Annotated in this window: 111 protein-coding genes, 1 tRNA gene and 2 pseudogenes (2 of these 114 only partly in view); 46 read left to right on the top strand and 68 right to left on the bottom strand. The window is 64.4% G+C overall.

The genetic code is table 11. The features are described from left to right. Together TZ53_RS04605 and pdeM are read right to left on the bottom strand one after the other, a co-directional pair. Positions 1-232, bottom strand: the start of a protein-coding gene (locus tag TZ53_RS04605; protein WP_044660589.1) for a TonB-dependent receptor. 2534 nt of this gene lie to the left of the window's left edge; only the first 232 of its 2766 coding nucleotides appear in the window; it begins with the start codon at positions 230-232; its stop codon lies beyond the left edge, outside the window. A gap of 188 nt (positions 233-420) precedes the next feature. Next, on the bottom strand, positions 421-1080 hold the full coding sequence (gene pdeM, locus TZ53_RS04600) for a ligase-associated DNA damage response endonuclease PdeM (protein ID WP_025549630.1): 660 nt from the start codon (positions 1078-1080) through the stop codon (positions 421-423). Between the two features lie 65 nt (positions 1081-1145). On the opposite strand from pdeM, the gene trhO reads away from it, so the two are divergent. Continuing rightward, positions 1146-1982 (top strand): oxygen-dependent tRNA uridine(34) hydroxylase TrhO, encoded by an 837-nt coding sequence (gene trhO, locus TZ53_RS04595; protein ID WP_443096434.1) that lies wholly within the window; start codon positions 1146-1148, stop codon positions 1980-1982. Between the two features lie 48 nt (positions 1983-2030). Here the strand turns inward: trhO and TZ53_RS04590 are convergent, their stop codons facing one another. The 4 genes from TZ53_RS04590 to TZ53_RS04575 are packed head-to-tail and all read right to left on the bottom strand — an operon-like array spanning position 2031 to position 4078. Continuing rightward, a complete protein-coding gene (locus TZ53_RS04590) occupies positions 2031-2294 on the bottom strand; it encodes a hypothetical protein (RefSeq protein WP_025549628.1) in 264 nt (87 codons plus the stop codon). 7 nt (positions 2295-2301) lie between these two features. Further along, positions 2302-3012, bottom strand: coding sequence for a M48 family metallopeptidase (locus tag TZ53_RS04585; protein WP_044660588.1), 711 nt, complete (start codon positions 3010-3012; stop codon positions 2302-2304). Next, positions 2993-3418: a YcgN family cysteine cluster protein gene (locus tag TZ53_RS04580; protein WP_025549626.1), complete on the bottom strand. Its 426-nt coding sequence runs from the start codon at positions 3416-3418 to the stop codon at positions 2993-2995. Before TZ53_RS04580 ends, TZ53_RS04585 begins: the two co-directional genes overlap by 20 nt. Before the next feature lie 3 nt (positions 3419-3421). After that, the gene (locus TZ53_RS04575) at positions 3422-4078 is read right to left on the bottom strand and encodes an SCO family protein (RefSeq protein ID WP_170825579.1); all 657 of its coding nucleotides are present in this window, start codon (positions 4076-4078) and stop codon (positions 3422-3424) included. A gap of 47 nt (positions 4079-4125) precedes the next feature. Here TZ53_RS04575 and TZ53_RS04570 point away from each other — a divergent pair, with 47 nt between their 5' ends. Beyond that, on the top strand, positions 4126-4749 hold the full coding sequence (locus TZ53_RS04570) for an ankyrin repeat domain-containing protein (RefSeq protein ID WP_238320117.1): 624 nt from the start codon (positions 4126-4128) through the stop codon (positions 4747-4749). 115 nt (positions 4750-4864) lie between these two features. Here TZ53_RS04570 and TZ53_RS04565 read toward each other — a convergent pair whose 3' ends face one another. The 11 genes from TZ53_RS04565 to TZ53_RS04515 all read right to left on the bottom strand — a co-directional run bounded on the left by TZ53_RS04565 (position 4865) and on the right by TZ53_RS04515 (position 11959). Beyond that, a complete protein-coding gene (locus tag TZ53_RS04565) occupies positions 4865-5359 on the bottom strand; it encodes an MmcB family DNA repair protein (protein ID WP_025549623.1) in 495 nt (164 codons plus the stop codon). Between the two features lie 99 nt (positions 5360-5458). Beyond that, the gene (locus TZ53_RS04560; RefSeq protein WP_025549622.1) at positions 5459-6106 is read right to left on the bottom strand and encodes a cell wall hydrolase; all 648 of its coding nucleotides are present in this window, start codon (positions 6104-6106) and stop codon (positions 5459-5461) included. Positions 6107-6282: 176 nt separating this feature from the next. After that, positions 6283-6633, bottom strand: coding sequence for a DUF1491 family protein (locus TZ53_RS04555; protein WP_025549621.1), 351 nt, complete (start codon positions 6631-6633; stop codon positions 6283-6285). Continuing rightward, on the bottom strand, positions 6623-7132 hold the full coding sequence (locus tag TZ53_RS04550) for a PaaI family thioesterase (RefSeq protein WP_044660586.1): 510 nt from the start codon (positions 7130-7132) through the stop codon (positions 6623-6625). Before TZ53_RS04550 ends, TZ53_RS04555 begins: the two co-directional genes overlap by 11 nt. Then, on the bottom strand, positions 7092-7559 hold the full coding sequence (locus TZ53_RS04545; protein WP_025549619.1) for a PTS sugar transporter subunit IIA: 468 nt from the start codon (positions 7557-7559) through the stop codon (positions 7092-7094). The genes TZ53_RS04550 and TZ53_RS04545 overlap by 41 nt, the downstream gene beginning before the upstream one ends. Before the next feature lie 119 nt (positions 7560-7678). Next, positions 7679-8275, bottom strand: a complete 597-nt coding sequence (gene hpf / locus TZ53_RS04540) for a ribosome hibernation-promoting factor, HPF/YfiA family (protein ID WP_025549618.1) — start codon at positions 8273-8275, stop codon at positions 7679-7681. A 95-nt stretch (positions 8276-8370) separates the two neighbouring features. Continuing rightward, positions 8371-9063: a DNA polymerase III subunit epsilon gene (dnaQ, locus tag TZ53_RS04535; protein ID WP_044660585.1), complete on the bottom strand. Its 693-nt coding sequence runs from the start codon at positions 9061-9063 to the stop codon at positions 8371-8373. 45 nt (positions 9064-9108) lie between these two features. Beyond that, on the bottom strand, positions 9109-9702 hold the full coding sequence (gene coaE, locus TZ53_RS04530) for a dephospho-CoA kinase (RefSeq protein ID WP_044660584.1): 594 nt from the start codon (positions 9700-9702) through the stop codon (positions 9109-9111). A gap of 19 nt (positions 9703-9721) precedes the next feature. Beyond that, positions 9722-10543 (bottom strand): shikimate dehydrogenase, encoded by an 822-nt coding sequence (aroE, locus tag TZ53_RS04525; protein WP_044660583.1) that lies wholly within the window; start codon positions 10541-10543, stop codon positions 9722-9724. Further along, positions 10540-11133 (bottom strand): Maf family protein, encoded by a 594-nt coding sequence (locus TZ53_RS04520; RefSeq protein ID WP_044660582.1) that lies wholly within the window; start codon positions 11131-11133, stop codon positions 10540-10542. Before TZ53_RS04520 ends, aroE begins: the two co-directional genes overlap by 4 nt. A gap of 4 nt (positions 11134-11137) precedes the next feature. Next, positions 11138-11959: a pyruvate, water dikinase regulatory protein gene (locus TZ53_RS04515; protein ID WP_025549613.1), complete on the bottom strand. Its 822-nt coding sequence runs from the start codon at positions 11957-11959 to the stop codon at positions 11138-11140. Positions 11960-12246: 287 nt separating this feature from the next. Here TZ53_RS04515 and hemE point away from each other — a divergent pair, with 287 nt between their 5' ends. Further along, positions 12247-13308: a uroporphyrinogen decarboxylase gene (gene hemE / locus TZ53_RS04510; RefSeq protein ID WP_044660581.1), complete on the top strand. Its 1062-nt coding sequence runs from the start codon at positions 12247-12249 to the stop codon at positions 13306-13308. Positions 13309-13322: 14 nt separating this feature from the next. Next, entirely contained in the window at positions 13323-13763 is a 441-nt protein-coding gene (locus TZ53_RS04505) for a CopD family protein (protein ID WP_025549611.1), read from the top strand. A 38-nt stretch (positions 13764-13801) separates the two neighbouring features. Here the strand turns inward: TZ53_RS04505 and panC are convergent, their stop codons facing one another. Next, the gene (gene panC, locus TZ53_RS04500; protein ID WP_044660580.1) at positions 13802-14647 is read right to left on the bottom strand and encodes a pantoate--beta-alanine ligase; all 846 of its coding nucleotides are present in this window, start codon (positions 14645-14647) and stop codon (positions 13802-13804) included. 109 nt (positions 14648-14756) lie between these two features. Between panC and TZ53_RS04495 the strand changes: the two genes are divergently transcribed. The 9 genes from TZ53_RS04495 (at position 14757) to TZ53_RS04455 (ending at position 24784) form a co-directional block, all read left to right on the top strand. Then, positions 14757-15563, top strand: a complete 807-nt coding sequence (locus tag TZ53_RS04495) for a division plane positioning ATPase MipZ (RefSeq protein WP_044660579.1) — start codon at positions 14757-14759, stop codon at positions 15561-15563. After that, positions 15563-16000, top strand: coding sequence for a J domain-containing protein (locus TZ53_RS04490; RefSeq protein ID WP_025549609.1), 438 nt, complete (start codon positions 15563-15565; stop codon positions 15998-16000). The genes TZ53_RS04495 and TZ53_RS04490 overlap by 1 nt, the downstream gene beginning before the upstream one ends. A 20-nt stretch (positions 16001-16020) precedes the next feature. After that, positions 16021-17442, top strand: coding sequence for a phosphoglucomutase/phosphomannomutase PgmG (gene pgmG, locus TZ53_RS04485; protein ID WP_044660578.1), 1422 nt, complete (start codon positions 16021-16023; stop codon positions 17440-17442). A 396-nt stretch (positions 17443-17838) separates the two neighbouring features. Continuing rightward, a complete protein-coding gene (locus tag TZ53_RS04480) occupies positions 17839-19143 on the top strand; it encodes an OmpP1/FadL family transporter (protein ID WP_025549607.1) in 1305 nt (434 codons plus the stop codon). A 180-nt stretch (positions 19144-19323) separates the two neighbouring features. Then, positions 19324-20484 (top strand): flavodoxin-dependent (E)-4-hydroxy-3-methylbut-2-enyl-diphosphate synthase, encoded by a 1161-nt coding sequence (gene ispG / locus TZ53_RS04475; RefSeq protein WP_044660577.1) that lies wholly within the window; start codon positions 19324-19326, stop codon positions 20482-20484. A 50-nt stretch (positions 20485-20534) separates the two neighbouring features. After that, positions 20535-20759 carry a hypothetical protein gene (locus TZ53_RS04470; protein ID WP_044662853.1) on the top strand — a complete coding sequence of 75 codons (225 nt, stop codon included), beginning with the start codon at positions 20535-20537 and terminating at the stop codon, positions 20757-20759. Positions 20760-20799: 40 nt separating this feature from the next. Then, entirely contained in the window at positions 20800-21729 is a 930-nt protein-coding gene (locus tag TZ53_RS04465) for a DMT family transporter (RefSeq protein WP_044660576.1), read from the top strand. A gap of 10 nt (positions 21730-21739) precedes the next feature. Beyond that, positions 21740-22231 (top strand): GNAT family N-acetyltransferase, encoded by a 492-nt coding sequence (locus tag TZ53_RS04460; RefSeq protein WP_044660575.1) that lies wholly within the window; start codon positions 21740-21742, stop codon positions 22229-22231. Between the two features lie 231 nt (positions 22232-22462). After that, positions 22463-24784 (top strand): FtsK/SpoIIIE family DNA translocase, encoded by a 2322-nt coding sequence (locus TZ53_RS04455; protein ID WP_044660574.1) that lies wholly within the window; start codon positions 22463-22465, stop codon positions 24782-24784. A 19-nt stretch (positions 24785-24803) separates the two neighbouring features. Here the strand turns inward: TZ53_RS04455 and TZ53_RS26635 are convergent, their stop codons facing one another. Next, positions 24804-25220, bottom strand: coding sequence for a hypothetical protein (locus tag TZ53_RS26635; RefSeq protein WP_157009774.1), 417 nt, complete (start codon positions 25218-25220; stop codon positions 24804-24806). Between the two features lie 361 nt (positions 25221-25581). On the opposite strand from TZ53_RS26635, the gene TZ53_RS04450 reads away from it, so the two are divergent. The 4 genes from TZ53_RS04450 to TZ53_RS04435 all read left to right on the top strand — a co-directional run bounded on the left by TZ53_RS04450 (position 25582) and on the right by TZ53_RS04435 (position 29101). Further along, positions 25582-26235, top strand: a complete 654-nt coding sequence (locus tag TZ53_RS04450; RefSeq protein ID WP_044660573.1) for a LolA family protein — start codon at positions 25582-25584, stop codon at positions 26233-26235. 513 nt (positions 26236-26748) lie between these two features. Further along, a complete protein-coding gene (xth, locus tag TZ53_RS04445) occupies positions 26749-27546 on the top strand; it encodes an exodeoxyribonuclease III (RefSeq protein WP_044660572.1) in 798 nt (265 codons plus the stop codon). Further along, a complete protein-coding gene (gene ribA / locus TZ53_RS04440; protein ID WP_044660571.1) occupies positions 27546-28604 on the top strand; it encodes a GTP cyclohydrolase II in 1059 nt (352 codons plus the stop codon). The genes xth and ribA overlap by 1 nt, the downstream gene beginning before the upstream one ends. After that, the gene (locus tag TZ53_RS04435) at positions 28601-29101 is read left to right on the top strand and encodes a L,D-transpeptidase family protein (RefSeq protein ID WP_044660570.1); all 501 of its coding nucleotides are present in this window, start codon (positions 28601-28603) and stop codon (positions 29099-29101) included. Before ribA ends, TZ53_RS04435 begins: the two co-directional genes overlap by 4 nt. Before the next feature lie 57 nt (positions 29102-29158). On the opposite strand, the gene TZ53_RS04430 is transcribed toward TZ53_RS04435, so the two are convergent. After that, entirely contained in the window at positions 29159-31918 is a 2760-nt protein-coding gene (locus tag TZ53_RS04430; RefSeq protein ID WP_044660569.1) for a [protein-PII] uridylyltransferase, read from the bottom strand. Positions 31919-31927: 9 nt separating this feature from the next. After that, entirely contained in the window at positions 31928-34579 is a 2652-nt protein-coding gene (gene mutS / locus TZ53_RS04425; RefSeq protein WP_044660568.1) for a DNA mismatch repair protein MutS, read from the bottom strand. A gap of 284 nt (positions 34580-34863) precedes the next feature. Here mutS and TZ53_RS04420 point away from each other — a divergent pair, with 284 nt between their 5' ends. Further along, the gene (locus TZ53_RS04420) at positions 34864-37125 is read left to right on the top strand and encodes an NADP-dependent malic enzyme (RefSeq protein ID WP_044660567.1); all 2262 of its coding nucleotides are present in this window, start codon (positions 34864-34866) and stop codon (positions 37123-37125) included. Positions 37126-37315: 190 nt separating this feature from the next. On the opposite strand, the gene cofC is transcribed toward TZ53_RS04420, so the two are convergent. Genes cofC through cofE form a run of 3 tightly spaced genes read right to left on the bottom strand, consistent with a single transcriptional unit; the run spans position 37316 to position 39590 of the window. Next, positions 37316-37894, bottom strand: a complete 579-nt coding sequence (gene cofC, locus TZ53_RS04415; RefSeq protein ID WP_044662852.1) for a 2-phospho-L-lactate guanylyltransferase — start codon at positions 37892-37894, stop codon at positions 37316-37318. Positions 37895-37899: 5 nt separating this feature from the next. Then, positions 37900-38835, bottom strand: coding sequence for a 2-phospho-L-lactate transferase (cofD, locus tag TZ53_RS04410; protein WP_044660566.1), 936 nt, complete (start codon positions 38833-38835; stop codon positions 37900-37902). Continuing rightward, positions 38832-39590, bottom strand: coding sequence for a coenzyme F420-0:L-glutamate ligase (cofE, locus tag TZ53_RS04405; RefSeq protein WP_025547977.1), 759 nt, complete (start codon positions 39588-39590; stop codon positions 38832-38834). The genes cofD and cofE overlap by 4 nt, the downstream gene beginning before the upstream one ends. A 167-nt stretch (positions 39591-39757) precedes the next feature. Between cofE and TZ53_RS04400 the strand changes: the two genes are divergently transcribed. Together TZ53_RS04400 and TZ53_RS04395 are read left to right on the top strand one after the other, a co-directional pair. After that, complete coding sequence (locus tag TZ53_RS04400) at positions 39758-40258, top strand: flavin reductase family protein (protein ID WP_025547976.1); 501 nt, start codon at positions 39758-39760, stop codon at positions 40256-40258. A 264-nt stretch (positions 40259-40522) separates the two neighbouring features. Continuing rightward, positions 40523-42301, top strand: a complete 1779-nt coding sequence (locus tag TZ53_RS04395; RefSeq protein ID WP_170825578.1) for an AMP-dependent synthetase/ligase — start codon at positions 40523-40525, stop codon at positions 42299-42301. 57 nt (positions 42302-42358) lie between these two features. Here the strand turns inward: TZ53_RS04395 and TZ53_RS04390 are convergent, their stop codons facing one another. From TZ53_RS04390 to TZ53_RS04380, 3 genes are read right to left on the bottom strand one after another with little or no spacing between them, the layout of a single operon-like run. Then, entirely contained in the window at positions 42359-42775 is a 417-nt protein-coding gene (locus tag TZ53_RS04390) for a hypothetical protein (RefSeq protein WP_044660565.1), read from the bottom strand. 54 nt (positions 42776-42829) lie between these two features. Further along, on the bottom strand, positions 42830-43552 hold the full coding sequence (gene gloB, locus TZ53_RS04385; protein WP_044660564.1) for a hydroxyacylglutathione hydrolase: 723 nt from the start codon (positions 43550-43552) through the stop codon (positions 42830-42832). Between the two features lie 3 nt (positions 43553-43555). Continuing rightward, positions 43556-43990, bottom strand: a complete 435-nt coding sequence (locus tag TZ53_RS04380; protein ID WP_025547971.1) for a VOC family protein — start codon at positions 43988-43990, stop codon at positions 43556-43558. A 103-nt stretch (positions 43991-44093) separates the two neighbouring features. Between TZ53_RS04380 and TZ53_RS04375 the strand changes: the two genes are divergently transcribed. Further along, entirely contained in the window at positions 44094-44798 is a 705-nt protein-coding gene (locus TZ53_RS04375; RefSeq protein WP_044660563.1) for an SIMPL domain-containing protein, read from the top strand. Positions 44799-44845: 47 nt separating this feature from the next. Here TZ53_RS04375 and TZ53_RS04370 read toward each other — a convergent pair whose 3' ends face one another. The 3 genes from TZ53_RS04370 to TZ53_RS04360 all read right to left on the bottom strand — a co-directional run bounded on the left by TZ53_RS04370 (position 44846) and on the right by TZ53_RS04360 (position 46715). Next, positions 44846-45010 carry a hypothetical protein gene (locus TZ53_RS04370; RefSeq protein WP_229742753.1) on the bottom strand — a complete coding sequence of 55 codons (165 nt, stop codon included), beginning with the start codon at positions 45008-45010 and terminating at the stop codon, positions 44846-44848. Between the two features lie 77 nt (positions 45011-45087). Next, positions 45088-45960 (bottom strand): tetratricopeptide repeat protein, encoded by an 873-nt coding sequence (locus TZ53_RS04365; RefSeq protein ID WP_044660562.1) that lies wholly within the window; start codon positions 45958-45960, stop codon positions 45088-45090. Continuing rightward, positions 45960-46715 carry an alpha/beta hydrolase gene (locus TZ53_RS04360; protein ID WP_044660561.1) on the bottom strand — a complete coding sequence of 252 codons (756 nt, stop codon included), beginning with the start codon at positions 46713-46715 and terminating at the stop codon, positions 45960-45962. The genes TZ53_RS04365 and TZ53_RS04360 overlap by 1 nt, the downstream gene beginning before the upstream one ends. 142 nt (positions 46716-46857) lie before the next feature. Here TZ53_RS04360 and TZ53_RS04355 point away from each other — a divergent pair. The 3 genes from TZ53_RS04355 to TZ53_RS04345 all read left to right on the top strand — a co-directional run bounded on the left by TZ53_RS04355 (position 46858) and on the right by TZ53_RS04345 (position 50983). After that, positions 46858-46944 (top strand) — tRNA-Leu (locus TZ53_RS04355). Between the two features lie 161 nt (positions 46945-47105). Beyond that, entirely contained in the window at positions 47106-48302 is a 1197-nt protein-coding gene (locus tag TZ53_RS04350) for a tyrosine-type recombinase/integrase (RefSeq protein ID WP_044660560.1), read from the top strand. 419 nt (positions 48303-48721) lie between these two features. Continuing rightward, positions 48722-50983 (top strand): hypothetical protein, encoded by a 2262-nt coding sequence (locus tag TZ53_RS04345; RefSeq protein WP_044660559.1) that lies wholly within the window; start codon positions 48722-48724, stop codon positions 50981-50983. Between the two features lie 7 nt (positions 50984-50990). Here TZ53_RS04345 and TZ53_RS04340 read toward each other — a convergent pair whose 3' ends face one another. The 5 genes and pseudogenes from TZ53_RS04340 to rlxS all read right to left on the bottom strand — a co-directional run bounded on the left by TZ53_RS04340 (position 50991) and on the right by rlxS (position 55104). Next, the gene (locus TZ53_RS04340; protein ID WP_052628089.1) at positions 50991-51857 is read right to left on the bottom strand and encodes a hypothetical protein; all 867 of its coding nucleotides are present in this window, start codon (positions 51855-51857) and stop codon (positions 50991-50993) included. A gap of 114 nt (positions 51858-51971) precedes the next feature. After that, a pseudogene (locus tag TZ53_RS27905) lies at positions 51972-52118 on the bottom strand (DUF4236 domain-containing protein); the annotation flags it as partial. Positions 52119-52266: 148 nt separating this feature from the next. Then, the gene (locus TZ53_RS04335; protein WP_044660558.1) at positions 52267-52494 is read right to left on the bottom strand and encodes a helix-turn-helix domain-containing protein; all 228 of its coding nucleotides are present in this window, start codon (positions 52492-52494) and stop codon (positions 52267-52269) included. Next, the gene (locus TZ53_RS04330) at positions 52491-52910 is read right to left on the bottom strand and encodes a hypothetical protein (RefSeq protein ID WP_044660557.1); all 420 of its coding nucleotides are present in this window, start codon (positions 52908-52910) and stop codon (positions 52491-52493) included. Before TZ53_RS04330 ends, TZ53_RS04335 begins: the two co-directional genes overlap by 4 nt. Before the next feature lie 139 nt (positions 52911-53049). After that, positions 53050-55104 (bottom strand): relaxase/mobilization nuclease RlxS, encoded by a 2055-nt coding sequence (rlxS, locus tag TZ53_RS04325; protein WP_044660556.1) that lies wholly within the window; start codon positions 55102-55104, stop codon positions 53050-53052. A gap of 276 nt (positions 55105-55380) precedes the next feature. Between rlxS and TZ53_RS04320 the strand changes: the two genes are divergently transcribed. Further along, positions 55381-55743 (top strand): hypothetical protein, encoded by a 363-nt coding sequence (locus TZ53_RS04320; protein WP_044660555.1) that lies wholly within the window; start codon positions 55381-55383, stop codon positions 55741-55743. A 60-nt stretch (positions 55744-55803) separates the two neighbouring features. Here TZ53_RS04320 and TZ53_RS25535 read toward each other — a convergent pair whose 3' ends face one another. Next, positions 55804-56841, bottom strand: a complete 1038-nt coding sequence (locus tag TZ53_RS25535; RefSeq protein WP_052628088.1) for an immunity protein Imm33 domain-containing protein — start codon at positions 56839-56841, stop codon at positions 55804-55806. A gap of 49 nt (positions 56842-56890) precedes the next feature. Beyond that, positions 56891-57130, bottom strand: coding sequence for a hypothetical protein (locus TZ53_RS04310; protein ID WP_044660554.1), 240 nt, complete (start codon positions 57128-57130; stop codon positions 56891-56893). A 148-nt stretch (positions 57131-57278) separates the two neighbouring features. Between TZ53_RS04310 and TZ53_RS04305 the strand changes: the two genes are divergently transcribed. From TZ53_RS04305 to TZ53_RS04290, 4 genes are all read left to right on the top strand, one after another. Beyond that, a complete protein-coding gene (locus tag TZ53_RS04305) occupies positions 57279-58520 on the top strand; it encodes a site-specific integrase (protein ID WP_044660553.1) in 1242 nt (413 codons plus the stop codon). Then, positions 58517-59440 (top strand): tyrosine-type recombinase/integrase, encoded by a 924-nt coding sequence (locus tag TZ53_RS04300; protein ID WP_044660552.1) that lies wholly within the window; start codon positions 58517-58519, stop codon positions 59438-59440. Before TZ53_RS04305 ends, TZ53_RS04300 begins: the two co-directional genes overlap by 4 nt. Further along, positions 59437-60438: a tyrosine-type recombinase/integrase gene (locus TZ53_RS04295; protein WP_044660551.1), complete on the top strand. Its 1002-nt coding sequence runs from the start codon at positions 59437-59439 to the stop codon at positions 60436-60438. The genes TZ53_RS04300 and TZ53_RS04295 overlap by 4 nt, the downstream gene beginning before the upstream one ends. Before the next feature lie 267 nt (positions 60439-60705). Then, a complete protein-coding gene (locus TZ53_RS04290) occupies positions 60706-61290 on the top strand; it encodes a hypothetical protein (RefSeq protein ID WP_044660550.1) in 585 nt (194 codons plus the stop codon). Here TZ53_RS04290 and TZ53_RS04285 read toward each other — a convergent pair. The 12 genes from TZ53_RS04285 to rtcR all read right to left on the bottom strand — a co-directional run bounded on the left by TZ53_RS04285 (position 61285) and on the right by rtcR (position 73147). Continuing rightward, the gene (locus TZ53_RS04285; RefSeq protein ID WP_157009773.1) at positions 61285-62088 is read right to left on the bottom strand and encodes a nucleotidyltransferase domain-containing protein; all 804 of its coding nucleotides are present in this window, start codon (positions 62086-62088) and stop codon (positions 61285-61287) included. The genes TZ53_RS04290 and TZ53_RS04285 overlap by 6 nt on opposite strands. A gap of 74 nt (positions 62089-62162) precedes the next feature. Next, complete coding sequence (locus TZ53_RS04280) at positions 62163-62408, bottom strand: sigma factor-like helix-turn-helix DNA-binding protein (protein ID WP_044660549.1); 246 nt, start codon at positions 62406-62408, stop codon at positions 62163-62165. A 62-nt stretch (positions 62409-62470) separates the two neighbouring features. Continuing rightward, positions 62471-64243: a ParB N-terminal domain-containing protein gene (locus tag TZ53_RS04275; RefSeq protein WP_044660548.1), complete on the bottom strand. Its 1773-nt coding sequence runs from the start codon at positions 64241-64243 to the stop codon at positions 62471-62473. Positions 64244-64609: 366 nt separating this feature from the next. After that, positions 64610-64975 carry an adenosylmethionine decarboxylase gene (gene speD / locus TZ53_RS04270; protein WP_044660547.1) on the bottom strand — a complete coding sequence of 122 codons (366 nt, stop codon included), beginning with the start codon at positions 64973-64975 and terminating at the stop codon, positions 64610-64612. Then, complete coding sequence (locus tag TZ53_RS04265) at positions 64972-66582, bottom strand: FAD-dependent oxidoreductase (RefSeq protein WP_044660546.1); 1611 nt, start codon at positions 66580-66582, stop codon at positions 64972-64974. The genes speD and TZ53_RS04265 overlap by 4 nt, the downstream gene beginning before the upstream one ends. Continuing rightward, on the bottom strand, positions 66572-68110 hold the full coding sequence (locus TZ53_RS04260) for a polyamine aminopropyltransferase (protein WP_044660545.1): 1539 nt from the start codon (positions 68108-68110) through the stop codon (positions 66572-66574). Before TZ53_RS04260 ends, TZ53_RS04265 begins: the two co-directional genes overlap by 11 nt. Next, positions 68103-68315 carry a DUF350 domain-containing protein gene (locus TZ53_RS04255; RefSeq protein ID WP_044660544.1) on the bottom strand — a complete coding sequence of 71 codons (213 nt, stop codon included), beginning with the start codon at positions 68313-68315 and terminating at the stop codon, positions 68103-68105. The genes TZ53_RS04260 and TZ53_RS04255 overlap by 8 nt, the downstream gene beginning before the upstream one ends. Before the next feature lie 9 nt (positions 68316-68324). Then, the gene (locus TZ53_RS27095; RefSeq protein ID WP_172668299.1) at positions 68325-68471 is read right to left on the bottom strand and encodes a hypothetical protein; all 147 of its coding nucleotides are present in this window, start codon (positions 68469-68471) and stop codon (positions 68325-68327) included. 10 nt (positions 68472-68481) lie between these two features. Then, positions 68482-69825 carry a DUF4178 domain-containing protein gene (locus TZ53_RS04250; protein ID WP_044660543.1) on the bottom strand — a complete coding sequence of 448 codons (1344 nt, stop codon included), beginning with the start codon at positions 69823-69825 and terminating at the stop codon, positions 68482-68484. Beyond that, positions 69818-70447: a DUF4178 domain-containing protein gene (locus TZ53_RS04245; RefSeq protein WP_238320116.1), complete on the bottom strand. Its 630-nt coding sequence runs from the start codon at positions 70445-70447 to the stop codon at positions 69818-69820. Before TZ53_RS04245 ends, TZ53_RS04250 begins: the two co-directional genes overlap by 8 nt. 46 nt (positions 70448-70493) lie before the next feature. Further along, entirely contained in the window at positions 70494-71486 is a 993-nt protein-coding gene (locus TZ53_RS04240) for an SPFH domain-containing protein (RefSeq protein ID WP_044660541.1), read from the bottom strand. 68 nt (positions 71487-71554) lie between these two features. Next, entirely contained in the window at positions 71555-73147 is a 1593-nt protein-coding gene (rtcR, locus tag TZ53_RS04235; protein ID WP_044660540.1) for an RNA repair transcriptional activator RtcR, read from the bottom strand. Between the two features lie 278 nt (positions 73148-73425). Here rtcR and TZ53_RS04230 point away from each other — a divergent pair, with 278 nt between their 5' ends. From TZ53_RS04230 to TZ53_RS04215, 4 genes are all read left to right on the top strand, one after another. Further along, positions 73426-74985, top strand: a complete 1560-nt coding sequence (locus TZ53_RS04230) for a vWA domain-containing protein (protein ID WP_044660539.1) — start codon at positions 73426-73428, stop codon at positions 74983-74985. A 628-nt stretch (positions 74986-75613) separates the two neighbouring features. Then, positions 75614-76843 (top strand): RtcB family protein, encoded by a 1230-nt coding sequence (locus TZ53_RS04225; RefSeq protein ID WP_044660538.1) that lies wholly within the window; start codon positions 75614-75616, stop codon positions 76841-76843. Positions 76844-77314: 471 nt separating this feature from the next. Next, complete coding sequence (gene rtcA, locus TZ53_RS04220) at positions 77315-78328, top strand: RNA 3'-terminal phosphate cyclase (protein WP_044660537.1); 1014 nt, start codon at positions 77315-77317, stop codon at positions 78326-78328. A 732-nt stretch (positions 78329-79060) separates the two neighbouring features. After that, positions 79061-79924 carry an OmpA family protein gene (locus TZ53_RS04215; RefSeq protein WP_044660536.1) on the top strand — a complete coding sequence of 288 codons (864 nt, stop codon included), beginning with the start codon at positions 79061-79063 and terminating at the stop codon, positions 79922-79924. Positions 79925-79994: 70 nt separating this feature from the next. Here TZ53_RS04215 and TZ53_RS04210 read toward each other — a convergent pair whose 3' ends face one another. Genes TZ53_RS04210 through TZ53_RS04180 form a run of 7 tightly spaced genes read right to left on the bottom strand, consistent with a single transcriptional unit; the run spans position 79995 to position 87274 of the window. After that, entirely contained in the window at positions 79995-81011 is a 1017-nt protein-coding gene (locus TZ53_RS04210; protein WP_044660535.1) for an NADP-dependent oxidoreductase, read from the bottom strand. After that, entirely contained in the window at positions 81008-83077 is a 2070-nt protein-coding gene (locus tag TZ53_RS04205; protein ID WP_044660534.1) for a 3-hydroxyacyl-CoA dehydrogenase NAD-binding domain-containing protein, read from the bottom strand. Before TZ53_RS04205 ends, TZ53_RS04210 begins: the two co-directional genes overlap by 4 nt. A 1-nt stretch (position 83078) precedes the next feature. Then, entirely contained in the window at positions 83079-84620 is a 1542-nt protein-coding gene (locus tag TZ53_RS04200; RefSeq protein ID WP_044660533.1) for a class I adenylate-forming enzyme family protein, read from the bottom strand. After that, entirely contained in the window at positions 84598-85392 is a 795-nt protein-coding gene (locus TZ53_RS04195) for an SDR family NAD(P)-dependent oxidoreductase (protein ID WP_044660532.1), read from the bottom strand. Before TZ53_RS04195 ends, TZ53_RS04200 begins: the two co-directional genes overlap by 23 nt. After that, the gene (locus tag TZ53_RS04190) at positions 85385-85723 is read right to left on the bottom strand and encodes an EthD family reductase (protein ID WP_044660531.1); all 339 of its coding nucleotides are present in this window, start codon (positions 85721-85723) and stop codon (positions 85385-85387) included. The genes TZ53_RS04195 and TZ53_RS04190 overlap by 8 nt, the downstream gene beginning before the upstream one ends. Positions 85724-85726: 3 nt before the next feature. Next, on the bottom strand, positions 85727-86524 hold the full coding sequence (locus TZ53_RS04185) for an enoyl-CoA hydratase/isomerase family protein (RefSeq protein ID WP_007682879.1): 798 nt from the start codon (positions 86522-86524) through the stop codon (positions 85727-85729). 42 nt (positions 86525-86566) lie between these two features. Then, a complete protein-coding gene (locus TZ53_RS04180) occupies positions 86567-87274 on the bottom strand; it encodes a carboxymuconolactone decarboxylase family protein (RefSeq protein ID WP_044660530.1) in 708 nt (235 codons plus the stop codon). A 238-nt stretch (positions 87275-87512) separates the two neighbouring features. Here TZ53_RS04180 and TZ53_RS04175 point away from each other — a divergent pair, with 238 nt between their 5' ends. The 4 genes from TZ53_RS04175 (at position 87513) to TZ53_RS04160 (ending at position 94130) form a co-directional block, all read left to right on the top strand. Continuing rightward, complete coding sequence (locus TZ53_RS04175) at positions 87513-88694, top strand: acyl-CoA dehydrogenase family protein (RefSeq protein WP_044660529.1); 1182 nt, start codon at positions 87513-87515, stop codon at positions 88692-88694. Then, on the top strand, positions 88691-89773 hold the full coding sequence (locus TZ53_RS04170; protein ID WP_044660528.1) for a phosphotransferase family protein: 1083 nt from the start codon (positions 88691-88693) through the stop codon (positions 89771-89773). Before TZ53_RS04175 ends, TZ53_RS04170 begins: the two co-directional genes overlap by 4 nt. A 66-nt stretch (positions 89774-89839) precedes the next feature. Further along, entirely contained in the window at positions 89840-92728 is a 2889-nt protein-coding gene (locus TZ53_RS04165; protein ID WP_044660527.1) for a TonB-dependent receptor plug domain-containing protein, read from the top strand. Between the two features lie 103 nt (positions 92729-92831). Then, a complete protein-coding gene (locus TZ53_RS04160) occupies positions 92832-94130 on the top strand; it encodes a spinster family MFS transporter (protein WP_044660526.1) in 1299 nt (432 codons plus the stop codon). Positions 94131-94133: 3 nt separating this feature from the next. Here TZ53_RS04160 and TZ53_RS04155 read toward each other — a convergent pair whose 3' ends face one another. The 8 genes from TZ53_RS04155 to TZ53_RS04120 all read right to left on the bottom strand — a co-directional run bounded on the left by TZ53_RS04155 (position 94134) and on the right by TZ53_RS04120 (position 101322). Further along, positions 94134-94880, bottom strand: a complete 747-nt coding sequence (locus TZ53_RS04155; RefSeq protein WP_044660525.1) for an SDR family oxidoreductase — start codon at positions 94878-94880, stop codon at positions 94134-94136. Positions 94881-94891: 11 nt separating this feature from the next. Then, positions 94892-95890, bottom strand: coding sequence for an acyl-CoA dehydrogenase family protein (locus TZ53_RS04150; RefSeq protein ID WP_044660524.1), 999 nt, complete (start codon positions 95888-95890; stop codon positions 94892-94894). Positions 95891-95893: 3 nt separating this feature from the next. After that, positions 95894-97069, bottom strand: a complete 1176-nt coding sequence (locus TZ53_RS04145) for an acetyl-CoA C-acetyltransferase (protein WP_044660523.1) — start codon at positions 97067-97069, stop codon at positions 95894-95896. An 18-nt stretch (positions 97070-97087) separates the two neighbouring features. Further along, entirely contained in the window at positions 97088-98266 is a 1179-nt protein-coding gene (locus TZ53_RS04140; protein ID WP_044660522.1) for an acyl-CoA dehydrogenase family protein, read from the bottom strand. 4 nt (positions 98267-98270) lie between these two features. Beyond that, the gene (locus TZ53_RS04135; RefSeq protein WP_044660521.1) at positions 98271-99419 is read right to left on the bottom strand and encodes a thiolase family protein; all 1149 of its coding nucleotides are present in this window, start codon (positions 99417-99419) and stop codon (positions 98271-98273) included. After that, complete coding sequence (locus tag TZ53_RS04130) at positions 99416-99838, bottom strand: Zn-ribbon domain-containing OB-fold protein (protein WP_044660520.1); 423 nt, start codon at positions 99836-99838, stop codon at positions 99416-99418. The genes TZ53_RS04135 and TZ53_RS04130 overlap by 4 nt, the downstream gene beginning before the upstream one ends. 66 nt (positions 99839-99904) lie before the next feature. Continuing rightward, positions 99905-100702, bottom strand: coding sequence for a helix-turn-helix transcriptional regulator (locus TZ53_RS04125; RefSeq protein WP_044660519.1), 798 nt, complete (start codon positions 100700-100702; stop codon positions 99905-99907). Between the two features lie 2 nt (positions 100703-100704). Then, the gene (locus TZ53_RS04120) at positions 100705-101322 is read right to left on the bottom strand and encodes a TetR/AcrR family transcriptional regulator (protein ID WP_025547929.1); all 618 of its coding nucleotides are present in this window, start codon (positions 101320-101322) and stop codon (positions 100705-100707) included. A gap of 118 nt (positions 101323-101440) precedes the next feature. Here TZ53_RS04120 and TZ53_RS04115 point away from each other — a divergent pair, with 118 nt between their 5' ends. After that, on the top strand, positions 101441-102193 hold the full coding sequence (locus TZ53_RS04115; RefSeq protein ID WP_044660518.1) for an SDR family NAD(P)-dependent oxidoreductase: 753 nt from the start codon (positions 101441-101443) through the stop codon (positions 102191-102193). 13 nt (positions 102194-102206) lie between these two features. Here the strand turns inward: TZ53_RS04115 and TZ53_RS04110 are convergent, their stop codons facing one another. Then, the gene (locus tag TZ53_RS04110; RefSeq protein WP_044660517.1) at positions 102207-102896 is read right to left on the bottom strand and encodes a carboxymuconolactone decarboxylase family protein; all 690 of its coding nucleotides are present in this window, start codon (positions 102894-102896) and stop codon (positions 102207-102209) included. A 169-nt stretch (positions 102897-103065) separates the two neighbouring features. Between TZ53_RS04110 and TZ53_RS04105 the strand changes: the two genes are divergently transcribed. From TZ53_RS04105 to TZ53_RS04075, 7 genes are all read left to right on the top strand, one after another. Next, positions 103066-103953: an SDR family NAD(P)-dependent oxidoreductase gene (locus TZ53_RS04105; RefSeq protein WP_044660516.1), complete on the top strand. Its 888-nt coding sequence runs from the start codon at positions 103066-103068 to the stop codon at positions 103951-103953. After that, positions 103950-104702, top strand: coding sequence for an SDR family NAD(P)-dependent oxidoreductase (locus TZ53_RS04100; RefSeq protein WP_025547936.1), 753 nt, complete (start codon positions 103950-103952; stop codon positions 104700-104702). The genes TZ53_RS04105 and TZ53_RS04100 overlap by 4 nt, the downstream gene beginning before the upstream one ends. After that, positions 104699-105859 carry an acyl-CoA dehydrogenase family protein gene (locus TZ53_RS04095; protein ID WP_044660515.1) on the top strand — a complete coding sequence of 387 codons (1161 nt, stop codon included), beginning with the start codon at positions 104699-104701 and terminating at the stop codon, positions 105857-105859. The genes TZ53_RS04100 and TZ53_RS04095 overlap by 4 nt, the downstream gene beginning before the upstream one ends. Beyond that, positions 105856-107295, top strand: a complete 1440-nt coding sequence (locus tag TZ53_RS04090; RefSeq protein WP_044660514.1) for a DUF1254 domain-containing protein — start codon at positions 105856-105858, stop codon at positions 107293-107295. The genes TZ53_RS04095 and TZ53_RS04090 overlap by 4 nt, the downstream gene beginning before the upstream one ends. Beyond that, positions 107292-108362: a phosphotransferase family protein gene (locus tag TZ53_RS04085; RefSeq protein ID WP_044660513.1), complete on the top strand. Its 1071-nt coding sequence runs from the start codon at positions 107292-107294 to the stop codon at positions 108360-108362. Before TZ53_RS04090 ends, TZ53_RS04085 begins: the two co-directional genes overlap by 4 nt. After that, positions 108359-109141 carry an enoyl-CoA hydratase/isomerase family protein gene (locus TZ53_RS04080; RefSeq protein WP_044660512.1) on the top strand — a complete coding sequence of 261 codons (783 nt, stop codon included), beginning with the start codon at positions 108359-108361 and terminating at the stop codon, positions 109139-109141. Before TZ53_RS04085 ends, TZ53_RS04080 begins: the two co-directional genes overlap by 4 nt. 74 nt (positions 109142-109215) lie before the next feature. Beyond that, on the top strand, positions 109216-109971 hold the full coding sequence (locus tag TZ53_RS04075; RefSeq protein WP_044660511.1) for a DUF2889 domain-containing protein: 756 nt from the start codon (positions 109216-109218) through the stop codon (positions 109969-109971). Between the two features lie 13 nt (positions 109972-109984). On the opposite strand, the gene TZ53_RS26630 is transcribed toward TZ53_RS04075, so the two are convergent. Further along, positions 109985-110191, bottom strand: a complete 207-nt coding sequence (locus tag TZ53_RS26630) for a phage integrase central domain-containing protein (RefSeq protein ID WP_044660510.1) — start codon at positions 110189-110191, stop codon at positions 109985-109987. Between the two features lie 50 nt (positions 110192-110241). Further along, positions 110242-110409 (bottom strand): annotated as a pseudogene (locus TZ53_RS27830) (hypothetical protein); the annotation flags it as partial. Between the two features lie 393 nt (positions 110410-110802). Between TZ53_RS27830 and TZ53_RS04065 the strand changes: the two are divergent. Then, complete coding sequence (locus tag TZ53_RS04065) at positions 110803-111909, top strand: Fic family protein (RefSeq protein WP_044660509.1); 1107 nt, start codon at positions 110803-110805, stop codon at positions 111907-111909. A gap of 103 nt (positions 111910-112012) precedes the next feature. Here TZ53_RS04065 and TZ53_RS04060 read toward each other — a convergent pair whose 3' ends face one another. Further along, positions 112013-112295 carry the end of a LysR family transcriptional regulator gene (locus TZ53_RS04060; RefSeq protein WP_044660508.1) on the bottom strand. The gene runs 632 nt beyond the window's last position, so 283 of the gene's 915 nt are visible here — the last part of the coding sequence; the start codon falls outside the window, past its right edge — the gene reads right to left on this strand; it ends in the stop codon at positions 112013-112015.

Below are 112295 nucleotides of genomic sequence, written 5' to 3'. Positions count from 1 at the left end.
GCTGGTTGAGCGCGCGAATATCCGTCGCGCCGCTATTTTGCATCGCCTGCGCCGTCACGGCGGACACGGCGATCGGCACGTCCGACAGCGGGCTGGCGCGCCGGGTGGCGGTGACGATGATGTTGACGCTTTCCGGATCGACCGCGGTTCCGCCGTCCTGCGCCCATGCGACCGGAACGCTGCTGCCCAATGCAACGGCACCGACAGAAATCAGCCAAAGGCTCTTCTTCATGATGATGCTCCCTCTCCTTATCCGCGCGGCTTTGCGTCGCGTCGAATTATTGTCGAACTATGCTGCCACAGCAGGATGAAGGCAAGATATGCCTGCTTTTCAGAGGCTTTGATCCCCCATGGTGACCGGATTCTCATGCACTGTCACCTAAAGGAGACAGCTTAAATTCCGGTTTCCGTTACGTCCGCCTAAGCAATGGGAAAACGCAGCAGCCGGCCGGCGACCGGCACCAGGGCGGCCGCACCCGATCCCATCACCCGGCGAATCTCGCCATGACCGGCATCGAGGCCGCCCGTCAGGGCGCCAAGGGCAGGCAGAATCAATTTGGTCCGCGATCCGACGAAGCAGCGCCGCGACACATGGCGTCCGCGCACGGACAGGCGGAACTTGGGGTGGAAATGCCCTGATATTTCCGGCCGGGGGTCGGCAGGGTCCGCCTCATGCCGCAGCCAGATGCCGTCCACCTGCATGTCCGTGCGACGCGTGCCGCCGGGCGTCCGCGCCATGCCGGCATCGTGATTGCCGGTGATCCAGACCCAGTCGAGCCTGTCCGTCAACACGGCCAGTCTTGCCCGCGCCGCCGGATCGAGCCGGGCCGCGCCATCGGCATCGTGAAAACTGTCGCCCAGCGACCAGACGGCCCGCGCGCCCGTCCGTTCCACCAGCATCTCGATCATGTCCAGCGTCGCCAGGCTGTCATGGGGCGGCAGGAACTGCCCGGATCGGGCGAACCAGCTTGCCTTTTCGAAATGCAGGTCGGCCACCAGCAGGGCGGAGCGCGCCGGCCAGAACAGCGCAGCCTCCGCCAACGCCAGAAAATCATGACCCGCGAACGAAAGGGGAACCATGGCCTGCCTATGCCCCCTTGCCCCGCCGCTTTCAAGAGGGCAGCGAAGCGGCTATGGGCGCTGCCATGGAATCCGCTTTCACCATTGCCGCGCTTTACCGTTTCGCGAGCTTCGCCGATCCGGAGGCGATTGCCCGCGATTTGCGCCTGCTCTGCGCCGACCTTGGCACCTGCGGCACGCTGATCGTCGCCGGGGAGGGGATCAACGGCACGGTCGCGGGGAGCGAGAGGGCGATTGCGGCGCTGGTCTCGCATATCCGGGCATATCCGGGCTGCGCCGATCTCGACGTCAAATATGCCCATGGCGACAGCCCGCCCTTCGCCCGGATGAAGGTGAAGGTGAAGGCGGAGATCGTGACGCTGGGCGCGGGCGATCTCGACCCGGCGCATCAGGCGGGCACGCATCTCGATCCGGTGGAATGGAACGCCCTGATAGCCGATCCGGACACGGTCGTGATCGATACGCGCAACGCCTATGAAGTGTCGGTGGGCAGCTTCGAAGGGGCGATCGATCCCGGCACCCGCTCCTTCCGCGATTTCCCGGCCTGGTTCGACGATTTTGCCGAAAAGCTGCGCGAGGAGGGCCGCACGCCGCGCATCGCCATGTTCTGCACCGGCGGCATAAGATGCGAGAAATCGACCGCGCTGGTCAGGGCCCGCGGTTTTGAGGAGGTCTATCATCTGCGCGGCGGCATCCTGCGCTATCTGGAGGAAATGCCCGAAGAGGACAGCCTTTGGCAGGGCAACTGCTATGTGTTCGACGAGCGCGTGGCGGTGGGCCATGGGCTGAAGGCGGGCGATTATGTCACCTGCCGGGCCTGCGGCTTGCCGCATGTGCGGGACGCTGCGCATGATTGCGCGGCGGACGGGTCGGGCGTCTGGCCGCACAGGAACCAGGGCTGAAGGATCAGGGCATAGCGTGATCCCGCCTTCGCAGGAGCAGCTTGCACTTCACCGGGCTGGCGTTTCGACCAGTTCCGCTATCTCGAACGCATAGCGTTTCCAGCCGCGCATCCGCGCGCCTTCTTCCGCCGCCGTCCGCTTCCTCTTCGCCTCGGCCAGCGAGCGGCTGTGGCCCCAGAAAACCTCCGTCCTGCCATTCTCCAGTATCGCGACGATGCGCCAATAATGGGTGAAGGCGTCCGCCGTGGGCCCGATGGTCTTCACATAGCCATCCGGCATCGTCGCTGTCAGATAGCGCTTCTTCCTGCCCATGGGCCTGTCACCCGACGAAGCGGTGCAGCGCGGTCCCATGGGTGCGCAGCCAGGCCCGCGCAGGCCGGGGGTCTTCGCCCAATATCCGCTTGTGGGCCGCGTGAAAGGCAGGGCTGTGATCCATGTGCAGCAGATGCGCCAGCTCATGCGCCACGGTCGCCCGGCGCACCTCCGGCGGGCAGAGGATCAGCCGCCAGCTATAGCGGATCGCCCCGCTGGAGGCGCAGCTCGCCCAGCGGCTGCGCGGATCGCCAATGCCGACCGACGCCACGATCAGCCCATTGTCCCGCGCCATTTCATGGCTTTCGGTCTCCAGCACGGCCTTGGCCCGCATCTTGAGCCAGCGCAGCACCCGCGACCCGATTGATTCCGCCGCGCCGCCCAGCAGCAGCCGGTCGCCCTCCAGCCGGATCGTGCGGGACGCGCCCTCGACCCAGCAGATGCGCACCTCCCGCCCCTCCAGCGGGAAGACGGCGCCGTCGCACAGCATCACCTGCGCTGGCTGCCGCGCCATTTGCGACCGGACCCAGCCCTCATGCTCCTGCGCCCAGCCGAGCGCCCGCTTCAGATTGGCGCGGGTCGGCAGCGAGAGCCGCAACTCCCCCCGCGCTTGATCCAGCGACAATCGATAGGCCTTGGCCCGCGCCGACCGGCGGACCCGCACCGGAACGGCGATGCCGTCGATCAGGATTTCGGCGTCAGAGTTCTCTGTCGACAAGATGGTTTTCCCAATCGCCGGCGTCGGCTTCCGCAATGGTCCAGCCGCGCACGGACTCCTGGGCCCGGTGCACCGCCTCGCGGTCGCCGCAGATCAGATAGTGCCATTCGGGCAATGGCTTGCCCTCGCCCCGCAGCCGATAGGCGCAGGTGCGCGGCAGCCAGCTTATCGTCTTCACCTTGGCGGGGGTCAGCCGCACGCAATCGGGCACGAAGCGGCGGCGTTCCTTATAGTTGGTGCACTGCCCGCTATGCCGGTCCAGCAGGCGGCAGGCGACATTGGTGGGGTAGATGCGCCCCGTATCCTCATCCTCCGCCTTGTGCAGGCAGCATTTGCCGCAGCCGTCGCACAGCGCTTCCCACTCCGCGCGGTCCAGTCTGTCGAGGGGCTTTTCCCAGAAGTCCAACCGTCACTTCACCCATTTTTCGAGGAAGGCCGTCACCCTGGCGGGATCGCCCTCATCCACATCCGGCGTTCCCGGATCGTCCACCGGCACCAGCGCGACCGGCGCGCCATCGCCCCCAAAAAGATAGGGCGTGCGGCTGTGGCTGACCAAATAGCCGCTTGCGCCCTTCGCCTCTTCCTTATTGTAGAGCACGACGAAATCCTTCGCCACCTTGGCGATTTCGTCCGGCGTGCCGGTCAGGCCGATCAGGCGCGGATGGAAGGCCGCGACATAGGTTTTGAGGACGGCGGGCGTGTCCCGATCCGGATCGACGCTGATGAAGATCGGCTGGACCTTTGCGGCCAGCGCCGGTTTATCCTTCTCGAACTTCGAAAAGCCCTGCATGATCCGTTGCAGGTCGATCGGGCAGACATCGGGGCAATAGGTGTAGCCGAAATAGACCAGCCGATACTTGCCCTTGAAATCGTCCCAGCGAACCTTCTTCCCATCCTGATCGGTCAGGGTGAAGGGCGCGCCGATGCTGGCCCCGTGCAGATCCCCCTGGGCGCTTTCATCGCCGCTTGATGCATTGCCCCCGGCCCCCATATTACAGGCTGCCAGCAGGGCGGTCAGCGGCAGGGCGAGCGAAATCAGCGCTTTGTTCATGGCGCCGCCAGCCATGCCCTGCTATGGCCCGATTTGCAAATCCCAACGGGGCTATGGACATAATGACAGGACGTTTTCCGGCTTGGATGGGCCTTGGCCGTGCCGCCGCTCTGGCCCTGGCGCTGCTGTCGCCGGTCGCGGCGCAGGCGCAGTTTTCCGACAATTACAATTTTCTGAAGGCGGTCAAGGACGCCGACGGGCAGAAGGTGACCGACCTGATCCAGAAGCCGGGATCGACCGTCATCAACAGCCGCGACGTGACGACGGGCGATACCGCGCTGCATCTGGTCGTCGCCCGGCGGGACAATACATGGCTGACCTTCCTGCTCGCCAAGGGCGCAAACCCGAACCTGACCGACAATAACGGCAACACGCCGCTGATGGACGCGGTGCAGGCCCGGTTCGAGGAAGGCGTGCGCAGCCTGCTGACCTATAATGCGCAGGTGGACAAGGCGAATGGCAGCGGCGAGACGCCGCTGATCCGCGCGGTGCAGCTTCGCGACGTGGCGCTGGTCCGGCTGCTGGTCGCGCAAGGCGCCAATCCCGACAAGCGCGACACGATCGCCGGCATGTCGGCGCGGGACTATGCGGAGCGCGACGCCAGGACGCCGGGGCTGGTGGAAGCGCTGAGCGCTGCGAAGACGAAGACCGCGCCCAAGGGACCGGTGCAGGGGCCGGTGTTCTGATTTTTTCCTGAAGCGAACATCAGACGATGTGTGTTCCTGCGCAGGAGCACGTATCGCTTAAGGGGAATGTCGCGGGAGACTATCCGTCCCCTCATCGATCTCCACGCAGATCAGACTACCACCCCAGTTCCGCGGCATGATCCGGGTCCGCCAGCGCCGTCAGCCGCCTGGCCGCCCGCCTAGCGAAGCGCAGCGTTTCCGCCTTGCGCCGCGCCGCCGCCAGCGGCTCCATAGGTGCGGGGCGCACCAGTTCGGCGTCATATTGGTCCGCGACGATCAATCCCGTCCGTCCCGGCCATAGCGCCTCGCTCTCGAACAGCGACAGGTCGAAGCCCGACGGCACGGCCCAGAAATAGCGGTCGCAATAATCGAAATAGTCGGGCCATTTCATGTCGCCCAACAGGTCGGCGCGGCTGCACTTGATCTCCACGATGGTGATCCGACCCGCCCCGTCCAGCGCCATGATGTCGGCGCGCCGGCCATTGGGCAGCGGCACTTCCAATATCCCGCTCATGTCATGGCGGAAGAACAGGCGCAGCGTGCCCCGCGCCACGGCCAGAGCCGTGCCGTCCGTGAGGGGCGAACAACTGTCGGAAAGATCGGATTCCATGTCCGGTTCTTAGAACAGGAAGGGAACAAAAGGAAAGGGCCGATTCAGGATCGCCCGAACCGGCCCTTCTTCACCCCCTGCGCGCCGGGCGCGAAACGGTCAGCGATAGAAGACGTGATTGTCTATCGCGGCGAGTTGGCGCTTGCCCCAGCCGGGCGAAACCCGACGGGCGTGGAAATAGAGCGCACCCTCTGCCTTGCTGTCCCAGCTATCGTCCATCGCGATCTGGGCGATGGCGACGGCCTCGCGCCAGCTTTCGCTGCCCAGGCGGATCGACGGCATGCCATTGCCGCGCACGAAGCTGAACTGGCCGGGCTGATAGACGACGCCGCACAGGCTATCGGCAAAGCGGCCGGACCGGGCGCGATTGATGATGACGCGGGCAACGGCCAACTGGCCTTCCAGGCTTTCGCCCTTGGATTCGAAATAGACGGCGCCGGCCAGGCACTTCATGTCGCCGGAAACATCCTCGGCCGCGCCCTGCGCGTCCACGAGGGCGGCGAGATTGTCGGCCTTCACATCGGCGCTGTCGGAAAGGGGAGCCAGCGGCTGCACGACTTCGCGCGGCGCGGCGAAAGTGACGGCGGGCGTGGCGCCGGCCGGAGCTGCATTCAGCTCATTGCTTCCCGGAAGGGAAAGGACCGACGGAGCCGCCTCGGAAGCGCTCGACATGTCGGCCGCGGTAACCGCCGCTGTGGCGGAAAGGGAAAATGCCGCGAAGATCGCAGCCTTCAGACGAAAACTCATTACAGCTCAAAATCGTGCGGTTCTTGGCCGGGAACGTCAAAAAACCCCTAAAACACGACGTTCGGCCGCCCCCCGTCTGCGTGTTTACCGCATCCGCCCCCCATGGACGAAAACCGGCAACCTGCGCGTTGAAAGCGTCGGAGGCCTGTGCCCGCGCGAGGAAAATGAGTCAACGATCAACAGATCGTTTCAGCGGCGAACCGTTCCGCATCCGCGATGTCGAGTTCGATGACCCACAGATCGGGGTCCGATCCGCGCCGGCGCGCAAGATATTGAGCCATGGCCTCGGCCCCCTTTTCCGGGTCCGGGCCGCAGCGGGTGAGGCGATAGCCGCCCGCATAATCAGGAACGCGTTCGAACAGTCCCTGTTCCCGGCCATTTTCCAGCGCCTGGAGCAGGATCACGCCGCTGACGGCATCGCCCTTCACCAGCACCGTGGCAAAGCCGCCCGCCGCGGCGCAGCGGCGCATCAGGACACCGACCAGCATGGCGCTGGTCAGCCGCGCGTCGGATGGGTCAGCCGGCATAGCCCGGCAGGGAGGAGAGGGGGAATTGCGACCGCATGAAGGTGCCGGTGCCGCGCCCGACCTCCTCGCCGTCGGCGTCGATCAGGCTGGCCTCCGCCACATAGACGCGCCGCTTTCCGCTGATCCAGCGCCCTTCGGCCCGAATCCGGCCCGGCCCGATCGGGCGGGTGAACAGCAGGTTGAAGCTGGTGGTCAGCAGGAAGCGATCGCTGACCAGGCTGTTGGCGGCGTAGAAGGCCGCATCGTCCAGCATCTTGAAATAGACCGTGCCGTGCACCGCGCCGGCCGCATGGAACTGCGTCTCATCCACGTCGAAATGGATGATCGACCGGCCTTCTTCCGGAATCGTCAGTTCCGACCGGAACAGCCGGTTGATCGGTGCGGAACGGTAGAGGAACTCCAGCGCCCGGAAATGCGCCTGCTCCCCGCTGGGCAAGGCGCTGGCGGCGGAACCCGGATCAGGCAGCGTCACGCGCCTCGCCACCGGCGAGCAGGGCATGGAGCGCCGCCGTCGACTTGGCGCCGCGCAGCCGGGCGATCTGCCCCTCGTCACGCAGGTAGCGCGAAACGCGGGCCAGGGTCTTCAGATGTTCGGCGCCGGAATCCACCGGAGAGAGCAGCGCGAAGACGATGTCCACCGGCGCTTCGTCCACAGCGTCGAAAGGAACCGCCGGATCGAGCAGCACCACCACCCCGCACATTTTCTGAAGGCCGGGAATCTTCGCATGGGGAATCGCGACTCCGCCCCCAAAGCCGGTCGAGCCCAGTTTCTCACGCTCCAGCAGCGCCTCCGCCACCGGATCGGCAGCCAGGCCGTAGGCCTGCGCAGCCAAGGCCGCAACCTTCTGAAACAACTGCTTCTTGCCGTTCACCGAAAGGGCGGTGCCCAATGCATCCGGTGCGACGATATCGTTGAAATGAACCATGCCGAATCCCAGCCGAGCCGCGCCCAGCTTCGGAAAAATGACGCAATGCCCGGATCTTTAAAGTCCGGCCCCATAGGCCGCCAGCGGATCGAGGTCAACCGGCGGCCGGGGGAAGGCGATCAGCCCAGGCGGGGCTCTACCCAGCCGATGGTCCCGTCCTGCCGCCGATAGACCATGTTGTACGCCGCCGTCCCGGCATTGACGAACAGCAGCGCATTGGTGTTGCGCAGGTCGAGCATCATCACCGCGTCCGACACGCTGGCTTCGGGAATGTCGACCCGGGTTTCCGCCACGATCAGCGGCGCTTCGGCCGGGTCCTCTTCATCGGCCGGGGACGCGAAAATCGTGTAGCCGGCGCCGTCCAGTTCATCGGCGCCATATCCATTGGCCCGGCTGGCCTCCGCCGCCGCGGCCTGCGCGCTGCGGTCCTTCAGGCGGCGCAGATAGCGGCGCAACTGCTTCTCGATCCGTTCGGCCGCCTGATCGAAGGCAGGATGCGCCTCCTGCGCCTCTCCGGCGCCCTTCAGGATCAGTCCGGTCATGACATGGCAGACGATGTCGCAATGGAAGGCGCCGTGCGGGGCCGGCCGGAATGTGACCTGGGCGGAAAGCGCGCGGGAGAAATATTTCTCGGCCATGGCCTCCAGACGGGTCCAGACATGCTGCTTGAGCGCGTCACCCGTATCGACCTGATGCCCGGAAACACGAATATCCATATGCCTTCTCCTTATTCTTGCCGGACCGCCCGGGATTGGCGACCCGGTTGGCGTGGAGGCCGTGAAGGCAGCCCATCCCGAAGGGACAGCCGTAATCAGGCCTCCTCAAGCCAGAGCGGCTTGTCCAGCGTCGCGACGAACGCTGCATGCCGCTCCAGCTCCTCCGCGCCTGCCGCAAAGACACGCGCGGGACGAACAGGGCGAACCGCGACTTCCGCCGCAAGTTCCATATTTACAACGAGTTTCTCTTCCTCCTGTGCAAGACCGAGGCCGATCTGACGGCCGCCGGTCAGTTCGATGTAAAGCTGGGCCAGCAATTCGGCGTCGAGCAGCGCGCCATGCTTGATGCGATGGCTGCGGTCGATGCCGTAGCGGGTGCAGAGCGCGTCGAGGCTGTGCTTGGCGCCGGGGTGAAGCTGCCGGGCGATGGCGACGGTGTCGATCATCCGCTCCATCGACACTTCAGGCAGCTTGCACAGCTTCAGTTCGTGATTGAGGAAGCCGAAGTCGAAGCGCGCATTATGGGCGACCAGATGGCTGTCCTCCAGAAAGGCGAGCAGTTCCTCCACCCCATGGGAAAATAGCGGCTTGTCCTTCAGAAAAGCGTCGGACAGGCCGTGCACCGCCTCGGCCGCGGCCGGCATCGACCGCTGCGGATTGTAATAAGCGTGGAAGGTGCGGCCCGTGGGAACCCGGTTGAGGAGTTCGATGCATCCGATCTCGACCAGGCGATCGCCGGAGGCTGGGTCGAATCCCGTCGTTTCGGTGTCGAAAATGATCTCGCGCATCGCCCTCTACAACGACTCTTGCCGGCCAACCTCGCCGGCCCCCTCTTATCGGCCTGTCTTCGCACCAAGGCAAGCGACCAAGCGGCGAACCTGGAAGCGGGTCTCAGCGAAGGTCGTGCCCGTATGGATGATATAGTCGGCCCGCCGCCGCTTTTCAGCATCGGGTGTTTGCAGATGGACAATCCGGCGAAATTTTGCAGCGGTCATGCCGGGCCGGGCCAGAACCCGCTTGCGCTGCTTCCAGGCAGGGGCGGTGACCACGATGACGCCGGCCAGCCGACGATGGCCATGGGTTTCGAACAGCAGCGGAATGTCCAGCACGACGAACCGGCGCGATCGGTTCCGTTGCAGAAAGGCCTTGCGGCTCTGCTGCACGGCGGGATGGACGATGGCTTCCAGCGCCTTCAATTCCTGGGGATGACCGAAGACCGCCGCGCCCAGCTTCGCCCGGTCGACGCCCTTGGGACCGGTCGTGCCGGGAAAGCGCGCCTCTATCGCCGGCAGCAGCGCGCCGCCCGGCCCCTGCAGGCGATGCACCTCCGCATCGGCGTCGAACAGGGGAACGCCTTCCCGCCGCAACATCCCCGCGACGGCGGACTTCCCCATGCCGATGGAGCCGGTGAGACCGTAGATCTTCATCCCATCATCTTCATGAATCTCAGGCGGCGAGCAGCAGGGCGCGCAATTCCTCGTCCCGTTCGCGCGGCGCCTCCGCATCGAAGAAGATGTCGAAGGCCAGCGCCGCCTGCCCGATCAGCATCTCCAGCCCGTCTAGGGTCTTCAGGCCCCGGATGCGCGCCGCCTTGAGCAACTCCGTCTCCAGCGGCGCATAGACGATGTCATAGACCGTCGCTTCCGGGCCCAGCGGCGAAAGGTCCAGGTCCAGCACCGGCTGGCCCACCATGCCGAGCGAGCTGGTGTTGACGAGCAGGTCCGCCCGGGGGAGCGCATCGGTCATGCCGATCACGCGGCCCCTGACCCCTGCACGGTCGAGCAGCGCCTGACCCTTGGCCGCATCGCGCACCATGACGGTGATGTCCGGCACGCCCAGGCTGGTGAGGGCGAACAGGATCGCCCGCGCCGCGCCGCCCGCCCCCACCAGAACGGCGCTCTGCCCCTTCCACCTGTCGCGCAGCAATGGCTGGAGGAATCCGCCCGCATCCGTATTCGTGCCGATCAGCGGTCCGCCCGTCTCGCTGGCGATGGTGTTCATCGCCCCGATCCGTTCCCGGACGCCGCCCGGATCGTCGGTATAGTCCATCACCGCGATCTTGTGCGGAATGGTGACGTTGCAGCCAAGCCAGTCCGGATCGGCGCGCCGCGCCAGGAAATAGGCGGACAGGCCATCGCCGGTGACATGGGTCTTCCTGTATTCCGCCTCGATCCCCAGCGCATCGAGCCAGAAATTGTGGATCAGCGGCGACTTGCTGTGTTCGATCGGATCACCGATCACTTCGGCATAGGGGAGCTTGTCGGTCATGTCGCCAGAACGCCCCGGACGCGCAGAAAGTCAAGCAAAGGCAGCAGCGGCAGGCCCTGAATCGCGAACTGGCTGCCTTCGACCCGGCTGAAAAGCTGCGCGCCCGGCCCCTCGATCCGGTAGCAGCCGACGCACCAGCGGCAATTTTCCCAATCGCCGTCCAGATAGGATGTGATGAAAGCGTCCGACAGAGGCCGCACCGTCATCCGCACGCGCTCGACATGCCGCCAGATCGGTTCGCCGTTGAGCGCGATCACCGCCGCGCTGTGGAGATGATGCACCCGCCCGGAAAGCAGCTTCACTATGCGCTCCGCATCGGCGCGGTCGACCGCCTTGTCGATCATCGCGCCGTCATCCAGACTGAGGGTCTGGTCGCAGCCCAGCACCAGCCCGCCCGGCACCCGGCGCGAGACGCGAAGCGCCTTCAGTTCCGCCAGCGCATCGGCCAGTTGCCGCGCATCCAGGCCGTCGGCGCGCAGCGCTTCCTTCGCCGCTTCCTCGTCCACGCCGGGGGACAGCGCCTCGAACGGCACCTGCGCCGCTTCCAGCAGGGCGCGGCGGCTCGCGCTTTGCGATGCCAGCACGATCATGGTCTCATGCTCCTTCCGCCAGCACGCGGTCGTTGAACAGGTTGATGATGGCGGCGGCGGCTTCTTCGATCGACCGGCGGGTCATGTCGATCACCGGCCAGCCATTGTCCGCGAACATGCGCCGGGCGAAAGACAGCTCCTCCTGCACCCGGTCGATGTCGACATAGCTGGTCTCCGGCGCCTGGTTGAGCGACAGCAGGCGATTGCGGCGGATCTGCACCAGCCGTTCCGGGCTGACGGTCAGGCCGACCACCATCGGATGCTTCAGCGAGAACAGGCTGCGCGGCGGCGGCGACTGGATCACCAGCGGGATATTGGCGGTCTTGTACCCGCGATTGGCGAGATAGATGGACGTCGGCGTCTTGGAAGCGCGGGAAACGCCAGCCAGCACGATGTCCGCCTCCTCCCAATTTTCATGGCCCACGCCATCGTCATGGGCGATGGTGAACTGGATCGCCTCGATCCGCGCGAAATAGGCCTCGTCCAATATATGCTTGCGCCCCGGACGGTTGCGCGTTTCCTGCCCCAATATGTTGGAGAGGGCGTCGGTCACGCTGTCGAGCGCCGCCACATGGGGCAGGCCGAGCGCCCGGCAGCGCGTCTCCAGCCGACGCCGGAGCTGATGGTTGGAGAGGGTGAACAGCACCAGCCCCGGATTGGCGGCGATCTCCTCCATGATCCGGTCGAGATGGACGTCGGACCGAACCATCGGCCAGAAATGGCGCACCGCCTCGACATTCTCGAACGCGCCGATGGCAGCCTTCGCTATGTTTTCCAGCGTCTCGCCGGTCGAGTCCGAAAGCAGGTGGAGATGGATGCGCGACATGAAGAACATCTCTGTGGGGAGGCTGTGGATAAATCAAGGCATAGCTTGCGGGTGAAATCAGGCGCTTTTCGTCCTCCCCGATTCCGGGAATCTTCTCCACAGCCCGCCAACAGAAGGAAATTTCCACCCACAGCCTGTGGATAACGGGAATAAGCCGACTGACTCGGACCGGAATCGGCGGCCTTGAGGAGTCAAGTTGTTGGCAAATCGGGGCACAGCGCATAAACCCCGCTGCCAACCGCCCCACTATCTCCATCATCCTTTTGAATCTAAATATAAGAGAGTTTATGACGGGACCCGATGCCGCCCTTTCGAATGACCTGACGGCCAAGCCCTTGCTTTCGGTCCTGAAGGGTGCGCGCCCTGCCGTGCCGCCCATGTGGCTCATGCGTCAGGCAGGCCGTTACCTGCCGGAATATCGCGCCTTGCGGGCAGAAAAGGGCGGATTCCTCGAACTGGTCTATGACAGCGCGGCGGCGGCGGAAGTGACCCTCCAGCCCCTGCGCCGCTTCGGTTTCGACGGCGCGATCCTGTTTTCCGACATATTGATCGTGCCCTATGCCATGGGGCAGGATCTCTGGTTCGAGGCGGGGGAAGGCCCGCGCCTCGCACCGGTCCTGGCGGAGACGGAGCTGTCGGTCCTGAAACCGGATTTCAGCCGCTTCGAGGCGGTCTATGAGACGGTGCGGCAGGTCAAGGCGGCGCTGGACAGCCATGTGACCTTCCTGGGCTTTGCGGGCAGTCCCTGGACCATCGCGACCTATATGGTCGCCGGGCAGGGCAGCAAGGACCAGGGCGCCGCCCGTCGCCTTGCCTACAGCCAGCCGGAAAAATTCGGCGCGATCATCGATGCCATTGCCGATGCCACCGTGGTCTATCTCTCCGGCCAGATCGAGGCGGGCGTGGAGGCCGTGCAGCTGTTCGACAGTTGGGCGGGCAGTCTGGCCCCGCTGGAATTCGACCGCTGGGTGATCCAGCCCAACCGGCGGATCGTGGAGAAGCTGAAGGCGATCCATCCGGAGATTCCGGTGATCGGCTTTCCCAAGGGCGCGGGCGCGAAACTGGCGGATTATGCGGCGGGGACCGGCGTCGATGCGGTGGGCGTGGATGAAACGGTCGACCCGCATTGGGCCGACCGCGCGCTGCCGCAGGGCCTGCCGGTGCAGGGGAATCTCGATCCGCTGGCGCTGATCGCCGGCGGCAGGGCGGTGGAAGAGGCCGTGGACAATATCCGCGCCGCCTTTGCCGGTCGGCCGCATATCTTCAACCTGGGCCACGGGATTCTCCCCGACACCCCCATTGATCATGTCGAAGCGCTGATTAGCCATGTGCGCCGGATGCGGTCGTAGCGGGAGACTGAACCATGCCTTATCTGGGAGCAGCCTATTTGTGGGTCAAAGCCGCGCATGTCATCTTCGTCATCTTCCTGATGGCGGGCCTGTTCATGATGCCCCGCTTCTTCGTCTATCACCATCAATGTCCGGTGGGGTCGGACGAGGACAGGAAGTGGATCGACCGGGAAAGGCGGCTGCTCAGGATCATCCTCAATCCGTCCCTCATCCTGGTCTGGGTTTTCGGGCTTATGCTGATGGTCGAGATCGGCGCCTGGCATTTCGGCTGGTTCCACCTGAAGCTGCTCTTCGTGCTGGGCCTGTCGGGCTATCATGGCTGGATCGCGGGCTATGCCAAGAAGCTGGCCAAGGGGCTGCGGCCGCTCAGCGAGAAGCAATTGCGGCTGGTGAACGAGATTCCGGGAATCGCCGCCGCGGTGATCGTGATCGCGGTGATCGTAAAGCCCTTTTGACATGGCCGTCATCCCAGCCAAAGCCGGGATGACGGAAATCAAAGCGGATCGACCGGAATATTGTCGATCAGCCGTGTCTTGCCGAGCTTCGCCGCACCGAGCAGCCTTGCCGGGCGGTCCAGCACCGTCATCGGTTCCAGCGTCACGGCATCGCACAGCGACACATAGTCGATCGGATCGAAACCATGCGCCGCGAGCAGGGCAACGGCCCTGGCAAGGGCGGCCTCGACGGTCGCGCCCTTTTCCATCTGCCGCGCCGCTTCGCCCAGGGCGCGGGGCAGAGCCAGCGCTTCCCTGCGTTCCTCCTCGCTGAGATAGGCGTTGCGGGACGACAGCGCCAAGCCGTCCTCGGCCCGCTGGGTCGGCACCCCGACAAGCTCGATGGGAACGTCCAGATCGCGGACCATCTGCCGGATCACGGCGAGCTGCTGATAATCCTTCTCCCCGAACAGCGCGACATCGGGGCGGACCTGGTTGAACAGCTTCGCCACAACCGTCGCCACGCCGTCGAAATGGCCGGGCCGGGCCGCGCCGTCCAGACCTTCGGTCACGCCTGAGACGGAGATGTTGGTGGTATAGCCCGCCGGGTACATGACGTCCACGCTCGGCGCCCAGAGGATGTCGACTCCGGCCGCCTGCAGCATCTGCGCGTCCTTCGCCTCGCGCCGGGGATAGGCGTCCAGATCCTCGTTCACCCCGAACTGGCGGGGATTGACGAAGATCGACACCGCGACATGCCCGGCATGGCGGCGCGCTTCCTCGACCAGCGCCATATGCCCGTCATGCAGCGCGCCCATGGTGGGCACCAGAGCCATCGGTTTTCCGTCGCTTTTCAGCGCATCGACGGCGGCACGCAGGGAAGGCAGGTCACGGAGGATTTGCACGACAGGAACGGCTCCGATAAGGGCATCGACAGGGGTATATCCTGCTAAGGCACGACCGGCTGAAACGGTCAAGAATCATTGCGACAATCAACGGGGTTATAAAGGTCCGATGGCGAACGCCCAAACGCACCATATCGTCTTCGCCAATGAGAAGGGCGGAACCGGCAAGTCGACCACCGCCGTGCACACGGCCATCGCGCTGACGGTATTGGGTCACCGGGTCGGCATGATCGACCTGGACCCGCGCCAGCGCACGATCACCCGCTATATGGAGAATCGCGCCGACACCGCGCGCCGCCGCGGCATCGACCTGCCTACCCCGGACTTCGCGGTGTTCCAGGGCGACAGCGTCGAGGCGCTGAACGAACAGGCCGCCGCCATGGCCGAGGGCAAGGATTTCCTGGTCATCGACACGCCCGGCCGCGACGATGACTATGCCCGCCACATGGCCGCCCGCGCCCATACGCTGGTGACGCCGATGAATGACAGCTTCGTCGATTTCGACCTGATCGGGCAGGTGGATGCGGAAACCTTCAAGGTGAAGCGCCTTTCCTTCTATTCAGAACTGATCTTCGAGGCGCGCAAGACCCGGGCCAAGGCCGACGGCGTGACCATCGACTGGGTGGTGCTGCGCAACCGCGTCCAGCATCATGACGCGCGCAACAAGAAGCGCGTCGGAGATGCCCTGATGGAGCTTTCCCGCCGCGTCGGATTCCGCGTGATTCCCGGCCTTTCGGAGCGCGTGATTTTCCGCGAACTCTTCCCTTCGGGGCTTACGCTGCTGGACAAGGGGCATCTGGGCGAACTGGGCGTCAGCCATATCGCCGCGCGGCAGGAACTGCGCGAGATGGTGTCGGGCCTCGCCCTTCCCTCGCGCGATGAGGTCGCGCCGGTGGATCTGCTCGGCGCGGCCTGATGGGTCTGCTTGCCTTGGCTTTGATCGGGCTTGCCGCCTGGCTTATCTGGACGGGACGACTGCAACGCATGAGCGCGAAGGATGGCATGGCGCTGGGCGCCGCTCTGGTCGGCGCGGTCATGGCGGCCAAGGGCAAGCCGCTGGTCGGCGCGCCGCTGCTGCTGGGCGCCACCCTGTTTTTCTTCGCCAAGAGCCGTCCCGGCAAGGCGAAGGCCCGGTCGGACCAGCCCGCCACCCGGGCCGTTTCCCCTCAGGCGGTGATCGACGCCCGCAAGCTGCTGGGCGTGGGCCCCGACGCCGATGCCAGCGCCATCCGTGCCGCGCATCGCCGCCTCATCGCCTCCGTTCATCCGGACAAGGGTGGCACCGAAGCGCTGGCGGCCCAGATCAACGCTGCCCGCGACCTGCTGATCAGGGAAGCCGCGCAGCGCCACTGAAGCCAAGGGAAGAAGATGCCATGGCCCATCGCTTTCATCCCACGCTGCTGCGCGAATATGACATTCGGGGCGTGGTGGGCCGGACGCTGGGCGAGGGAGATGCCTATGCCGTGGGCCGCAGCTTCGGCACGATCGTCAGGCAGGCGGGCGTCAGGCAGGCCGGGGGATCAAGGGTCGCGGTCGGCTATGACGGGCGGCTGAGTTCCCCGGCGCTGGAACAGGCGGTCGTCCAGGGCCTTCAGGATTCCGGCGCCGATGTCGTGCGCATAGGCCTGGGCCCGACGCCCATGCTCTATTATGCCGAAGCGGTCCTGGATGTGGACGGCGGCATTCAGATAACCGGCAGCCACAATCCCCCCGATCATAATGGCTTCAAGCTTGTGCTTCAGCATGAAGCCTTTTTCGGCGCGGCCATCGCGAAGCTGGGAGCGATGGCGGCGGCGGGCGACTGGAGCACTGCCGGAAGCGGAGGCGGGAGCGAAGGCGGGGGCCGGGTCGAGAACGTCGACATCATGGACCGCTATGCCGCCCGGCTGGTGGAGCGGTTCGACGGCGCCGCCTGGCGCATTGGCTGGGATGCCGGCAATGGCGCCGCCGGGCCGGTGGTGGACAAGCTCGTCAAGCTCCTGCCAGGTGAGCATCATGTGCTTTTCACCCAGATAGACGGACATTTTCCCCATCATCACCCCGATCCCACTGTCGAGGCGAATCTGGCGGACCTGAAGGCGCTTGTCCGCTCGAAGAAGCTCGATTTCGGAGTGGCTTTCGACGGCGACGGCGACAGGATCGGCGTGGTCGACGGCCGGGGCCGGGCAATCTGGGGCGACCAGTTGCTGGGTATCTTCGCGGAACTGGTGCTGAAGGACCGGCCGAACGCCACGATCGTCGCGGATGTGAAGGCCAGCCAGGCCCTGTTCGATCGGATTGCCGCGCTCGGCGGGCGACCGCTGATGTGGAAGACCGGCCACAGCCTCATCAAGTCCAAAATGAAGGAGATTGCCGCTCCGCTGGGCGGGGAGATGACCGGGCATCTCTTCTTCGCGGACGATTATTATGGTTTCGACGACGGGCTCTATGCCGCGGTGCGGCTTATCCGGGGGCTGACCCGGCTTGGCCGCAGCGTGACGGCGCTGCGCGATGAGATGCCGGCCATGGTCAATACGCCGGAAATCCGCTTTCCGGTGGAGGAGAGCCGCAAGTTCGCCGTGGTGGAGGAAGTCCGCGCCCGATTGCAGGCCTTGGGCGCAAGCGTCGACGAAACCGACGGCCTGCGAGTCGGCACGCGCGATGGATGGTGGCTGCTGAGGGCCTCCAACACCCAGGATTCGCTCGTGATCCGGGCCGAGGCGAAGGATGAGGAAGGATTGGCGCGCCTGATCGCGGAGATCGATGCGCAACTGGCCGATTCGGGCGTGATTCGGATTTCCGAGGACGATTCCTGATGAACGGGCAGAAAAAGCGGTCCGTTCGGACCTGCCTTTCCGTTACGGAAATCAGGCTGGAGCATGACAGTTGCATGAAATGCAATCGAACATCAGCTTTTCGCATTTGCGAAAATCATCGCTGCACCGCAAAAGGAAAAGGCCTTTCAGGCATCCTCTCCTAAAACTTTCAAGCCGTCCTCCGGGGCGGCTTTTTTTTCATCCGCTCAGCGCCCTTCTTTTGCTTCCTGCCGTAGCGTCGTTTCGCATTCCGGCGGCGCAGGATACGGAAACCCCCGCAAATTAGGGCTTTTCGAACGATAATTTAACCATATTGCTAATAAGGCCGTGGCTTCGAGGGGATCATTTTCCGGCTAAAGCCATTTGCCACAGACGAGTTTGAAGAGAGGATTCATCATGCCCTTGCGCCGCCCCATCATTGCCAGTGTCCTGTTGTCGGGCGTATTCGCGGCACCCGTCCCGGCCCTGGCGGGTGGTTTCTACCTGCAGGAACAGGCGCCCAAGGAAACCGGGCGCGCGCTGGCCGGCGCCGGCGCGGCGGCGGACGATCCGTCCACCGTCTATTTCAATCCTGCGGCCATGACGGAACTGTCGGGCATCCAGACCTCGATCGGCGGCATCGCGCTGATGGCCTCCGCGCATCAGGCCAATCGCGGCACCTATCGCACCGTTCCAACCCTGCCGGGCGCGCGGGTGCCGGTTGCGGGCAATGACGGCGGCAATCCGTTCGACAAGGTCATTCCGATCCCCAGCTTCTACGTCACAGCGCAGGCGACCGACCGTCTGTGGCTGGGCCTGGGCGTCAACGCGCCGTTCGGGTTGAAGCTGGATTATGACGACGGCTTCTTCGGCCGCTATGACTCGCTCTACACCAACCTCAAAACCTATAATATCCAGCCCAGCGCCGCCTATAAGCTCAATGACAATTTCTCGATCGGCGGCGGCGTCGACGTGCAATATGTGAAGGCGACGCTGACCAACGCCCTGCCGCAGCTTTCGCCCCTGGCCCCGGCCGACGGCTTCGCGCGGCTGAAGGGCGACGATTGGACGGTCGGCTGGAATGCGGGCCTGTTCTACACCAATGGCGACACCAATGTCGGCGTTTCCTACCGTTCCGGCGTCAAGCACAAGCTGATCGGCACGCAGACCATTTCAGGCCTGCTGGGGCCCATCGCCACGGCCAATGGCGAATTGGATGCGTCCGCCCCGCTGGACCTGCCCGACATCGTCACCGTGGGCTTCATGCACCGCCTGACGCCGAAGCTGCGTGCGATGATCAGCGCCCGCTGGTATAACTGGTCGAAGTTCAAGGGCATTGCCATCACCTCCGCCGCCGGCACCAGCAACAAGGAACTGGATTACAAGGACAGCTACAGCGTCAGTCTGGGCGGCGAATATGATGTCAGCCCGGCATTGACCCTGCGCGCGGGGACGATGTTCGACCGCACGCCGACCAATCCGCAGCACCTGACGACCCGCGTGCCCGATGGCGACCGTTCCTGGCTGACGGCTGGCGCGACCTTCAACATCTCGCCCGCCTTCGCACTGAACGTCAGCTATGCCCATACTTTCGTGGAAAAGGCGAACATCATCCGTCCGGACAGCTATTATCCCGCGCCCGCGACGGTGACGGCGACCACCCTGTCGCGGACCAGCGGCAATGCGGACCAGATCGGCGCTTCGTTGACGGCGCGTTTTTGATGGGAGCGGCACCGGCCCTCACCCCCACCCGACCGCCCAGACATCGTATCCTGATGGGCGGTCGGGTGGGGTGAGGGCCGGTGCGCACGTTTCAGCTTTGCTGAAACGCAAGACAGCTCGCGCTTCTAACCGACGCAATAAATCCCTATAGGGGCTCCATCACCACGGAGCCCCTTTTTCATGTCCGACCATAATCCCGGCCTGCGCCCCTGGCGCGACATCGCCCGCAGGCAATGCCGCCAGATCATGGTCGGCAATGTCCCCGTCGGCGGCGGCGCGCCGGTCACTGTGCAGACCATGACCAACACGCCGACGCATGACGTCCGGGCGACCGTCGACCAGATCCGCCGCTGCGAGGAAGTGGGCGTGGACATCATCCGCGTCTCCTGCCCTGACGAGGCGTCGACCGCCGCGCTGAAGCAGATCGTCCGCGCTGCCCGCGTGCCGATCGTCGCGGACATCCATTTCCATTACAAGCGCGCGCTGGAAGCCGCCGATGCGGGCGCGGCCTGCCTGCGCATCAATCCGGGCAATATCGGATCGGAAGCGCGGGTGAAGGAGGTGGTCGACGCAGCCAAGGCCAATGGCTGCTCGATCCGGATCGGCGTCAATGCAGGCAGCCTCGAAAAGGACCTGCTCGAAAAATATGGCGAGCCCTGCCCGGAGGCGCTGGTCGAAAGCGCGCTCGACCATATCAAGCTGCTGCAGGACCAGGATTTCCATGAATATAAGGTGGCGGTGAAGGCGAGCGACGTCTTCCTGGCCGTGGCAGCCTATATGCAACTGGCCGAAGCGGTGGACTGCCCGCTGCATCTGGGCATCACCGAGGCGGGCGGACTGATCGGCGGCACGGTGAAGAGCGCCATCGGCATCGGCAATCTCCTGTGGGCCGGGATCGGCGACACGATCCGCGTTTCCCTTTCCGCCGAGCCGGAAGAGGAAGTGCGCGTGGGTTATGAAATCCTGAAATCGCTTGGCATCCGCACGCGCGGGGTCAAGGTCATCTCCTGCCCGAGCTGTGCGCGGCAGGGCTTCGACGTGATCCGCACGGTGCAGGCGCTGGAGGAACGGCTCCAGCATATCCACACGCCGCTCTCGCTCTCCGTGCTCGGCTGCGTGGTGAACGGCCCCGGCGAGGCGCGGGAAACCGACATCGGCCTGACCGGCGGCGGCGCGGGCAAGCATATGGTCTATCTCTCCGGCCTCACCGATCATACGGTGCAGGACGAAGGCATGATCGACCATATCGTCGGCCTTGTCGAAGCCAAGGCGGCGGAGATCGAAGCGGCCAGGCTGGAAGACGAAACCACCGACGCCGGCAAGGCGGAAGCGGCGGAATGACCGGCGGCGTTCCCAGCCCGGATGATGCGGCGACTGAGCGGAGGGATGCCATGGCCGCTTCCCGTCCTGCGACAGCCACGGGTGCATCCGCCGTGGGTGCGTCCGCCCTGGGCGCCGGGGCGATCGGCAGCCTGGCGCTGGGGGCGCTGGCGCTGGGCGCTCTCGCCATCGGTGCGATCGCCATCGGCCGCCTCCGTATCGGCGGGGCGCGCATCGTGCGCCTTCAGATCGACGAACTGGTTGTCGGCCGCGTGATCCGGAAGACACGCGATTGACCGGGCCGATCCACGGCGTTCCGCATCCATAGGCCACCGGATGGGAAGCGACACCGACCGCGCCCCACCGGCGACCGCATTTCCTCTCGCCTTCGCCGTCTGCTGCGTGGGGGTTGCGCTCTTTTCCGTGATGGACGCCGCCATGAAGGGGCTGAGCCTTTCCATCGGCCTGTTCAATGCGCTGTTCTGGCGCGCCGTGGCGGGCAGCCTGCTGGGGCTGGTGCTGATGCTGCTGACCCGGCAGCGCTGGCCCGGTCGCGCCGTGTTGCGGCTGCATATGCTGCGCGGGACGGTGGTGGCGGTGATGGCCAGCCTGTTCTTCTGGGCGATCATGCGGATGCCGCTGGCCGAGGCCATCGCCCTGTCCTTCATCGCGCCGCTGGTCGCACTGTATCTTGCCGCGCTGCTGCTCAAGGAACGGATCGGGCGGCAGGCCATCGGTGCGTCGCTGCTGGGGCTGGTCGGGGTTGCCGTCATCCTGTCGGGGCGCGTGCGGGGCGATTATGACGCGGATGCGCTGCTGGGCGCGGGTGCGGTACTTGTTTCGGCGGTGCTGTTCGCCTGGAACCTGATCCTCCAGCGGCAACAGGCGCAGCTCGCCTCCCCTATCGAGGTCGCTTTCTTCCAGCATGTCGTGATGCTGGGGGTGTTCGTCCTGTTCGCGGCGCTTGTCCAGGGGATGCCGGTCGTGCCGGCGGCGCCTTCATGGGCGCTGGTGGTGCTGGCCGCGACGCTGGCCTTCACCTCGCTTGCGGCGCTTGCCTGGGCCTATGCGCGGGCGGAGGCGCAGGTGCTGATCCCGGTCGAATATAGCGCTTTCCTCTGGGCCGCGATCATCGGCTGGCTCGCCTTTGGCGAACGGCTGACCCTGACCACGGTGGTCGGCGCGCTGCTGATCGTGCTGGGGTGCCTGATCGCGTCGCGCGCGGGATCGGCCGAACCGCCCCATGTCGAACCGTCCGTGGCCTGAAAGGAAAAGCATGTCCGTCACCATTCGCGAGGCCGTGCCATCGGACATCGGCACGATCCACGCCTTCATCCTCGCCCTGGCGGACTATGAGAAACTGTCCCATGAGGTGAAGGCCGACCGCGCCTCGCTCAACAAATATCTGTTCGGGCCGCGCCCAATGGCGGAGGTGCTGATCGCGGAAAATGAGGGGAGGGCGATCGGCTTCGCCCTTTTCTTCCACAATTTCTCGACTTTCGAGGGACGGCCCGGCCTCTATCTGGAGGATCTGTTCGTCGTCCCGGAAGCGCGGGGGCTGGGCGCGGGCAAGGCGCTGCTTTCCCGCCTCGCCCAACTAGCGCTGGAGCGGGATTGCGCGCGGCTGGAATGGTGGGTGCTGGACTGGAACGAACCGTCCATCGCCTTCTACCGCTCGCTGGGGGCGCGGCCGATGGACGAATGGACGGTGCAGCGCGTCGACGGCGATGCGCTCAGCGCCCTCGCCTCAGCGCGTCCTGCACGCTGACGCCCAGCAGCACGGCGGTGAAGGCCCCCAGGGCGACGATCACGAGGGTCGGATAAAGCGTGGCGATCATGACAAAGTCTCCTTTGGCGGTACTTTTTGCGCCGGTCCGCCGCCCGTCGACATAAGGATTGTTACGGAGTCGGAGAGACGAGCCGATGGGCCGGACTCTTGACGGGGACTCCCCGCTCGGCGCATTGTCCCCGAACGGAACATTTGGGGGACATTGACGCCATGGCTGTCAGCCGCGGAGCCAAACGCACGCCGGAATGGCGCGAAATGCTGAAACGCAGCCTGATCCGCAGCGGTGCGCTGATCGGCGCGATCGCGCTGTTGCTGGCGACCCTGTTCCTGGCGCTGGCGCTGCTCAGCTATCAGCCGAGTGATCCGTCGATGAACACGGTGGCGGGCGACCATGTGCAGAATATCATGCAGGCGCCCGGCGCCTGGGTCGCGGATTTCCTGCTCTGGCTGCTGGGCGTGCCGGTGGCGCTGGTGCTGCCGCTGATGGCGATCACCGCCCGGCGGCTGTGGGGCGATCAGGACATGAGCGGGTGGAAGGCGCAGTTCGGAAAGTGCCTTGCCGGCATCGTCCTGCTTGGCGTCGCGCTGGCGCTGTTCCAGACCAATCCGCTGGTCGGCCTGCCCGCCGGATGGGGCGGCATCATCGCGCTGGTGACGGCGCGGGGCGTCATGAGCCTTGCGGCGCAGGCGCCCGCCGCGCAGGGCTGGATCACCGGAATCCTGATCGTCCTGACGCTGATCGCGGGCCTTGTCCTCTGGTATCGCAGCCTGGCGCTGGAAAAGCCGATCATCGCGTTGCGCCGGCCCTCTCTGCCGCGCCTGGCGCTGCCCCGGCCGGCTTTCGCTCTGGCCGGTCCCGCGCCGGTTGTCGGCGCGGATGAAGATGACGAGCCGTTCGAGCGCGTCGCAACCCCGCGCAAGACCGTCACCAACGAGCCCAAGCCGCCGATCAACATCCAGACGCCCAAGCCTGCGCCCGTGCAGCGCTCTATGGCGCCGGTCAGCCAGGACGACCTGTTCGGCAACAGCTCCCTGCCTTCGCCGGACCTGCTCAATCCAACCCCCGCGAGCCAGGGGCAGAAGATCGACAAGGCCGCGCTGGAACGCAATGCGCGCCTGCTGGAATCGGTGCTCGACGACTTCCATGTGAAGGGCAATATCGTGGAGGTCCGTCCCGGCCCGGTCGTCACCATGTATGAACTGGAACCCGCGCCCGGCATCAAGGCGAGCCGCGTGATCGCGCTGGCGGACGACATTGCGCGCAACATGTCGGCGCTTTCGGCCCGCGTGGCGACGATTCCGGGCCGCACCGTGATCGGCATCGAACTGCCCAATGCGAACCGGGAGGGCGTGTCCTTCCGCGAACTCATCACCAGCGAGCAGTTCGGACAGGAAGCGACGCTGCCGATCATCCTGGGCAAGAATATCTCGGGCGAGCCGATCATCGCCGATCTTGCGCCCATGCCGCATCTGCTGATCGCGGGTACGACGGGCTCGGGCAAGTCGGTGGGGCTGAACGCGATGATCCTGTCGCTGCTCTACCGCATGACGCCGGATCAGTTGCGGCTGATCATGATCGATCCCAAGATGCTGGAACTGTCGACCTATGACGACATTCCGCATTTGCTCTCACCGGTCGTGACCGAGCCCGCCAAGGCGATCCGCGCGCTCAAATGGGCGGTGGAGCAGATGGAGGACCGTTATCGCATGATGGCGTCGATCTCCGTCCGCAACCTCGCCAATTATAATGAGAAGGTCCGCGCGGCGAAGGCCAAGGGCAAGCCGCTCGGCCGCCGCGTGCAGACCGGCTACGATCCCGAGACCGGCAAGCCGATCTATGAGGAGGAGCAGCTCGATTTCCAGCCGTTGCCGCAGATCGTGGTGGTGGTCGACGAGCTGGCCGACCTGATGATGACGGCGGGCAAGGAAGTCGAATTCCTGATCCAGCGTCTTGCCCAGAAGGCCCGCGCCGCGGGCATCCACCTGATCCTCGCGACGCAGCGGCCCTCGGTCGACGTCATCACCGGGGTCATCAAGGCCAACCTGCCGACCCGCATCAGCTTCTTCGTCACGTCGAAGATCGACAGCCGCACCATATTGGGCGAACAGGGCGCCGAGCAGCTATTGGGCAAGGGCGACATGCTCTACATGCACGGCGGCAAGGGCCTGATGCGCGTCCACGGTCCCTTCGTGTCGGACGACGAGGTGCGCGTGGTGGCGGATCACTGGCGCGCTCAGGGACAGCCGGATTATATCGCCGCCGTCACCGAGGAGCCGGAGGAGGGCAGCTTCGCGCTCGATGGTGTCGACCTGGGCGACGACAGCCCGGACGCGCAGCTTTTCCGCAAGGCGTGCCAACTCGTCTTCGAAAATCAGAAGGCGTCGACAAGCTGGCTCCAGAGGCAATTGCGCATCGGCTATAACAGCGCCGCCCGGCTGATCGAGCAGATGGAGGAGCAGGGGCTGGTGGGTCCGCCCAACCATGTCGGCCGCCGCGAAGTGCTGCGCGACGAGAATGGCAATCCGCTCTGATCCGGTCGGCGTGAAATTTTCATTTGGGCTGATGCCAAAAAACCACTGCCCATTTCGCTCTGAAACGGGTTTTTGCGTGGATTGCTGGATCATCGCCGTGCGGCAAAACCCCGGTGGCGCCGGGAAAAACCCCTGATTTCCAAGGCTGATTGCGTTTCATGCAATCGTCCTTCGGTTCTTCGCATTTGCCGGGAAACGCGATCTGGGCGAAGAAGGCCCTGCCTTTCAGGCATCCTCTCCTAAAAACTTTCAGGCTGGTCTTCGGATCGGCCTTTTTTTTGTCTTCGCGCCCGGCTAAGCAGAGGCCGCTCACCGCAGCGCCTAAAAAATAAATCGGGAGAGGGGCCGCCGGAAAGACCGGCACTGGCGAAGCGGGAGCAGAGGGGGATTGAGCGACCATGTTGCTCTCCCCCTTCCCGTTTTCATTTCGTGACATGATGGCGAAGGCCGGGAATGGCCCATTCAAGACCTTCCTTCGCCCTTGAGGAGAAGAATAGGAAGCCTTGGCTGCGAAGGAGCCTGGGCTGATTGGGATGAGGAGGAGTGCCGCGCGATCCGTTGGATCGCAACCCCCTCACCCAGCTACGACTAAGGCAGCAAGCTGCCAAGTCTGCGTGGCCCTCTCCCTTGAGGGAGAGGGATAAAAGGGGTGTCCGATTCCCAACCAGCCCGCATATTCTTCGGGCTGAGCGTTGAAGCGGACAATCCATTCGTTGCATGACAGGAACGAATGGGTTCACAGCGGGTTCAAGCCCTGCCACCTACATTTCTCATCCTGAACAACCGGAGATGATTGCATGAAGCGCATCCTTGCGCCCCACAGCCTGACGCTGGCCGCCCTGGCGATCGCTGCCGCGCCCTTTGCGGTGCCGGCGATGCCGGCCGCCGCGCAGGCCGACCAGTCGGACCTGTCGAAGGTCAATGCCTATATCCGCGCCGTCACCACCATGACCGCCGATTTCGCCCAGACGGACCGCAACGGCCAGACGCTGACCGGCCAGCTTACCCTCAAGCAGCCGGGCAAGATCCGTTTCCAGTATCAGAAGGGCGTGCCTTTGCTGATCGTGGGCGACGGCAAGGCGTTGACCATGATCGATTATGAGGTGCGGCAGGTGCAGCGCTGGCCGATCGGCAATTCGCCGCTGGGGGCGTTGATCGATCCGTCCAAGGACCTGTCGAAGTTCGGCAAGGTGATCCAGACGGGCGATCCCAGCGTGCTGTCCGTCCAGGCCCGCGACCCCAAACGGCCCGAATATGGCACGATCACCATGATCTTCAAACGCGATGCGGGCAGCCCGGCGGGCTTGCAGCTCTATGGTTGGGTGGCGCTGGATTCGCAGAACAACCGGACGGCGGTGAAGCTCAGCAACCAGCGCTATGGCGTGCCCGTGGCGGATTCCGCCTTCCGCTGGACCGACCCGCGGCCCAAGGGGCGCGCGTCGGGCGGTTAAGCGGGCCCCAGGTGCGACGGGCCGAAAACTTTTCAGAACCGTTCATCTGAGGCTCATATCCCGAGCCCTAAAAGGAACTCCACGGCGCGAGACGGAACCGGGATTTCCCCCCTGTTACCCGGAACCCCGCTCCCGCCGCAAAGCGCTTCAAGGGCGCGATCGAGGCCCCCGTTCCATGCCCCCGGAGCGGGGGCCTTTTCGGTGCGATCCGACATTTGGAGCATCGCGCAGAAAAGTGGGAAGCGGTTTTGCGCTTCAAACGATGCGACAACGAAAACTGAGAGCGCGCGACCTGCGTCCGATTTAACGCAGCGCTATAGCTTGTGCGGGCCTGCAAAGCGCGATTTTCCGCGCTTCGGTGCTCACGGACATGAAGTGCGCTGCGCTCCGATGCTCGAACATCCCATTTTCGGCTCCACCTGAACTGGACGTCGAACGGCGCCAACGCTGTTCCGTCTGCCGGGACATTCGCCGCCCTTGCGCGGGGCGGCGGAGGGTCTTAGTGGATCAGCCATGCCTCAGACACTCAGCATCGCTTCCTGGAATATCAATAGCGTTCGTGCCCGGCTCGATATTGTCGAGCGCTTTCTGACGGAGGAATCGCCCGACATATTGTGTCTGCAGGAAACCAAGGTGGTGAACGATACCTTCCCGGCCGGGCTGTTCCGGCAACGGGGCTATAATCATCAGGTGCTGAACGGACAGCCGATGCACCATGGCGTGGCCATCCTGTCGAAGATTCCGATCCGGGAGGACGACCGGCTCGACTGGCAGGCCAATGGGGAGGCGCGCCATGTCGGCGTGCGACTGGACAATGGCGTCCGGATCGAGAATGTCTATGTGCCCGCCGGCGGGGATGTGCCCGATCGGGAGGTCAATCCGAAATTCGGACAGAAGCTCGATTTCCTGGAGCGCATGATCCAATGGTCCTCCACGCTGGAGGATAAGCCGACCATCCTGACCGGCGATTTCAACATTGCGCCGATGGAATGCGATGTATGGAGCCATAAGCAACTCCTCAATGTCGTCAGCCATACGGCGATCGAGTGCGAGATTCTGGCGCGCCTGCAGGAATCGAACGACTGGGTCGACATCGGCCGCAAATTCTATCCCGCGCCGCAGCGGCTCTATACCTGGTGGAGCTATCGCGCCCGCGACTGGGCGGAATCGGATCGCGGACGGCGGCTCGACCATATGTGGATGACGCAGGACGTCGCGGAAAAGGCCGTCAGCCACCGCGTGGTTGAACCGATCCGCGGCTGGTCGCGCCCGTCCGACCATGTGCCGATCATCACGGAATTCGCCTTCTGATGAGCGCCCGCGCCGCCGCCCGCGCCATTGACGCGCTACGCCGGGGCTGGCCGGTGCGCGTGCAGGCCGCCGACGGCGCCGTGCGGCTGATGGCCGTGGAGGGGGCTGATGCCGTGACGCTTGCCGGATTCGATCCGGGCGCAGAGGCTGACATATTGATCTCCGCGGCGCGGGCGCAGACGCTGAAGCTCGCCAACCAGCTGGCGGCGGCCGATCCCGACATGCCGGTGCTGGTGGCGCGGGCGCCGTGGATCGACGTCGATGTGGCGACCGCGATCTCCGACCCGGTGCTGGACCTTGCCTCGCCGCTCAAAGGGCCGTTCATGGCGAAGCCGCTGTCGGCGCCCTCAGCGGCCAAGGCGGCGCTGCGGCTGGCGCGGCTGGCGGGCATATTGCCGGCCTATTTCGTGATGGCGGAAGGCGACAGCGAGGCGGAGGTCAGCGCCGCCGACATCGACGCTTATGACGATGCCGTGCATCTGGCCATCGCCACGCGCGCCCGCCTACCCGTGTCGGCCAGCGAGACGGCGGAGATCGTCGCCTTCCGCAGTCCCGACGAACCGCGCGAGCATGTCGCGCTGATCGTGGGCCAGCGCGATTCCTCGCCCCCCGTGATCCGGCTGCACAGCGAATGCCTGACCGGCGATGTGCTGGGGTCGCTGAAATGCGATTGCGGGCCGCAACTGCATCAGGCGCTGCACCAGATCGCGGATTCGAACTGGGGCATATTGCTCTATCTGCGGCAGGAAGGGCGCGGCATCGGCCTTGTCAACAAGCTGCGCGCTTATGCCTTGCAGGATCAGGGGTTCGACACGGTCGACGCCAATGTCCGGCTGGGCTTCGCCATCGATGCGCGCGACTTTTCCGTGGCGGCGCGGATGCTGGACCTGCTGGGCGTGGACGAGGTGCGGTTGCTCACCAATAATCCGAACAAGGTGACGGGGCTTGAAGCCGCCGGGATCAGGGTGGCGGAACGGCTGCCGATCATCCTGCCTTCCAATCCGCATAATGAGCGCTATCTCGCGACCAAGCGGGACCGGACAGGGCATCAGTTGTGAGCGCCATCCGCGTCGATGCGGGCGCGGGGCGTCTTTTCTTCGGTGACTTGGACATGCCCTGCACCATCGGGCGCGGCGGCGTCTGTGCAGCGGCGGACAAGCGGGAGGGGGATGGCTGCACGCCGTTGGGCATTTGGCCGGTCCGGGGCGTGTTGCTGCGGCCGGGCAAGGCGGCGGCGGCGGGCATCCGCCTGCCGTGGCGCTGGGTGCGGGAAGGGGATGGCTGGTCCGATGATCCGGCCGATCCGGCCTATAATCGGCCCGTGCATCTGCCGCGCGCCTTTTCAGCGGAAAATCTGCTGCGGGACGATGATGCCTATGATGTGATCGTCGTGCTGGGGCACAATGACTCGCCGCCGGTGCCGGGGCGGGGGAGCGCGATCTTCTTCCATCTTTCCGAAGGCCGTCCCACGGCGGGGTGCGTGGCGGTGGAGCGGGCGGATATGCTGCGCCTGTTGCCGTTGCTGGCGCCGGGCGATGTGATGGAGATCGTCTGAAGGTTCGTCCTTCCGCGAAGGCGGGGATGACGAGGTTGTTGGGGGAGGCGGGTCTTCCTAAGCCCGCTCCAGTTCCGCCACCTCACCGCCGGCCGCTTCCAGCAGCCGCCGTTCCAGCGTTTGCAGCCGCGCCCTGCTCTCGATCTTCCCGGCCAGCAGGTCGGTGACGTAGAAGGTATCCACCGCCCGCTCGCCATAGGTGGCGACATGGGCGCTGTGCACCGTCACCTTCGACTGGAACAGCGCGTTGGCGAGGCTGAACAGCAGCGCCGGGCGATCCCGCGCATTCACCTCGATCACGGTGAAGCGGTTCGACGCCTTGTTGTCGATCAGCACATTGGGTTCGATGCGGAAGGCCTCCGCGCGGGTGCGGGGCAGGGGGCGCGCCTCCAGCTTGGTGATCATGCGGTGGCGGTTGGCGAGCGAATCCTCGATCGCCTTGCGGATGCGCGTCAATTGGTCGGGGCTGTGGAAGGCGCCGCCCAGCGGGTCCTGCACCAGGAAATTGTCGATGGCGACGCCGTCGCGGGTCGTATGGATGCGCGCGTCGATGATGTTGCCGCCCGCCAGATGGATGGCGCCCGCGATCCGGTAGAACAGCCCCGGATGGTCGGCGGCATAGACCGTCACCAGCGTCGCGCCGCGCTGCGGATAATATTGCGCGGCGATGGAGAGCGGGGAATCGCCCGCCTCCAATATATGCTGCGCATTGTGGATGAGGATGTCCTCCGGCTCCGCGATCCAGTAGCTTTCCGGCAGCCGCTTGCGCAGCTTCTCGAAATCGGCTTCGGACAGGCCCAGCGCCTGACGCAGCGCCTGCTGCTTGGCGGTGACGCGTTCGCTGCGGCCCTTCTGCTTGTGGCCGAGGCGCAGCACTTCTTCGGCCGCCTCATAGAGGTCGCCCAGCAATTGCCGTTTCCAGCTATTCCAGACGCCGGGTCCGACGGCGCGGATGTCGACCACGGTCAGGCACAGCAGCAGCCGCAACCGTTCCGGACTCTGCACCACGTCGACGAAATCGAGGATCGTCTTGTAATCGGCCAGGTCGCGCTTGAAGGCGGTGGCCGACATCAGCAGATGGTGCAGCACCAGCCAGGACACGGTTTCCGTCTCCGCCGGTGTCAGGCCCAGGCGCGGGCAGAGATGGTCCGCCACTTCCGCGCCCAATATGCTGTGGTCGCCGCCGCGCCCCTTGGCGATGTCGTGCAGCAGCACCGCGACATAGAGGACGCGGCGCGACAGCAGCTTGCCCATCAGGTCCGCCGCCAGCGGATGATCCTGGCTCAGTTCGCCCTTTTCGATCCGCGCCAGCAGGCCGACGGCGCGGATCGTATGTTCGTCCACCGTATAATGGTGGTACATGTCGAACTGCATCTGCGCCACGACGCGGCGGAAATCGGGGATGAAGCGGCCGAAGACCGTGGACTCGTTCATCCAGCGCAGCACGGTTTCCGGGTCGCGGGGGCTGGTCAGCACCTCCATGAAAGCGGCGTTGGCGCGGGGATCGCGGCGCACCTTGGCGGTGATCAGGCTGGCGTCGCGGCTGGCGGCGCGCATGGCGCTGGGATGGATGGCGAGGCCATGCCTGTCGGCGAGCGCGAAGATTTCCAGCAAGCGGACCGGATCGTCCTGGAAGAAATGATCGTTAGGCAGCGCCAGCCGCCCGCGATCCAGCACGAAGCCGTCCAGCTTCTTCGGGCGGCGGAAGAAGCTGGGGATATAGCGACGCCCACGCTCCGCCATCTGGTCGTCCAGATGGGCGAGGAACACGGCGGTCAGGTCGCCCACCGTCTTCGCGTTCAGGAAATAATAGCGCATGAAGCGCTCCACGCCCGACCGCCCGGCGCGTCCGGTGAAATGCATGCGGGTGGCGGTTTCGAGTTGCAGGTCGAAGGTCAGCCGGTCCTCCGCCCGCCCCGTGATCATGTGCAAATGGCAGCGCACCGCCCAGAGGAAATCCTCCGCCTTCTGGAACTGGCGCAGTTCGGTTTCGGTCAGCAGGCCGACATCGACCAGTTCCGCCACCGACTTCACCCGGTTCACATATTTGCCGATCCAGAACAGCGTGTGCAGGTCGCGCAGGCCGCCCTTGCCCTCCTTCACATTGGGTTCGACGACATAGCGGCTGTCGCCCATGCGCTTGTGCCGCTCGTCCCGTTCCTCCAGCTTTTCGGTGACGAAGGCGCGGGCTGTGCCCTGCATCACATCGGCGTCGAAACGGGCGCTGATCTCCTCATACAGGGCGCGGTCGCCCCAGATGTAGCGCGCCTCCAGCAGGGCGGTGCGCACGGTCAGGTCCGCCTTCGCCATGCGGATCGTCTCATCGATGGAACGGCTGCTATGGCCGACCTTCAGCCCCAGATCCCACAGCGAATAGAGCATGGATTCGATCACCTGCTCGGTCCAGCCGGTGGGCTTCCACGGGGTGATGAAGCCGATGTCGACATCGCTGTGCGGCGCCATCTCGCCCCGGCCATAGCCGCCGACCGCGATCAGCACGATCCGCTCGCCGGTGCTGCGGTTGCCCGCCGGGTAGAGGTGATGGGTTGTCGCGTCGTAGAGCAGGCGCAGGATCTGGTCGATCAGGAAGGCAAAGGCGGTCACGGCCTCCCGCCCTCGGGTCGGCCTCTGGCTTAGGCGGCGGGCGACATCCTCCCGCCCGGCGTCGAGCGCGTCCTTCAGTTCCTTCACGATCATTCCGCGCAGCTTGATCTGGTCGCCCCGATGCTCCTGCGCCAGGGCGGCGATGCGGTCGGAAATGGCGCGCCGGTCGATGATCGCGCGCCTGGACCCCAATTTCGGAAACTGCATGACCATAAGGCTTATCTAGTCTTCCTGACCGGCTGCTGCCAGTTGCTTGAGCCGGTAGAGTTGGTCCAGCGCCTCCCGGGGCGAGAGCGCGTCGGCGTCGATGCCATCCAGCGCGGCGCGCAGGGGATCGACTTTTTCCTCCACCTGAGCCGTGGCGGCGGCGAAGAGGGGCAGGTCGTCCAGCCCCGCCGCGATGCCGCCGGTCCTGGCCTTGCCCGCTTCGAGGCGGGCGAGGACGTCCTTGGCGCGCTTCAGGACGGCGGGTGGAAGCCCGGCCAGCCGCGCCACCGCCAGGCCATAGCTGCGGTCCGCAGGGCCCTCCGCCACCTCGTGCAGCAGGACCAGATCGCCCTTCCATTCCCGCGCACGGACATGGTGGAGCGAGAGCGAGGCAAGGGTTTCCGCCAGCCGGGTCAGCTCATGATAATGGGTCGCGAACAGGCAGCGGCAGCGATTGACCTCATGCACCGCCTCCACCACCGCCCATGCCAGCGCCAACCCGTCATAGGTCGACGTGCCGCGTCCGACTTCATCGAGGATGACGAAGCTTCGCTCGGTCGCCTGGGCAAGGATGGCGGCGGTTTCGACCATCTCGACCATGAAGGTGGAGCGGCCCTTGGCCAGATTGTCCGACGCGCCGACACGGCTGAACAGCCGGTCGACCAGCGTCAGGGTCGCGGACGCGGCGGGCACATAGGCGCCTGCCTGCGCAAGGATCACGATGATCGCATTCTGCCGCAGGAAGGTGGATTTACCGCCCATATTGGGTCCGGTGACGAGCCACAGCCGGTCCCCGGCCGACAGCCGGCAATCATTGGCGACGAAGGGCTGGCCATCGCGGCGCAGCGCGTCCTCGACCACCGGATGACGGCCGCCGACGATTTCCAGGCAGGGGCCTTCGCCATCCTGCGCGACGAAATGGGGCCGTTGCCAGCCGCCCTCCGCGGCGCGTTCCGCCAGCGCCGCCGCCACGTCGAGCCGGGCAAGGGCATCGGCGGCGCGGGCGATCTCCGCCTTGCGGGCGAGGGTGGCTTCGACAAGGTCTTCCAGATGCGCGGCTTCCGCGACCAGCGCATGGGCCCCGGCCTGCGCCACGCGGCTCGCCTGTTCGTGCAGGTCGACCGAATTGAAGCGCACCACTCCGGCCAGCGTCTGGCGATGGGTGAAGCCGCTGTCGGGCTGCATCAACTGGTCGGCGGCGCGGGCGGGCACCTCGACATGATAGCCGAGCACGCCATTATGCCGGATCTTGAGCGAGGCGATGCCGGTCTGCTCGCGATATTTCGCCTCCAGCGCGGCGATGGCGCGGCGGCCGTCCCCGGCGAGGCGGCGCAACTCGTCCAGCGCGGCGTCATAGCCGTCCGCGATATAGCCGCCATTGGCGGTCTCGGTCGGCGGGCTGGGGACGAGGGCGCGGGACAGGCTGTCGACCAGCGCGCCATGGCCGTCGAGGGAGGGCAGCAATTGCGTCAGCAGCAGGGGCTGGTCGGGCAGGCGGCCCAGCCGCTCCCGCAGCAAGCGCGCTTCGCCCAGCCCGTCGCGCAATTGGCCAAGATCGCGGGGGCTTCCTCGGCCCATCGCGAGACGGCCCAAGGCGCGGCCGATGTCGGGCAAGGCCCTCAGCGCCACGCGCAACTGGTCGCGCAGCATGCTGTCGTCATGGAACAGTTGCACCAGCCCCAGCCGCGCTTCGATCCCGGCCTGGTCCATCAGCGGCGCGGATAGGTCCTGCGCCAACAGGCGCGCGCCCGCGCCCGTGACGGTCCGGTCGACCGCGCCCAGCAGGCTGCCCGCCCGCGTACCGCTCATGGTGGCGGTGATCTCCAGGCTCTCGCGCGTCGCGGCGTCGATGGCGACATGGGCGCCGCTGGTCTTGGCGCTGGGCGGGGCGAGGAAGGGCAGGGTGCCCTTGCCCGCATGGTCGAGATAGGAGAGCAGGCCGCCCATCGCCGCCAGTTGGGCGCGGCCGAACTGGCCGAATCCGTCCAGCGTGGCGACGCCGAAGATGCGCTTCAGCGCTGCTTCGGCCCGGCTGCTGGAAAAGGCGGCGCGGTCGAACGGGTGGGAGTCCAGCAGTTCCAGATCCAGCCCGTCCGGCAGCACGATCTCGCTCGGTCGCAGGCGCGCCAGTTCGGCGGGCAGATCGGCCGCCCGCAGGGTCAGCGTCTCGAACCGCCCGGTCGAAATGTCGGCGGCGGCCAGCCCATATTCGCCCGCTTCCTCGCCGCCGACCTGCGCCAGCGCCACCAGCATATTGTCGCGCCGGCTGTCGAGCAGCGTCTCCTCGGTCAGCGTGCCCGCCGTCACGTAACGGACGATGGCGCGGGCGACGAGGGACTTGGACCCCCGCGCTTTGGCTTCGGCGGGGGTTTCGGTCTGCTCCGCGATGGCGACGCGATGGCCCGCCTTGATCAGCCGCGCCAGATAGGATTCCGCGCTGTGCACCGGCACGCCGCACATCGGGATCGGCGCGCCGCCATGCTCGCCCCGGCTGGTGAGCGCGATGTCCAGCGTCGCCGCCGCCGCCTTCGCATCCTCGAAGAACAGCTCGAAAAAATCGCCCATGCGGTAGAAGAGCAGGCAATCCTGCGCCTCCGCCTTCAGCGCAAGATATTGCGCCATCATCGGCGTCGCCTGTTGCGTGGATGTGTCGATCGTTCGCGCCATGGCACAGCGGATAGCGTGAAGCCCGGCCTCATGCCAGTGCTGCAAGAAACAGCAGGAAAATTGCGCTTCTCGCACTTGCCCACAAGATATTCTTACCGCTAGGGCGGTCCGGCATTCAGCCCATTCGGGCCTGCAAAGCGCGATTTTCTGCGCTTCGGTGCTCACATACTTGAGTATGCTGCGCTCCGATGCTCGAAAATCACCCTTTTCGGCTCCGCCTGAACTGAATGCCGGAGCGCCCTATGGGGCGAGCTTATTGTTTCAAACAAGGGGTGGGTGCAGCCATGACCGACAAGTCGAATGTGGAATTTTCAGAGCGCGAGGCGCTGTTCTTCCACTCGACCGGCCGCCCCGGCAAGATCGAGATCATCGCGTCGAAGCCGATGGCGACCCAGCGCGATCTTTCGCTCGCCTATTCGCCCGGCGTCGCGGTGCCGGTGCGCGCCATCGCGGAAGACCCGGCAACCGCCTATGACTATACCGCCAAGGGCAATCTGGTCGCGGTCATCTCCAACGGCACGGCGATCCTGGGCCTCGGCAATCTGGGCGCGCTGGCGTCCAAGCCGGTGATGGAAGGCAAGTCGGTTCTCTTCAAGCGCTTCGCCGACGTCGATTCTATCGACATCGAACTCAAGACCGAGGATGTCGACAAGTTCATCGACGCGGTCGAGCTGATGGAGCCGACCTTCGGCGGCATCAACCTGGAGGACATCAAGGCCCCGGAATGCTTCATCATCGAACAGACGCTGAAGGAGCGGATGAACATCCCGGTCTTCCATGACGACCAGCACGGCACCGCGATCATCGCGGCGGCGGGCGTCATCAACGCGGCGATGCTGACCGGCCGCGACATGAAGGACATGAAGGTGGTGGTGAACGGCGCTGGCGCGGCGTCGATTTCCTGCACCGAACTGATCAAGGCGCTGGGCGTCCAGCATGACAATGTCATCATGTGCGACAGCAAGGGCGTCATCTATCAGGGCCGCACCGAAGGCATGAACCAGTGGAAATCGGCCCATGCGGTGAAGACCGACGCCCGCACCCTGGCCGAAGCGGTGAAGGGCGCGGACGTGTTCCTGGGCCTTTCGGTCGCGGGCGCGATGACGCAGGACATGGTGAAGTCGATGGCCGACAAGCCGATCATCTTCGCCATGGCGAACCCCGATCCGGAAATCTCGCCGCCCGAAGCGCATGCGGTGCGCCCCGACGCCATCGTCGCCACCGGCCGGTCGGATTATCCCAATCAGGTCAACAATGTGCTGGGCTTCCCCTTCATCTTCCGCGGCGCGCTGGACGTGCGGGCGACCGGGATCAACGAGCCGATGAAGCTCGCCGCCGCCAAGGCGATCGCGGAACTGGCGCGCGAACAGGTGCCGGAGGAAGTGGCCAAGGCCTATGGCCGTTCGCACAGCTTCGGGCCCGACTATATCATCCCCGCGCCCTTCGATCCGCGCCTGATGGAGGTCGTCCCCTCCGCCGTCGCGCAGGCGGCGATGGAAACCGGCGTCGCGCAGAAGCCGATTGCGGAGATGGCGGCCTACCGCCAGTCGTTGAAGGCCCGGCTCAATCCGACCACGTCCGTCCTGACCACCGCCTATGAAGTGGCGAAGGCCAATCCGAAGCGCGTCGTCTTTGCCGAAGCGGAAGAGGAAGTGGTGCTGCGCGCGGCGATCCAGTTCCGGACGCTGGGCTATGGCATCCCCGTGCTGGTCGGGCGCGGCCATGTCTATGACAAGCTCAAGGAACTGGGCGTGCAGGACCCGGAAAGCTTCGAACTGCACAACAGCGTCAACTCGCCGCTGGTGCCGGAGATGGTCGACACGCTCTACAAGCGGCTCCAGCGCCGCGGCTATCTGCGCCGCGATTGCGAGCGGATGGTCAATCGCGACCGCAACATCTTCGGCTCGCTGTTGGTGAAGATGGGTCATGCCGACGCGATGATCACCGGCATGACCCGGCCCTTCGCCCAGACGCTGCGCGAAGTGAAGCGGGTGATGGACCCGGCGGCGGACCGCACCCCCTTCGGCATCCATGTGCTGGTGACGAAGGACAAGACGGTGTTCCTGGCCGACACCACGGTCAATGAGCGCCCCTCGGCGCAGGAACTGGCGGACATCGCGGAAGGCACGGTGGCGGTCGCCCGCCGCATGGGCCACGACCCGCGCGTCGCCTTTCTGTCCTATTCCAATTTCGGCAACCCGCCGGGCAGCTTCCTCGATAATGTGCGCGACGCGATCAAGGCGCTGGAAGAGCGGAATGTCGACTTCGAATTTGAAGGCGAAATGACCGTCGACGCGGCGCTCAACCCCACGGTGATGAAGAATTACCCCTTCAGCCGCCTGTCCGGCCCGGCCAATATCCTGGTGATGCCGGGGCTTCAGTCGGCCAATATCTCAGCCAAGCTGCTGCGCGAACTGGGCGGCGCGACCATGATCGGGCCGATGCTGGTCGGCATGGACAAGTCGGTGCAGATCGCCACCATGGCGTCCAACGCTTCGGAACTGCTGACGCTGGCGGTGCTGGCTTCGGCGGGTGTGGCGATCTGACGGAAGTGCGGGTTTGAGCGACTGGCCGGAGATGGCCAATCCAGGACATTCCCCTCCCGTAAACGGGAGGGGTTAGGGGTGCGAGCGTAGCGAGCTTCTGACTTAGCCGTTGCAAAACAGCGCAGATGCCGCGCCAGCCCACCCCCTAGCCCCCTCCCGCCTGCGGGAGGGGGAATGTCCGCCTTCCACCCTAGATCGCGCGCCCTTTCCAGTCGGCCAGATCGTCCGGCTGGTCGATGTCGAAGCCCAGACCGCGCCGGACGACCGGCGAGAACATCAAACCAAGCCTTTCCGCTTCCGCCCTGTGCGCCGCGAAACTGCCCTGGCCATAATGGAACTGGAAATCCGCCGCTCGTGGCAGAGGCAAGGACAATGCATTGGTTCCCCGCCCATGGACATCGGGCGCGGCCGCAATGCCGGGGGCGTCCAGCAGTGCCGCCACATCCGCTGCCTCGACCAGCGGCAGGTCGGCCGAGAGAAACAGCATCCGCTCGACTCCTGCTCCCCATGCCGCATCGCGGGCGCTCGTCACGGCAGGGTTAAGGCCGCCGCCCGGATCATCGAGCAAGCCTATGCTCTCCGGCAATCCATGCCGCGACGGCCCCAGCAGCCGCAGCCTTTCCATCCCGACCACTTCCGCCGCAGCCCCCACCGTGCGGTGCAGCATCTCCGCAACCAGATTGCGCCGTCCGGTTTCGTCCAAAACAGGCGCCAGCCGCGTCTTGCAGGCGGCGGGCGCCTTGACCGGGATGACGATCCAGCAGTTCATGACCGTCAACCGGCGATCCGTTCGGCCAGATCCAGCGCCGCCCGCGCCACCCGGGCGCGGTCGTCCAGCGTCTTCATCAGCGTGTCGGTGACGGCGTGGGGAATGTCCAAACCCTCGCTCCCGTCGCGCACGTCGACCAGCAGCGCGTCGATGACGCCTTCATAATGGGCGGCAATGGCCTGGTTGGTGACGCCCAGTCCCAACTCGCCCATCAGCTTGGCGGTCGGTCCCTTGACCGCCTGCCCGCCGACGATCGGTGACACCGCGACGACCGGCGCCTTCCTTGCCGCCAACGCTTCGCGGACGCCGGGCACCGCCAGAATCGGGTCGACGCTCAGCCAGGGATTGGACGGCGCGATCACTATGGCGCGGGTTGCGGGATCGCTGATCGCCTCCATTACGCCGGGGGCAGGATTCGCTTGTTCCGCACCCTCGAAGCGGATCGCCCGGACCGCCGGGACGCAGCGCTGCTCGACGAAATAGCGCTGGAAGGGGAGGTCGCCCGCATCGGTGGAGACATGGGTGGCCACGGCATCGTCGCTCATGGGCAATATCTTGAGGCCAAGGCCCCAGGCCGTCGCAAAACGGGCCGTTACCGCGCTCAACGTTTCGCCCGACGCCAGCATGTGCGACCGCAGCACATGCAGCGCCATGTCGCCGTCGCCCAGCAGGAACCAGTCCTCGCCGTCCAGCGATTTGAGCGCGTCCATGAAGCTCCATGTCTCACCCTCGCGGCCCCAGCCCTGCGCGGCATTGGCCCTGCCCGACAGGGTATAGAGCAGCGTGTCGATGTCGGGAGAGATCGCCAGCCCGAGATGACGGAAATCGTCCCCCGTGTTGACGATGGCGGTGATGTCCTCCGGCGGGCAGACCTGCATCAGCCCCAGCACCAGCTTCGCGCCGCCGACGCCCCCGGTCAGAACGACGATGCGGCCGCTCACCGGAACAAATCCTCTTCCAGCGGGCGGACCAGCGCGCCCGCGCCTGCATCTCCTTCGGGCAGGGCTACGCCGCGCAGCAGGGCGGCGGGCACGCTTTCCGCACCCTCGCCCGTCACCAGCGTCGCGGCGGTGGCGATCTGGTCGGCCAGCGCGATCTGCGTCACCTCCAGCCGCCGTCCGTCCCGATCCTCTTCGCCGCGGCGGTCGACCAGCGCGGGCAATCCCGCCGCGCCGATTGCGACGCCCACCACGCCGTGGCGCCATGGCCGCCCGAAACTGTCGGAAACGACGATGCCGATCCCGGCCGCCTCGGGCCCCGCCAGCGCCGCCAGCAGGCCGCGCGCCGATCCGTCGGGATCGAGCGGCAGCAGCAATGCGCGATCTTCATCCCCCGGCCCGATATTGGACCGGTCGATGCCGCCGTTCGCCATCACATGGCCCAGCCGGTGGCGGGTGATCAGCACATGGGGCACCGCGCGCACCACGCTGCTGCTTTCGCGCAGCACCAGTTCGACCAGCCGGGGGTCCTTGCGCGTCGTGGCGGCCAGCTCCAGCGCCTGCGCGCCCGGCTCGACGCTGTCCAGCGCGACCATCCGTCCTTCCGCCTTGGACAGGATCTTCTGCGTCACGACCAGCACATCGCCGGTCTGGAGCGGCCACAGGCCCGCCTTCGCCAGACTGTCGCGCAGCACCGCCGCCAGATCGTCGCCGGCCCGGATTTCAGGAATATCGCATAGCGGATGAATCGAGATCATGCCGTGCTGTAGCGTGCAATTGCCGGTTAAGGTAGCATTGCGATTTCCCGGAAAAGGAAACTCATGAGCTTATCAGCGGGATTCGCTTGCCATGCCCCGGCCGAGTCTGGAAGAGAGGCGACGATGAAGATCAGTGACGATATTTTTCCCCTTCAGGGCGTCCGCGCATGAGCGAGGCCATCGCCTTCGACAGCGGCACTTTCCGCCGTGTGCTGGGGCATTATCCCACGGGGGTCTGCGTGGTGACGGCGGTGGAGGACGATCATGCGCCCACCGGCATGGTCGTCGGTTCCTTCACCTCCGTTTCGCTCGATCCGCCGCTGGTTGCCTTTTTCCCTGCCAAGAATTCGCTGAGCTGGCCGCGGATCGAAAGGGCGGGGAAATTCTGCGTCAACATCCTCGCCAGCGACCAGAAGCCGCTTTGCCAGCAATTTTCGGCCAAGGGCGCGAACGACAAGTTCGCCGGGGTGACGCATCGCGTCTCCGCCAATGGCTCCCCGATCCTGGATGGGGTGGTGGCCTGGATCGACTGCCGGCTCGAAGCGGTGCATGAAGCGGGCGACCATTATATCGTGCTGGGCCGGGTCATCGCGCTGGAGGTGGAAACGCCGGGCAAGCCGCTGCTCTTCTTCCAGGGCGGCTATGGCGAATTCGCTCATCTGAGCTGATCCTGTCGATCAGCGTTGTGCGGGGGAACACTGGGCCGGCCCCCGGCGCGCCATGATCCTGCGCAGGACCATGGCCGGCCCTATGGAAGCGCATGTCCGCTTTCCATCCCCCATTGCCGCCGCTGAATCGCATCTCCCCGCGACCCGGAGGGGATCTCCGAAAACCCGCGAAAAATCATGGCCGTTACGGCATGGCGAGGGTATAGCCTGCCGGGCAGGCGGATAGGCGCGCCGAAGACGCGCCGCGAATGAGGAGATGCCGTTTTGAGCGCGATCGAGCGTTTTCCCAATCTGGTGACCATGTTCTTCGCCCGCGCCAAGGCGATGGGGGACACGCCCTTCCTCTGGCGCAAGGTGGCTGGCCAATGGAAGTCGCTGAGCTGGACCGAAGTCGCGCATGACGTCGCCGCACTGGCCAGCGCATTGCAGGCGCAGGGATTGAGGCCCGGCGATCCGGTGATGCTGGTGAGCGAGAACCGGCCGGAATTCTGCATCGCGGACCTTGCCATCATGGCCGCGGGCTGCGTCACCGTGCCGACCTACACCACCAACACCACGCGCGATCATCAGCATATCCTGACCGACAGCGGCGCCCGGGCCGTCATCGTCTCCACCGCCAGGCTGGCGCAGAACCTGATGCCAGCCGTGCTGCGGTCGCAGGCGAGCTTCGTCATCGGCATGGAGCCGTTGCGCGGCATGCAGGGTCATGTCGCCTGCCATTTGTGGAGCGACCTGATCGCCCATTATCCCACCGACATCGATGCCTGCGCCGCCGGCCAGACGGCGAAGCGCGACGATCTGGCCTGCATCATCTACACCAGCGGCACCGGCGGCGCGCCGCGCGGGGTGATGCAGCATCATGGCGCCATCCTCTGCAATATCGAGGGGGCGGACAAGTTGCTGGAGGAGGATTTCGGGCGGGACGAAGAGGTGTTCCTGTCCTTCCTGCCGCTGTCCCACGCCTATGAACATAGCGGCGGCCAGTTCCTGCCGATCATGGCGGCGGGGCAGATCTATTATGCGGAAGGGCTGGAAAAACTCGCCAGCAATATCGAGGAGGCGCGGCCGACGATCATGGTCGTCGTCCCCCGCCTGTTCGAAGTGCTGCGCGCCCGCATCATCAAGTCGGTCGAGAAGCAGGGCAAATTCCCCACCTATCTGCTGGGCCAGGCGCTGCGCATCGCGGCCAGGGAACAGCGCGGGCGAAAATCGCTGCTCGACCTGCCGATGAAGGCGCTGCTGGCGCGCACGCTGAAGCCGAAGATCGCGGCGCGCTTCGGCGGGCGGATGAAGGCGCTGGTGTCGGGCGGGGCGCCGCTCAATCCGGATGTCGGCCTGTTCTTCGACGCGATGGGGCTGACGCTGCTCCAGGGTTATGGCCAGACCGAGGCGGGGCCGGTGATCAGTTGCAACCGCCCCCGCGCCGGGATCGCGATGGACACGGTCGGCCCGCCGCTCGACGGGGTGGAGGTGCGGATCGCGGAGGATGGCGAGATTCTCGTGCGCGGCGAACTGGTGATGCACGGCTATTGGCGCAATCCCGCGGAAACGGAGAAGGCGCTGCAAAATGGCTGGCTCCACACCGGCGACATCGGGGAGATCGATGAAAAGGGCCGCATCCGCATCACCGACCGCAAGAAGGACCTGATCGTCAACGACAAGGGCGACAATGTCTCGCCGCAGAAGGTGGAGGGCATGCTGACGCTCCAGCCGGAGATCGGGCAGGCGATGGTCTATGGCGACCGCCGCCCGCATCTGGTGGGTCTGCTGGTGCCCGATGCCGAATGGACGCGGGAATGGGCGCAGGCGCAGGGACGGAAGGTTGAAGGGATCGCGGCCGATCCCGCCTATCAGGCGGCGCTGCGCGCGGCGGTCGACCGGGTGAATGACGACCTGTCCGTGATCGAACGGGTGCGGCGGTTCATCCTGGCGGATGAGCCCTTCACCATCGACAATAGCGAGATGACGCCGTCGATGAAGATCCGCCGCCACGTCATCCGCGCCCGCTATCAGGAACGGCTCGACGCGCTGTACAAGGGGTGAAGCCTGGCTGATCCTGTTCCTGCCTTTGCAGGACCAGGACGCCATAAGGAAGCAACCCTATTTCGACGGCGCGCGATAGGGGATGAAGTCACCCAGCGCGCAATTTCCCGTCACCATGCCGGTCATCAGGTCGGCGCTGGTCAGCTGGTCCCCGCGGCAATATTGCGATCCCCAGGTCCTGATGATCAGCGTGTCGCCGCGCGACAGCCCGGAACAGCTGCCGATCAGGTCGTTGCGGTAGACCAGCCGCCGGCTGACCCGGTACAGCAGGACGCTGTTGCTGATGGCCGTCAGATTGGACTGGGATTCCCGATTGACGCAGCTCGTCCTTTCGCCCGGCACCTTGCCCGCCAGGGCCCGTTCCAGCTCGCTCGTCTGTTTTTCGGTCAGCCTGGGCGGCTCATAGCTGTCCGAACATCCGGCCAGCAGCAGCGGGGCCAGGCGCAGGCTGGAACGCAACATCCATGGACGCATGGCATCTCTCCTCATTCGTCCCGCTTGCAGGACGACAAAGCAGCGCGAAAACCGTCACGCCGCATCCTTCGCCGCGCGCCGTTCGGCCAGTTGCGCGACATCGCGGGCGCGCATGAAGACATTGGTCGCGCGTTCCTGCCCGATGCTGGTCGGCACCGTGGCCTCTCCCCGCGAACGCGCCGCGTCGACATCCCCCATGCGGGCGCGCAAGGCGGCGTTGTCCGGCTCCACCGTCAGGGCGAAGCGGCCGTTCGACTGCGTATATTCATGCGCGCAATAGACGGCCGTATCGTCGGGCAGGGCGGCGAAGCGCTGCATATTGGCGAACATCTGCGCCGCCGTTCCCTCGAACAGCCGGCCGCAACCCATGGCGAACAGCGTGTCCCCGACGAAGATCAGGCGGTCGTCGGTCAGATGATAGGCGATATGCCCGGCGGTATGGGCTGGCACCTCCAGCACGGTGGCCTGATGGGCGCCGATGCGGACGCTGTCGCCCTCCCGCACCCTGCGGTCGAGCGTGCCGATCTTATCCGCCTCCGCCGCCGGGCCGGTGATGATGCAGCCCGTCGCCGCCTTGATCGCCGCATTGCCGCCGACATGGTCGCCATGCCAGTGGGTGTTCCAGATCTGGCCGATGGTCCAACCCCTCTGCCGGGCCGCTTCCAGCACCGGCTCCGCCACGGCGGGATCGACGGCCACAGTCTCCCCGCTGGCGTCGTCATGCAGCAGCCAGACGTAATTGTCGCTCAGAACGGGTATGCGGACGACCTCCAGCATGGCCTACCAGGCTCCCACATTGGGCATCGATGCCCAGGGTTCGGCCGGATCAAGATGTCCGTCCTGCAACAGTTCGATGGAGATATTGTCCGGCGTCCGCACGAAGGCCATGTGACCGTCGCGCGGCGGCCGGTTGATGGTGACGCCCGCGTCCATCAGCCGCTGGCAGGTCTCGTAGATATTCTCGACCCGATAGGCGAGATGCCCGAAATTGCGTCCGCCGCCATAGACCTCCGGCGGCGTACCGTCCTCCGCCGGCCAGTTGTAGGTCAGTTCGACCTGCGCCTCTTCATCGCCGGGCGCGGCGAGGAAGACCAGCGTGAACCGCCCCTGCGCATTGTCGATGCGCTTCTGCTCCTCTAGGCCAAGCAGGCGGAAGAAGTCGACGGTGCGGTCAATGTCGGTCACGCGGATCATCGTGTGCAGATATTTGGGCAAGAAGTCACTCCATTCGTCGCCATAAAGCAACGGTTCATCTCTGAAAACCTAAGACGCTTCCAAGATAAGATGCGTCGGGCTTCGACGGAAGAGGGAGGCAGGCATGGCCTTAACTTATCATGACAAGCTTTTCATGGGATGCGCGGCCGTTCTGGCGCTCGGCATGGTCGGCGGCGGCTATCTGCTGGGCGATGGGCTCAAGCGGGCGAAGGCGGCGGACCGATCCGTCACCGTGCGCGGACTGGCGGAAAGGGATGTGACCGCGGACCTCGCCACCTGGTCGATCAGCTATTCCGCCACCGGTTTCGACCTGCCCGCTGTCCGGGCGGAGATCGACAATAACACCCGCGAACTGCGCGCCTATTTCGCCGGCCTCGGCTTCAGGCCGGATGCGCTGACCGCCACCGGCGCCGGGGTCAACCAATATATCAACAATGGCGTCAACACGATCACCATCACCCAGCGGATGTTGCTGCGCACCACCGACATTCCCCGCGCCCAGCGCGCCGTGGCGCAGCAATTCGACCTGGTCCGGCGGGGCGTCACGCTGCAGGAGGGGTCGGGCATGCGCTACAGTTTCACAAGGCTCAACGACGTGAAGCCCCGGATGGTCGCCGCCGCGACCAGGGATGCCCGCGCCGCCGCCGAGCAGTTCGCCCGCGACAGCGGGGCGAGCGTCGGCGGCATCAAGAGCGCGACGCAAGGCTATTTCTCGATCGAACCGCGTGATGGCGAAGCCGACGGGTCGAGCGACACACCCTATAAGAAGGTGCGCGTCGTCACGACCGTCGACTTTTACCTCAAATAGCCATCAATCCTTGTCGTCGCCGATGATCGCACCGGCAGCGCCGCCGATCACAGCGCCCTCCACCGTGCCAAGGCCGGTGGCGGAGCCCACCACGGCGCCGCCCGCCCGCCGATCAGCCCGCCGCGCGTCGCGCCATGCGAACAGGCGGTCAGCGCCAGCGCGCCCGCCGTCAGCAGGCCCAGCGCCGCGATCCTTCCATGACGATCCGGCATCCTCATGCTCCTTTTCCCCTCGCGTCCCGCCTGGCGGGCCAACGGAGAATGGCGGGCGGAGGTTCCTTGGTCGCCCTTCAGCGGGCGGGCTTTGGCGGCAGGCGGGAAAGATTGTCGGCGGCCGCCTTTCCCGCCGGCGCTTCCGCCGCCAGCTTCACCGCCCGCTGCCAGGCGGAACGGGCCACATCCTCATGATCGGTGAGGATGGCGATATTGCCTTCCTCCAGCGCGACGGAGGCATCGTCGGGCGAAAGCTGCACCGCCCGCGCGATATGCGCCTGCGCCAGCTTCATTTCCCCCGATCGCCGGGCCAGCGTGGCCGAAAGCAGCCAGGCCAGCGGGTCCCGCGGCACCTGATCCAGCGCCGCATCGAGCGAAGCGCGGGCGCCCTTCACATCGTTCAGCGCCACCAGCGCGCGGGCGCGGTCCAGATGGACCTCGCCCTTCTCCAGACCGTCGGGCAACCCGCGCGCCAGCGCCGCGTCGAAATCGTCCCGCGCCTTGGCGGCGTCGCCACCAGCCAGCGCGGCATTGCCGGCCTGCGCCCAGAGCCGGCCGCTCTGCACCATTTCGCCATTGCGTTCGGCTTCGTCCGCCCCCTGTTCGAAGGCGACGATGGCGGGCGCCCAGCGTTCGGCGCGGGCATAGGCAAAGCCCATGCAGTTGCGCGCATAGAAGCTGCCGCCGTCGATCCGCCATTGCTGAGCGAAGGCGACGCCCTTGTCCGGCGCCTCCACCGCCTGGTCCAGGCAGGCCTGGAATTTCGCCGCATATTTGTCCGGCACCGGAATGCGGCCCTCACTCGCTCCTGCTCCTGACCGCGCCGGAGCGGCCGACGCAGAAGCCGCCGCTTCCGCCTTTTCCTTCCTCTTGCGGTTCATCACCGCCTCGACCTCCGGATCATAGGCCTGCGGGGCGAGCAGCAGCAGCGGGAGGAAGAGGAAGGGCATCAGAGGCTGTCCAACAGGCTGGAGACGGTCCGGATCAGCAGGGCGATGTCCGGGTCGCGGGAAAGGCGATGGTCGCCATCCTTAATCAGCAGCGTCTGCACATCGGATGAACGCAGCCGCTCCGCGATCCGCAACGCCGTTCGCCAGGGCACGTCGGGGTCGGCCTGCCCCTGCAACAGCCGCACCGGGCAATCGATCGCGATCTCCCCCTCCAGCAGCCGCAGCGACTGGCCCGATTCCCAGAAGGCCAAGGTGGTGACATAGGGGTTATCGCCATAAGGGGTCGGTTCGACGATCCGTCCTTCCGTCGCCAGCAGGGCCTTGTCCGCGTCGGTAAAGCCCCATTCGGTGAAATCCGGCGCCGCCGCGATGCCGACCAGCCCCGCCACCCGCTCCGGCCGGGCCAGCGCGATCAGCAGCGCCAGCCAGCCGCCCATGGAAGATCCCACCAGCACCACCGGCCCCTGGGTCAGGGAATCGATCAGCAGCAGCGCATCGTCGCGCCAACTCGCCAGCGTGCCATCCTCGAACCGTCCCTCGCTCGCGCCATTGCCGGCATAATCGAGCCGCAGCATCGCCCGGCCCTGATCCTGCGCCCAACCGTCCAGCGCAACCGCCTTGCCGCCTTCCATGTCGGACATGTAGCCGGGCAGGAAGACGATCGTGGGGGCGGTGCCGGGCCGGTGCCGACAGGCCAGCCGCAACCCGTCCGGCCGAGGGTGAAAGGCGGGCGGCGCAACGTCGGGACGATCCATGCTATTTCTCCGGTTCAACGGCAGGGGCCTGAAAAAGGCCCGTAAAAAGCTCTTGGCCTGGAAACCAGAAAAATAAAAAATAATGCGCCTGCCGTGATTGACAGCCCCCCGGCCAGCGGCTAGTTGCGCGCTCCTACCCCGTGCCCAGATGGCGGAATTGGTAGACGCACCAGCTTCAGGTGCTGGCGATCGCAAGGTCGTGGAGGTTCGAGTCCTCTTCTGGGCACCATTTGTTCTTCCGCAGAAATCCGGATAGATCGAAAAAACCGCTGGAAACAGCGGTTTTTTTGCGTCTGGCGTCCGCTGGTTTCCGCTCGTGGATTTGGGAATCCGAGGTACCTGAGGGTATCTTCGTGGGTATCAGCCAACGCGGCCGCAGGAGATACCCCCATGGCACTTTCATCCCTTGCACTGAGCAAAGCAAAACCCCGTGAAAAGCCCTACAAGCTCGCAGACGGGCACGGACTCTACCTTCTGATTACCCCTCAAGGCGGCCGTTACTGGCGCATGAATTACCGGTTCGGCGGCAAAGCCAAGACGATGGCAATGGGGGTGTTCCCATTGATCACCCTGGCAGAAGCGCGAGAGAAACGAGATGCGGCCCGGAGGCTACTCGCGGCTGGATCGGACCCGAGCGCAATACGCAAGGAAGCTGAGGCACGCGAAGCGTTTGAAGCGACCACTGGCTTTCGGACCGTCGCCGAAGAGTGGCTGGCGAAACGAGAACGCGAAGGGCTTGGGGCCGTCACCCTTGGCAAGGTCAAGTGGCTGCTTGAGTTTGCTTATCCCTCCTTGGGCAACCGAAAGATCAGCGAGATCACAAGCATGGAGCTGCTGGCAGTTCTGCGTCAGGTCGAAAGTCGCGGTCGACACGAAACTGCTAGGCGGTTGAGAAGTGTGTGCGGCAGGGTCTTTCGTTATGCGATCGCCACCGGACGGGCAGAACATGATCTATCGGCCAATCTGCGCGACGCCCTGACCACGCCCAAGGTGAAGCATCTGGCTGCAATCACCAACAGTCAGCAGGTCGGCCCACTCATGCGGGCAATCGAAACCTTTGATGGCCATGCGGTTACACGGGCAGCTCTGCGACTTGCGCCTCATGTTTTCGTCCGCCCCGGCGAGCTACGTCATGCCGAATGGGCCGAGATCGATTTCGACAAGGCGTTGTGGTGCATCCCAGCGGAAAAGATGAAAATGCGCCGCCCCCATCGCGTACCGCTATCGAGGCAGTCGCTGGCGATCTTTGCTTCCATTCGAGAGATCACCGGGACAGGCAAGTTTGTCTTTCCCGGCTTCCAGTCCTTGAAGCGTCCTATGTCCGAGAACGCTTTGAACGGAGCGCTTCGTAGACTCGGCTATTCAGGCGACGAGATGACGAGTCACGGCTTTCGAGCCATGGCGAGCACCTTGCTCAATGAAATGGGAAGATGGCATCCAGACGCTATTGAGCGCCAATTAGCACATGCTGAAGCTGACGCGGTTCGGCGCGCCTATGCCCGAGGAGAATATTGGGACGAACGTGTAGCGATGATGCAGGCATGGTCGGACTATCTCGATGACCTAGCCGGTAAGCCACCTACTTGAACCCTGGAAATGCATCATCGGATAAGTTGGTGGTTAAAGTACACCAGCGGGCATGTTGGCTTGAATTTGGCCGCTTGCGGTCAGGCAACCTTTGAGTACGCTACGAAGAAAGCGGACATTAGATCAACTAGCCGTTCGAGCGAGAAGAACCAGAAGCAGCCGTTATGGTGGCATGCTCGCTCGCCGAAAGCAGACGGCCGTTCACATAATGGCGTGCATCTTGAGCAGGCCAAGATGAACCGGCATTGGGGACAATTAGCGATTGCCGTGGCACGAGCGTAGCGACGATTTCTTAAAATAGGGCAGGATTGTTGGGCAGCCTATCGATAAATCTCCGATATCGGCCAGTCAGGATCGGGTGGTGCGTAAAGCGTGGCGATTTAGCTGCGTTCCGCTACTCCGCGCGTCGTTCCTTTTCGTTGTGGGGCGGACGCTTCAATCCGATTATTCCGATCGATGATCCTACAGAAGCGCGTGCTCTGATCGACCTGTTCCGAGTGGATTGCCTTTATGCGGCGACGAAGTCCGAAGAGGCCGCGGCCTTCATCGAGTCACAGGCTCATCTGCCATGGCCCGATTATCAGCGCAGGTTTGTAATCGACCGGGGACACATCGGAAAAACGTCAACCTTTGCCGATCTGCTGGCGCCCACGCGGATGCTGTTCGAGGAGCATTACAAAAATAACCCGCAGGCCGACCCATTGATCGTCCTGCATGAATGGAGTGAGGAAGATCCACTTGCGGACATATTGCTTGCGACCTTCGGCGGTTTGCCACCGACCGAGGAGAGTGCGCACGACTATTCCGGATTGATCCAGCAGTATCTCCGGGCGCCGCTCCACAAGTTGGCACCCGATATGCCGATCGAGCTTCCCGGGATGGCCCAAATGTCTCTGGCCAGTTTCAACAGACTTGCCATGGAGCAGCATTACGCGGTGCGCTCGAACCACTATCAGCCCGGCTTCTACGTAGGCAATGCCGCGGATTTCGATGATCTTGTCAGCTACTGGAACCTGCGTGCCACCGACATTCCCCTGATATTCTACGACCCGGCGCACGAGGGGCGTCTCGATCATTTGCGAGACCAATGGTTGGGGCGCGTTGCTCCACCGGCCGGCTCTCAACCGAGCCCGGCTTGGCGCCACGGCATAGCGATATGGTCGCGCAGCGATCCTCGGACCCTGGAACTTACCGGCTTCGGCGAGCAAAAAATGTTCTGTTCGGTCAATCCTGTAATCTGGAACGGGCTTAATGTGCGTGCTCCGATCATGGTGTTCGGGTCGGAGAGCGTGCTTGCTTCGGTCGATGACGCTAAAGAGCCGCCGACGATCGCCTTCATGATCCCGAATTCACCGCTTAAGGACAACGGGGGTCTATCAGATCAACAATATGTAGTTTCAGTCGATCCCGGGATCGGTCTGCTTGGCAACGAGCGTTTCACGTTGCATCCGCCGTTCTTACCGCATCTGAACGAATTTTATGGCCGCAATGGCGTCGTGCACTGGAACAAAGCGCGAGCGGAACCAGGGGCCCTCGGCATTGTCGTCGGCGGATCAGCACATGATCTCACCATAAGAGCGATCGAGACGCGAGAGCTGTTCGAGAAGATATTCAAGAGCGTCGGGATTTCTGCGACTCCCAGTCCAGCCGGGCTGGTCTGCGATCGACTCGTGCGTCAGATGGGCGGCGTCGATGGCTGTCGTGTCTTTCGTATCGGGGGAGTACGCGACCTCATTGAAAGCTATCCGCCGGAAAGGAGCTTCACGACGAGCGCGGCTAAGCAGGCGATACGCGCCGAGGGAAGCAATCATCCCCTCAGCAATTATGAAAGCCTTTACATAGAGCCTCGGCGGTCCGGCGCGCGCCTGACCAATGATGCGGTGCTCGCGCACCTGCTTCGCAAGGAAGTGTTCAGACCCGGCCTCAAGCTCGACTGCCCGAGCTGCCGGCTTGAGTTCTGGAGATCACTCGATGATGTCCGGACAAATGCGGATTGCGAATATTGCGGGCACCTCTTTCATGTCGGGCCGCAGTTGCGCAATCGCGACTGGGCCTATCGGCGATCGGGCCTGTTCGGGCGGAACGATAATCAGCAAGGCGCGCTCCCCGTCATTCTGACCCTATTGCAGCTACATCATCTGCATGAGCCGACTTCGTTCGCTATGAGCACTGCAATGTCGCTCGAACCAAATGGGTCCGACATTCGCAAGTGTGAGACGGACTTCGTGTTTCTCGTCAATCGAGGCAGGGACCACCGAATCCAGGTCGCGATCGGAGAATGCAAGACCCGCCACGCCATTACCGAGGACGACGTCCAGAATTTGTTGCGCGTTGCCAAAGCGTTTCCCACCGATCGATTCGACGTGTTCCTGATCTTCTCGAAGATGGCCGATTTCAGCGAAGAGGAGGCAAAATGGATTGCGGCCGCCAACGATGAGTATGTCCGGCGCGCCATCATGCTCACCCCGCGAGAGCTCGACAGCTGGCATCCCTATGAGCGCGCAGCCGAGCTATTTGACATCGACCGTACGATCATAGATCTCGAGGGCATGGCCAATGCTACGCATCGGATCTTCTTCGAGAAGGCCCCCCGTCCATCTCAGCCGCTGACCGATCCGGCAAACAAGGGAAACCAGACGGTCGGTTCATACGCGCCTCAAATTGATCCTGGAGCGACCTGAATTGGCGCTAACCGGAAGAACCAATCTGCGGAGATGACTGCTGTTTCGCGCGTTTGGGCATGGCCTTCAATGCCTTGGCGAATGGATCCACAACACCAACTTTGGAAAACTCGACAAGCTCATTAATCCCGCTCGCGCTGCGCATATGCATTGCCTCATATCGACAGACGGGAAGTTGACGATTGTCGCGAAAACGGCGATCGGGCCCTCCATTTTTATTTGGGTGTTTCCAAGTCCGATAAATGATCTCACAATCCTGCGGTACCGTGCCTTCCTCGATAAAGTTTGATGGCTGCCACTGAACCATGAGGTCAGCATAGCTCACCGCACCCACCTTCCGGCCGTCGTCGATGAAGGCGACGTCCGGCAAGAAATAGATCACCTGCTTTCCGACGTGGATGGAGGGCGGCGTCACATTGCAAGTGACATTCTTGGGAAGCGCATAGGTGAGTGTTGTGGGATTGCGCTTTACGATGTGGGAGGCTCCGGCATTGCGTTTCCAAGTCGTAAGATCCTGAACGCTGCCCCCTGCCTCTATGTGCCATTTTCCATGGCTCGCGGCCATCCTATCGAAGCTTTGGACCACCTGCTCAAAGGCCGTGTAAGTGGTCCCCTCGAGATCATAAAACAGCACGACGGTTCGTTTATAGGAATCCAGCCATGCGCCGAAAGCCCATGCCCCTAAACCGAGTAACCAAATGATCATGCCAGGTGGGCCGGCCACCGCAATAGCCAAGAGACCAAGAAATCCGAAGCCGAGTCCGAAGAGCAGAGCAGCGCTGGGCTTTTGCCGCTTCTCGTTTATCTCGTCCAGTATCTCGGAATAGGCGCTGTCGCGCATTGCGAGGACATCGCCCGAATCCACCTCGACCATATGCACACCGCCTTGAAAACCACTGGCGGGCACCTGTGGTTTTGCGGTGGTCGGAACGGCTTGCGCATTACCGCGCCGGGTTCCCGGTGAACCAATCGTAGCTCTATAGTAGAAACCTCCCCGTCCAGCGTGAACATAGTGACCGCGTGGCCCCGTTCCTATCCGCAAGCCTTTTACGCCAACAGAAGCGCCTACGCCTCCCGACGAAAAATTGAACCGAAACGGACCGGCTTTTATGGATTTCCGAAAATAGAACGGCATGATTCCCCCAATCACTACTTTCGTCTCTTACCGCCAGAGCAAAAGCAAGCGGAGGATGATCTGATGTGGTATCAATGGCTTTCGAGATTGGCATGGTTCGACGCGAGTGACCGATTAGATCCGTATTGCCGCCCGGCAGCTTTCCAGGTCAGCCTTCCTTGAGCCGGGCCACCAGTTCCCTGATCCCCTCGACCGGCACCAGCGTTGCGCTGCCGAGCTTGAGTATCCTGATCTCGCCCTCGGCAATGAGCTCGTACAATTTGCTGCGCCTGATCCCCAGCATCCGGCAGGCATCGGGAATGCGCACGGTAATCGGTTCGATCCGGTCCTGCTGTAGCAGGTCCGTGTTCTTCAGCGGTCGATGCTCACGGCTCATTGCAAACTCCTCAGCTTACGGGTGGTGGGATCGTCGGTCGCCGGAGCCGCCTTGCCCGCGAACCGATCGGCAATCTCGTCGATGAGTTCGGCAAACATCTTGGCCCCTGCGGCCTGCGCCGCCTCGTTCACCGGGGTCATCGCCCCAGTGGTGAGCTGATGCCGGACCATGCGGGCCAGCACCTCCCATACCAGCGCCTGATTGCGCCGCAGCCAGTCGGTGTTGCGCTCGATCCTGGTGAGGCGAATGCCGATGGCTTCGTCGGACTTCGGCGCCTGTCGCCGGTTGAACCAGGCGTCGAGCGCCTCGACCAATATCTCAGACCGCGCCCGCCCCGAACTTGCCGCGAGATGCTCAAGCCGCCTGCTCATCTCCTCGGGCAGGAACAGTTGGTGCCGGGTCTTGTAGCTCTTCATAGGGCGTTGATCTCCGGTGGCAGCGGACCAGCCCAGCGCAAGGGGGGACACAGAAGCGATCCGCTGCCATGGACGAGTATCGCAGTCCGGCTTCTGCTTGGGGATGGTGCAGATCGGCCCAGATGGGCCCAGTTCGGACTCACATGCTGCCGATGCTGGGACCGCTGCGGCCCCGGCCAATGGTCCAGCTGATCGGCCGGTCCTCGCGCATCAGCCCGGAAAGCTGCTTGCCGACATGCCGCTCCAACTCATCGCGCCAGGGAACCAGGGTGAACTCATGGCTGCGCTCGATCAGCGCGAACCGCCCGGAGGTCATGGTCACTTTTCGCGTGAGCGTTCCCTCCACCCGTTCGCCCGGCACAGGCTCGGCAAAGATCAGGCCCAGTTCCTTCGATAGCTGCCCTGCCACGGCGCGCACCTCGCGCTCCCGGAGGATGCGCAGCAGATTGCGGCGGTAGATCACCTCATCGCCCTGCCGCTCAGCCAGTTGCTGCTCGACCAGCCATTGCTGGCGCAGCGCCAGCGCCTTGCGCACCTCCTGGCCATAGCCGCTGGTGGCGATGGGCGCTTTGTCAGGGGCGGTCAGCTCACGGTCCAGCCAGGTCGCGGCATGAACGCCCGCCTGCTGGAGGATCGGCTCTGTCGACAGCATCTCGACCTTGACCGGCTCGGTCCTGAGCTTGCGCTGCTCATAGGCCCGCACGGTGTCGAGATGATCGGGACCGATCCTCCATGTGCCGTCTGCTTCGCGTTCCGGCTTGCCGGTCGTCTTGCGGATCGCCTCCAGCCGCCGGACATGGGTTTCGACGAAAGCCTCGCTGGCATGAGGGTCATGGTTGAGGTGAATGCCCAGACCATAGCGTCCGCCATGGGCCTGGGCGATACGGGCAACCGTGTGATCCACGGCGCGGGGTTCTGCCTGCCTCGGCGTGAGGCTCACCATGCCGCCAATCGGCGTGGGCTCGGCGCTTGCGCCGATATCGACATAATGGCTGCGCCCATCGATGCTATCGACGATGAGATAACGGCGCTCATGATCGTCATCGGCAGTGCCCCGTTTTACGACCTTGCCGATGACCGGACCTGTCATCTGTGCGGCTACGCCATGGACGACATAGCGGCCGGCATCGATCTGGGTCGCTTCCTTCTCCTTCGTCATCTCCCGGTGCATGAGGCGGATGATGTCGCCGCGCATGCCCATGTCGGTGAGGGTCTTTTCCATATGAGGGGTAAGCGTCCAGGAAAGCGGTCCGGCCTGCTGTGCCAACTCCATCCGCTCCAGCACCCGCGCCCGGGCGACCAGCAGTTGCTGATGACCGGGATCGAACGCCACCTCTCCCTCCATCCGGCGGAGGTCGATGACATGATCCTTGGCCTGGGCCAGCATCATCCGGTCGAGCCGGGTGAGCCGTTCGGCATCGACCTCCAGCGCGAGTTGCTGGCGCACCTCGATCTCGCTCTGCGGTCCCAGCGCCCGGGTCATGATTTCCGATGCCCGGTAGCGGATGGCATGGGCGATATAGTCGCCTGCAATATTCAGGGTCTTGCCGTCCTCGGTGATGCCCCGGATCAGGATATGGCTATGGGGATGGCCCGTGTCGAAATGATCGACCGCCACCCAGTCAAGCGTAGTGCCCAGATCCTCCTCCATCTTCGCCATCAGGTCGCGGGTGAAATCGCGCAGATGATCGAAGGCTGGACCATCCTCGGGCGCGACGATCAGGCGGAACTGGTGGCGGTCGTCCAGACCGCGCTCGGCAAAGGCCCTGGCATCGGCCTCATCGGCGAAGGTCGAGTAGAAGCGCCCGCGATCCCCTTCGCGGCTGACGCCGTCGCGTTCGAGATAGCGCAGATGCATACCCACTGCTCCCGCCTTCCCGGCGAGCTTCACCACCCGCGCCTTGACCGTTACCCGCCGGGGCCGCACCCGCATGCCGCTGCCCTGGTCGAAGGACCAGCCCGAGCCGCGCGGCACGGCGGCCGCGATCCGGGCGCCACGGCCCCGCGCATTGAAGCGGCCGGTGCGAGGATGAGCACCGCCACCAGCATCGCCCAACCGGCGTGAATTGCCGCCGCGCCGGGCGACCTGCTTCATGATCTCCGAACGCAGCCTCCCCGCACGCGGCGAACGGCCGCTGTCGCGCCGCGAACGCCCGACGCGGGGCTCGAAGCTATCGTCATCCTGTGCCATCATCGAGGATATGGCGAGGATAGCCCCAAGGCCTCAAGTATCTCGCGCAAAAGTCACGCTTTTCGGCGGCTTTGCGAGCCAACGGTGCCGGTTCGACCTCCCGAAGGAGACAGGCCGTCTCCAGCAAAAAGGATGTGCAGGCAAGGGCTTGGCCGGGCAGATGCGGTGAAGCGTGCCGGCCTTTATCTTGCACACATCTCCTTACCTGGCACCCCTTCCTTATGTTCCCTATATGTTCTATTCTCAGGCCCATTCCGATTCTCAGGGGAAGGGCCAGGCATGGGCGTGCAGATCGAGGCAATGGATGGCGGGAAGCTCAAGCTGACCGGCGACGTCGAGACCGTCCTCGACCTGCCCGCCAGCGCCGTGACGGATGGGTTTTCGTTCGCCTTTTCCGACGGAACATTGCTCAAAGGCCATCATGATATCGGCAGTGGGCGCTGCCATTTTGCGCTCGCGGCGGAAGGGACGGCGTGCGTGAGGATCATGCGCGAAGGGCGGCATGATCGTGCACGGATCGACGGGCAAATCGAGTGGATGACGCTCGCCTGCGGCAGCAGGACGCTGTGCCCGATCCATGCGAAACCGCAGGATGACGGGCGGCAGTTGGTGCTGGATATCGAGTCGAAACAGGCGGCTTAGAGGCCCGTATGAACTGACAGAGTATCGTGGCAGGCAGCTTCCGTTCGGTGTGAACCTGCCTTACTCCTGCGCCACATAAATACCCCTGTCGAAGTCCCGCATCAGGGCAGTGCCGACCGGGGCTTCGATCCATCGGAGCCAGCTATCGTCGCGATTGAGCACTGCTCCCAGCGCCACATATGAAAATTTCCGCGCTTCCATATCGGCATCTGATGCTGAACCTTGTCGGCCCCGGATACGCCAGCCGCTATCGGGATACGCGTCGCCATCCTGCTGCATGTCGGGTTCTTCACGATAGATGAACTCGACCGGCTCTTCCCCATCGAGGATGCAATCATCGACGAGGCATCTGTCCCAATATTCCTTCTGGATTGGGCTGACGGGCGCTGTTTCGGGGTGCTCCCACTCGATAGCCAAGGCATGATGACGCTGGAAAACCACTTCATTGCCCAGCACAAGCGGGGATGTTGGCTCATCTGGCTGATTGGCGAGGGTGCCGCGAAGAAGATCGCCGTCCGCCTTCGTCACAGTCACCCACATGCGTTCCGCCGCCCATTTTTCCGTATCATGCGGATAGTCGAACAGGAGTTTGACGAGATCGTCTGGCCTGATTGCCGCCAGTTCGTTTGCGGTGGGGAGGAAAAATGTATAGGGCGCGTTAGCCGCAAGGGGGCGAGGGTCGGTCACGGTATAAGAGGGTAACGTGGCTTTTCGAGCATGCCGCACGAGATAGAATAGTGCCCCGGCCGCCGCGCCGCCTGCTGCAAAGAATGAGGCGTTATAGATGGCGATATAAGCTGAGAATCCTCCGCGAAGAGCTACCCAGCCCAAAGCCAGGACGACTGGAAACACCATGGCGACCATCCCGATGAAGGCATGATTGCGCAAGGTTGGCGGGCGCTGTTTCCTGAGAAACAGCCAGAGCGGGAGGCCGAATATCGACCCGAAAATGTAGAATGTCAGGCAGATCGCGACAAACATCGAAGAGGGATGTTCGAAAACACCCGTCCCTGCCTTGGGCCAAATGGCCACGACAATGGCTTGGAAGAGTGCCGCCGGGAGCGGCGCCAGCAGGAAGGCTAGTATCGATCGGAACATCGCCACTCCAATAAAACATTAATCCTCACGCGCCTGAGGTGGGCGATACTCACGCCGCCCGGGCGAGAGTTTCGATGCGGCTTTCACAAGCCTCACGGACGAGATTTTGCAGCAGCGTGACGCGCTGCGCGATCCAGTCCAGTTCCTCTTCGGTGATGCGGTAGGCGCGTGAGTATCTGGCCTTGATATAGGCGTCACGCAGCAGGGAGTAGCAGCGCTTCTCGAAACGGGTTTCGCGGGGCCACACGGCTTTGAGGGAAGGCTCCAGTTCCTCGGCCAGATCGCGCAACCGGTTCAGATTATGGCTTTTGGGCGATTATGCCGAGCAGCTTACTATGCCGATGGGTTCCCGCTTTCACATCGGCTCCGGTGCCTTAGCGGCTATCGACGCGGCATAGTTTCCTCCTCACGCACATCATGTGCGTGGAGGAACGACGATGATCACCGATGGATATTTGAGCAGCAGTCGGATCTTGCGCGGCCTGAAGCGTGGTCCGTTCGCCGAACACATTCACCTCTACATCGAGTGGCTTCGGCGGCGCGGTTACAGCCGGGAGATCGGCCATCGGTATCTGAGCCTTGCTCGGGATTTCGGGTTCTGGCTTGCTGCCACCGGCTCGGATCTTGCCGATGTCCGGGAAGGGCTCGTCACCCGATATCTCGCCGAGCGGTCACGGCACCGTCCGCAGTACAGAGGGGATGCCCTGGCCCTGGCCCGGTTGTTGTTAGTCCTGCGCGAAGCCAACGCCATTGCGCCCCGACCCATGCCCTGCGGCGATCCGTGCGAAGATATCCTCCAGGCTTACGCGCTCTATATGGAACGCCAGCGTGGCCTCGCGCCAATGTCGATCGCGAGCCACCTGTGGTTTCTTCGGCCGTTCCTTAAGGAGCTGGGTATCGCGACCCGCGTCGATGCTGCGCGTCTTTCGGGTCGGGAGGTGGCGCGCTACGTCGAGCGGCATGGCGGTGATCGCGGGCCGACAACCGCTCGGATCATGTGCTCTCGCCTACGGGTGTTCCTGCGATATCTGCACGCCGAAGGTTTTCTCGCCGAAGACCTGACGACTGCGCTTCCATCCGTGCGCCGGCCTGCCGAAGCCGGATTGCCTAGCTTCATGCCGAACGAAGATGTGCAGCGCGTTCTCGCCAGCTGCGATCAAAGCACGGCTATGGGTCGACGTAACTATGCGATCCTCATGCTGCTCGCCCGGTTGGGGTTACGGGCGACCGAGGTGGCGAGGCTCAACCTCGACGATTTTGACTGGCGGGCGGGCCAGTTCACGGTTCGCGGCAAGGGACGCAAGACGGCTACCATGCCGCTGCCGCCCGACGTCGGCGCGGCGATCGCCAGCTATCTGCAGGATGGGCGCCCGCCGTCGGACAGTCGTAGCCTGTTCCTGCTCGCGGTAGCGCCATATGCTGGGTTCAAGGGGGCACCTGGCGTCCAGACTGTTGCGCGTAAGGCGATCGCCCAAGCCGGCGTCATCGGCGTCGCCCATCGCGGCTCACACGCCTTCCGTCACAGCCTGGCGACCGATCTGCTGCGGTCCGGCGCGACGCTGACCGAGATCGGCCAACTTCTGCGCCATGAGCAGCACGACACGACGCGGATCTACGCTAAGGTAGATCTCGACAGCCTGCGTCCCCTGGGCATGCCTTGGTTGGGAGGCGAGCAATGAGCGTGCTGCGTCAGGCGCTGACCCGCTATGTGCTCATGCGGCGCGGGTTTGGCTATCGCTTTGACAACGAAGAGCGCTGCCTCAGCGATTTCGTCACCTTGATGGACGCAGCCCAGGCCAGCGTCATTACACGCAAGTTGGCAGTGGCCTGGATTACCCAAGCCCAGCGCGCGTCCTGGTCGAACAGGCTATCGATGGTGCGCGGGTTTGCCCGGCATCTCTCGAGCCTCGATATCCAGACCGAGACACTGCCTGCCGGGATATTTCCATCACCCCGGCGGCCGCGCCCCTATATTTACACCGAAGCGGAGATCCAGCGACTGCTCGACGCGACGCTGCGCTGGGGATTGGCCAAGGGCATCAACCGTCGCACCTATCATTGCCTCTTCGGCCTGCTCGCGACCACGGGCATGCGTTTGGGCGAGGCGATTGGCCTCAAGCGCGCGGATGTCGATCTTCAGGCCGGGATATTGACGCTGCCTGTGACTAAGGGTGGCAAGGATCGGCTTGTCCCGCTGCATCCGACCACCACCCGGGCGCTCGCTGACTACGCCGCACAGCGTGATGACTGTCGCGCCTGCCGCAATAGCCCCTGGTTCTTCGTCCTGCGAGGAGGTCAGCGGCTGCGGCCTCAGTACCCCGAACGCATATTCATCAGCGTGCTGCGGCGGATCGGGTTACGCGATCCCGAGCTATATAGCCGGGGTCCGCGCCTCCACGACCTGCGCCACAGCTTTGCCGTCAACACCCTCCTGCGTTGGTACCGGGCAGGTGAAGATGTTGAGCGCCTGCTGCCAACGCTCACCACCTATCTCGGCCACAGCAAGGTTCGCGACACATATTGGTACCTCTCGGCCTGTCCCGAGCTCATGAGCGAAGCTGCGAGCAGACTCGAAGCGCGCTGGGAGATGGTGTCATGACCGGCACCGCGGCCCTGCCATCGCTCATCGAGCGCTTCTTCACCCTGCGCCTCATGCACCACCGCAACGCCAGTCCGCACACCATCGCATCCTACCGCGACACGTTCCGGCTGCTGTTCACCTTTGCGCAGGCAAAGTTGGGTAAGCCGCCCTCCCGGCTCGATCTCACCGATTTTGATGCTCCGTTTATCGGCGCCTTCCTCGACGATCTAGAGGCGAACCGGGCGATCGGGATCAAGACGCGCAACCTGCGCCTGACCGCCATTCGAGCCTTCTTCCGCTTCGTCGCGTTCGAGGAGCCCGCCCTTGCTGGGCAGATCCAACGCATACTCGCGATCCCTGGCAAGCTTCACGACAAGCGCGAGGTGCATTTCCTGACCCGCGGCGAGATCGACGCGATCCTCGCAGCACCCGATCGGAGCACTTGGATCGGCCGACGTGATCACATGCTGCTGCATCTCGCCGCGCAGACCGGCCTGCGGTTGTCCGAGATCGTCCAGCTTGAGCGCGACGCCGTCGTTCTGGGCACCGGCGCGCACGTCCGATGCCTCGGCAAGGGTCGCAAGGAACGCTGCACTCCGCTTACCAGACAGACGTGTCGTGAGCTTCAAGCCTGGCTTAAAGAGGCAGGGCAGCGCGGTTCGACGATGCTGTTCCCCAACATACATGGCGGCCATCTAAGCCCTGACGCTGTGCAGCGTCTGTTGGCACGCCATGCTGAGACCGCGAAGCTGCGATGCGCCTCGCTCGGCCGCAAGCGGGTCACCCCTCATGTCCTCCGACATAGCGCGGCGATGGAACTGCTCCAGGCTGGCGTGGACATCTCCGTTATCGCGCTCTGGCTTGGGCATGAGTCCATCAAGACCACCCAGGTCTACCTGCACGCACACCTCGCATTGAAGGAGGCGGCGCTAGCCAAGGTCAAGCCGTTCAAAGGGCAGAAGGGAGGACGCTATAAGCCGGGGGATCGGCTGCTCGCCTTCCTCGATGCACTGTAGCTTGGCGCGGGGACTCGCCTCTGCTAACATCTTGATGCGCTGTGCAAAGGTCAGCGCCGGGACTGGTAATCCCGCCAGAGAAGCAAGCTCGGACACTTCGGTTTCCGGGGTGCCGTCGCGTATGTCCAAACCTTCGGGTGAAAGGCGGCGGCGCATGTCTCTGGCATGTTACCAGCTCCGGCGGCTCCCGCGCCTAGCGTGCGGGAGTTCGGGACTGTTCCGCATCCGTCTCGTCCTTTCCGCGTGACCGCCTAATGCGGACCGGAGATGACCATGGACCAGTTTGTTCCTGTTCGATCACAGCACGCGGCGAGTTCCGCGCCCCCAACGGCGTTGATCTCATCAACAGACGATAATTCCGCTCTCGCCGCCCTATGGAAGATCTATGGCGCCGAACCGGTCAAGCTCCGACGCACGCAGGAGGGACGCGAGCTCAGCCGCGTACGCTACCGCCGAGCCGAAGAATTCATGACTTCCCTAGCGCCCGAAGCGCCCGGTGACTGGCCCGATTTCCTCTACTCTGCCGGCATCGTCGTGCAACTCGCGGTTTCGTCCCATCTGCTGGATGTGGGTTTCCCCGATGCCTGGTGCGCTCGGCATGTTGGCCTGCACGTTGATCGATCGTTAGCCTACGCCAACGTCACCGGGTTCGGCTGCGAATGCGCTGAGACGGTCCGATTCACGCAAATTCTGGCGCCTTATTGGAAGTGGAACCGGCGACATCTGACTGACCGCGTCCACCCGGACGACGGCGGCTTCACGGCCGATCGGGTTCGAGCGCTGGTGTGTGCACTGCTGGATCATGTGTGTCATGTCACAGGCCACCGTCATCGTCCAACGATGAGGTCATGACCACTGCCTTTTGCACCGCGTGCTTTGGAGGGACGTAAAACTATGCCGGGCCGATTGCCGGGATGACCTGGGAAACCGGATCATTCCACGGTGGCGCGGCATAGTTCGCCGTTCGGCATAAGCACCCTTATGCCGCGCGCGGCATAAAGGGGTGTACAAGGTGCGGACCAAAAAGAGACAATGGTAATAGCGTTCTGTTGCCTGATGAAGATCGAAAGCGGCCTTCTTCAGCCAGCCTTGTTCTCGCGCATACAGTGCCGTTCCCAGGAATTCACCGGCACTTTCGAACCAATCTTCGTAATATTCCTGCGTCTCCTTGAGCGCCTGTTCCGGTGATAGCGGTTGCGGCTCGACAAAGGGGTGGCCCGGTTCTTCGAACAGGGTGATCCCGTCGCGCAATATGTCCATGAAGAAGTAGCGGCCCAGCCGCAGCTTGTCGTTCACCTCCTCGAGGCTGTGATAGATGAGGCTGACCGGCGTGCGCAGTATCGTGCCCGCCGACAGGTCGGCGAGAAGCTGCGCCTCGGTCTTTTCCCAGAACTCCGCAATGTCGGTCAGATCATCGTGATTGACGACGACCAGCAGGTCATAATCGGAGAAATAGCGGCCCACCGGGTCTTCCACCCAATCGCCGCGCCCATAACTGCCGAACAGGATGATCTTGAGCAGCCTGCCATTGCGGAAGCGCGGCTGGGTGCGCTGCGCGGTGGCGCGGGCAAAGCCCTCGCGCACGGTCTCGACCACATGCGCGAGTTCGCGCTGCTTGCCCTCAGGCAGATGATCGAGACTGGTCTTCATGGCCCTAGTCCTACCCTGCTATCGCCCATCCGCCAACCTGGCTGCCAGCAGCGGGGTTGGCGGCGCGGAAATCCTCATTTGCGCCGCCATCGGCGTGGCGGCGGCGCTTCGCCGTGACGCAGATGATAACCGATATGGGCGATGGCGCGGGCCATCTGCCGCTCGACGGCCCTGACGGAAAGGCCGGTAATTCTGGCGACGTCCTCGTAGCTCATGGCGTCGAGCCGAACGGCGAGGAATATCTCGCGGCGCAGGCGCGGCATCGTCAACAAAGCCGCCTCCAGACGCTCCAGCCGTTCATGATCGGGGTTGCGGGGCATGACATCTCTCCCATTAAGAGAGGACCGGCGACGGAAAACCGCCGCCGGTATCGATGACAGGATCATGCGGCCTCGCGCACGGGTTCGGGATCGGCGGGAGGGCTCAGAAGCGGGGCGAGCCATTCGGCCCGACTAACGTTGCCGACGCCGCCGCGCCCGGTATAGGCACGAGGCGGAAAGGCCATCCAGCCGGGTACCCAGCCTTCGACCTTGATACGCCCATTGCTACCCATGAGGCAGTCACGCAGTATGCCGCGCTGTACCTTGGCGGTGGCCCCAGCATTGGCGGCCGCAACCTCCGGTCCAGCCACCTCAGTCAGCAGATGACCGATCACCTCCCGGTCCCGTACTGTGTCGAGCAGGGCGTCGTCCGCCTGCCAGCAACAGGCCATATCGACGCTGAGATGCCAGCCCAGCAATTCGATCAGGGCGCTTCCCGCCTCCAGCGTCTCGCCCATCACAATGGCGAAAATAGCGAGCACATCATCGTCCGGCAGGGTCAGCAACCTTGCCACAAGCCCGCACAAGCCATGCTCGCCCGCATCGCCGCCCGTGACGGTCGGCGTCTCCGCATCGAAGCCCAAAAGCGCCAGAACCCTGCGCCGCTTGGCGTCGAAGGCGGCTTCCGACGGGCTGTTCTCCACGCTCTGCGCAATGGCATCATTATGTGCCCGCTGTCGCTCGACATCGACCCGCCAGAGCGCCGATCCGACGATGGCATGGGTCAGCATCACGCGCAGTGCGACGGAGGGGGCATCGGCCAGTGCAGCCCGCACAGCGGCATGGCGATGAAGGTCGACATAGGACTGAACGGCACTGCTGATTTCGGGACGGGCAGCCTTTTCCATCGCCTCGCCCTGTTCCTGCCGCCGCGCCTTCTCCGCTTCCCTGATGGTGAGATAGCCTTCATGGAAGGTGATGTCCCCCCGGTGACTGATAGCGATGTAGACTCGGCCACCCTTGCGCTTGGGGGTGCGTTCATGCTCCCAGCTGTGGAAGGCGACGCCGCGATCCATGATGACGACCTCGGCCCATCCGGCTTCGCGCAAGGCTTCGGCCTTTTGCTCTACCGCCACCATCTGCGCACTCCAGAACAGTTGGGCGCAGGCGAAATAGCGCTCCTCCCCGAACAGGTCGGAGACGATCTCGCCGTCATAGCCATCAAGATCGAACAGCGCCGTCTTGACCGGGATCGAGGCCCCACCGAACAGCCATGCCTTCAAGGCCGATCCCACGGGCACATAGGCATTCCCGTGGTCGAGCAGGGCGAGCCAGTCACGCTGCTGGGTTTTGGAGGCGAGGGTCAGATGCCGCACGGTCACGGCATCGATCTTCCCGCCCCGATAGAGATTGCGGATGCGGGGCAGAAGATTGCCCAAGGCCAGCGTCCGCTTGACCTGCAAAGGGGTAAGCCCGAAGGTCAGGGACAGTTCCTCGACGCTGCGTCCCTCGCGCACGAGCCGGGTAAAGGTCTCGCACTGGGTCATCTCGTCGGGGTCGAGCCGGGCGATATTCTCGATCAGCGAGGCTTCCAGAGCTGCCGCATCGTCACCCGCTTCCATGACCGCACAGGGTAGGGGATCGATGCCCTCATTCTCCTGCGCCAATGTCAGCGCCGCATGATAGCGCCGCTTGCCCGCGACGATCTCATAGGCCGGACATTCCTCCCCGCCTTCCGCAGCGCATTCCCGTTTTTCCCGCACAATCAGCGGCACGAGGATGCCCCGCGCCCGGACGGACGGCAGGATATTGGCAAGGTCGGGGGCCTTCCTGTTGCCCCGCATGTTGAGGCCCGAAACGCAGAGACGGGCGATGTCGATATGCATGAGTTCCATGACTTGCTCCTTTTTCAACACCGCACCGGCCCCGGATGGCGGGGGGAGCGGCAGGAGCGGTCCGTCAGGCCCGCCGCAGCAAGGCGGGCCGCACCTGCAGGGCCGGAACGGAGAGAAGGAGTTGAGCGTAGCGAAACTTGCGGCATGCCGCGGCGGGCCTAAAGGGCAAGCGACGCTCCCCCCGCCAGGCCGAGGCCGGATAACCCACGCCGCCGCACCCGCGCGGCGACCGCCTGTCGGTCAGGGAATCTGGCCGACCGCGTTACTGATCGTCGCCGGAACGGACGAGACGCCCAGGGCGGCTCGGTGGAGCGAAGCGGAATAGAGCAGGTTCGCGTCCCTGTGCGCGAAACGCCCCCAGATCTTTCAGGCGATCTTCTCCAGACCCCGCCGCACCAGATTCTCTACGATCCTTTCAGGCGCAAGGTGCCGGGCAAGCGTGCGCAATGCGGCATGAGGATCGTGCCGCTTGCCGCAAAGGAAGATGTCCACCGCCGCATAGCCATGCTCTGGCCAGCTGTGGATCGACATGTGGGATTCCGCCAGCAGCACAACGCCGGTGACGCCCTGTCCTTCGCCGAAATGGTGAAGGTGAAGTCCAATGACCGTTGCGCCCGCGCTTTCCGCCGCTTCGCGCAAGGCGCTTTCGATCAGTGCCGCATCATCCAGCACCGGGCATCCATAGAGATCGGCCAGGAGATGCCGACCATCATAGCTTGCGGGGGGTGTCATATCAGACTCTCGAAGGGATGGCCGAGCAGGGACAGTGCACCTTCCGCTGCCGCCAGCCCATGATAATGGGCTTCCTCGAAGAGGGACAGTCCGCTCATATCGGAATGCGCGCGAAAGAAGGGCGGCTTCATCGCCGCGCGCTGCGAGGGCGCGACCTGCCAGAGGAAGTCCGGGGTAGGGCGGATCATCGCATGGCCCCATTTCCACAGGTCGATGGACCGGATCGCCCCGTCGAGATCGGGATTCATCGTCAGTAGGTCGTCGCGCACCAGCCGCCGCCAGTCCGCATCGGATCGATCGATCAGCAACCGCCGCGCCGAGGCAGGTGGCATGTCGGACAAGGGCATGTACCAGGTGAGCACGGTCGGGCCTTGCCGTGAGGCGTTCTGGTGCGTGGCGACGACATAGCCCAGCGAGGCGCTGCTCGCTGAAACATTATCCCAGGCCAGCGGACTGCCCTTGCCGCCCGGCGAGCGATCGACCGTGACATTGGCGATCAGCCAGGGCGCATAGCTGTATCCTGGCACAACCGGTTCATCCAGCAGGCGGCTGGCAATGAAATGCGGCATGGCGAGGATCAGGGCATCGGCGCGATAGCGGACGCTGACATCGTTGGTCGTGTCAAAGACGTCGATCGTCGCGCCATTCCCGCTGTTCTTCGCCCGATAGGCGATCTGCCCGGTCACGATGCGGTCGGGAAGGCGTTCGGCCATCAGCCGGGCAAGGCGGGCATTGCCCTCGGGCCAGGTCAGTTCATTGTCGCCCGAACCTTCGGCTACGAAGCCGCGGCGGCTGGCGAAATAATGGATACCTGCCCAGGCGGAGACCTCGGCGGGCTCGGTGCCATAATCGTCGCGGCACGCATAACGGACATGGGCGCGCAGGACAGGCGAGGTCCAGCCTTGCTCATCAAGCCATGCCGAGAAGCTGATCCGGTCAAGCGCGAGCAGATCGGGATCGCGTGCGCTATAGGCCGTGGGGATGGCGAAGGCCGGGCGACCCGCCGCATCCCGGCGGGTGGAAAAGGCCTTCATTGCGCGGTCAAAGGCAGCGAGATCAGCCTTGTCCCTGGGCGTGAGACCCGTGCGCGGGATCAGCCCTTCCTGCCATCGCCCCTGCCACAGCAGCCGTTCCTGAAGATCGGCGCAGAGTTGCTCCGGGTCGTAGATCGGGCGGCCGTCGCGTTCACCGGTGATGATGCCGAACTGGCGCAACATGGTGCGCAGGCCGCGTGCTTCCTCATTGGGGATGGGCAGATAATGGGCACCCAGCGGATAGGCGGAAACTGCGTTCCGGCCATTGCGGGCATTGCCGCCGACGCTGTCTTCCAGCTCGATCAGGTGGAAATCGCCGAACCCCGCTTCCGCCAGTCTCCAACCCGCGGCGAGACCCGCGATTCCGCCGCCCGCGATCAGTATGCCGATCTTTTCCTCTCGGGCGGGCTCGGGGAATGTTCCGTCGCGGAGCCGATGCCCCAGCGCCATGTTTGCGCCGCCGCTGGTGCCGGCCGGGTCCTCGTCGCAGCCGCCTAAGGCAAGGGCGGTCGCCGCCGCCATGCCGCCCTTGAGCAGCATGCGTCTGGCGGGGTTTTCCGGGTCAGCCTTCATAGCGCGCCCATTCCTCGGCGAAGCTGCGCACCAGGGCCTGATTGTCGAGGCGGTTCACGGGCACCGGACGGCGCGCCATGTCGGGCGGGAAGATCATCGCCTGTCGCGCGGCGTCCGCGGAGAGAAAGCGATTGCCCGGAAGCAGCGTGACCGACGCGCCGGGATCGCTGTTTCCCGCGAGAATGAAGCCCCATTCGCCGAAGCTCGGCACATAGACATGATAGGGCCGGGTATGGAAACCGGCTGCTTCCAATGTCTGCGCGACCGTCCAGAAAGCGGCGGGAGCGACCAGCGGCGAGGTGCTCTGGATCACCGCCATGCCGCCCGGCGCCAGATGCGGGCGCAGCATGCGGTAGAAGCTTTCGGTGTAGAGCTTGCCCACCGAAAAATCGACCGGATCGGGGAAGTCGACGATGATGACGTCGAAGAACTGCCGGGATTCACGCACCCAGCGGAAGGCGTCGGCATTGACGACATGCATGCGCGGATCGGTGAGCGATCCCCGGTTCAAGGAACGCAACAGGGCGGTGCGGCTGAACAGGCGCGTCATGGCGGGGTCGAGATCGACCAGCGTGATGTGGCGGACGTCAGGGTGGCGGAAGACTTCCCGGGCAGCGAGGCCATCGCCGCCGCCCAGGATCAGGACATTGGCCGGATGGGAGACCCGGCCCATGGCGGGATGTACCAGCGCCTCATGATAGCGATATTCGTCGCGCGAGGAGAATTGCAGATTGCCGTTCAGATAGAGGCGGATGTCGTCGTCATGCCGGGTGAGGACCAGCCGCTGATAGGGGCTGGAGGCGGCATAGATCACCCTCTCGCCATAGGCGGCAATCTCCGACCAGCGCTGGATCCGGTTGGCGAGCACGAAGCCTGCGATCAGGCTGGCGGCAACCAACAAGGCCAGGATGGATTCGCGCGCAAGTTTCGCCCGCGCCGGGATCAGCATCAACAGCGCCAGTGCCACGCCGACATTGATCAGGCCAAACATCAGCCCGGTGCGGATCAGCCCCAGATGCGGCACCAGCAGCATGGGGAACAGCAGCGAGGCCGCCAGTGCGCCGACATAGTCGAAGGTCAGGACATTCGAGACCGTCTCGCTGAAGTCGAAGCGGTCGCGCAGGATGCGCATCAGCAGCGGGATTTCCAGGCCGACTAGGAACCCGATCACAAAGACCAGCAGATAGAGGATGATCCGGAACTGCTCGACCAGCGGGAACAGCAGGAAAAGCGCCGCCGCCGACCAGCCGCCCAGCAGCGCGACCAGTATCTCGACCCGGATGAACAGGCGCAGTTCGTCGCGCTTCACATAGCGCGAGCACCAGCTCCCGACGCCCATGGCAAAGAGATAGGTGCCGATGATGGTCGAAAATTGCGTGACGCTGTCGCCCAGCAAATAGCTGGCGATGGTGCCCGCGAGCAGTTCGTAGATCAGGCCGCAGGTCGCGACCGCAAAGACGCTGGCGAGCAGCAGCCCGACCAATGCGCCCTGTTTGCGGGCCGGACGGGCCGGTGCGTCTTCAGCCATGAACCGCCGCGGCGACGATGATCGCAAGCGCAATGGCGACGGCGCCCGCGAACTGGGCGACGGCGACATTCTGCTTGGTCCGGATTTCCTCCCAGAGCTTGCCGGGGGTCAGCAGGTCGAGGATCACGAAGCCGAGGACGAAAACGACTATGCCGAGGCCTGCATAGAGCAGGGTGTTGAGGATCAGCGGGACGGTGGTGACCATAAACGTCTCCTATTTATGCGTGGGGCCGTAGGTGCCATGGACAGCGGCGGCCCGCCCGCCATCGGCAAAGGGGGAATAGCCCTGCGTGGCGGCGGTGAGGTAGAGGCCGATCACGCCAAGGCACCAGAGGGCGTAAAGAAAAGTGCCCGATTTCATTCCTTGCACCTCATGGATTGGCAAGACCCCTGATCCAGTCGCTGGCATCGGGATCGGGACCGTCCTTTTGTGCCAGCCGGGCATTTTCGAACAGGATATGCAGCACCAGCATCAACAGCGGCGGTACAAGGACCAGCAGCACGGCGAGCCAGAAATTGGACTGGAAACGCGCACCGCGCGAGACGGTCAGGCTGACATCGACCGGCGGCTGGCTGGCCGTTTCATAGCGGCCGCTGACCGGATTCCAGCTGCTGCTGTCGGCGCTGCTGCCCCAATGATGGGCCTGCGCGTCCACCACCAGATCATAGGTTCCGGCGGGCAGGCTGGCGACCTTCAGGATCTGACTGCGCGATCCTTCCGCCCAGCTGCCATCGGCATCATAGCCCGAATAATGCTCATTGAGGGCATAGGCTTCATAGCTCTCCTGCGTCTTGCGGTTGACGAAAGCGATATCGATGTCGACCCAGCCCTGTTCGACATTGGAGGTCAGCGTCTCGACCGTCATCGCCTGTCGTCCGACGGGGACGATGATGGGGCCGAAGCTCTGCGACACTTGCGCGCCGTCCGGCGTGACAGGGAAGCCGAAAGTCTGCGGCTGCGTGGTCCGACCGAACAGCGTCAGCAGCACCAGCAGCGCCATGAAGGCGATGGCGCCGATCGGCAGCCATTCCCTGATCCGCCGCGCATAGGGCGAAGGCTGATGCGCCAGTGGTGTCATGCCCGGCATCCAGCGCGGCGGGGGCGGTACATCAAAGGCCCGCCTGATCTCGCGCGCGGAGAGGAGTTCGCTCAGGGTCCAGCTCTGTTCGCGATCGTTTTCCTCCAGGCTCAGCATGAAGCCGGGGCGGACATAGTCCCGGCTGCGCACTTCCTCCCCGACCTTCACGCGCCAGTAGAACTCGCCTGCCAACCGCGTCACGCGCGCCCTGTTATCATGGTAGAAGCTGGAATAGCTTCGCCCGTCGACGATCATCTCGCCGCCTTCATAGCGGGGCGCTGCGGTCAGCATGGTGCCGAGGCTCCACTGCCCGTCCTGTGCGATCAGCCAGCGATAGCCATGATAGGGGTTGAAAAGCAGATATTCTTCCCAGGCGGCCCAGCCATCGGTTCGCTCAAGCCAGCCAATCGCTTCCCACTCGATCCCGCGCAGCATGCCGCGCGTGCCCAGCGGGATAGCAAGCGAGGCCTGCGTCTCGGCATAGCGGGTGATGAGCCGGGCATCGGGATGAGCGACGTCGATCAGCGACCCGCAATATTCGCAGGCCAGCGTCACCGTGTAGCCCGCCGCGCGCATCGCGACGGTGCCGCCGCAAGCCGGACAGGCGAGGGTGCGAACGGCTGCGTCGTCAGCCATAAGCGGGCAGGGTCCAGCCGGGCAAAGCGCGTAGATTGCCGGGGATGAGATCGGCCAGCGTCACATAATGGCCGAGATAGAGGGAGGCTTCGCGACGGTCCTTCTGGAAGGAGGCGCACCAGCCGTCCTTGTTGCGGAAATCCGCGCTCAACATCTCCCATCCGCTGGGCGCGGTGAAGGGCAGTTCGCCTTCGCAGGCAACGCAGGTCACGGTGCGGATATCGGTCACCACATAGTCATGGCCGGAGATCGTCGCCTTCTCTCCCGGCATGACGGCGGTGCCGTTGGCCAGGCGGCGGAGAACCTTTGCCATGGGATTCTTCAGTTCGACCTCGCGCAGCGCCATGAACTGGCCCATGGCCTCGCCCAGCCAGGCGTGGCTGCCATCGGCCATCAGCATCAGCCATTCATTCCACGCGCCATCCTCCCAGCTCCAGCGGACGCGGCCGATAATTTCGAAATCAAGGCCAAAGCAGTGCCCCGTCGTGCCGATCTGGACCGGGCTGATGTCGAAGGGAAGAACGGCGGCATTGCCCATCGCCTGCACGCCCTGCTCACGCCGAACCACCAGCGCGTGGCAATAGCCACACACGCGTACCGGCAGCGCCGGGGAACGGAACATGACCTCCGCTCCACATTGGGGGCAGGCGACTGTCTGCATGGGCGACTTAGCGAATACGGCCCAGCAATTCGGCCTTCTTCGTGTCGAATTCCGCCTGGGTCAGCGCGCCCATCTCCAGCAGCTTGTGGAGCTTTTCGATGAGGGCGAAGGGGTCTTCGGCGGGAGCCGCGGGAGCATTGCCTCCAGCACCCGTCAACGCGCCGGTCATCGCCTGTCCGATCGCGAGGCCCGCTGCCGCGCCCGCACCGATCGCCGCCGTGCCGCCGGATTGGGCGGCGGCGGTCTCGATGGCTTCGGCCGCCTGGAATTTCGCATAGCGATCCAGATCGCCCAGGACCCGCATGGAACTGGCCTTGTCGAGATGCTTCTGCACCTCCTCGGGCAGGGAGAGGCTTTCGACGAAGAAGCTTTCGATCGACAGCCCCCATTGGGCAAAGGATGGCGCGACGGCAGCCTTGAGCGCATCCGACAGCGCGGTCTGGCTGGCGGCAAGGTCCAGGAAAGCAGTGCTGCCGCCCGCGACGCCGGTCGCCAGCGCGGTCTGGATCGCGGCGCGCAGCTGCGGCTCGATGTCGCTGACCTTGACCTCGCCCAATGTACCCATGATCCGCGAGCAGAAGGGTGCGACCTCCTTGATGCGGAAACTGTAGCTGCCAAAGGCGCGCACCCTGAGCGGCCCCAATTCCGGGTCGCGCAGCGTGACCGGCTGCGCCGTGCCCCATTTGAGGCCGATCTGCTCCTTCTCGGAGAAGAAATAGACGTCGGACTTGAAGGGCGACTTGAACCCTTTGTCCCAGTTCATGAGCGCGGTGAGTAGCGGCAGGGTAGAGGTATCGAGGGTGTAGAGGCCTGGCCCGAACATGTCGGCGATCCGCCCTTCGTTGAAGAAGGCCGCGATCTGCCCTTCCCGCACCGTCAGTTGCGCGCCGTTCTGGATTTCCCGGTCAGCGAGCGGAACGCGCCAGCCAAGCTGGCCGGGCTCTTCCACCCAGTCGATGACATCGACAAACTGCTTCGACAGAAAGTCCAATATTCCCATGGTGCCTTACCCCTCTAAGGCACCATATTAAGAGCTGCGGAGGCAGGAACAAGCGAAATCGGTAATGCTTACTGTGCGCTAAGCTGCGTCCAGCTCAGTCCGAACCGGGCGAGATATTTGCGCAAACGGTCCGCGTCGTTGGACGAGGCACGGCGGGCGAGGGACGCAGAAAACAGCGTTCGCCCAGCCTCCGACAGGCTGCGGCTCTCCCGGCAGACTTGTGCAACATAGGCCAGCTGGACCCTGTCGAACGGATCGATTTCCTCAAGCTCCTGGGCATTCAGGATTGGCTCAAGGCCATCGCCAGCCGTTCCGGAAAGCGACCAGGCCTGCGCAAGCCGCGCAATTTCCTTCGTGACGCAATCGAGGTCGATCCGTCCTTTGGGGCTGAGCGTGGCCATGCGGGTGACGCTCGCAGCCAGGTCGCGGAAATTCCCCGGCCATGATGCCGTCCCGCTGGTCGCAAAGGCAAGAAACTGGTCACGGGCTTCCTTGTTGAAGGTGACCCGGCTTCCCTCCCTTTCGGCGAAGCGCTCCAGTTCATAATCGAGGTTCGGTGCGATATCCTCCCGCCGCTGCGCCAGTCCCGGCAAGGCGAAGGTCCAGAGGTTGAGACGGGCGTAGAGATCATCACGGAAAGTGCCCTCCCGCACGCAGCGGGCGAGGTCGCGGTTCGTCCCGGCGATGAGCTGGAAGTCGCTGGCCGCCTCCTTGTCCGCGCCGACCGGCAGGAAGCGCTTGTCCTCGATGGCGCGCAGGATCATTGCCTGTTCGTCGAGGCCGAGTTCGCCGATCTCGTCCAGGAAGAGTGTGCCGCCGTCAGCCGCGCGCAGCAGGCCGGGCCGGTCGGCGATTGCCCCGGTGAAGGCGCCTTTGCGATGACCAAAAAGGGCTGACATCGCGCTGTCCCCTTTGAGCGTCGCGCAGTTCACTTCGACAAAGGCGCCCTTCACCTGATGACGCAGGCGTTTGAGTTCATAGATGCGCCGCGCGAGCTGGCTCTTGCCGGCGCCCGTCGGCCCCATCAGCAACACAGGTGCGCGGGAGCGGATGGCGACCTGCTCGATCTCATCGATCATCCGGTTGAAGGCTGTGTTCCGGGTCTCGATGCCGGATTTGAGGAAGGAGGTGCTTTCCGCACTTGCTGCTGCGAAGCGGGTGGCGATGCTGTCATAGCGCGACAGGTCGAGATCGATGGTCGTCCACGTCCCCGGCGCGCTCGAGGGCGCGCCGCGCGTCGGCTGAGTCTGGAGCAGGCGGCCGGGCAGATAATGGGCTTCGGTCAACAGGAAGAGGCAGATCTGCGCGACATGGGTGCCGGTCGTGATGTGGATCAGATAGTCTTCTGCCTCCGGATCGAACGGCTCTGCCAGGGCGAAGTCAAGCAGCTTGCCGTACACCTCCTCGAAATCCCAGGGATCCTCGAAGTCGAGCAGACGGCGTTCGACGGTCGTTTCGGGTGAGACAGAAGCGATATCCTCCGTAACATATTCGGCGAGCCGCTGATGCGCCCGGCCATGCAGCAGGATGAAACGGTCGACCCGCAGATCCTCGTGCATGGCGAGGCCCACCGATGGGCGCCACTTGTTCCAGCGCGAAGGCCCGAACTTGCTGGCATCCAGTGTAGAGCCGAGAAAGCCGATAACGACAGTTGGTTTCATTCTGATCCCATAGGATAAATCTTTATCGAAAACGATAGGAATTTCGTAGTGCCCTTTCATTCTAGAAATGAACGAAAACTCCCGAGAATCGATTTCTTTTATTAAATATCAATAGCTTATAATAATTCTTGAATGGCCTATTCCTCACTTGGCACGCGTCCTGCTGAGTAAAGCTCGTCCGGCGCGGTGACATTTCGACCGCTCGGGCAGCGGACCGGGAAATGGGGCGACTGGAATGGGCCGGTCGCCCCGGAACCGGAAGAAGAAGGAAGATGCACATGGCCAATAAGGGTCTCTTTGCTTCCGCCGTCGCGAAGCTTCTGCCGCGCGCGGATGCCGTGAACCGCGAAGGCGTCCCGGCCTATGCCTATGGACCGGAGGCGAAGCTCGCGCAGATCGCGGTGACCGGAACGCTCGCTGACAATTTCTATGGGGCGGCGGAGACGCAACTGGTCGATGTGCTGGACGCGGCCCGCGCGGTCGATCCCTATTTCGTCGCGCAGGCAGCGGTCTATGCCCGCACGTCCGGCGCGATGAAGGATATGCCGGCCTTGCTGGCGGCCTATCTGACAGTCGCCGATCCCGACATTTCGGTCCGGGTCTTCCGCAAGGTCGTGAACAACGGCCGCATGCTGCGCAGCTTCGTGCAGATCATGCGTTCGGGACGGGTCGGGCGGACGTCGCTCGGTACGCGGCCCAAGCGGCTGGTGCAGCAGTGGCTGGAGCAGGCGTCGATCCGTGACCTGATGCAGGCCGCGACCGGCACTGCGCCGAGCCTGGCGGACATCGTCAAGATGGTCCACCCGCGCCCGGCGGATGCGCAGCGCAAGGCTTTCTATGGCTGGCTGATCGGTCGTCCCTATGACGTCGCCGCTTTGCCTGCCGAGATCGTCGCGTTCGAGGCGTGGAAGCAGGACCGGGCGCTGCCTCTGCCGCAGGTGCCGTTCGAGTGGCTGACCGCCTATCCGCTTGGCGCGGAACAGTGGGCAGAACTTGCCGGTCGCATGGGCTGGCAGGCGCTGCGGATGAACCTCAACACGCTGGCGCGCAATGGCGCGTTCGGTGTGGAGGGGATTGCCGATCAGGTCGCGGCCCGGCTTGCCGACCGCGATGTGCTCCGCGCCGTGCGGCCCATGCCCTATCAGTTGATGGTGGCCCTGGGTCAGATGGGGGGTCAGGTTGGTGACGGCGTGCCGCTCAAGGTTCAGGCGGCGCTTGAGGAGGCGCTCGAGCTCTCGCTCCGGGATGTTCCGACGGTGCCGGGCCGCGTGGTCGTCTGCCCTGACGTGTCGGGGTCTATGCAATCGCCGGTGACGGGCTACCGCAAGGGTGCCTCGTCCAAGGTGCGCTGCATCGATGTCGCGGCTCTGGTCGCGGCGGCGATGTTGCGGTCGAACCGACAGGCACGGGTGATTCCGTTTGAATGTTCGGTGGTTCCGGTCGATCTGAAGGCTACCGACCGGATCGCGGTGAATGCAGCGAAGCTGGCGGCTGTCGGCGGTGGCGGAACGAATGTCTCGGCGCCCCTCGCGCTTCTCAACAAGGACAAGGCTGCGGTCGATCTGGTGGTCATCGTTTCGGACAATGAATCCTGGGTCGATGCCAAGAGGAATGGCTCGACGGCGACGATGCAGGAGTGGACGAAACTGGCGAAGCGCAACCCGCAAGCCAGGCTCGTCTGCATCGACATCGCACCCTATGGCACCACGCAAGCCGCCGGGCGACCGGACATACTGAATGTCGGAGGCTTCTCCGACGCAGTGTTCGATACCATTGCGCGCTTCGTCTCGGGCGAGACGCGCGATTGGGTGAGCATTGTCGAACAAGTGGAGGTCTGAACGAACAGGGGTGTGGCGAATGCTGGCAGGACTACATGTCACCAGAGGAGGCCCGACGAGTAAAGCGCCCGGAAGGCAGTATTGCCGAAAGGGAGATGCAGGTTCGAACCCTGCCGCCGACACGTAGCTTAAGGGCCGCGTCTTGCCGCCCCTCGTCGCCACGACCCGACCGGAATATCATGGCGAATGCCGAGAAGGACTACATTGGTAATGTGGTTGTCGCGGGTTCAAGTCCCGCCTGTATCGGCAACGATGCAGTAGCTCAGTTGGGTAGAGCGCCAGTCCCTCGGGGCGGTCTTTCTCACTTCTCGTCGCCGTGACCGGAAACACAAAACCATGGCGAATGCCTGACGGACTACATGGCCTATCACGCCCCTGATGCGGGTTCGAATCCCGCCGGACCGTCCAATCGGTCCGTAGTTTAACGGTAGAACAGGGACCGTTCGCAAGAGCGGAGAGACGTCTGTCAAAACCTGGTCGCCATGGCATCGAATTCAAGCTGGCGAATGCCGGCGGGACTACATGGGTAAAGGCCGAAAGGTCGAGCGGTTCGACTCTGCCCCGGGTTCGCCCGGGATGTCTCGCCAAACCTCGTCGCCGGCACCATGATTATATAAGGGAGGTCACGATGACCGAGAGCAGGACTTACGATATTCAGCACGTCGAGGGCGGCAAGCCGATCAAGCTGTGGACACGCGGCGTGCCGGTCGACGATAAGGCGCATGAGCAGCTCCGCAAGGCGGCGCAGATGCCCTTCGTGTTCAAGCATGTGGCGGCCATGCCGGACGTGCATGTCGGCATCGGCGCGACCGTTGGCTCGGTGATCCCGACCAAGGGAGCGGTGATCCCGGCAGCTGTGGGTGTCGATATCGGCTGCGGCATGATGGCGGCGCGCACCTCGCTGATGGCGAGCGACCTTCCGGACAATCTGGAAGGCATCCGCTCGGCGATCGAGCAGGCGGTGCCGCATGGCCGGTCGGTCGGCCGCGGCCAGCGCGATCATGGCTCGTGGGGTGCCCCGCCGGCCGAGATCGTCGCGGCCTGGGCGACACTCGTGGAGCGCTTTGACCGGATCACGGACAAATATCCGCGGTTCAAGAACACGAACCAGCTCACCCATCTGGGGACGCTGGGGACGGGCAACCACTTCATCGAGCTGTGCCTCGATACCGAGCAGCGCGTGTGGATCATGCTCCACTCGGGTTCGCGCGGCGTAGGGAATGCGATTGGCACCTTCTTCATCGAACTGGCCAAGCAGGACATGCGCAAGTGGTTCATCAACCTGCCCGATGAGGATTTGGCCTACTTCCCGGAAGGGACCGATCATTTCGACGACTATGTGGAGGCGGTCGAGTGGGCGCAGGACTTCGCGGCGCTGAACCGCCGGATGATGATGACCAATGTGATCCGGGCGCTGCGTGGCCAGATCACCAAGCCATTCGATGCCGAACTGGAGGCGGTGAACTGCCATCACAACTATGTTCGCCGTGAGAACCATTTCGGCCAGAATGTGCTCGTGACCCGCAAGGGCGCGGTGCGCGCGGCGAAGGGCACGATGGGCATCATCCCGGGTTCGATGGGTGCGAAGTCTTTCATCGTGCGCGGTCTGGGCAATGTGGAATCGTTCGAGAGCTGCAGCCATGGCGCAGGGCGCGTGATGTCCCGCACCCAGGCCAAGAAGCTGGTCTCGCTCGACGAGCATATCGCCGACACCGCGGGCGTCGAGTGCCGCAAGGACGAGAGCGTCATCGACGAAACGCCCAAGGCCTACAAGCCGATCGAAGCAGTGATGGCGGCGCAGGCCGATCTGGTGGAGATCGTCCATACGTTGAAACAGGTCGTGTGCGTGAAGGGGTAAGGTAGGCAATGATCGCCTACCCTTCTCCGTGAGAACTATTCCAGAAGGGTCAGTCGTGCCACAGCAGCTATTCTGTGCCCAATGCCATGCCTCTTTGTCGGGGCCCATCGACATATTGTCGGCCGGATATCCGGCTGGCCGCGTGTGGTCAGGCTATGAGTGCAAGCCACTTACAGAGCCGGGAAGCGCGATTCTCTCGGTAGAACCGATGGTGTCGAGCGACGATCCCGGCAATAGGCCACCGTTACAGTTCGTGCCGCAATATTGGCTCAACCCGCTCGATGTCGCTGGTCGGGTGGAAGATGTGGACGACGCCTGCCGTCTCAATGGATGCTGTGGTCCCAGCGGGTACAGTGGACCCAATCAGCAATGCCGTGGATGTGGACTGGAGGTTGGCACGTTAATGGCCGACTGCTGGACGGACCATGTTTTTGTTCCTGAACCGAAACAGACTTATTGGATCGAACTGAAATGATCACCATCGATGGATCGAAGGGCGAAGGCGGAGGGCAGGTCGTTCGCAATTCGTGCGCGCTTTCGCTCCTCACTGGAGAACCTGTCCGCATCACCAATGTCCGTGCCCGTCGCTCCAAGCCTGGCCTGATGCGCCAGCATGTGACGGCTATCGAAGCGGCTTGCGCCATTGGCAACGCCAGTTGTGAAGGATTGAGCGTCGGATCGTCCGAACTGACCTTCCGGCCGGGGCGCGTGATTCCGGGAGACTATCATTTTGCAGTGGGGACGGCCGGTTCCACGGGTCTCGTCCTGCAGACCGTTCTCATGCCCCTGATTCTCGCCGGCAGGTCTTCACGCTTGGTGTTGGAAGGCGGCACGCACAACATGCTGGCTCCGCCGTTCGATTTCATCAGCAAGGTCTTCCTTCCGGTCATCAACCGCATGGGGCCGCGCGTCGAGGCAAAGCTTGTCCGCCATGGCTTCTACCCGCGCGGTGGCGGCCGGATCGAGATCGATATCGCCCCGGCCCCGCTTGCTCCCGTCGATTGCATCGAGCGGGGGCAACTGCTGGATCGAAGCGCTTGCGCCTATTTCGCGGGATTGCCGTTCGATATTGCCAAGCGGGAAATCAAGGCGGCGCAGCAGGGACTTGGATGGAATGATCGGGAATGCTTCGTGCGGGAACTGCCGGAGGACCAGGGGCCGGGCAATATCCTGTTGCTCGAGGCTCGCTTCGAACATGGTAGCGAGATCGTCAGCGGTTTCGGGGAACTGGGTGTACCAGCTGAACGTGTGGCGAAGCGGGCGGTAGGCCGAATGCTCGGTTTCCTCGAATCGAGGGCCTTTGCAGGCCCCTATTTGGCAGACCAACTCCTGCTGCCTTTTGCGCTCGCAGGTGACGGAAGGTTCACGACCGTCAAGCCGAGCCAGCATAGCTTGACAGCCAGTGACGTGATTGCGCTGTTTCTTGAGCGCCGGTGCGCTTTCGAACCGGCGGGGGACGGGTCGCACCTGATGGAGATCAGATAGGGCTGACGCACACCCAATAGTGTGCCAGCCATAGCGTGATTCTGAAGAAAAAATATGAACCAGACGCCTGGGGATATGTGCAGGTTACGGTGGACATGTCAGTGTCTATTTTTTATAAGTATACATGTCGATTGAAGCTGTTCTTCACAGGAATGTGGGAAACGGATTGGTAAAATTGGATTTGGATAATAAATTAGATTTTATATCAATTACTTAAGATATAGATAATAATCCCTCCGTCTCCGCCACCTTTTCCTCACATTGATGGTATCAAGACAAGGTGCGTCACCGGGCAGCCTGATCATTCCCGGCGACATTCATCCCAGCGGAGTGCAAATCAGTGTTTCCAAAAGATAAAATCCTGACTGCAAGATTTAGCCTTTGAAATCAGTCCAGATTTCGGTTTGGCCGAACGTCTATTGATGAAGAACTGAACTCAGCACTCTATTCCCTATATCTACTTCAGCAATGCTCTTCCGCGCGGCATCCATTGATTTCGGTTCGTCGCAGGATGTGCTCCAATTGCCTCTTCAACTAGCTGACTGATCCAGCCTGTTCATGTACCAGAAAGGTCATTCTCAACAGGCAGAAGCTGCGCGGCGTCATGCCGCACATCTTAGGAAGGACAATGGAGGGGGTTCTGACAGCCGAATACGCCATCACGCAGACGGCAGTCGGACGAAAAGCTGCGGCATTGCAGGCCCGACTATCGAAGCTTGGAGGAGTAGCGTGATGAGTGTGATTTCCAGAAGCCCCAAATGTCTCTTGTTGCTTGCCCTGCTGTCCGGGGCATCGGCCAGCCTGGCTGCGCAGACGCAGGACCCACCGTCGGCCGATGTCTCTGCGACCGCTTATCTGCCCGCCGAAAAGTCGGAAGGCCCAGAGATAAAGGGCATCATTTCCGCGCGCAGCGGCGACAAGATGCAGGTCACGGCGGCAGACGGCACCAAATCCGTCGTCGCCATCGACGATGCCACCCGGATTACCGCCAGCAAGGGCTTTTTCGGCCTTAACCGCAGCAAACTTGCCGCAACCTCGCTGCTGAACGGCCTGCCGGTCACCGTCAAGACGTTGCAGTCGGGCGGCGGGCTCGTGGCCAGCCATATCAATCTCCAGAACAAGGATCTGAAAACCGCGTCCATGATCCACAATGGCACGGCCCAGCGCTTCGACGAACAGACTGCCGCGACCGAGGCGCTGCGCGGCCGCATGGGTGAGATCGACCAATATAATGTGAAAAGCACGACCAACGTGAATTTCGACACCGGCAAGGCGGTGCTGTCGTCTCAGGCGAAGAACGATCTCTGCGCCACGGCGGCGACTGCCGAGGGAATGAGCAACGCCCTGCTGCTCGTGGTCGGTTACACCGATTCCACGGGAGACGAGGATTTCAACCAGGAGCTTAGCGAGAAGCGGGCCGGCCGCGTCGTCAATTATCTTCAGCAGGCGTGCGGGTGGAAACCCTATCGCATGCTGACGCCCACCGGCATGTCCGAAGCGGACCCTGTGGCGAGCAACGACACCATCGAAGGCAAGGCGCAGAACCGCCGGGTCGCGGTGAATATCCTAGTCAGCAAGGGCCTTGACGGACTGTGAGATGCGCGGGGTGGGTTCCGCCCACCCCGGATTTTCGAATGTGGCCATGTCTCTCGCGAAGCGCGAAGATCTAGATCCGGACGATCAGCGTTCCGGCGTTGCGCCCGTTGAAAATGTCGACAAAGGCGTCGGGTATGCGCTCGAACCCGTCCCGCACATCATAGCGATTGCGCAGCCGCCCTTCAGCTTCCCACTGTCGTATCGATGCGATCGCGGACGCATAATCGTCGGCATAGTCCCCGACGACAAAGCCCTGCATCCGAATCCGTCCATAGACCAGCTTCATCATATCCCGGGGGCCGGCGGCGGGGCTATTCGAATCATAGGCGGCCAACTGTCCGCAAAGCACGATGCGGCCATGGGGCGCCATCCGGTCGACGGCCGCCTGCAATATGTCCCCGCCCACATTGTCGAAAAAGATGTTGATGCCGTCGGGACTGGCCTCCTTCAAAGCCGCAGGAAGGTCGGCCGAGCGATAGTCGATCGCCACATCCGCACCGCCTTCTTCCTTCAGCCAACGACATTTGTCGGGACCGCCCGCCACCGCGATGACCCGGCAGCCCGCGATGCGGGCCATCTGGCACACCATCGCACCGACCGATCCCGCCGCACCGGACACGAGCACGGTCATGCCGGGTTTCGGCTCCCCCACCGCGAAGAGGCCGAAATAGGCGGTCAGGCTGTTGGGCGAGTACAGCGTCATGGCGTCGACCGGATCGATGCCGGTCTCTAGGGTGGTGACGGGCACGGCCGCCTTATCCGGCTGCAGAACAGCATAGTCCTGCCAGGGCGCCACAGCCGTAGCCCATTGCCCGGGTTCAAACCGTGCATGACGAGACGCCAATATTTCGACCGCCGCCATGCCCCGAACCGGGTCGCCGATGCCGATCGCGCCGCGATAGCTGCGTTCGGGCGGGTTCAGCCAGTTGCGGATCGTCGGCGCGCAGGAGATGATCCGCGTGCGGACGAGAATGTCGCCCTCCTGCAGCGCGGGCGTATCGAACGGCTCCTCCCGATAGGCGAAGTCGCTGGCGCGCACCGCGCCTTCGGGCCTGTGCGCAAGCACCCAGGAGCGGTTGAGGGTCACGCCCTGTCGCCGAACCGCCGCCCCGTCTCTGCCAGCCGCACGAGCAGCGGCGCGGGGCGGAAGGTTTCGCCATGCACCGCCGCCAGCCGGCGCATGTCCGCCACGATCCCGTCCAACCCGACCTGATCGGCCCAGAATAGCGGTCCGCCGCGATAGACTGGCCAGTTATAGCCCAGCACGGCGGCTATATCGATGTCGGAGGCGCGCAGCGCGATGCCTTCCTCCAGGATCTTCGCCCCTTCGTTGACGACCGGATAGAGCAGCCGCGCAAGCAGCGCCTCGTCGCCCGATGTGGGCGCATGGGCGACGCCTCGCGCCGCGGCCACCTCGCTTATCAGGCTGCCAGTCACGTCCGACGGACGCGAGCGCCGCTTCTCATCATAGTCATAATAACCCGCGCCGCGCTTCTGGCCCAGCCGTCCGGCGGCGACAAGATCGCCCATCACGGTGCGTTCCGTCGCGTTCCGGCCGATGACGTCCAGGCCCACCAGATCCATCATCTGGAAATGGCCCATGGCAAAGCCGTAGTCGACAAGCACGCGGTCGATCTCCGCGATCGGCGTGCCTTCCAGCATCATCGCTTCGGCCTGCGCGCCACGCGGAGCCAGCAGCCTGTTGGCGATGAAGCCGTCGCACACGCCGCTCAGCACCGCCACCTTGCCGATCCGCTTGGCCAGCCGCATCGCCGTGGCGACCACCGGCTTCGCCGTCTCCGCCCCTCGCACCACCTCCAGCAGGCGCATGACATTGGCCGGCGAGAAGAAGTGGAGGCCGATGACCCATTCGGGCCGGCTGGTCGCCGCCGCGATGCGATCAAGGTCGAGGAAAGAGGTATTGGACGCCAGGATCACCCCCTGTCTGGCGATCCGGTCAAGCCGGGCGAAAATGTCCGTCTTGACGTCCATGCTCTCGTAGACGGCTTCGATGATGAGATCGGCGTCGGCGAGCGCGGCGAGGTCGAGGCTGGGCGAAATCAGGCCCATGCGCTGCTCCACCTGCGCCGCCGTCATCCTTCCCTTGGCGGCCGTAGCCTCATAGTTGCGGCGGATGGTGGCGATGCCGCGATCCAACGCCTCCTGGCTCGTCTCCACCAGCGTAACGGGGATGCCGGCATTCAGGAAGTTCATCGTGATGCCGCCGCCCATCGTGCCTGCGCCGATGACGCCCACCGATCGGATGTCGATCGCGGATATGTCGGGGCCGATGTCGGGAACGCGGGCCGCCTCCCGCTCCGCGAAGAAGACATGGCGCTGGGCGGCGGATTCCGGGCTGGCGACCAGCCGCTCGAACAGGGCGGTTTCCTTTGCCAGCCCCTCATCGAATGGAAGGGTCACTGCTGCCTCGACAGCCTCGATGATGGCGGCGGGCGCGACGAACCCCTTGAACCGGCGTGCGTTTGCGGCGGCAAAGGCGGTGAACAGCTCCGGGCGATCCCGGTCGCGCTGGAGCGCGTCGGCCCGATCGCATATTCGCGGCTTCGCACCGCCATCGGCCACGATGCGGCGCGCGAAGGCCAGCGCCTCGTCCTGCAAGGCCGCATCATCGACCACGGCGTCGACCAGCCCGAGCGAAAGGGCTTCGGCAGCCTTGATCTGCCGCCCGGACGTGATGATTTCGAGCGCCGCCTCCGCACCGACGATCCGGGGCACGCGCTGGGTGCCGCCCGCGCCGGGAAGCAGGCCCAGATGCACCTCCGGCAGGCCGACCTTCGCGCTCCGCGCCGCCACCCGATAGTGGCAGGAGAGCGCCAGTTCGAACCCGCCCCCAAGCGCCGTGCCATGAATGGCGGCGATGACGGGCTTGGGCGCGTCGTCCAGCATGGCGCAAAGGTCGGGCAAGGACGGCGGCTGCCAGGGCTGGCCGAATTCGGTGATGTCCGCGCCGGCGATGAAGGTCCGTCCGGCGCAGAGCAACAGGATGGCGCCAACCGCCCCATCGCTGAACGCCTGCTCCAGTTTGGCCTGCAATCCCTGACGGAGGGACGCCGAGAGCGCGTTAACCGGCGGATTGTCGAGCGTGATCAGGGCGACGCCGTCGGTGACGACGCTGGTTGCGGTCTGCTTCATGTCATGCGTCCTGTCTGGTGGGCGGCGCCGCGCGCCTGCGGGCGACCTCCTCCACGGCGATGGCGGCCATCGCCTTCTTGTCGAGCTTGCCGGTGGCGGTGACGGCCATCGCCTCGACCAGCACCAGATGCTCTGGCCATTTCTTGCGGGACAGGCCCTGCTGGGAGAGGTGGTCGAGCAGGGCGGACAGGTCGATGCGCCCGTCATCCGTGCGCAGCCGGCAGACGGCGCAGGCCTGTTCGCCCAGCTTGCGTTCGGGCACGGCCACCACCGCCACCTCAGCGACGGCGGGATGGCGCAGCAGGGCTGCCTCCACCTCGGCCGGATCGATGTTGAAGCCGCCCCGAATGATCTGGTCCTTGATGCGGCCGACTACGCGCACGAAGCCGTCCTGATCGCGGACGATCTCGTCGCCGGTCAGGTAGAAGCCGTCGGGCGTCATGCGCTCCTGCCCCGCCCCCATGCCCTGCGCATAGCCCAGGAACAGCGAGGGGCCGCGCACGCCTGCCTGCCCCCGGCTGCCGCGCGGCAGGGGACGCAGATCGGCGTCGAACGCCTCCTCCTGCGTGCCGGGAAAGGGGATGCCGTCGAACAGCTGACGACGCTCCAGCGAATGGGACGGATGGGTGGAGGCATGGCCCATGCATTCGGACATGCCGAACATGCGCAGCGCCTTGAGGCCGAGCAGCCGGTCGGCGTCCTCGATCAGTTCCGGCGTCATCGCGCTGCCGCCCACCGCCATGGCGCGAAGCGGCAGGCGGCCGGTCCATTCGCCAAGCCGCGCCGCCTCCACCATCGTGAAAAGATGCGTCGGCACCGCGATCGCCCAGCCGCATCCATAGCGTTCGGCCCGCCGCAGCGCTTCGGCCGGCACCCAAGGGTCGACCAGCACCAGCGGATGCCCCAAAGACAACGCAAAATGCGCCGTGAAGGTGAAGCCGGGCGCACTGTCGAGCGGGACGATGCCCAGGATCGCGTCATCCGGTTGCAGACCCGCAATGGCCGCGCAGGCGCGGGTCGCGTAGTTCAGGGCTTCGGGGCCATGCATCACCCCCTTGGGGACGCCGGTGCTGCCGGAGGTGAAGCCGATGAGCGCGGTGTCGCGATCGCGGGGGTCGCTCGATCGTCCGCCGATAGCAGCGAAAATATCGGGCGGGGCGCTGCCGGCGCCGCTCACCTTGGCGGCATGGCCGAGCGAGGATTCGAGCGAGGCAAGGTCGCCCGCTCCGAGCTTTGGCGATACGGGGCAGAAGGTCGCCTGCAGCGATGATATGGCAAGCGCCGTCGCGATCGTCGCAGGGCTTTTATGCGCGGTGACGAGGACGCGGTCGCCCCGCTCGACCCCTACCGCCTTCAGCAGAGCCGCGATCTCCACCGCCTGCTCCCGCAACTCCTCCCGGCTCCACAGGCGATCATCGCAATCCGCCAGGGCAAGCGCGTCCGGTTCAGCGTCGGCAAGGCGGGCGAATTGCGGCCAGAGCCGCTCGGCATCCCATTCGAACGCCGGATGGCTTTGCTCTTCAGGCAAGGGATTGCCCTCCATCGACCAGGAAGGTCTGACCGGTGATGAAACTGCCCGCGTCCGACGCCAGCAGGGCGAGCGTGCCTGCCACTTCTTCCGGGCGGCCGAAGCGGCGCATCAATATGCCTGCCCGCGTCTTTTCCTGAATGGCGGGATCGAGCGTCTCTGTCATCCCCGTCTCGATCGATCCGGGCGCGATGGCGTTGACGCGGATATTGTGCCCGGCCCATTGGGCGGCGAGATCGCTGGTCAGGTGAACGATTGCCGCCTTGCTGGTGGTATAGGGAACGACCTGCCCGGCGTCCGGCTGATAGGACAGGAATGCGCCTACCGACGCGATATTGACGATGGCGCCGCCGCCCGCCGCGATCATGTGGCGCGCGGCGTGGCGGCAGGCGAGGAAGGTGCCGGTCACATTGACGTCCATCACCTTCTGCCAGCCCTTGAGCGGGATGTCCTGCGGCAGACCCCACCAGGAGGCGCCTGCATTGTTGATGAGGATGTCGAGCCCGCCCAGCCGATCGACCGTTCCCGCGACCGCCGCCTCCACCGACGCCTCGTCGGCGATATTGCAGGAAAGGCCGACAGCCGGAACCCGGAACCGCTCGGCTATGCCGGCCGCCAGATCGGCGCAGTCGGCCTCCGTGCGGGACGCAAGGGCGACGGCGCAGCCCAGGTCCGCCAGCGTTGCGGCCATGGCTTCGGCCAGCGCGCCGCGTCCGCCGGTTATGAGCGCGCGCTTGCCGTCGAGGCGGAATTGGGCAGCGGTGAAGCCGGGGTTCCAGTCAGCCATGATCGTCTCCGGCAAGCAGATCGACCTCATCGGTGATGAGGATGATGCGGCGACCGCCCATGCCCTTTGTCTGGGCGGTCGCCGCCTTCCATTCGGGCGAGGCGAAGGCGGCGTCGAGCGCCGCCTGATCGGCGAAGGTCAGCACGGCGTGGCCGTCCCAGCCCGGTGCTTGCGGATTGTCATAATCCTTCGTCACCGCACCGTGCCGATAGGCTATCAGCCCGGGCAGTATCCTGGCGGCGTCGGCATGCGGGCCGCGCCACCAGGTGGTGAACTGCTCGTGCGTCCAGTCCTGCGGCCGGCTGGCCAGGACGACCATGCTGACCGCCATGGCTTACTTGCCCGTCCAGACCGGCTGGCGCTTTTCGAGGAAGGCCGCGACGCCTTCCTTCGCATCGGCGGAGTGATGCACCACGTTGCAGGTCATCGTCTCCAGCGTGATGAGCGAGTTGGTGTCGGCGTCCATGCCGCGATTGACCGCCATCTTGGTCATCCACATGCAGAAGGGGCTCTTGTCGATCAGCGGCGCGCAGAAATCCTGGATCAACTGCTCGAGCTGATCGCTGGGCGCCGAGGCGTTGCACAGGCCCCATTCGACGCATTCCTTGCCGGACAAGAGCTTGCCGGTCAGCATCAGCTCCTTCGACTTGCGCATGCCGATATAGCGCGGCAGGCGATAGATCGGGCCAGCGCCGCCGAACAAGGCGCGGCGGATGTGGAAGTCGCCGATCTTGGCGTCGTCGGCGGCAATGCCGAAATCGCAGGAGATGAAGAGTTCGAACCCGCCGGCGACGGCATAGCCCTCGACGCAGGCGATGGTCGGCTTTTTCATGTTGTAGATCTTGTCATAGGTGCGCGCGGAGTCGATCGCGAGCTGAAGCGAGGTGCTGGTCTCGTGCAGCACCGGACCCACCAGTTGCCCGAGATCCGCACCGGCGCAGAAGGTGTGGCCGCGACCGCGGAACACGACGGCCAGCACCGAATCGTCCTCGGCCGCCTTGTCCACCGCCGCTTCAAGATCGCGCAGGAGCTGGGGGCTCACGCAATTTTTCACATGGGGACGGTTGAGCCAGATCGTGCAGATGCCGTTGTCGGCCACTTCATATTGGATGACGTCCTTTTCCGGTTCCATGTAACTCTCTCCTTGGCAAAGATGTGAAAAGATCGGTCGTTTTCAGCGGGCGATGCCGCCTTCTTCGGGCGGGGCAAGCATGCCGCCCACGGCCATCCAGGCGGCGATCCCCGCCGACGGAATGGCGCAGAGCACCGCTTCGGCAATTTCCTCGTCGCTCGCGCCTGCATTGCGCGCGCCGCGCACATGGGTCGCGGCCATGGGGCTGTATCCCGCCGCCAATATGGCGAGCAGAAGCAGTTCGCCATATTTGGGCGAGAGCGGGTTGGCGTCGATGCTGCCTCGCCGCATGAGATAATAGGCGTCCGCAGCCTGGGGCACGAGGCGCATCAACGCGCCGAGCGGCGCGGGGATGCTCCCCGCCCAATAAGCCCGGAAATTGGCCTCCGCCTCTCCCTCCGCCGCCATGGGCAGGGGTTGCGGCTCCGGCGCCTGGGCGTCGCCAAAACTGCCCTCGATGAGCTGCGCGAAATCGAGCGCCGCCGCCTCGCCGCGAAGGCTGGACAGCACGATAAGGCCTGCGGTCGCCTCCTTGGCGGTCAGGCCAAGCTTCACGCCGCGTTCCAGTTCCCGGCGCGCAAGGGGCAGATGGCGGCGATCGACGGCAGCCACCGCCGCGAACAGCGCTTTCAGGCGAGCCGGCACCGCGCCGTCCGACTCGATCACGGATCGGAAAATATCATATCCTGCAAGCGTGTACGGCGCATAGCCCTGCAACAGGGCGACATCCATGATTGGGCTATTCGTCATCGCTTGCTCTCCTCGGTCCAGATGATCGACCGACTGGTCGGGCGTCAACCAAAAATTTCTTCCCTGACCAGTTTGACAGCCGACCAGTCGGTCGACTACTTATCGCTCGACCGATCGGTCGGGTGAGTATTAGAACGGGAGCAGGCCGGCTCGAATCCGGCGGCGTAATTGGAGCGGATGCGTGGATTTCGAACAGTCGGCCAAATCCAGGGAATGGATGGAGCGCGTAAGGGCGTTCATGGAGGAGCACATCGTTCCTGCCGTTCCGGTCTATCACCAACAGTCCGCCGCGATCGATCGCTGGACCGAAATCCCGCCCGTGTTCGACGAACTCAAGGACAAGGCGCGGGAGGCGGGGCTGTGGAACATCTTCATGCCGCCATCTGAGCATGACGATGAATTTTTCACCAGCGTCGGCCTCACCAATGTCGAATATGCGCCGATCGCCGAACTGATGGGCCGGATTTCCTTCGCCAGCGAGGTGTTCAACTGCATGGCGCCGGACACCGGCAATTTCGAGGTGCTGCATCGCTATGGCACGGCCGAGCAGAAGCAGCGCTTCATGGTGCCGCTGCGTGACGGCCAGACCCGGTCCGCCTTCCTGATGACCGAACCGGCCGTCGCTTCATCCGACGCGCGGAACATCCAGACCGACATTCGCCGCGACGGAAGCGACTATGTCATCAACGGCCGGAAATGGTGGTCGTCGGGAGCGGGCCATCCGCGCTGCGACTTCTTCATCGTCATGGGCAAGACCGATCCGGACGCCGCGCCCTACCGGCAGCAATCGATGATCCTGGTGCCGCGCGACACGCCGGGCGTGACGCTTGTGCGGCACCTCCCCGTCTTCGGTTACGATCATGCGCCGCACGGCCATTTCGAGGTGGCGCTGGAGAATGTGCGCGTGCCGGCGGAGAATATGCTGCTGGGCGAAGGCTGCGGCTTCGAGATCGCGCAGGGCCGCCTTGGTCCCGGGCGCATCCACCACACGATGCGCAACATCGCGACGATGGAAGTCGCGCTGGAAAAGATGTGCCGGCGCCTCCTTTCGCGACGGGCCTTCGGCAAGGTCATCGCCGAACATTCGGTCTGGGAGGAACGGATCGCCCGCGCCCGTTGCGAGATCGAGATGGCGCGCCTGCTGTGCCTGAAGGCCGCGCATATGATGGATACGGTCGGCAACAAGGCCGCCCGCGCCGAAATAGCGATGATCAAGATCGCCGCACCGAAAATGGCGCAGCAGATCGTCGACGACGCGATACAGGCGCATGGCGGCGGCGGCGTCAGCGACGATTTCGGCCTGGCGGAGCTTTGGGCGAACACCCGCATCGTGCGGCTGACCGATGGGCCCGACGAGGTTCATGAACGCCAGCTCGCCCGGATGGAACTCGCCAAATATGCGGAAGGCGCAGCGTCGTGAGCGCCGCGCAGCCTGCCGCGACGATCGGCTCGACGGTCGATGTCGCCGTCAACAGTGCGTTCGACGAAGCCCGACTTGCCGCTTATCTGGCGGGTCGGATCGCGGATTTTTCCGGACCCATGCGCGTCCAGCGGTTCGAGGGCGGACAGTCCAACCCGACCTTCCTTCTGTCGACGCGGGACCAAAGCTATGTCCTGCGGCGCAAGCCGGCGGGCGTTTTGCTGAAATCCGCCCATGCGGTGGATCGCGAATATCGCATCACCATGGCCCTGCACGAAGCCGGCCTGCCCGTCGCCGAACCGCTGCTGCTTTGCGAGGACGAGGATGTCATCGGCAGCATCTTCTATGTGATGCGCTACGTTCCGGGGCGCAGTTTCTGGGACCCGCTTATGCCGGGCCTAGACCGTGCGGAGCGCGCCGCGATCTATGACTCCGCCAATGAAACGCTTGCCCGCCTGCATCTGGTCGACTTCGCGGCGCTCGGGCTCTCCGACTATGGCAAGCCGGGCAATTATTTCGCGCGGCAGATTTCCCGCTGGTCGCGGCAATATGATGCGTCGCGCACCCGCGACATCCCGGAGATGGACCGGCTGATAGACTGGCTGCCCGGCGCGATCCCGCCCACGGAAGAGCGCACCACGATCATCCATGGCGACTATTCCTTCCACAACCTGCTGGTCCATCCGACCGAGCCGCGCGTATCCGCCGTCATAGACTGGGAGTTGTCGACCCTGGGCAATCCGCTCGGCGACCTCACCTACCATATGATGGAGTGGTTCAGGCCGGAGGGCGTGGACGTGCGCGGAACCCTGCGCGGCGCCGATCTTGCCGCGCTCGGCATTCCCACGGCCGAAGATTACGCCCGCCGCTATTGCGAGCGGACCGGCCTTCGCGGCGATCCGACGCATCCTTTCTATCGCGCCTTCAACCTGTTCCGGGTGGCCGCCATTCTGCAGGGCATCGCCGGCCGGGCGCGCGACGGCGTGCAGACCGCAAGCAATGCCGCCGACATCGTCACACGGATCGAACCACTCGCCAAGGCCGCCTGGCTGGCGGCGCGGGAGGCCGGCGCAGTCTGATCTTCTGACAGGATGAAACGAGATTTCAGGGCGAAAGACAAAATGGCCCTAATCAGAGGGAGAGAGATGATGACAAGGTTCAAGATTGGCCGACTGGCGCTTCTTTCGGGATGCGCGTTTGCCGGGATCATCGTGCCGGCCCATGCGCAAACGGCGGCGACGGCGACGACCGAACCGCAGTCGGCGGAGGATGCCGCCGCGCCTTCCACGCGAGACATCATCGTTACCGGAACGCGCGTCGTGCGCGACGGCTACAACCAGCCGACGCCCGTCACCGTCGCGCCCACCACGGAGCTGGAGAAGGCGACCCCCACCAACCTTGCCGATGCGATCAACAAGCTGCCGCAATTCGCCAACTCGGTCAGCCCGCAGTCGAACAGCCAGTTGCAGGGCAATAGCGGCGAGCATGGCAATCTGCTCAACCTGCGCGGCGTCGGCCCGACGCGGGCGCTGATCCTGCTCGACGGCATCCGCGTGCCGCCCACGACATTCCGCGGCGCGGTGGACGTCAACACGATTCCGCAACTGCTGATCCAGCGCGTCGACGTCGTGACCGGCGGCGCATCGGCGGTCTACGGCTCCGACGCTGTCAGCGGCGCGGTCAACTTCGTCCTCGACAAGAAGTTCGAAGGCGTGAAGGGCGTCGCGCAGCGCGGCGTATCGACCCGCGGCGACCTCGGCAACTATCGCATCGGCATTGCGGGGGGCCTCAGCTTTGCGGGCGATCGCGGCCATATCCTCGCCTCGGTCGAGCGTTTTCACAGCGATGGCATCAAGCGCAGCGCGCGCATCTATGGTGACGACGCCTATGCGGCCGTGGGTTCGGTCCCCGGGTCGACCGCCGCACCGGGCCGCGAGGCAAACCCGTTCATCTTCCTGCCGAACCTGCGTTTCACGACCAACGACTATAATAACGGCATCATCCTGACGAGCACCGTGCCCTCGCTCACCAATAATATCTTCCTGCCGGGCGGCGCGGTGCGGCCCATCCAGCGCGGCACAGCCACTGGTACGCCGGGCACCAATGTGGGCGGCGACGGCCTTTATATTCCCGGCTTCAACCAGTTGATCGCGCCGCTGACGACGACACAGGGCTTTGGCCGCCTGGCCTACGACCTGACGGACGGGCTGACGGCGCATGTCCAGGGCAGCTACTCGCGCAGCGTCACCAGCTACGATACGCAGGCCCAGTCCGTACTCGGCTTCCGCTTCTTCAGCGGCAACGCCTTCCTGAACCCGGCGGTCCAGGCGCAAATGGGGCCGAATGACAGCTTCACCGTCTTCCGCTTCATCGGTGAGCAGGGGCCGATCCCGACGCGGGAGGCGACCAATGCCTATCTCATCAACGGCGGCCTTGAATGGAACCTTGGCGGATGGAACGTCACCGCCGACTACACCCATGGCAAGTCCGTCACCAAATTCGCCCAGACGCAGGTCGAGATTCCCAAGCTGGCAGCGGCGCTGGACGCGGTTCGCGGTCCGAACAATTTGATCGTCTGCCGCGTTACGCTGACCAATCCCGGACTCTATCCGGGGTGCACGCCGCTCAATGTCTTCGGCGCGGGAACGCCCACGTCCGCCGATCTGCAAACCGTCCTTGGCGTATCCCGTTACCGCGCCATGAACACGACCGACGACTTCGTCCTGTCGGCGCGCGGGGATCTTTTCGAGCTTCCGGCAGGCCCGGTCACGGTCGCCATTGGCGGGCAATATCGCAAGCAGAAGCTGGACCTGACGTCCAATTCCGATCCCGCCGTGCCGGTGGACTTCACCGGGCTGCGGGGCATTCCGGCCAATCGCATGACCCGCTTCAACAACACCAATGTCGGCTCGGCCTTCGGCAAGCTGAACGTGAAGGAAGTGTTTGCCGAAGCGCAGGTTCCGGTATTCAAGGGCCAACCCTTCGCCGAGGAGCTGAGCCTCAACGGCGCTTTCCGCCTGACCGACTACAGCACCAGCGGAAGCGTCAAGACCTGGAAGGTCGGGGCGGTCTACAAGCCGATCCAGGACGTGATGTTCCGCGTCACGCGCTCGCGCGATATTCGCGCGCCCTCGCTGTTCGAACTGTTCGCGGGCGTTCAGACTGCGCCGGTGAACTTCAACGACCCTCACACCGGCCAGCCGGGTTCGATCCGTCAATTCAGCGGCGGCAACCCCGACCTCGATCCCGAAACCGGCGACACGTTCGCGGCGGGCGTGGTCCTCAGCCCCAGTTTCCTGCCCGGCTTCGACGTTTCTGTCGATTATTACGACCTCAAGATCAAGGGCGCCATCGCCACGCAAGGGCTGAACGATGTCGTCAACGAGTGCGAAACGTCGAACGGCACGTCGCCGACCTGCGCCCTTATCGAAAGGCCGCTGCCGTTCAGCGACCGGTCGGCCGCCAACTATCCGATTTCGGTGAGCCTCATCACGCAGAATATCAGCTTCCTGCGCACCAGCGGCCTCGACATCACCATGTCGTACCGGACCAAGCTGGGCGATGGCGAACTCACCCTGCGCGCCTTCGCCAACTATCTGGACCGGTACAAGACGCAGACCAATTCCATCGCGCCGGTGATCGATTATGCCGGCCATGGCGTCAACAGCCAGACCGGCTATGCCTATCCCAAGTTCAGGGGCACGCTCAGCGCCAATTACACCAATGGGGGCCTCACCCTGTTCGTGCAGGAATCGATGATCGGCAAGGTGACCATCGGCAACCTCAAGAACGATCCGACGTCCTTTTATGCGGTCCCGGCGATCAAGCCGGTCTTCTACACCGACGCCACGGCATCCTATAAGTTCGACGTGCGCGGGGAGCCGGAACTGTTCGTGACGGCCACGAACCTGTTCGACCGCAAGCCGCCGCTGGTCGCCGCAGCCGCCGCGCCGGGCCTTCTCTATCCGACCCTGTTCACGCTCTACAACGTCGCCGGGCGCACGCTCACGGCGGGGGTCCGTTTCAAGTTCTGATGGATTGCCGAACGGACTGCCCGCAAGGGAAGTTCGATAGTCCGGGGAGGCTCGCCCAAAGCGGGCCTCCCTTCAATCCCGGAGCCATTCAAAAGGTAAACGCATGAACAGCCCTCCCATCGGACTCACCGCCCCGCCGACGACCTCCGCCGCCGGGTTGCGCCGTACGATGCTGGTCATGCTGGGCCTGGTTTCGATGTTCAACTATATCGATCGCACGGTCCTGTCGGTGCTTCAGGAACCGATCAAGCGCGAACTGGGGCTAAGCGACGGCCAGCTCGGACTGCTGACCGGCCTTGCCTTCGCGCTGTTCTACGCGACGCTGTCCCTTCCGATCGCGCGTCTGGCGGATCGCTTCAATCGCCGCAACATCATCGCCGCCTCGCTCGCCACCTGGAGCGGCATGACGGCGCTATCGGGCCTGGCGACCGGTTTTGGCTCTCTGGTAGCCTTCCGCATCGGCGTCGCGCTGGGAGAAGCGGGTTCCGTGCCGGCTTCCCATTCCATCATCGCCGATTACTACCCGCCCGAAAAACGGGTGACGGCGCTTGCCCTGTGGGGACTGGCGCTCCCGGCCGGGATCATGCTCGGCTATGCGTCGGGCGGCTGGATCGCCTCGGCGCTGGGATGGCGTCTTGCCTTCGGGGTGATCGGCGTCGCGGGGCTGGCGCTGGCGCCGATCGTCCTGCTGCTCGTGCGGGAGCCTGCGCGGACGGGATCAGACCCTTCGATCCGAACGGAAAAGGCGCCGCCCCTCGGCGAAGCCATGCGCTTCCTGTGGCGGTTGCGGACCTATCGCTACATGCTGATCGGCACGACCCTTCACGCCTTCGCCCAATATGCGATGATGAGCTGGTCCGCGCCCTTCTACATGCGCGTCCACCACATGCCGCTTGCCGACGTCGCCTCCTGGCTGGCGCTGATGAACGGGCTGGGCGGCGGCATCGGCATCTATCTGGGCGGCCGCCTGTCGGACGCGGCGGGATCGCGCGATCCGGCGGGCCGCGTCTGGGTGAGCGCCGCCGCGATGCTCCTGATGGTGCCCGCCGCGCTGGTCCAGTTCCTGATTCCTTCGCTGACCGCGTCGCTGGCGTTCGGCTTTATCGCGACCATGCTGATGTTCTTCTATTATGGCCCGATCATAGGCGTCCCACAGTCCGTCGTTCCGCCGCGCATCCGGGCACTTACGTCGGCCGTGACCCTGCTGGTCTTCAATCTGTTCGGACTCGGTCTGGGGCCGGCGGTGACGGGGTTCCTCAGCGATTATCTGGCGGCGGCGGATGGGATGCACGACACATCGCTGCGTTACGCGCTTTCGGCTGTGGTGCTGTTCTCGCTCGCGGGCGCCGGCAGCATCGCCTGGGCATCCCGCTTCTACGCGGACGATCTCAAACGGCAGTGAGTCTCACGCCACCGTCCGGCCATTGTCGATCACGATTTCCGCCCCGTTCAGCCGGGCGGACTCGTCCGACACCAGGAACAGGACCAGGTCGGCGACATGCTCCGGCTGCCCCTCATGCCTTTGGGCGGCTTCGCGCAATCCGGGCGCGGCGAAGCGATAGGCCTCGCGAACCATCTGCGTATCGTGCGAGCCGGGGAGAACCACATTGGCGCGAACCGGATAGTCCTGCTGCTGGCAATGCACGATCAGGCTGCGCGTCATGGAGAGTACGGCGCCCTTGGCCGCGCTATAGGCGAACACCGCCGGATTGCCCCGGATCGCGGCCACGGACGCGATGTTGACGATCGATCCCGCCCCGCTGGCCGCCAGCGGCGGCAGGCAGGTCTTGCATCCCAGAAACGTCCCTTCCGCCGAAACGGCCATCACGCGGCGGAATGCCTCCAGCGACGACTGCTCGACGGTTTCGAAGGCGGCAATGCCCGCATTGTTGACCAGCGCATCGAGCCGGCCATGCGCCCGCATGATCTTCGTCAACGCGGCCTGCCATTGCGCTTCGCTCGTCACGTCCAGGCGGAGCGCCATCGCTGCCGGAAGCGTCTCGACGACCCGTTGCGCCTCCTCCTCGTCGACATCGGCGACGACCACCCGCGCGCCCTCGCGCGCCAACGCTTCGGCGTCGGCCTTGCCCAGCCCCTGCGCCGCGCCGGTCACGAGGACGACCTTCCCCTCAACCCTGCCCTTCTTCGCCATGGCCGATCCCTTCAGGCCGCCAGGGCGGCACGGGCGGCGGTTCCACCGCCATGGAGACGCGACAGCAGCAGCACGCGCCGCAGCCCACGCCCGACCGCAAGTTCATCGGTCACACCCATGCCGCCATGCAACTGCACCGCCTCCTCCGCGAGCTTCAAGGCAGCGTCGCCAATATAGGCCCTTGCTGCCGTCACGGCCCGGACCCGTTCTTCCTCCTCGGCCAGGGCCGATTTCAAAAGCAAAGATCGGGATTGCTCCAGCCAGGTGTACATCCGGGCGCAGCGATGCTGCACGACCTGAAAGCTCGCGATCGGCTTGCCGAACTGGTGGCGCTGCCTGACATAATCGACGGTCAGGTCAAGCAAGGTCGCCATCGCGCCGACCAGTTCGGCGACGATCGACAGGCCGGCCAGGGCTTGAGCCTCTGCCCACGCGCTCCCCGGAATCGTGAGCGGCACGGCATGCACCGCATCGAATCGCACATGGGCTGCCATGCTGCCGTCGACCAGACGAACCGGCATCCTGCGGACGCCGCTGTCCTGCCCATCGATCAGCAGAAGCGCGCCCGCTTCCGTCTCCACGACAAAGGCGTCGGCATCCATGCCGTCCCGGACGATGCCCCCCGATCCGCAGAGCCTTCCGTCCGTCATCGCACCTCCCGGCGCAAATGCGAGCAGAGCCTCCCCTTGCATCAGCCTGTCGCCCCAGCGCCGGGCCACAGGATCACCAGCGATCGCCCGGCCGCAGAGCAGAACGGCTTCGGTCAGTGGCGTGATCGCAAGGGCGCGCCCCATCTCTTCGGAGACAATCATCACCTCCACCGCGCCGCCGCCCAGGCCGCCTGCCTGCTCCGGCGCCAGCAGGGCGAAAAGACCGAGTTCCCCCAATGCGCGCCAGTCGTCGGGAGACATCGGCCCTTTCGCCATGGTCGCCGCGTCATAGCGGTCAGCCAGAAAGCGGCGGACCATGTCGCGGACCATCGCCTGCTCATCGCTGAGCGCGAGGTTCATGGCTCAGAGCACCTCGATGATCGAGGCGTTGGCGATGCCGCCGCCCTCGCACATGGTCTGAAGGCCGTAGCGCTGGCCCCGCGCCTTGAGCGCATGGATGAGCGTCGCCATCAGCTTCGTGCCGGTCGCGCCGAGCGGATGGCCAAGCGCAATCGCGCCCCCGTTGACGTTCAACCTCGCCGGGTCCGCGTCGAGCGCCTTCATCCATGCCATGGGGATCGACGCGAAGGCTTCGTTCACTTCGAACAGGTCGATGTCCTTCATCGACATGCCGGCCCGATCGAGAACCCGCCGCGTCGCCGGGATCGGCTCTTCCAGCATGATGACCGGATCGCCCGCCGTGACCGCCAGGTTGACGATGCGGGCGATGGGCGTCAGGCCATGCGCCCTGACGGCCGCTTCGGAAGCAACGAGTACGCCGCTCGCGCCGTCGCAGATCTGGCTTGCGGTCGCCGCGGACAGCGTGCCGCCCTCGCCCAGCAGCTTGACCGAACCGATCGACTCCATCGACGCATCGGCGCGGACCCCTTCGTCTCGGTCGTGGATGGCCTGCTCCCCTTCCGCCGTGACGATGGGCACCGGCACGATCTCCCTGTCAAAGGCGCCCGCATCCATGGCCGCCGCCGCCTTCCGGTGGCTGGCGAGCGCGAACCGGTCATGATCGTCGCGGGTGAAGCCATATTTGTCGGCGATCATCTGCGCGCCCTGAAACTGGCTGAACATCTCCACGCCATAACGCTTCTGGATCGCCTCGGAGAAAGGATTGGCGCCGATGCCGCCCGCTTTCGCCAATGTGATGGGGGAACCCATCGGCACGCGCGTCATGCTTTCGACGCCCCCTGCGATCACGATGTCCTGAAGGCCCGACATGACCGCCTGCGCCGCGAAATGCACCGCCTGCTGGGACGAGCCGCACTGCCGGTCGATCGTCACCGCCGGCACGCTGTCGGGCAGGCTGGACGCGAGCACGATGTTGCGGCCGAAGGCGAAGGTCTGCTCGCCCACCTGGCTGACGCAACCGATGATCACATCATCGATCGCGGCCGGATCAACGCCCGCATCGGCGACCAGCGCGTCCAGCACGAGGGCGCCAAGATCGGCGGGGTGCCACCCGGCAAGCCGGCCGTTGCGGCGGCCACCGGCGGTGCGGCGTGCGGAAACGATATAGGCTTCAGGCATGATGCATCCTTCTTGTGTCTAAAGGCCGAGCGCGGCCTTCGCGATCAGGGTGAGCTGGATTTCGCTGGTGCCGCCGAAGATCGACCAGGCGCGGGCGTTGAGGTAGCGGGCAGCCGCGACCTGCGCTTGCGCCGAACCGACCGGAGCGGGCATGTCGTCGCCGTAGAAGGGACGCTCGACCGGCAGTTGAAGACCGGCGAGGCCGAAGGCGTCCACCGCCAGCGCCTCAACGCCCTGCCGGATTTCGGACGCCAGCAGCTTGGTGGTCAGGCTGCGCGGGTCGGGCGCGGCGCCATGCTCGATCTCGATCAGCGTCCGAAGCTCTGTCATCTCCAGCGCTTCCGCCTCCAGTTGGAGCCGGAGAGCGCGATCCGCCAGTTCGCCGGTCAGCGGCCCTGTCGATGTCCGCAACCGGGCAAGATCAGCCAGGATCGCCGGCGCGAAGCTCGATCCGCCGCGCTCATTCTCCAGCAGGAACTTGGCGATCGACCAGCCTTGCCCTTCGTCGCCGACACGGTCCGAGACCGGCACCCGTACTTCATCGAGGAAGACCTCGTTCAGTTCGTGATCGCCCGATGCGCTGAGGATCGGCTTCACCATCACGCCGGGCAGCGCCATGTCGATCAGCAGGAAGCTGATGCCCTGCTGCGGCTTCACATGCGGGTCGGTCCGGATCAGGGCGAAGAGCCAGTTCGCATATTGCGCCTGCGTGGTCCAGATCTTGTGCCCCGACACGACATAATGATCGCCATCGCGCACGGCGCGGGTGCGCAGGCTTGCAAGGTCGGAGCCGGAACCGGGTTCCGAAAAACCCTGCGCCCACACATGTTCAGCCGAGCGGAGGCGCGGGAGATAATGATCCTTCTGCGCCGGGGTGCCATAGGTGTACAGCACCGGCCCCACCAGCTTCAGGCCCATGCCGGGAAGGACCGGCGCGCCTGCCTCCGCACATTCCTTTTCGAAAATCCAGCGCTGGACCGGCGTCCATCCCGGCCCGCCCGCATGGTCCGGCCAGTGATAGACGAGCCATCCCTTCGCTTCCAATATCGCCTGCCATTCGCGTGCGATGTCGGGTTCAGCGAAGACACCGGATGTCAGTGCGGCCCCGCGCCGAAGCGCGGGCGAAAGCGACGCGGCGAGGAAAGCGCGCACCTCCTCGCGGAACGCATGCTGTTCTGGGCCAAGCGCCAGGTCCATGGCGTCAGCGCTCCACGATGGCGACGGCGGAGACGCCCGGTGCGCCATAAACGTGGCTGTAACCGAGGCGCAGCCTGCCCGGCGCCTGTCGTGCGCCCGCCTGCCCGATCAACTGCACATAATTCTCATAGACCTGACGAAGCCCCGATGCGCCGATCGGCTCCCCGCAGGCAAGGCACCCGCCATCTGTGTTGACCGGCAGGCTGCCGTCGATCCGCGTGCGGCCCTCAGCGATCCATGCGGTCTGCTCACCATCGGCGCAAAAGCCATTCTCCGCCATGTGCATGATCTCGGCTCCCGCCTCCGTGTCCTGAAGCTGTGCTATGTCGATGTCCTCGGGGCCGACGCCCGCCATGTCGTAGGCCGCCTGAGACGCGACGCTGGTGGGCGAGCCGCCACGCTCCAGATCAAGCGCTGGCGAAAAGACCTCGAACGAACCGGGGGGCCGGGTGCGGACGGCCGCGGCACGCAATCTTACCGCAGGCAGTCCAAGTTCGCGCGCCTTCCTGCCGCTCGCCAGCAACAGTGCGACCGCGCCTTCGCCCGGCGAGCAGAACATGAATTTGGTGAGCGGGTCGCTGACCATCTGCGAATGGAGGATGGTGTCCATATCGACCGCCTCGCGCCGCCAGGCATGATCGGCCAGAACGCCGTTGGCAAAGGCCTTTTCGGCGACAGCGCCCAGCGTGTGCGGGGTGATGCCGTATAGGCTCATATAGCGCTGAATCTTCATGGCGAAGAACTGGGTGGTCAGCATCAGCCCCGTCTCGCCATACCAGTCCGGCAACCCCCAATCCGCTGGAAGAGGCGAGAAAGAGCCGCGCGGGTGCTTGTCGAAACCTACCGCGAGGCCCAGATCGAACTCGCCGGACTTGATCGTGCTGTAGGCGCCGAACATGGCCGAACCGCCAGTCGCGCATCCGTTGGCGACGTTGATGAAGGGAATGCTGGTAAGCCCCAGCTCCGACACCATCGTGTCCGCATTGCCGGCGGCGTCCGACCCGCCGAAGGCGAACTGGACATCGCGCCATGCCAACCCCGCCCGTTCGAGCGCCTGGCGGACGGCGAAGACGCCCTGCTGCAGGCCCGAAAGGCCAGGGGTGCGGCCGAAGGGATGAATGCCCGCGCCGATGATGAAGACGTCTTCGCTCATGCCCCAACCCCCTTGTCCGGCGCGAAGCCGAAGCTGGTGCGCAGCGTTCCGTCCGTCATCTCGAAAGGCAGCGGCACGACGCGCATCGCCATGCCAATTGCCAGATCATCGAACGCCACATCGACCAGACGCCCCTCGACGATCAGCGCTCCATCCAGATCGACATAGCCCACGGCATAGGGCTCGAACGCTTCCGGGCCGGCATAGGGCGGCGACTTGGGGCGGAAGCGCTGGATAGTCCACGACCAGAGCCGGCCCGTGCGCGGCAGCAGGACGCGCTCGTAGCGCGGGTCGTCTTCCGGTCGCGCCGGAAAGCACAGGCGATTGGTTGCCCGCTCTCTGGAGGCAAACAGCGCATTGCCCTCTGTCTCGGGGCAGATGAGGCCGTCGGCTATCGGAACAGGCAGGGTGTCGGGCATCTCTTGTCTCCTTCCGAAGACATAGCGCCCGACCGTTCGGTCGGCTTCTGACCAATGCGACAGGGGTTAGTTTATCATGCCCAGAAAGCCGAGCTGCGCCGCCTTGAACATCGTCTGGTCGCGGTTGACCGCGTCCAGCTTCACGGATGCCGATCGGATGTGGAATCGCACCGTGGTGCGTTGCAGGCCCAGGATGATGCCGATTTCCTCGTTCGTCTTTCCGGCAGCCGCCCAGCGCAGGCATTCCACTTCGCGCTTGGTCAAGGATATGCTCCCCAGCCCGGGCCGCGCCCGCGCCGTAACCTTGACATAGCTTTGCACGAAGGCCCGCGCGAGCACAGCCAGAGCGTCCGCGGCACAGGCATAGGCATCGGACAGGTCGTTGGCCTCGGGCTCGGGCGAGAGGAAACTGGCCGCGCCGATCTGCCCGAACGGCAGGTGGATCGGAACCACGATCGCGGCCGCCGTCATCGCCCGGATGCGGAAATCATGGAGGTCGATCACGTCGAGCAGCGGGTTGGGCAGGCGGGTGAAAAAGCCATGCGCGTTGCACCAGAACGGCTCCGCCTCCACCCGGCAGGCGTGAACGATGGGCGAGGAAAGGGCAAGCTGAGGCACCTCCCACCAGCGCGACTCCTCGCCGCGAAAACCAAAAACCTCGCTTGCCAGCACGGCGCCATTCCCGTCGCGCATCGGTTCGCGGGAGGCCACATTATGCGTGACCGCCGTGCGCAACCCGCAAAGGTCCATCACCGCATCGCGCAGCCGCTCCGCCGCCGGTCCTATCCCCCCCGGCTCCGAAAAGCGGACCGCGTCGATCAGGGCGGCGGACGGCATCGTGCAGGAGGGGCCGGCAGCGGACATGATCAGCGGCCTTTCAGGCTCAGCCCCTCGAAAAAGGGCTGGCAGATCGCGTCGGCGACGTCCTCGGGCGGTCTGCGCTTGGCCAGGGGAGGATACCATTTATAGGCCCAGTTGCACATGCCGAGGAAGCCAAGGGTGGTGAGCCCCGGGTCGCACGGGCGGAAATGGCCGTTCGCGATCCCCTGTTCGATGATGCCGCGCACCCGCTGCAGATAGGCGTTGCGCTGCGCCCGGATATGGTCGCGCATCTTGCCTTCCAGATCTTCATAATGGTCCATGAACGCCCGGACATAACCCGGATGCTCCGCAATCTGCCGCAGGATGTCGATGCATGCCGCGCGCAGGCGGCCGAGCGGATCGTCCGATCCGCCTTCCTCGTCGAGGCCTGCCAGCAGCGCGCTCATATGGGCGTCGTGCATCGCGAAGAGGATGGCGTTCTTGCTGGGGAAATAATGGTAGAGCGTCGGCTTGCCGAGGCCCACCTCATCGGCCAGCATCTGCATCGACGCCTTGTGATATCCCACCCGGTCGAACAGCGTCGCGCAATGCCTCAATATCTCGTTGCGCTTCTCGTCATGCGCCTCGGTCGTCTGCCGTTTCTTTGTTGCTTCTCGCGCCATCGCCGGCTCTGTTCCCTGTTCTGCGTCCTACCTCTCACAAAGGTAAGTCGACCGTCTGGTCGGTTCCTCCTAGGGATGGCGGCTGGATGAAAAGAATGCAAGCGCGAGGGAGCGGACAATGCAAGTTGAGGGCAAGACAGCGCTGATCACCGGAGCGAGTTCGGGTTTGGGCCGGCATTTCGCTCGCCTGCTGGCGCGGGAAGGGGCGACGGTCGTGATAGCGGCGCGCCGAGTCGACGCGCTCTCGGCGCTCTCCGATGAGATTGGGCGACAAGGCGGCACATGCATTCCCGTCGCCATGGATGTGACCGATCCGGACGCGGTCGCGGCGGCCTTCCGGCAAATCGAGCGCGACCTTGCGGCGCCTCTCTCCATCCTCGTCAACAATGCAGGCGTAGCCCACATGCGTGCGGCGCTCGATCTCAGCGCAACCGAGTGGTCGCAGGTGCTCCAGCCCAATCTGACCGGCGCCTTCCTCGTGGCCCAGCAGGCGGCGCGCATGATGCGGGGCGAAGGCGGGACGATCGTCAACGTCGCCTCGATCCTGGGGGAACGCGTGTCCAAGGGGCTGGCCGCCTATGCCGCCAGCAAGGCCGGCCTCATCCAGTTGACGAAGGCGCTTGCGCTGGAATGGGCGGCGTTCGACATCCGGGTCAACGCGCTCGCGCCCGGCTATATCGAGACGGACCTCAACCGCGACTTCTTCGCATCCGACGCAGGTCAGCGGCTCATCTCGCGCATCCCGCAGAAGCGACTGGGCCAGATGCAGGATCTGGACGGGCCGCTCCTGCTGCTATGTTCCGATCAGTCGCGCTACATGACGGGCGCGGTCATCGCGGTGGATGGCGGGCACCTCGTCAGCGGTCTTTAAGGACGGACGACCCTCACGCATCCATCGCGGTCGCGCCGATGACCCAGGCGGACAGGCCGGCGGTCGGCACGGCGCAGATCACCGCTTCGGCCACTGCTTCCTCGCTGGCGCCGGCGGTGCGCGCGCCCTTCATGTGAACGGACGCCCATGAACTATAATCGGCGACGAGGACGGTGACGAGCAGCAGTTCCGCATGGACAGGCCCCAGCGCCGTCCCCGACAAAGTCCCCTCGCGCATGAGATAATAGGCGTCGGCGCCAAGGGGCTTGACCTCGAACAGCTTGCCCAGCGAAGGGGGCATGGTGCCGAAATATTGAAGGAAATTGGCCTGCGCCGCGCCATCTTCCACCACCATGTCGTCGTCGGGCCAATCGGGATCGACGGCTTCGGGGTAGATTTCCCGGAAAAGATCATGGAAGCGCAGCGACGCCCCCTCGCCGCGCACGCTTGCCAGGATTGCGATCGCCGCGCCGGCCTCCGCCTCGGTGAGACCGGCCGCCCGGGCTTCGGCCAGTTCCCGCGTCGCAAGTTCCCGATAGCCCTTCATCGTGGCGGCGCAGGCGACGAACAATCGCTTCATCCGGGCGGGGACAGCGCCATCGGTATCGATGATCGCGCGCCAGCGGCGAAATCCCGCGACGGTCTTCGGGGCGTCGCGACGCAGGCGGCCAAGGCTGGCGAGCGGGGGCAGAAGATCAGTCATCGTCTCTCCGATAATGCATGGACCGTCCGGTCGGTTGAACATGGCTATGCCGCTTCGCGATCGCGGTCAACTTCTGATAAGGAGTTGACGTCCGACCGGACGGTCGACTACATCGCACGCTTATACAGGGCCGATCCCGGTTCGGCCGATGCGAGAGGAGCACGCCCGGATGAGGGACTTCAAGGGCAGGACGGCAGTCATTACGGGGGCCGGCAGCGGCATCGGCGCGGCGCTCGCGCATCTTGCCGCGCGGGAGGGGATGAAGCTGGTCCTCGCCGACATCAATCTTGCCGACCTTGAAGCAGTGGCCGGCACCATCGACAGCGCGGCCATCGCGCTCCACAGAACCGACGTGGCCGATCCGGAGGCGGTACAGGCTCTGGCCGACCTCGCATGGTCGCGCTTCGGCGAGGTATCCCTGCTGTGCAACAATGCCGGCGTCGTCCCCGGCGGCCGCCACCGGCTCGTCTGGGAATATGGGCTGGAGGACTGGCGCTGGGCCTTCGGGGTCAACATGGAGGGCGTGGTCAACGGCATCCGCAGCTTCGTGCCCCGGATGCTGGCCGAGGGACGGCCGGGACATATTCTCAACACCGCGTCCGTGGCCGGCTTCGTGAGCGGCGAAGGCTCCGCCGTCTATGGCGCGTCCAAACATGCCGTCGTCCGCATCACCGAAGCGCTCTATGCCGGCCTGCGTGAGCGGAACGCCCCGATTGGCGTCACGATGCTGTGTCCCGGCCTGGTCGCAACCCGCATTTACGAGGCCGAACGATCCCGCCCTGCCCATCTGCGATCCAGTGATGGGCAGCCGGCGGAAGCCGCCGAGTTCCAGTCGATTTCGGACAATCTGTTCCAGAATGCCCCATCGCCTGAGGAAGTCGCCGCGCAGGCGTTCGACGGCATCCGGAATGACCGGTTCTACGTCTTTACCACGACCCGTTACGATCCGGTGATCGCGCAGCGGACGCAATCGATCCTTGCGCGGGAAAATCCGCTATTCGACAGCCTGATTTCGCTCAGCAAGGGCAAGGCTGACGCAGAAGAGGAAAGATCGTGAGCAGGCTTCAGGCGCGGATCGCGCTCATCACCGGCGCCGCTTCGGGCATCGGGCTCGCCACCGCACGGCGCTTCGCGACGGAGAGCGCGACACTCATCCTGGCGGACCGCAATGGAGATGCCCTGTCGGATGCGGCCAAGTCCCTGCCGGGCGACGGCCATGAGGTCGCCGTCATGGACGTCACCGATGAACAGGCATGGGTCGCGCTGGCGGATCGGATACGAACACGGTTCGGCACGCTCGACATCCTCGTGAACAATGCCGGGTTCGGCAAGTTCGCGTCGATTGCGGACACGACATTGGCGCAATGGCGCTCGATCATCGCCGTCAATCTCGACAGTGTTTTCCTGGGCACCAAATATATGATGCCGCTGCTCGCCGCCTCGGGCCGGGGCGCGATCGTCAACATGTCCTCCATTCGGGGCATCGTGGCCGGGGCGGGCACCGGCTCCTACAGCGCGGCTAAGGGGGGTGTCCGGATGTTCACCAAGGCGACCGCCCTCGAATGCGCTGCCGCCGGCAATGGCGTGCGGGCGAACTCCATTCACCCCGGTCACATCGCGACGCCGCTGACCGCGCCTGCCTATGCCGATGCGGAAACAGCCAGGAGCCTGCTGGCGGATGTCCCGCTCGGCCGGATCGGGGAAGCGGAGGAGATAGCGGATGGAATCCTGTTCCTGGCAAGCGACGAGTCCCGCTACATGACGGGCGCCGAACTTGTGATCGATGGGGGGAGCACTGCGCAATGACCGAGCGAGCGAACGCCATCGCGTCGAAAGTGGAAGCCTTCGTCCGGACCGTGATCATTCCCTATGAAAAGGACAGTCGCCTCGGCTTCCATGGCCCGGAAGACGCGCTCGTCGCGGAGCTGCGCGCAAAAGCACGCGAAGCAGGCGTGCTTACCCCGCATATCCTGCCTGACGGATCGCATCTGACGCAGCGGGAAACGGCCATCGTCCTCATCAAGACCGGCCTGTCGCCGCTCGGCCCCCTCGCCTGCAACACCGCCGCGCCTGACGAAGGCAATATGTATCTGCTCGGAAAGGTCGGCAGCGCCGAACAGAAGACGCGATTTCTCGACCCGCTGGTGAGGGGCGAAGCGCGCTCCGCCTTCTTCATGACCGAGCCTGCCGAAACCGGCGGCGCGGGGTCCGATCCGTCGATGATGCAGACGACCTGCCGGCTCGACGGCAATCATTGGGTCATCAACGGCCGCAAGAAGTTCATCACCGGGGCGGAAGGGGCGCGCGTGGGCATCGTCATGGCCCGGTCGGACGAGGGCGCCTGCATGTTCCTTGTCGACCTGCCCGACCCGGCGATCCGGACGGTGCGCGTGATCGACACGATCGACAGTTCGATGCCCGGCGGGCATGCGGAGGTCGACATCGTCGATCTGCGCGTTCCGGCGGACCAGATGCTGGGCGCGAGCGGAGAAGGCTTCGCCTATGCGCAGATACGCCTCAGCCCTGCCCGCCTGTCCCACTGCATGCGCTGGCTCGGCCTTGCGACGCGCGCGCAGGAAATCGCCACCGACTATGCCTGCCGCCGCCACGCCTTCGGCAAGCCGCTGGTCGATCATGAAGGCGTCGGCTTCATGCTGGCGGACAACCTCATCGACCTGAAGCAGGCCGAACGCATGATCGACTGGTGCGCGGGCGTTCTCGACACGGGTTCGCTCGGCACGGCGGAAAGCTCCATGGCGAAGGTCGCGGTGTCGGACGCGCTGTTCCGCGTCGCCGACCGCTGCGTTCAGGTGATGGGCGGGACGGGCGTGTCCGGCGACACCATCGTCGAGCAGGCGTTCCGGGAAATCCGCGCCTTCCGCATCTACGACGGCCCGACCGAGGTTCATAAGTGGAGCCTGGCCAAGAAGATCAAGCGCGACTGGAAGGCGGCGCAGGGATGAACGCTGGACGATGGATGCCGGCCATGCGGCCGATGCTGGTCCTCCTGCCGATCCTTATGTCGACCGCTGGGCATGCCGAGCCAGCGAACTTCGCCGCGCCGGAAGCGCCCACTTCGCAAGCCGGATATGGCGAGGACCTGCTGCCCAGGGACGAGAAGGACCGCGCCACCCTGCTCCGGACCGTCGCATTCGATGCGACCGTCTATGGCATGGCTGCCTATCTGCATTATGAGCAACTCTATCGGCAGGTGTTCGATCGAAGTTCGAGCAATTATACCGGATTCAACCGCTTCGCGCATGAGAGGAACCTGGCGGGGCCGGACTATGCCACCTTCAAGGTGCCCAATACGGACACGCTTTACTCCACCGCCTGGATCGACCTGAGCAAGGGGCCGGTCGAAATCGACATCCCGGCCACGCAGCTCAAATATTTCACGCTCAACATCTTCGACATTTTCGGCAATCCCAGCAATCTCAGCAATCGCACGATAGGCGTCAAAGGCAGCCGCTTCCTGCTGGTGCCGCGCGGCTGGCGCGGCATCCCGCCCGCCGGGGTCACGGTCTATCCAGCCGCCACCACCCAGCTATGGATCCTGATGCGCGCCTTCGCCCAGTCCGACGCCGAAGTCCGGACTGCGCGTGCTTTTCAGGATGCGGTCCGGATCATCGTTCCGGAAGGCGAAGGGACGGCGGACTCTGATGGCGAAACATCGCCACCACCACCCGCCTCTGGCGCTATCGGCTATTTCCGGGCGCTCGACTATCTGCTTCGGGCCAATGGCTGGCAGCCGGGCGAGGAGGCGCTTGTGTCGCGATTCCGGCTGCTCGGCATAGCGGGCGACCGCCCGTTCAACCCTGACAGGCTGACCCCGGCCATGCGAGCCGCGATCGAAAGCGGTTACGCGGAGGCGCTGGACATGCTCACCCGCGCCAAGTCGCAGTTGGGCGAACCCACCGGCACGGGCTGGATGAAGGTCAACAAGGGCGTTTACGGTTTCAATTATCTGCGCCGGTCCGTCATCAACATGGCCGGCCTCGGCGCGAATGTGCGGGAGGAAAATGCGTCCTACACCACGTTCGCGGACGGCCAGGGCGCGGCGCTGGACGGCGCGTCGTCGCGCTACATGCTGCGGCTGCAAAGGCCTCCGCCCGTCAACAGCTTCTGGTCCGTCACCCTCTACGACGCGAAGACCTTCGCCCTTCATCCCAATCCGCTGCGCCGCTATCTGGTGAGCGACCGGACAAAGGGCCTGAAGATGCAGAAGGATGGGTCGATCGAAATCCGCATCCAACACGCCGCATCCTCCGATGGAAACTGGCTTCCCGCACCGGCTGGCCCATTTTTCGTGGTGATCCGCGCCTACGGACCGAAGCCCGACATGCTGAACGGCCAATGGCTGCCCCCGCCCATTTCAAGGGAAGGCGACGCACGATGAATGCCCTGGTCGAAGACAATAGCGGCACCGCCGCCGTCCGCCCCGGCTATGAGCTGGATCTGGGAGCGCTGGACGCCTGGATGCGCGCCAATGTCGCCGATTATGGCGGGCCGCTCAGGGTCGAGCAGTTCAAGGGCGGGCAGTCCAATCCGACCTACAAGCTGATCACGCCGGGCAAGAGCTACGTCCTGCGCAAGCAACCGCCCGGCCCCCTGCTCAAAGGGGCCCATGCGCTCGACCGGGAGGCGAGAGTGATCGCCGGCCTCTCCGGGGCAGGATTCCCGGTCGCCGCCGTCCATGGCCTGTGCACCGATCCCGCGATCATCGGCACGATCTTCTACGTCATGGACATGGTGGAGGGCCGCATCTTCTGGGATGCCGCGGTCCCCGATGTGTCCCCCGCAGAAAGAGCCGCGCTCTTCGATGCGATGAACGCCACGATCGCCGACCTCCACAGCATCGATCATGTGGCCGCCGGCCTTGCGGACTATGGCCGACCCGGAAACTATTTCGAACGGCAGATCGCGCGCTGGTCCCGCCAATATCTTGAGGACGCGGAGGCAGGGCGCGATCCCTATATGGACAGGCTGGTGGAATGGCTCCCCGCCCACATCCCGCCGGGCGAGGAAACGAGCATCGTCCATGGCGATTTCCGCATCGACAATCTGATCTTCCACCCGACGCAGCCGCGCGTGTTGGCCGTGCTCGACTGGGAGCTTTCGACGCTCGGCCATCCGGGCGCCGACTTCGCCTATCACGCGATGATGTATCGGATGCCGCCGCATATCGTCGCCGGCCTGGGCGGGAGCGACCCCGCCGCGCTCGGCATAGCCGATGAAGAGGCCTATCTCGCCGCCTATTGTCGGCGCAGGGGGCTGGCGGACATGCCGGGTTACGACTTCTATATCGCCTTCAACTTCTTTCGCCTCGCCGCCATCTTCCATGGCATCAAGGGCCGGGTCATTCGCGGCAATGCGTCCTCCGCGCAGGCGCGCGAGCGCGTCGCGGTGCTGCCGGAACTCATGCGTCTGGCGTGGCGGCAGGCGGAAAGGGCTGGCGCCCGATGAACAGCCCGGCCATCACGCTCGACATCGAGGACGGCGTCGCCTGGCTGACGCTGGCGCGCCCCGAAAAGCGCAACGCCGTCGATCCTGAATTCGCACTCCGCCTGCATGAACTGGCGGAGCACTGCGCGGCGGACCAGCAAATACGCTGCGTCGTCCTGACCGGAAGCGGCAAATTCTTCTGCGTCGGCGGCGACATCGATGCCTTCTCCGCGGCCGGGGAAGATGCCGAAGCGGCGGTCGGTGCCCTCGCGCACAGTTTCCATGCCGGCATTCATCGGCTTGCCACGATGGAAAAGCCTCTGGTCACCGCAATCAACGGCCCCGCGGCCGGCGCGGGGCTCAGCCTTGCGATATTGGGAGATATTGCGCTCGCAGCCGCCTCCGCGCATTTCACCTCGGCCTACAGCGCCGTCGGGCTGACGCCGGATGGCGGCGCATCATGGTGGTTGCCGCGCCTGATCGGGATGCGCCGGGCGCTGGAGATGCTGTTCACCAATCGACGGATCGGGGCGGATGAAGCGGCGCAATTCGGCCTTGTGACGCGCGTGGTCACCGACGATGCGCTCCGCGCCGAGGCGTCGACCGTCGCGTCGGCGCTCGCGAAGGGGCCGATCCGCGCACTCGCCAGATGTCGCGCCTTGTTGATGGAATCGGCAACCGCCGACCTTTCCGCCCAGCTGGAGCGCGAAGCCGCCTCGATTGCCGAATCGGCCGGTGCGGCGGAGGGGCGGGAAGGAGTCGCCGCCTTCCTGGCGAAGCGACCGCCGCGTTTCATGTAACCCAGGGCGATGGACAAAGCGCGCTGCAAGCCGCATGAACGTCGCAACCATGTCGGCAGGTTCGCGCCCTTGTCATGAGACCTAAGCAACTCAACTTTCCACTCAATCCCGATTACGGGACCGGCGCCACCATTCGCCGCGTATCCCTGCGCGCGCAATCCAATCGGGTCAACGCCCATCTCCTCGACAATTTTCACGAGATGCGCTGTTCCATCGTGCACGACTGCTCGATCGTGACCGCCATTACCGGCGAAAGCGTCCGCATTCCCACCACGGCATGCCCTGCCGCAGTCCACCAGCTTCAGTCCTTGGTGGGCCTGCCGATCAGCACGCGAACCCGCGACTTTTACGCCGGGGGGATTGCACGCCATCATTGCACCCACCTTCTGGACCTGGCTGTCATGGCCATTGGCCATGCTCAAAGACCATCGACGGAGATACTCTATGAAGCGGAGGTCCCGGACGAAGTCGAATTGCCTGTCCCCATGACGATCTGGCGAAATGGTCGGCTGGTCTGTCGCTGGCTGGTCCGGCAGGGCGCGATCCTGGAGCCGCTGGAGCTTCGGGGAAGGCCATTGGGAACAGGCTTTGCCGCATGGGCCAGTCTGGTTTTCGAGCAGGATCAACTTGAAGCCGCCACCATCTTGGCGCGTACTTGGCTCATAGCCATCGGTCGGCGCTACCGCCCCTCACAAGCTGCCGGTCGCCCTGCCCGCGACAATCCGGAGATGCTTGGACGATGTTACGCCTACAGCACCGGACCAGTGGAAACCGCGGTCATGACCGGAGAGAAGGAGGCTCATCTGCACCGTCTCCAGCGTGAAGCATAGGCACTTTTGACATTCAGCAACCATGGTCGCGACGGCGTAGCGGAAGATGCGCCCAAGGAGGGTCCGCATAGGACGTGCCTTCGTAGCGGCCTGTCTCATCGATGAAGCGCAGGACGGCCACAATCTCCTGCGCCGTGATTTTGGAGACGGGTCTGTTGCCGATCTTGGGATAGGTCTTGTCCAGCAGCCAAGGAATCTTGCTCGATGCGATCTCGGCCATGCCCCGAAAGCGAGCGACCGACCCTTTGCGAGATAGCGATAATTGAGGCGCCAAAGCTCCGCGCCGTTGGTCCGCACGAGAAGATAGAGACCACCGCCGCCCGACAGCTTTAAGTCCTTGGCTTGCGGTTTGGCGTTGGCTAGTTGGTCGCGAACAGGGTGCTCATCGGGGGTATCGTCCTTGCAAAGGACGGAAAACGATACCCTCGGATATACCACCCCTCGTGCCCAATTGGTGCCGTATCTGCCCGGATTTCACCGGACGGTTATAGCTCAAGGAACAACATATTTCAGCCGTTTCCGGGACGTCTTCGGACGGGAAAATGGTGCCAGAAGAGCTTTATCGCGGGGCACCTAAACGATTGATTTCGCAGTCAAATCATAGACTTGCGAAGTCGCCAGAGGGATCATTAGCACGATCTGAATTCGTGGAAAAGGCTGGACGTGAACGGACGGAGCGGTTCGAGCCCCGCTGGCAGCGGCTGGGGTCTGTCCGAAATACGCCTACAATTTTCGGACAGACCGTGGTTGCGACAAAGCTGAGCGATAAAAAGCGTTTATATAAATCAGATTGCGCGATATGGTGATCGATATAAAGGAGTGCTATCGATCATGCGTTGGAATTGGCAACAACCCGACTGGTCTAACTTCGCCTATGACGCGACGCGTCTGAGAGGCCGTGAGGACCAGTTTCTGAAGGGTGCCGGTATTCTGGTCGGTGTCATGGCCCACCTCCATGCCGACGATCGTCAGAACCTTTCCATCGAACTCATGGCACAAGAAGCTGTCGATAGCTCTGCAATTGAGGGAGAGATCCTCGATCGCGCGAGCGTGCAGTCGTCGGTCGCGAAGCATTTGGGGATCAAGGCCGACCACCGCCGAGCCAATGCCGCCGAGGCGGGCGCTGCAGAACTCATGGCGAATCTCTTCCGCAGCTATGGCGAGCCGGTCAGCGATGCCATGCTGTTCCATTGGCACGCCTTGCTCATGAACGGTAGGCGGGACCTCGCCGACATAGGCCGATATCGATCACATGCCGATCCCATGCAGATCGTATCGGGAGCCGTGCACGCGCCGAAGGTGCATTTCGAGGCGCCGCCATCGCAAGCGGTGCCAGGCGAGATGGACGCATTCATTGCCTGGTTCAACGATACCGGGCCGACGGGCCCTTCACCGGTGAGCGCGCTGACGCGAGCGGGTATTGCTCATCTATGGTTCGAGTCCATCCATCCCTTCGAAGATGGCAACGGGCGCCTCGGCCGCGCGATTGCGGAAAAGGCCCTGGCCCAAGGGCTTGACGCGCCCGCAATCACGGCTCTTGCAGAGATGGTCCAGCGCCATCGCAAGGACTATTACGCCCAGCTTCAGCGTGCGAGTATATCCAACCGGATCGACGATTGGCTCGAATGGTTCTCGGATATCGTGCTCGCCGCCCAACAGCGCACGCTTGATCGGGTTCATTTCCTCTTGGCTAAGGCAAAGCTGCTCGACCGTCTCCGCAGTCGGATCAACGCACGGCAGGAGAAGGCCCTGATCCGGATGTTCGCCGAAGGACCGGACGGCTTCAGGGGTGGCCTGAGCGCGGCAAACTACCGGACCATCACCGACGCAGCCCCCGCGACAGCCACTCGCGATCTCGCAGAACTGGTGGAGTTAGGAGCCCTTCGCAAGGAAGGAGAACTGAAGCACACAAGATACTATTTAAACCTCAGCGAATGACCAACCGCCCCGCACGTCAGATATTCTCTGTGCCGTGCGCGGTCAGGCTCGTTCGAGAACAGGCGGGAGCAAGCGTCCGAAAGCGTGATCAGCGGAGGGAAGGCTAACGTCGAGCTGGCGCCGCTAGTTCGCCGATCACTTGCCCGACAAGTCCACGCAACCAGCGGTGCGCCGGGTCGTGACGGTAGCGGACATGCCATGCCATCTCGACGGGGAAGGTGCCGAGATCGACCGGCGCGGGCAGAATATGCAAGCGAGGATCATGCGCTAACCGCCGGCAGATCAACCGTGGTAGGGTCGCAACGTAGTCGGTCACCCCGATCATCTCCGCCACAGCAAAGAAATTGGTGACCGACAGCGCGACCTCTCGCTTCAGGTTCTGCTGT

It is taken from the genome of Sphingobium sp. YBL2 (genome assembly GCF_000943805.1).
Classification (GTDB): domain Bacteria; phylum Pseudomonadota; class Alphaproteobacteria; order Sphingomonadales; family Sphingomonadaceae; genus Sphingobium; species Sphingobium fuliginis.
The sequence above is the reverse complement of the archived record's forward strand: the minus strand, read 5'-3'. Positions and strand labels throughout refer to the sequence as shown.

Coding starts and splice junctions, on each gene's coding strand:
- pdeM (WP_025549630.1), bottom strand. CDS start 1,080: ATGGTTCCCCTTTCGTTCGCGGGTCATGATTTTCTGGCGTTGGCGGAG.
- trhO (WP_443096434.1), top strand. CDS start 1,146: ATGGAATCCGCTTTCACCATTGCCGCGCTTTACCGTTTCGCGAGCTTC.
- TZ53_RS04590 (WP_025549628.1), bottom strand. CDS start 2,294: ATGGGCAGGAAGAAGCGCTATCTGACAGCGACGATGCCGGATGGCTAT.
- TZ53_RS04575 (WP_170825579.1), bottom strand. CDS start 4,078: ATGGCTGGCGGCGCCATGAACAAAGCGCTGATTTCGCTCGCCCTGCCG.
- TZ53_RS04570 (WP_238320117.1), top strand. CDS start 4,126: ATGACAGGACGTTTTCCGGCTTGGATGGGCCTTGGCCGTGCCGCCGCT.
- TZ53_RS04565 (WP_025549623.1), bottom strand. CDS start 5,359: ATGGAATCCGATCTTTCCGACAGTTGTTCGCCCCTCACGGACGGCACG.
- TZ53_RS04560 (WP_025549622.1), bottom strand. CDS start 6,106: ATGAGTTTTCGTCTGAAGGCTGCGATCTTCGCGGCATTTTCCCTTTCC.
- TZ53_RS04555 (WP_025549621.1), bottom strand. CDS start 6,633: ATGCCGGCTGACCCATCCGACGCGCGGCTGACCAGCGCCATGCTGGTC.
- TZ53_RS04550 (WP_044660586.1), bottom strand. CDS start 7,132: ATGCCCTGCTCGCCGGTGGCGAGGCGCGTGACGCTGCCTGATCCGGGT.
- TZ53_RS04545 (WP_025549619.1), bottom strand. CDS start 7,559: ATGGTTCATTTCAACGATATCGTCGCACCGGATGCATTGGGCACCGCC.
- hpf (WP_025549618.1), bottom strand. CDS start 8,275: ATGGATATTCGTGTTTCCGGGCATCAGGTCGATACGGGTGACGCGCTC.
- dnaQ (WP_044660585.1), bottom strand. CDS start 9,063: ATGCGCGAGATCATTTTCGACACCGAAACGACGGGATTCGACCCAGCC.
- coaE (WP_044660584.1), bottom strand. CDS start 9,702: ATGAAGATCTACGGTCTCACCGGCTCCATCGGCATGGGGAAGTCCGCC.
- aroE (WP_044660583.1), bottom strand. CDS start 10,543: ATGACCGACAAGCTCCCCTATGCCGAAGTGATCGGTGATCCGATCGAA.
- TZ53_RS04520 (WP_044660582.1), bottom strand. CDS start 11,133: ATGATCGTGCTGGCATCGCAAAGCGCGAGCCGCCGCGCCCTGCTGGAA.
- TZ53_RS04515 (WP_025549613.1), bottom strand. CDS start 11,959: ATGTCGCGCATCCATCTCCACCTGCTTTCGGACTCGACCGGCGAGACG.
- hemE (WP_044660581.1), top strand. CDS start 12,247: ATGACGGGACCCGATGCCGCCCTTTCGAATGACCTGACGGCCAAGCCC.
- TZ53_RS04505 (WP_025549611.1), top strand. CDS start 13,323: ATGCCTTATCTGGGAGCAGCCTATTTGTGGGTCAAAGCCGCGCATGTC.
- TZ53_RS04495 (WP_044660579.1), top strand. CDS start 14,757: ATGGCGAACGCCCAAACGCACCATATCGTCTTCGCCAATGAGAAGGGC.
- TZ53_RS04490 (WP_025549609.1), top strand. CDS start 15,563: ATGGGTCTGCTTGCCTTGGCTTTGATCGGGCTTGCCGCCTGGCTTATC.
- pgmG (WP_044660578.1), top strand. CDS start 16,021: ATGGCCCATCGCTTTCATCCCACGCTGCTGCGCGAATATGACATTCGG.
- TZ53_RS04480 (WP_025549607.1), top strand. CDS start 17,839: ATGCCCTTGCGCCGCCCCATCATTGCCAGTGTCCTGTTGTCGGGCGTA.
- ispG (WP_044660577.1), top strand. CDS start 19,324: ATGTCCGACCATAATCCCGGCCTGCGCCCCTGGCGCGACATCGCCCGC.
- TZ53_RS04470 (WP_044662853.1), top strand. CDS start 20,535: ATGGCCGCTTCCCGTCCTGCGACAGCCACGGGTGCATCCGCCGTGGGT.
- TZ53_RS04465 (WP_044660576.1), top strand. CDS start 20,800: ATGGGAAGCGACACCGACCGCGCCCCACCGGCGACCGCATTTCCTCTC.
- TZ53_RS04460 (WP_044660575.1), top strand. CDS start 21,740: ATGTCCGTCACCATTCGCGAGGCCGTGCCATCGGACATCGGCACGATC.
- TZ53_RS04455 (WP_044660574.1), top strand. CDS start 22,463: ATGGCTGTCAGCCGCGGAGCCAAACGCACGCCGGAATGGCGCGAAATG.
- TZ53_RS26635 (WP_157009774.1), bottom strand. CDS start 25,220: ATGTCACGAAATGAAAACGGGAAGGGGGAGAGCAACATGGTCGCTCAA.
- TZ53_RS04450 (WP_044660573.1), top strand. CDS start 25,582: ATGAAGCGCATCCTTGCGCCCCACAGCCTGACGCTGGCCGCCCTGGCG.
- xth (WP_044660572.1), top strand. CDS start 26,749: ATGCCTCAGACACTCAGCATCGCTTCCTGGAATATCAATAGCGTTCGT.
- ribA (WP_044660571.1), top strand. CDS start 27,546: ATGAGCGCCCGCGCCGCCGCCCGCGCCATTGACGCGCTACGCCGGGGC.
- TZ53_RS04430 (WP_044660569.1), bottom strand. CDS start 31,918: ATGGTCATGCAGTTTCCGAAATTGGGGTCCAGGCGCGCGATCATCGAC.
- mutS (WP_044660568.1), bottom strand. CDS start 34,579: ATGGCGCGAACGATCGACACATCCACGCAACAGGCGACGCCGATGATG.
- TZ53_RS04420 (WP_044660567.1), top strand. CDS start 34,864: ATGACCGACAAGTCGAATGTGGAATTTTCAGAGCGCGAGGCGCTGTTC.
- cofC (WP_044662852.1), bottom strand. CDS start 37,894: ATGAACTGCTGGATCGTCATCCCGGTCAAGGCGCCCGCCGCCTGCAAG.
- cofE (WP_025547977.1), bottom strand. CDS start 39,590: ATGATCTCGATTCATCCGCTATGCGATATTCCTGAAATCCGGGCCGGC.
- TZ53_RS04400 (WP_025547976.1), top strand. CDS start 39,758: ATGAGCGAGGCCATCGCCTTCGACAGCGGCACTTTCCGCCGTGTGCTG.
- TZ53_RS04390 (WP_044660565.1), bottom strand. CDS start 42,775: ATGCGTCCATGGATGTTGCGTTCCAGCCTGCGCCTGGCCCCGCTGCTG.
- gloB (WP_044660564.1), bottom strand. CDS start 43,552: ATGCTGGAGGTCGTCCGCATACCCGTTCTGAGCGACAATTACGTCTGG.
- TZ53_RS04375 (WP_044660563.1), top strand. CDS start 44,094: ATGGCCTTAACTTATCATGACAAGCTTTTCATGGGATGCGCGGCCGTT.
- TZ53_RS04370 (WP_229742753.1), bottom strand. CDS start 45,010: ATGCCGGATCGTCATGGAAGGATCGCGGCGCTGGGCCTGCTGACGGCG.
- TZ53_RS04365 (WP_044660562.1), bottom strand. CDS start 45,960: ATGCCCTTCCTCTTCCTCCCGCTGCTGCTGCTCGCCCCGCAGGCCTAT.
- TZ53_RS04360 (WP_044660561.1), bottom strand. CDS start 46,715: ATGGATCGTCCCGACGTTGCGCCGCCCGCCTTTCACCCTCGGCCGGAC.
- TZ53_RS04350 (WP_044660560.1), top strand. CDS start 47,106: ATGGCACTTTCATCCCTTGCACTGAGCAAAGCAAAACCCCGTGAAAAG.
- TZ53_RS04340 (WP_052628089.1), bottom strand. CDS start 51,857: ATGGTCGAGGTGGATTCGGGCGATGTCCTCGCAATGCGCGACAGCGCC.
- TZ53_RS04335 (WP_044660558.1), bottom strand. CDS start 52,494: ATGAGCCGTGAGCATCGACCGCTGAAGAACACGGACCTGCTACAGCAG.
- TZ53_RS04330 (WP_044660557.1), bottom strand. CDS start 52,910: ATGAAGAGCTACAAGACCCGGCACCAACTGTTCCTGCCCGAGGAGATG.
- rlxS (WP_044660556.1), bottom strand. CDS start 55,104: ATGATGGCACAGGATGACGATAGCTTCGAGCCCCGCGTCGGGCGTTCG.
- TZ53_RS04320 (WP_044660555.1), top strand. CDS start 55,381: ATGGGCGTGCAGATCGAGGCAATGGATGGCGGGAAGCTCAAGCTGACC.
- TZ53_RS25535 (WP_052628088.1), bottom strand. CDS start 56,841: ATGTTCCGATCGATACTAGCCTTCCTGCTGGCGCCGCTCCCGGCGGCA.
- TZ53_RS04305 (WP_044660553.1), top strand. CDS start 57,279: ATGATCACCGATGGATATTTGAGCAGCAGTCGGATCTTGCGCGGCCTG.
- TZ53_RS04300 (WP_044660552.1), top strand. CDS start 58,517: ATGAGCGTGCTGCGTCAGGCGCTGACCCGCTATGTGCTCATGCGGCGC.
- TZ53_RS04295 (WP_044660551.1), top strand. CDS start 59,437: ATGACCGGCACCGCGGCCCTGCCATCGCTCATCGAGCGCTTCTTCACC.
- TZ53_RS04290 (WP_044660550.1), top strand. CDS start 60,706: ATGACCATGGACCAGTTTGTTCCTGTTCGATCACAGCACGCGGCGAGT.
- TZ53_RS04285 (WP_157009773.1), bottom strand. CDS start 62,088: ATGAAGACCAGTCTCGATCATCTGCCTGAGGGCAAGCAGCGCGAACTC.
- TZ53_RS04280 (WP_044660549.1), bottom strand. CDS start 62,408: ATGCCCCGCAACCCCGATCATGAACGGCTGGAGCGTCTGGAGGCGGCT.
- TZ53_RS04275 (WP_044660548.1), bottom strand. CDS start 64,243: ATGGAACTCATGCATATCGACATCGCCCGTCTCTGCGTTTCGGGCCTC.
- speD (WP_044660547.1), bottom strand. CDS start 64,975: ATGACACCCCCCGCAAGCTATGATGGTCGGCATCTCCTGGCCGATCTC.
- TZ53_RS04265 (WP_044660546.1), bottom strand. CDS start 66,582: ATGAAGGCTGACCCGGAAAACCCCGCCAGACGCATGCTGCTCAAGGGC.
- TZ53_RS04260 (WP_044660545.1), bottom strand. CDS start 68,110: ATGGCTGAAGACGCACCGGCCCGTCCGGCCCGCAAACAGGGCGCATTG.
- TZ53_RS04255 (WP_044660544.1), bottom strand. CDS start 68,315: ATGGTCACCACCGTCCCGCTGATCCTCAACACCCTGCTCTATGCAGGC.
- TZ53_RS27095 (WP_172668299.1), bottom strand. CDS start 68,471: ATGAAATCGGGCACTTTTCTTTACGCCCTCTGGTGCCTTGGCGTGATC.
- TZ53_RS04250 (WP_044660543.1), bottom strand. CDS start 69,825: ATGGCTGACGACGCAGCCGTTCGCACCCTCGCCTGTCCGGCTTGCGGC.
- TZ53_RS04245 (WP_238320116.1), bottom strand. CDS start 70,447: ATGTTCCGTTCCCCGGCGCTGCCGGTACGCGTGTGTGGCTATTGCCAC.
- TZ53_RS04240 (WP_044660541.1), bottom strand. CDS start 71,486: ATGGGAATATTGGACTTTCTGTCGAAGCAGTTTGTCGATGTCATCGAC.
- rtcR (WP_044660540.1), bottom strand. CDS start 73,147: ATGAAACCAACTGTCGTTATCGGCTTTCTCGGCTCTACACTGGATGCC.
- TZ53_RS04230 (WP_044660539.1), top strand. CDS start 73,426: ATGGCCAATAAGGGTCTCTTTGCTTCCGCCGTCGCGAAGCTTCTGCCG.
- TZ53_RS04225 (WP_044660538.1), top strand. CDS start 75,614: ATGACCGAGAGCAGGACTTACGATATTCAGCACGTCGAGGGCGGCAAG.
- rtcA (WP_044660537.1), top strand. CDS start 77,315: ATGATCACCATCGATGGATCGAAGGGCGAAGGCGGAGGGCAGGTCGTT.
- TZ53_RS04215 (WP_044660536.1), top strand. CDS start 79,061: ATGAGTGTGATTTCCAGAAGCCCCAAATGTCTCTTGTTGCTTGCCCTG.
- TZ53_RS04205 (WP_044660534.1), bottom strand. CDS start 83,077: ATGAAGCAGACCGCAACCAGCGTCGTCACCGACGGCGTCGCCCTGATC.
- TZ53_RS04200 (WP_044660533.1), bottom strand. CDS start 84,620: ATGGAGGGCAATCCCTTGCCTGAAGAGCAAAGCCATCCGGCGTTCGAA.
- TZ53_RS04195 (WP_044660532.1), bottom strand. CDS start 85,392: ATGGCTGACTGGAACCCCGGCTTCACCGCTGCCCAATTCCGCCTCGAC.
- TZ53_RS04190 (WP_044660531.1), bottom strand. CDS start 85,723: ATGGCGGTCAGCATGGTCGTCCTGGCCAGCCGGCCGCAGGACTGGACG.
- TZ53_RS04185 (WP_007682879.1), bottom strand. CDS start 86,524: ATGGAACCGGAAAAGGACGTCATCCAATATGAAGTGGCCGACAACGGC.
- TZ53_RS04180 (WP_044660530.1), bottom strand. CDS start 87,274: ATGACGAATAGCCCAATCATGGATGTCGCCCTGTTGCAGGGCTATGCG.
- TZ53_RS04175 (WP_044660529.1), top strand. CDS start 87,513: ATGGAGGAGCACATCGTTCCTGCCGTTCCGGTCTATCACCAACAGTCC.
- TZ53_RS04165 (WP_044660527.1), top strand. CDS start 89,840: ATGATGACAAGGTTCAAGATTGGCCGACTGGCGCTTCTTTCGGGATGC.
- TZ53_RS04160 (WP_044660526.1), top strand. CDS start 92,832: ATGAACAGCCCTCCCATCGGACTCACCGCCCCGCCGACGACCTCCGCC.
- TZ53_RS04155 (WP_044660525.1), bottom strand. CDS start 94,880: ATGGCGAAGAAGGGCAGGGTTGAGGGGAAGGTCGTCCTCGTGACCGGC.
- TZ53_RS04150 (WP_044660524.1), bottom strand. CDS start 95,890: ATGAACCTCGCGCTCAGCGATGAGCAGGCGATGGTCCGCGACATGGTC.
- TZ53_RS04145 (WP_044660523.1), bottom strand. CDS start 97,069: ATGCCTGAAGCCTATATCGTTTCCGCACGCCGCACCGCCGGTGGCCGC.
- TZ53_RS04140 (WP_044660522.1), bottom strand. CDS start 98,266: ATGGACCTGGCGCTTGGCCCAGAACAGCATGCGTTCCGCGAGGAGGTG.
- TZ53_RS04135 (WP_044660521.1), bottom strand. CDS start 99,419: ATGAGCGAAGACGTCTTCATCATCGGCGCGGGCATTCATCCCTTCGGC.
- TZ53_RS04130 (WP_044660520.1), bottom strand. CDS start 99,838: ATGCCCGACACCCTGCCTGTTCCGATAGCCGACGGCCTCATCTGCCCC.
- TZ53_RS04125 (WP_044660519.1), bottom strand. CDS start 100,702: ATGTCCGCTGCCGGCCCCTCCTGCACGATGCCGTCCGCCGCCCTGATC.
- TZ53_RS04120 (WP_025547929.1), bottom strand. CDS start 101,322: ATGGCGCGAGAAGCAACAAAGAAACGGCAGACGACCGAGGCGCATGAC.
- TZ53_RS04115 (WP_044660518.1), top strand. CDS start 101,441: ATGCAAGTTGAGGGCAAGACAGCGCTGATCACCGGAGCGAGTTCGGGT.
- TZ53_RS04110 (WP_044660517.1), bottom strand. CDS start 102,896: ATGACTGATCTTCTGCCCCCGCTCGCCAGCCTTGGCCGCCTGCGTCGC.
- TZ53_RS04105 (WP_044660516.1), top strand. CDS start 103,066: ATGAGGGACTTCAAGGGCAGGACGGCAGTCATTACGGGGGCCGGCAGC.
- TZ53_RS04095 (WP_044660515.1), top strand. CDS start 104,699: ATGACCGAGCGAGCGAACGCCATCGCGTCGAAAGTGGAAGCCTTCGTC.
- TZ53_RS04090 (WP_044660514.1), top strand. CDS start 105,856: ATGAACGCTGGACGATGGATGCCGGCCATGCGGCCGATGCTGGTCCTC.
- TZ53_RS04085 (WP_044660513.1), top strand. CDS start 107,292: ATGAATGCCCTGGTCGAAGACAATAGCGGCACCGCCGCCGTCCGCCCC.
- TZ53_RS04080 (WP_044660512.1), top strand. CDS start 108,359: ATGAACAGCCCGGCCATCACGCTCGACATCGAGGACGGCGTCGCCTGG.
- TZ53_RS04075 (WP_044660511.1), top strand. CDS start 109,216: ATGAGACCTAAGCAACTCAACTTTCCACTCAATCCCGATTACGGGACC.
- TZ53_RS26630 (WP_044660510.1), bottom strand. CDS start 110,191: ATGGCCGAGATCGCATCGAGCAAGATTCCTTGGCTGCTGGACAAGACC.
- TZ53_RS04065 (WP_044660509.1), top strand. CDS start 110,803: ATGCGTTGGAATTGGCAACAACCCGACTGGTCTAACTTCGCCTATGAC.